The 86300-nt window shown below is 56.1% G+C and carries 87 protein-coding genes, 2 tRNA genes, 1 pseudogene and 1 riboswitch; of the genes and pseudogenes, 43 read left to right on the top strand and 47 right to left on the bottom strand.

Features of this window, described 5'->3' with window-relative positions:
- Window positions 1-363 precede the first annotated feature (363 nt).
- The 6 genes from HMPREF9163_RS09330 to HMPREF9163_RS09305 all read right to left on the bottom strand — a co-directional run bounded on the left by HMPREF9163_RS09330 (window position 364) and on the right by HMPREF9163_RS09305 (window position 6254).
- Window positions 364-738 carry a TIGR02328 family protein gene (locus HMPREF9163_RS09330; protein WP_037346782.1) on the bottom strand — a complete coding sequence of 125 codons (375 nt, stop codon included), beginning with the start codon at window positions 736-738 and terminating at the stop codon, window positions 364-366.
- Between the two features lie 259 nt (window positions 739-997).
- Complete coding sequence (locus HMPREF9163_RS09325) at window positions 998-1888, bottom strand: LPP20 family lipoprotein (protein ID WP_009441517.1); 891 nt, start codon at window positions 1886-1888, stop codon at window positions 998-1000.
- 66 nt (window positions 1889-1954) lie between these two features.
- Complete coding sequence (locus HMPREF9163_RS09320; protein ID WP_009441516.1) at window positions 1955-2623, bottom strand: CsgG/HfaB family protein; 669 nt, start codon at window positions 2621-2623, stop codon at window positions 1955-1957.
- Between the two features lie 330 nt (window positions 2624-2953).
- Window positions 2954-4078, bottom strand: coding sequence for a hypothetical protein (locus tag HMPREF9163_RS09315; protein ID WP_009441513.1), 1125 nt, complete (start codon window positions 4076-4078; stop codon window positions 2954-2956).
- 100 nt (window positions 4079-4178) lie between these two features.
- Window positions 4179-5102: a DUF3829 domain-containing protein gene (locus HMPREF9163_RS09310; RefSeq protein ID WP_009441512.1), complete on the bottom strand. Its 924-nt coding sequence runs from the start codon at window positions 5100-5102 to the stop codon at window positions 4179-4181.
- A 132-nt stretch (window positions 5103-5234) separates the two neighbouring features.
- Complete coding sequence (locus tag HMPREF9163_RS09305; protein ID WP_009441511.1) at window positions 5235-6254, bottom strand: hypothetical protein; 1020 nt, start codon at window positions 6252-6254, stop codon at window positions 5235-5237.
- 169 nt (window positions 6255-6423) lie between these two features.
- Between HMPREF9163_RS09305 and HMPREF9163_RS09300 the strand changes: the two genes are divergently transcribed.
- From HMPREF9163_RS09300 to HMPREF9163_RS09285, 4 genes are all read left to right on the top strand, one after another.
- Window positions 6424-8139 (top strand): cell division protein ZapB, encoded by a 1716-nt coding sequence (locus HMPREF9163_RS09300; protein ID WP_232296691.1) that lies wholly within the window; start codon window positions 6424-6426, stop codon window positions 8137-8139.
- Between the two features lie 55 nt (window positions 8140-8194).
- Window positions 8195-8719: a hypothetical protein gene (locus HMPREF9163_RS09295; RefSeq protein WP_037346780.1), complete on the top strand. Its 525-nt coding sequence runs from the start codon at window positions 8195-8197 to the stop codon at window positions 8717-8719.
- An 87-nt stretch (window positions 8720-8806) separates the two neighbouring features.
- A tRNA-Thr gene (locus tag HMPREF9163_RS09290) sits at window positions 8807-8882 on the top strand.
- A gap of 125 nt (window positions 8883-9007) precedes the next feature.
- Entirely contained in the window at window positions 9008-9895 is an 888-nt protein-coding gene (locus tag HMPREF9163_RS09285; protein ID WP_009441508.1) for a DMT family transporter, read from the top strand.
- Between the two features lie 37 nt (window positions 9896-9932).
- Here the strand turns inward: HMPREF9163_RS09285 and HMPREF9163_RS09280 are convergent, their stop codons facing one another.
- From HMPREF9163_RS09280 to HMPREF9163_RS09250, 7 genes are all read right to left on the bottom strand, one after another.
- Window positions 9933-10592 (bottom strand): hypothetical protein, encoded by a 660-nt coding sequence (locus tag HMPREF9163_RS09280; protein WP_009441507.1) that lies wholly within the window; start codon window positions 10590-10592, stop codon window positions 9933-9935.
- Window positions 10593-10619: 27 nt separating this feature from the next.
- Window positions 10620-11354, bottom strand: coding sequence for an NAD-dependent protein deacylase (locus tag HMPREF9163_RS09275; RefSeq protein ID WP_009441506.1), 735 nt, complete (start codon window positions 11352-11354; stop codon window positions 10620-10622).
- A gap of 362 nt (window positions 11355-11716) precedes the next feature.
- A complete protein-coding gene (locus HMPREF9163_RS09270; RefSeq protein WP_037346777.1) occupies window positions 11717-13660 on the bottom strand; it encodes a TonB-dependent siderophore receptor in 1944 nt (647 codons plus the stop codon).
- A gap of 4 nt (window positions 13661-13664) precedes the next feature.
- Window positions 13665-14708 carry an ABC transporter substrate-binding protein gene (locus HMPREF9163_RS09265; protein WP_009441504.1) on the bottom strand — a complete coding sequence of 348 codons (1044 nt, stop codon included), beginning with the start codon at window positions 14706-14708 and terminating at the stop codon, window positions 13665-13667.
- Window positions 14705-15478: an ABC transporter ATP-binding protein gene (locus HMPREF9163_RS09260; RefSeq protein ID WP_009441503.1), complete on the bottom strand. Its 774-nt coding sequence runs from the start codon at window positions 15476-15478 to the stop codon at window positions 14705-14707. Before HMPREF9163_RS09260 ends, HMPREF9163_RS09265 begins: the two co-directional genes overlap by 4 nt.
- Window positions 15475-16500, bottom strand: a complete 1026-nt coding sequence (locus HMPREF9163_RS09255) for an iron ABC transporter permease (RefSeq protein ID WP_037346840.1) — start codon at window positions 16498-16500, stop codon at window positions 15475-15477. Before HMPREF9163_RS09255 ends, HMPREF9163_RS09260 begins: the two co-directional genes overlap by 4 nt.
- A gap of 168 nt (window positions 16501-16668) precedes the next feature.
- Entirely contained in the window at window positions 16669-17301 is a 633-nt protein-coding gene (locus HMPREF9163_RS09250; RefSeq protein WP_009441501.1) for a PdaC/SigV domain-containing protein, read from the bottom strand.
- A gap of 251 nt (window positions 17302-17552) precedes the next feature.
- Between HMPREF9163_RS09250 and HMPREF9163_RS09245 the strand changes: the two genes are divergently transcribed.
- Window positions 17553-18980, top strand: coding sequence for an aldehyde dehydrogenase family protein (locus HMPREF9163_RS09245; RefSeq protein ID WP_009441500.1), 1428 nt, complete (start codon window positions 17553-17555; stop codon window positions 18978-18980).
- A gap of 59 nt (window positions 18981-19039) precedes the next feature.
- Here the strand turns inward: HMPREF9163_RS09245 and HMPREF9163_RS09240 are convergent, their stop codons facing one another.
- The 5 genes from HMPREF9163_RS09240 to HMPREF9163_RS09220 form a co-directional block, all read right to left on the bottom strand.
- Window positions 19040-19528 (bottom strand): pyridoxamine 5'-phosphate oxidase family protein, encoded by a 489-nt coding sequence (locus HMPREF9163_RS09240; protein ID WP_009441499.1) that lies wholly within the window; start codon window positions 19526-19528, stop codon window positions 19040-19042.
- Window positions 19529-19591: 63 nt separating this feature from the next.
- Window positions 19592-19667: transfer RNA gene (locus HMPREF9163_RS09235), tRNA-Ala, on the bottom strand.
- 65 nt (window positions 19668-19732) lie between these two features.
- Window positions 19733-21490, bottom strand: coding sequence for a 1-deoxy-D-xylulose-5-phosphate synthase (locus HMPREF9163_RS09230; RefSeq protein ID WP_009441498.1), 1758 nt, complete (start codon window positions 21488-21490; stop codon window positions 19733-19735).
- 148 nt (window positions 21491-21638) lie between these two features.
- On the bottom strand, window positions 21639-22190 hold the full coding sequence (locus HMPREF9163_RS09225; protein ID WP_009441497.1) for an NAD(P)H-dependent oxidoreductase: 552 nt from the start codon (window positions 22188-22190) through the stop codon (window positions 21639-21641).
- A gap of 3 nt (window positions 22191-22193) precedes the next feature.
- A complete protein-coding gene (locus HMPREF9163_RS09220; RefSeq protein ID WP_009441496.1) occupies window positions 22194-23951 on the bottom strand; it encodes a 1-deoxy-D-xylulose-5-phosphate synthase in 1758 nt (585 codons plus the stop codon).
- A 171-nt stretch (window positions 23952-24122) separates the two neighbouring features.
- On the opposite strand from HMPREF9163_RS09220, the gene HMPREF9163_RS09215 reads away from it, so the two are divergent.
- From HMPREF9163_RS09215 to HMPREF9163_RS11815, 3 genes are all read left to right on the top strand, one after another.
- The gene (locus HMPREF9163_RS09215; RefSeq protein ID WP_009441495.1) at window positions 24123-24686 is read left to right on the top strand and encodes an acyl-CoA thioesterase; all 564 of its coding nucleotides are present in this window, start codon (window positions 24123-24125) and stop codon (window positions 24684-24686) included.
- 130 nt (window positions 24687-24816) lie between these two features.
- Window positions 24817-25086, top strand: a complete 270-nt coding sequence (locus HMPREF9163_RS09210; RefSeq protein WP_009441494.1) for a type II toxin-antitoxin system RelB/DinJ family antitoxin — start codon at window positions 24817-24819, stop codon at window positions 25084-25086.
- Window positions 25079-25336 (top strand): Txe/YoeB family addiction module toxin, encoded by a 258-nt coding sequence (locus HMPREF9163_RS11815; RefSeq protein ID WP_009441493.1) that lies wholly within the window; start codon window positions 25079-25081, stop codon window positions 25334-25336. Before HMPREF9163_RS09210 ends, HMPREF9163_RS11815 begins: the two co-directional genes overlap by 8 nt.
- Here the strand turns inward: HMPREF9163_RS11815 and HMPREF9163_RS09200 are convergent.
- Entirely contained in the window at window positions 25327-25815 is a 489-nt protein-coding gene (locus tag HMPREF9163_RS09200) for a methylated-DNA--[protein]-cysteine S-methyltransferase (protein WP_009441492.1), read from the bottom strand. The genes HMPREF9163_RS11815 and HMPREF9163_RS09200 overlap by 10 nt on opposite strands.
- A gap of 121 nt (window positions 25816-25936) precedes the next feature.
- Here HMPREF9163_RS09200 and HMPREF9163_RS09195 point away from each other — a divergent pair, with 121 nt between their 5' ends.
- The 5 genes and pseudogenes from HMPREF9163_RS09195 to HMPREF9163_RS09185 all read left to right on the top strand — a co-directional run bounded on the left by HMPREF9163_RS09195 (window position 25937) and on the right by HMPREF9163_RS09185 (window position 27581).
- Window positions 25937-26143 (top strand): hypothetical protein, encoded by a 207-nt coding sequence (locus HMPREF9163_RS09195; RefSeq protein ID WP_009441491.1) that lies wholly within the window; start codon window positions 25937-25939, stop codon window positions 26141-26143.
- Window positions 26118-26723, top strand: a complete 606-nt coding sequence (locus HMPREF9163_RS09190; protein WP_009441490.1) for an AAA family ATPase — start codon at window positions 26118-26120, stop codon at window positions 26721-26723. The genes HMPREF9163_RS09195 and HMPREF9163_RS09190 overlap by 26 nt, the downstream gene beginning before the upstream one ends.
- A gap of 198 nt (window positions 26724-26921) precedes the next feature.
- Window positions 26922-27095 (top strand): annotated as a pseudogene (locus HMPREF9163_RS12750) (hypothetical protein); the annotation flags it as partial.
- Window positions 27096-27159: 64 nt separating this feature from the next.
- Window positions 27160-27312, top strand: coding sequence for a secretion protein HlyD (locus tag HMPREF9163_RS12550; protein ID WP_071606085.1), 153 nt, complete (start codon window positions 27160-27162; stop codon window positions 27310-27312).
- A gap of 35 nt (window positions 27313-27347) precedes the next feature.
- A complete protein-coding gene (locus HMPREF9163_RS09185) occupies window positions 27348-27581 on the top strand; it encodes a hypothetical protein (RefSeq protein ID WP_009441487.1) in 234 nt (77 codons plus the stop codon).
- Between the two features lie 243 nt (window positions 27582-27824).
- Here the strand turns inward: HMPREF9163_RS09185 and HMPREF9163_RS09180 are convergent, their stop codons facing one another.
- Window positions 27825-28682, bottom strand: coding sequence for an RsiV family protein (locus HMPREF9163_RS09180; protein WP_009441486.1), 858 nt, complete (start codon window positions 28680-28682; stop codon window positions 27825-27827).
- Window positions 28683-28694: 12 nt separating this feature from the next.
- Window positions 28695-29237, bottom strand: a complete 543-nt coding sequence (locus HMPREF9163_RS09175) for a hypothetical protein (RefSeq protein ID WP_157049434.1) — start codon at window positions 29235-29237, stop codon at window positions 28695-28697.
- A 243-nt stretch (window positions 29238-29480) separates the two neighbouring features.
- Between HMPREF9163_RS09175 and HMPREF9163_RS09170 the strand changes: the two genes are divergently transcribed.
- The 15 genes from HMPREF9163_RS09170 (at window position 29481) to HMPREF9163_RS09100 (ending at window position 44733) form a co-directional block, all read left to right on the top strand.
- Window positions 29481-29846 (top strand): hypothetical protein, encoded by a 366-nt coding sequence (locus HMPREF9163_RS09170; protein ID WP_009441484.1) that lies wholly within the window; start codon window positions 29481-29483, stop codon window positions 29844-29846.
- 401 nt (window positions 29847-30247) lie between these two features.
- A complete protein-coding gene (locus tag HMPREF9163_RS09165; RefSeq protein WP_009441482.1) occupies window positions 30248-30829 on the top strand; it encodes a hypothetical protein in 582 nt (193 codons plus the stop codon).
- Window positions 30830-30942: 113 nt separating this feature from the next.
- Entirely contained in the window at window positions 30943-31524 is a 582-nt protein-coding gene (locus tag HMPREF9163_RS09160; RefSeq protein ID WP_009441481.1) for a hypothetical protein, read from the top strand.
- Window positions 31525-31581: 57 nt separating this feature from the next.
- Entirely contained in the window at window positions 31582-32397 is an 816-nt protein-coding gene (locus tag HMPREF9163_RS09155; RefSeq protein ID WP_232296689.1) for an energy-coupling factor transporter transmembrane component T, read from the top strand.
- Entirely contained in the window at window positions 32385-33233 is an 849-nt protein-coding gene (locus tag HMPREF9163_RS09150; protein ID WP_009441479.1) for an energy-coupling factor ABC transporter ATP-binding protein, read from the top strand. Before HMPREF9163_RS09155 ends, HMPREF9163_RS09150 begins: the two co-directional genes overlap by 13 nt.
- Window positions 33233-34054, top strand: coding sequence for an energy-coupling factor ABC transporter ATP-binding protein (locus HMPREF9163_RS09145; RefSeq protein WP_009441478.1), 822 nt, complete (start codon window positions 33233-33235; stop codon window positions 34052-34054). Before HMPREF9163_RS09150 ends, HMPREF9163_RS09145 begins: the two co-directional genes overlap by 1 nt.
- Window positions 34047-35309: a M20 family metallopeptidase gene (locus HMPREF9163_RS09140; RefSeq protein WP_009441477.1), complete on the top strand. Its 1263-nt coding sequence runs from the start codon at window positions 34047-34049 to the stop codon at window positions 35307-35309. Before HMPREF9163_RS09145 ends, HMPREF9163_RS09140 begins: the two co-directional genes overlap by 8 nt.
- Before the next feature lie 12 nt (window positions 35310-35321).
- On the top strand, window positions 35322-36068 hold the full coding sequence (locus tag HMPREF9163_RS09135; RefSeq protein ID WP_009441476.1) for a glutamine amidotransferase: 747 nt from the start codon (window positions 35322-35324) through the stop codon (window positions 36066-36068).
- A 14-nt stretch (window positions 36069-36082) separates the two neighbouring features.
- A complete protein-coding gene (locus HMPREF9163_RS09130) occupies window positions 36083-37228 on the top strand; it encodes a M20 family metallopeptidase (RefSeq protein ID WP_009441475.1) in 1146 nt (381 codons plus the stop codon).
- A 10-nt stretch (window positions 37229-37238) separates the two neighbouring features.
- Window positions 37239-38273, top strand: a complete 1035-nt coding sequence (locus tag HMPREF9163_RS09125; RefSeq protein WP_009441474.1) for a LacI family DNA-binding transcriptional regulator — start codon at window positions 37239-37241, stop codon at window positions 38271-38273.
- Complete coding sequence (rbsK, locus tag HMPREF9163_RS09120; protein ID WP_009441473.1) at window positions 38270-39220, top strand: ribokinase; 951 nt, start codon at window positions 38270-38272, stop codon at window positions 39218-39220. The genes HMPREF9163_RS09125 and rbsK overlap by 4 nt, the downstream gene beginning before the upstream one ends.
- A 310-nt stretch (window positions 39221-39530) precedes the next feature.
- On the top strand, window positions 39531-41069 hold the full coding sequence (locus HMPREF9163_RS09115; RefSeq protein WP_009441471.1) for an ABC transporter substrate-binding protein: 1539 nt from the start codon (window positions 39531-39533) through the stop codon (window positions 41067-41069).
- Between the two features lie 154 nt (window positions 41070-41223).
- The gene (locus tag HMPREF9163_RS09110; RefSeq protein WP_009441470.1) at window positions 41224-43128 is read left to right on the top strand and encodes a hypothetical protein; all 1905 of its coding nucleotides are present in this window, start codon (window positions 41224-41226) and stop codon (window positions 43126-43128) included.
- Window positions 43112-43987: a hypothetical protein gene (locus tag HMPREF9163_RS09105; RefSeq protein WP_009441469.1), complete on the top strand. Its 876-nt coding sequence runs from the start codon at window positions 43112-43114 to the stop codon at window positions 43985-43987. Before HMPREF9163_RS09110 ends, HMPREF9163_RS09105 begins: the two co-directional genes overlap by 17 nt.
- The gene (locus HMPREF9163_RS09100) at window positions 43984-44733 is read left to right on the top strand and encodes a DUF6339 family protein (RefSeq protein ID WP_009441468.1); all 750 of its coding nucleotides are present in this window, start codon (window positions 43984-43986) and stop codon (window positions 44731-44733) included. The genes HMPREF9163_RS09105 and HMPREF9163_RS09100 overlap by 4 nt, the downstream gene beginning before the upstream one ends.
- Before the next feature lie 43 nt (window positions 44734-44776).
- On the opposite strand, the gene HMPREF9163_RS09095 is transcribed toward HMPREF9163_RS09100, so the two are convergent.
- Window positions 44777-46396, bottom strand: coding sequence for a DNA cytosine methyltransferase (locus tag HMPREF9163_RS09095; RefSeq protein WP_009441467.1), 1620 nt, complete (start codon window positions 46394-46396; stop codon window positions 44777-44779).
- A gap of 215 nt (window positions 46397-46611) precedes the next feature.
- Here HMPREF9163_RS09095 and HMPREF9163_RS09090 point away from each other — a divergent pair, with 215 nt between their 5' ends.
- On the top strand, window positions 46612-47493 hold the full coding sequence (locus HMPREF9163_RS09090; RefSeq protein WP_009441466.1) for a restriction endonuclease: 882 nt from the start codon (window positions 46612-46614) through the stop codon (window positions 47491-47493).
- Window positions 47494-47608: 115 nt separating this feature from the next.
- Here HMPREF9163_RS09090 and HMPREF9163_RS09085 read toward each other — a convergent pair whose 3' ends face one another.
- Entirely contained in the window at window positions 47609-48496 is an 888-nt protein-coding gene (locus HMPREF9163_RS09085; protein WP_009441464.1) for a fructose bisphosphate aldolase, read from the bottom strand.
- A gap of 207 nt (window positions 48497-48703) precedes the next feature.
- On the opposite strand from HMPREF9163_RS09085, the gene HMPREF9163_RS09080 reads away from it, so the two are divergent.
- Entirely contained in the window at window positions 48704-49513 is an 810-nt protein-coding gene (locus HMPREF9163_RS09080; protein WP_037346770.1) for a DUF6630 family protein, read from the top strand.
- Window positions 49514-49571: 58 nt separating this feature from the next.
- On the opposite strand, the gene HMPREF9163_RS09075 is transcribed toward HMPREF9163_RS09080, so the two are convergent.
- The 12 genes from HMPREF9163_RS09075 to HMPREF9163_RS09025 all read right to left on the bottom strand — a co-directional run bounded on the left by HMPREF9163_RS09075 (window position 49572) and on the right by HMPREF9163_RS09025 (window position 59323).
- A complete protein-coding gene (locus tag HMPREF9163_RS09075) occupies window positions 49572-50432 on the bottom strand; it encodes a hypothetical protein (protein ID WP_009441462.1) in 861 nt (286 codons plus the stop codon).
- Window positions 50429-51109, bottom strand: a complete 681-nt coding sequence (locus tag HMPREF9163_RS09070; RefSeq protein ID WP_009441461.1) for a hypothetical protein — start codon at window positions 51107-51109, stop codon at window positions 50429-50431. Before HMPREF9163_RS09070 ends, HMPREF9163_RS09075 begins: the two co-directional genes overlap by 4 nt.
- Before the next feature lie 83 nt (window positions 51110-51192).
- Window positions 51193-51336, bottom strand: coding sequence for a hypothetical protein (locus HMPREF9163_RS12115; RefSeq protein ID WP_009441460.1), 144 nt, complete (start codon window positions 51334-51336; stop codon window positions 51193-51195).
- 48 nt (window positions 51337-51384) lie between these two features.
- Entirely contained in the window at window positions 51385-52269 is an 885-nt protein-coding gene (locus tag HMPREF9163_RS09065; RefSeq protein ID WP_009441459.1) for a hypothetical protein, read from the bottom strand.
- Window positions 52270-52300: 31 nt separating this feature from the next.
- Entirely contained in the window at window positions 52301-52885 is a 585-nt protein-coding gene (locus tag HMPREF9163_RS09060; RefSeq protein WP_009441458.1) for a TPM domain-containing protein, read from the bottom strand.
- Window positions 52886-52894: 9 nt separating this feature from the next.
- Entirely contained in the window at window positions 52895-53275 is a 381-nt protein-coding gene (locus tag HMPREF9163_RS09055) for a TPM domain-containing protein (protein ID WP_071530375.1), read from the bottom strand.
- Window positions 53276-53404: 129 nt separating this feature from the next.
- Entirely contained in the window at window positions 53405-54310 is a 906-nt protein-coding gene (sucD, locus tag HMPREF9163_RS09050) for a succinate--CoA ligase subunit alpha (RefSeq protein WP_009441456.1), read from the bottom strand.
- A gap of 19 nt (window positions 54311-54329) precedes the next feature.
- The gene (gene sucC, locus HMPREF9163_RS09045; RefSeq protein ID WP_009441455.1) at window positions 54330-55520 is read right to left on the bottom strand and encodes an ADP-forming succinate--CoA ligase subunit beta; all 1191 of its coding nucleotides are present in this window, start codon (window positions 55518-55520) and stop codon (window positions 54330-54332) included.
- A 220-nt stretch (window positions 55521-55740) separates the two neighbouring features.
- Window positions 55741-56814: an aldose epimerase family protein gene (locus HMPREF9163_RS09040; protein ID WP_009441454.1), complete on the bottom strand. Its 1074-nt coding sequence runs from the start codon at window positions 56812-56814 to the stop codon at window positions 55741-55743.
- A gap of 104 nt (window positions 56815-56918) precedes the next feature.
- Window positions 56919-57113: a ferredoxin gene (locus HMPREF9163_RS09035; RefSeq protein WP_037346837.1), complete on the bottom strand. Its 195-nt coding sequence runs from the start codon at window positions 57111-57113 to the stop codon at window positions 56919-56921.
- A 123-nt stretch (window positions 57114-57236) separates the two neighbouring features.
- Entirely contained in the window at window positions 57237-58970 is a 1734-nt protein-coding gene (gene ptsP / locus HMPREF9163_RS09030) for a phosphoenolpyruvate--protein phosphotransferase (protein ID WP_009441452.1), read from the bottom strand.
- Between the two features lie 86 nt (window positions 58971-59056).
- Window positions 59057-59323 (bottom strand): HPr family phosphocarrier protein, encoded by a 267-nt coding sequence (locus tag HMPREF9163_RS09025; protein WP_006696600.1) that lies wholly within the window; start codon window positions 59321-59323, stop codon window positions 59057-59059.
- A gap of 277 nt (window positions 59324-59600) precedes the next feature.
- Here HMPREF9163_RS09025 and HMPREF9163_RS09020 point away from each other — a divergent pair, with 277 nt between their 5' ends.
- The 8 genes from HMPREF9163_RS09020 (at window position 59601) to HMPREF9163_RS08990 (ending at window position 65584) form a co-directional block, all read left to right on the top strand.
- Complete coding sequence (locus HMPREF9163_RS09020) at window positions 59601-60344, top strand: tol-pal system YbgF family protein (RefSeq protein ID WP_009441449.1); 744 nt, start codon at window positions 59601-59603, stop codon at window positions 60342-60344.
- Between the two features lie 28 nt (window positions 60345-60372).
- Window positions 60373-61293 (top strand): PRC-barrel domain-containing protein, encoded by a 921-nt coding sequence (locus HMPREF9163_RS09015; protein WP_009441448.1) that lies wholly within the window; start codon window positions 60373-60375, stop codon window positions 61291-61293.
- Window positions 61294-61301: 8 nt separating this feature from the next.
- A riboswitch (TPP riboswitch) is annotated at window positions 61302-61408 on the top strand.
- Window positions 61409-61619: 211 nt separating this feature from the next.
- The gene (gene cytX / locus HMPREF9163_RS09010; protein ID WP_009441446.1) at window positions 61620-62795 is read left to right on the top strand and encodes a putative hydroxymethylpyrimidine transporter CytX; all 1176 of its coding nucleotides are present in this window, start codon (window positions 61620-61622) and stop codon (window positions 62793-62795) included.
- Window positions 62792-63613: a hydroxyethylthiazole kinase gene (thiM, locus tag HMPREF9163_RS09005; RefSeq protein WP_009441445.1), complete on the top strand. Its 822-nt coding sequence runs from the start codon at window positions 62792-62794 to the stop codon at window positions 63611-63613. The genes cytX and thiM overlap by 4 nt, the downstream gene beginning before the upstream one ends.
- Window positions 63614-63625: 12 nt before the next feature.
- Entirely contained in the window at window positions 63626-64426 is an 801-nt protein-coding gene (thiD, locus tag HMPREF9163_RS09000) for a bifunctional hydroxymethylpyrimidine kinase/phosphomethylpyrimidine kinase (protein ID WP_009441444.1), read from the top strand.
- A gap of 10 nt (window positions 64427-64436) precedes the next feature.
- Window positions 64437-64925, top strand: coding sequence for an energy coupling factor transporter S component ThiW (gene thiW / locus HMPREF9163_RS08995; RefSeq protein ID WP_009441443.1), 489 nt, complete (start codon window positions 64437-64439; stop codon window positions 64923-64925).
- A gap of 51 nt (window positions 64926-64976) precedes the next feature.
- On the top strand, window positions 64977-65165 hold the full coding sequence (locus HMPREF9163_RS11805) for a type II toxin-antitoxin system HicA family toxin (RefSeq protein ID WP_009441442.1): 189 nt from the start codon (window positions 64977-64979) through the stop codon (window positions 65163-65165).
- Window positions 65162-65584 carry a type II toxin-antitoxin system HicB family antitoxin gene (locus tag HMPREF9163_RS08990; protein ID WP_009441441.1) on the top strand — a complete coding sequence of 141 codons (423 nt, stop codon included), beginning with the start codon at window positions 65162-65164 and terminating at the stop codon, window positions 65582-65584. Before HMPREF9163_RS11805 ends, HMPREF9163_RS08990 begins: the two co-directional genes overlap by 4 nt.
- A 150-nt stretch (window positions 65585-65734) precedes the next feature.
- On the opposite strand, the gene HMPREF9163_RS08985 is transcribed toward HMPREF9163_RS08990, so the two are convergent.
- The 4 genes from HMPREF9163_RS08985 to HMPREF9163_RS08970 form a co-directional block, all read right to left on the bottom strand.
- On the bottom strand, window positions 65735-67528 hold the full coding sequence (locus HMPREF9163_RS08985; protein ID WP_009441440.1) for a TM1812 family CRISPR-associated protein: 1794 nt from the start codon (window positions 67526-67528) through the stop codon (window positions 65735-65737).
- Between the two features lie 30 nt (window positions 67529-67558).
- A complete protein-coding gene (locus HMPREF9163_RS08980; protein ID WP_009441439.1) occupies window positions 67559-67960 on the bottom strand; it encodes a hypothetical protein in 402 nt (133 codons plus the stop codon).
- A gap of 93 nt (window positions 67961-68053) precedes the next feature.
- Entirely contained in the window at window positions 68054-69040 is a 987-nt protein-coding gene (locus tag HMPREF9163_RS08975; protein ID WP_009441438.1) for a WYL domain-containing protein, read from the bottom strand.
- The gene (locus HMPREF9163_RS08970; protein ID WP_009441437.1) at window positions 69015-70265 is read right to left on the bottom strand and encodes a WYL domain-containing protein; all 1251 of its coding nucleotides are present in this window, start codon (window positions 70263-70265) and stop codon (window positions 69015-69017) included. Before HMPREF9163_RS08970 ends, HMPREF9163_RS08975 begins: the two co-directional genes overlap by 26 nt.
- 195 nt (window positions 70266-70460) lie before the next feature.
- On the opposite strand from HMPREF9163_RS08970, the gene HMPREF9163_RS08965 reads away from it, so the two are divergent.
- On the top strand, window positions 70461-70694 hold the full coding sequence (locus tag HMPREF9163_RS08965) for a hypothetical protein (protein WP_009441436.1): 234 nt from the start codon (window positions 70461-70463) through the stop codon (window positions 70692-70694).
- 49 nt (window positions 70695-70743) lie between these two features.
- A complete protein-coding gene (locus HMPREF9163_RS08960) occupies window positions 70744-71982 on the top strand; it encodes a M48 family metalloprotease (protein WP_157049432.1) in 1239 nt (412 codons plus the stop codon).
- Window positions 71983-72036: 54 nt separating this feature from the next.
- Here HMPREF9163_RS08960 and HMPREF9163_RS08955 read toward each other — a convergent pair whose 3' ends face one another.
- From HMPREF9163_RS08955 to HMPREF9163_RS08945, 3 genes are all read right to left on the bottom strand, one after another.
- Window positions 72037-72456, bottom strand: coding sequence for a pyridoxamine 5'-phosphate oxidase family protein (locus HMPREF9163_RS08955; protein ID WP_009441434.1), 420 nt, complete (start codon window positions 72454-72456; stop codon window positions 72037-72039).
- A 19-nt stretch (window positions 72457-72475) separates the two neighbouring features.
- Window positions 72476-72958, bottom strand: a complete 483-nt coding sequence (locus HMPREF9163_RS08950; RefSeq protein ID WP_009441433.1) for a hypothetical protein — start codon at window positions 72956-72958, stop codon at window positions 72476-72478.
- Window positions 72959-73084: 126 nt separating this feature from the next.
- Entirely contained in the window at window positions 73085-75112 is a 2028-nt protein-coding gene (locus HMPREF9163_RS08945; RefSeq protein ID WP_009441432.1) for an OPT family oligopeptide transporter, read from the bottom strand.
- Window positions 75113-75946: 834 nt separating this feature from the next.
- On the opposite strand from HMPREF9163_RS08945, the gene HMPREF9163_RS08940 reads away from it, so the two are divergent.
- From HMPREF9163_RS08940 to HMPREF9163_RS08930, 3 genes are all read left to right on the top strand, one after another.
- A complete protein-coding gene (locus tag HMPREF9163_RS08940; protein WP_009441429.1) occupies window positions 75947-76714 on the top strand; it encodes a cyclase family protein in 768 nt (255 codons plus the stop codon).
- A 132-nt stretch (window positions 76715-76846) separates the two neighbouring features.
- Window positions 76847-77932: an aminofutalosine synthase MqnE gene (mqnE, locus tag HMPREF9163_RS08935; protein WP_009441428.1), complete on the top strand. Its 1086-nt coding sequence runs from the start codon at window positions 76847-76849 to the stop codon at window positions 77930-77932.
- 38 nt (window positions 77933-77970) lie between these two features.
- Window positions 77971-78606 (top strand): LUD domain-containing protein, encoded by a 636-nt coding sequence (locus HMPREF9163_RS08930; protein WP_009441427.1) that lies wholly within the window; start codon window positions 77971-77973, stop codon window positions 78604-78606.
- Window positions 78607-78674: 68 nt separating this feature from the next.
- Here HMPREF9163_RS08930 and HMPREF9163_RS08925 read toward each other — a convergent pair whose 3' ends face one another.
- The 5 genes from HMPREF9163_RS08925 to HMPREF9163_RS08905 form a co-directional block, all read right to left on the bottom strand.
- Window positions 78675-81197 (bottom strand): tetratricopeptide repeat protein, encoded by a 2523-nt coding sequence (locus HMPREF9163_RS08925; RefSeq protein WP_009441426.1) that lies wholly within the window; start codon window positions 81195-81197, stop codon window positions 78675-78677.
- 13 nt (window positions 81198-81210) lie between these two features.
- Window positions 81211-83181, bottom strand: a complete 1971-nt coding sequence (locus HMPREF9163_RS08920; protein ID WP_037346758.1) for a suppressor of fused domain protein — start codon at window positions 83179-83181, stop codon at window positions 81211-81213.
- Window positions 83159-83590 carry a hypothetical protein gene (locus HMPREF9163_RS08915; RefSeq protein ID WP_009441424.1) on the bottom strand — a complete coding sequence of 144 codons (432 nt, stop codon included), beginning with the start codon at window positions 83588-83590 and terminating at the stop codon, window positions 83159-83161. Before HMPREF9163_RS08915 ends, HMPREF9163_RS08920 begins: the two co-directional genes overlap by 23 nt.
- A gap of 9 nt (window positions 83591-83599) precedes the next feature.
- Window positions 83600-84685, bottom strand: coding sequence for a hypothetical protein (locus tag HMPREF9163_RS08910; RefSeq protein WP_009441423.1), 1086 nt, complete (start codon window positions 84683-84685; stop codon window positions 83600-83602).
- A 139-nt stretch (window positions 84686-84824) separates the two neighbouring features.
- On the bottom strand, window positions 84825-86153 hold the full coding sequence (locus HMPREF9163_RS08905; RefSeq protein WP_037346755.1) for an MATE family efflux transporter: 1329 nt from the start codon (window positions 86151-86153) through the stop codon (window positions 84825-84827).
- Window positions 86154-86300 lie beyond the last annotated feature (147 nt).

The following is an 86300-nucleotide window of genomic DNA, read 5'->3' as shown; positions in this document are numbered from 1 at the left end:
CTGACGGACTTCATTTTATCAGCGATTCCTTAAACTTCGCACATCAAAAATATACGTCGAGCCTTGAAAGCTCTGGCTCTCCAGGCGAAAAATACCCGTCTATGCACATTTTGCAGGTTTTGTGCCAACAGCATCGGCAGTTCCGCCAGAAAGCCTTGCAGCAGTTCTTGTACCTATCCCTCAGCCAGAGAAGCCTCCACTCTTGCAGTCGTGCGACAAATAGTACCATGAGAAGTCGTACCGCTTCTATATTTCAAGGATTACAGTATGTTATTTGTCTGCGAAGTTTGAGTCATATAATATTTCTCTTGATACAGCTCCCTTTTCCAGTTTATCTTCAACTTCTTTTATTTTTATATCAATCTACTCCTCCACAACTAAATGTATCCCTTTATCTCTTAAATTTTCTATGCAATCAGCCAGATATTCAATATTATGCTCTTTGTAAATTGGACTGCCTATAATTTCCTCTTTAAGATTATCGTACTTTTCTGCTGTCTTTCCTCTATAATTTTTATCTTTCCATTCCGCAGAAACATTATATCCTCTTTTTTCCATCTCCTCCATAACCAATACATGGTAAATAAAAAGATGATACGGGGAATATGTAAACACATAGTCCACAGTTTTATGTTTCTTTTTCCATCCATTGCCCCTCAGAGCACAACATTCCCTATGTTGTCCAAGAAGCTGATTTTTGGGCAATAAGTGGATAAGTTTTTCATGCCATAGTCTCATATTGTTCTCCTGTTAACAAAGTTGATTTTTCTAAGGAATCGCTGATAAAATGAAGTCCGTCAGATTGACGCATTTTTTTTGCCCGCACTGTGCCCGCGATCCTCCACATAGCTTTGGCTATGCGTCCGGTTTGCCTCCTTGTTCGGACGAAAAAATCTACGCCAATCTGAGGGTCTATTTTATCAGCGATTCCCAAGATTCATAACGCAAAAACTCCCGAGGCTGCCCTCGGGAGTTTCGTATCTGTCGTTCTTGCGGATCAGCGGACAAAGACGACGGAGCCGTTCATGAGCATCTGGCTCTGCGCGTTTGCTGCGAGGATGCGGTCGCCATCGTCAACGGAGACAACGACGTTGACAGGGTTCGTGGAGTTGTTGCCGCCACGCACCTGCACTGCCTTGACGACGAGCGGGCTGCCACCAATGCGCGGGAGGGTCTGCGCGGAGGAGAGACTGCTGGAGTAACCAACCATGCCCTGCGAGATCGCCTGATCGTAGTTGATGTTGCTGACGCCGTAGATGGCGCGGCCATTCGTGTCATAGATGACGGGGGAGAAGCTGGGCTTGAGCCCCATGCCGGACGCATCCACGATGACGCCCGTATAGCCTACGCCGCTGGTCTGGATCTGCGCGGTGATGGTGGCGGAGATGACCGGCGGAGGCGGGGTGGGCGGCGTGTTCTGACGGATGGCGGGCATGATCGCGGAGGAGAGTCCCTGCGTGCCGTACATCGGCATGGACATGACCACGTGGTAGCTGCCGTCGGGCATGAGCTGCTCTTCAACGACCGTCGCGCCCTTGACGAGTGCGCTGACCTTGGTCTTCACGACATCGCTGGTTGTGACGAAGTTCTCGACGGTGGTCTCAGCGTCCACCTGCACGCCATTGATCTGCTCGGCAAGGTTGCGCTGTGCATCCACGATTGCCGCACGGCGCGCCATGATGTTTGCACGCGAGCCGTATACGCCGGTCGGCGGCGTGCCGAAGCCCTCTGCTGTGATCGTGCCCTCGTCCCACATGGCTGCCGCATGGGCGGACTGCATGAGGGAGATGGAGGGGAGGAGGGTGTCCGGCGTTGCCGCAAAGCCTGCGCTCAGGGCGAACACGCCTGCCATGGCGCTGACGAGCGCCTTTTTCTTCAGGTTCTTCATAGTCGTCGCTCCTTTGAATTGAATCGGAAAAGTTCTGGGGAGACAGATCCCGTGGAATCCGTCAAATTAATGCTTCTTTCCCTTGTTGACGCCCATCTTCGTAAAGATGCCCTCTTTGCCGTTCACAGCGTCCTTGGTCGCCTTGGAGACGGCGTTGAACGCCATCTCTTCGCTGCTGCCTGTCGAGCCGACCATGATGATACCGCCGTCCGTGGCAGCGCCCGCAGAGACGTGCTTCGAGGTGCCCTTGCCCTGTCCGACGAGGACGACGCGTCCCGTGGAGACCTCGACGATGCGGATTGTGACGTTCGCGGTAACGCTATCCTGACTGCCAACCATGCCACCGAGGAGTGCGCCGAGTGCCATCGTATTGCTTTTTGCCGAGAGGTTCGTGACGGCGCCGAAGATCTTGTACTCCGCGCCGCTGAGGTTGCCGACCTCGACGGCGGTATCCGGGTTAACGAGACCGGTCATACCGAGGCTCTGCTCATCCACGAGTCCCTGCAGCTCGATACGCTCGATGACCTGGAAGACATCGGGGCGGTCAGTGATGAGGGCGGTAAGCTCCTCGGTTGCGATGCCCGCGCGGTCGCCGAATCCGTCCCACTGGTATGGCACCTTGTTCTGGAAGGGCATGATTGCCACAGTGGGGTTGTCGTAGAGTCCCGCCTGACAGACGGAGCCCACCATCAGGCCTCCGAGAAGGACAAGGATGCCCATCATTTTTCTAAACATACAATTCCTCCTTAAATGATCCAATGGCTCCCTGCGTGCACCGCGCGGACGGGCGGAGGTCGATGGGGGCAGAAAACACGCGCACTGCCCACCGTGGGTGCATGGATGATGACATGGATATGTCGTCTCATATTTTAACATAAATGAAAAGAAATGGGAACTGTAGTATATGACAGGTTAAAAAGTCCTGTTTTCTGAATAGTTCCGTGAAATGACGGGATTCGCGCGGCTTACGGGGATTGCAGCGGACTTAGGAGGTGGAAAAATTTTTTCAAAAAAATTAAAAACCGTCCACATGAAGTTCTACTTCATGTGGACGGTAGATTCTCCTCAGCGGAGGGTAATCTTGATTTCGCTTGCGCTGGTGCTCTCGACGAAGATGGAGAGGCTGGTGTCGCGTTGGAGCATCTGAAGGATGGTGAACGGCTGCTGCGAGGAGGCGATGTCGATGGTCGTCTTGCCCGCATTCGTGCCGCGCACGTAGACATCCTGTACCCCGCGCAGACCCTTCAGCTCCTTGACGAGCTGCTCGACGAGCGAGAAATCGCTTGCGCGGACGGTGAGCTGGATGCCGGAGAAGGCGCTCGCCGCTGCCTTCAGGAACTGCTGCTCGAGCTTCTCTGCCGCCTTGACGGCTGCCGTCTGACGCGACTTGCGGCGCGCGAGGTTTTCACTGTTCTCGACGCCCTGACCATCGACGGAGTAGGTGCCGATGATTGTGCCTGTGCCGAACGAGATGATCTTGAGGTCGAGATGGGTACGCGCCGAGGACATGGGCGACGTGATGTAGCCGCCCTTGTTGTTCGGGAGCTTGATATCATAGCCCTCTGCGTGGCTGCGTCCGATGACGAGGTAGTCGATCGGGCGGTCAGAACTGCTCGTACCGTATGGGAGGAGGCTGTCGCCGCGGTACATGGCGTTCAGCACGGCAGAGTCCTGCAGCTGCGAGACGAGGTTCACGTCGACGACGTGCTTGAAGCCGACCTCGAGCAGACGCTCGTTGAGTGCAGTCTCGAGGATCGTGTCATGACCGGGGAGGCCGTTGTAGTTGTTGTCGAGATCCGAATCGTCGGAGAGAATGACGACGCCGATGCGCGGATCATTGAGGCGCATGACGGCATCGAGACGCTTCATGAACGCTGAGTTCGCATCGGTGTTCACGTCGACGTTTGCGCGGACGCGGTACTCGCCGCCCACGTTGGACTCGCTGATGACCTGGATGTTCTGAACGTAGCCCTGCGCGTGGGAGAGGATCTCATCCAGCTCCACGGCGGTGTTCGAGACAACGGTATTGGAGTTGATATACATGCCCGCGACCTGCTCCACGGCAGTGCGTGCAGCGTCGCGCATGGCGGAGTCGCGGTCGACGCCCACGCCGTCAACGGTGACGGTCTGTGCGAGCGCAGTCTGTGCAATCGCCATGCAGAGGAAAAGCGCGATGAGAATTTTCTTCATAACGATAAAACGCTCCTTTCTTTGATCAAAGAAATGCGCGTGTTTTCTGCATTCTCATCATACCATAAATTTTCCCGCGCGTATAGGGGGAGAAGTCATATTACTTCTTCTTGTCCAGCTCGGCGAGATCGAGGTTCGAGGAGGAGCGCACGAAGTCGTTGAAGTCGTCCACGACCTCGTTGCCGTCTTCCTGCCCTGCGACATAGCTGCGGAACGTGCCGATGAAGCGGTTGAGGCTCGACTTGTACGTGGCGAGCGAGGGGATGTCCGGCACCTTCGGGACGAGCGCGTTGATCTCGGCGATCTTCGCCTCGGCAGCGGCGTTATCGATCTGCTCCTGATCGAGCATGTCCGCGAGCTCACGCACCTTCATGTTCAGCTCGAGGAATGCTGCCGCGTTCACTCGCCCCTCCTTGCGCATATCCTCGAGGCGGGCGAGCTGCACTTCCTTGAAATGTGTCGTGACGGCGGCGTCGAACTTGTCATACGCAGGCTCGAATGCGTCATAGAGCGGGAGGTACTGCGCGATCATCTGCGTACCTGCCGCATAGTCGTCCGCCAAATATCCCTTGGAGGAGTAGTAGGACTCCATCTTCTCTGAGAGCGGGGCGAGATCCTTGAGGATTGCAAGCACGGCGTCCGCCTCTGCGTCGATGTCCTTGTAGACGCCCGCCGTCTTCGGGTTCGCGCGTGCTTCCTCGAGCGCTTTTTTCAGCTCACTGAAATGTGGGAGGGAGACGTAGGTCATGCGCTTGCCGCTGCGCATATCCTCGAGCGAGGGCGTGAGGGCGTAGTCGAACGTGACGATGTGGCGGTTGTAGTCGTTCGTCGCGTCGAGGTAGGGCGAGATGGCATCCACCTTGTCCTCGGTCGTGCTGCCGCCGAGCAGTGCACTCACAGCTGCGGCGGGGTCTTCGCCCTTGCTCTCATCGCTGCCAAAGCAGCCCGTAAGGAGCACGGCAGGTGCACAGAGGAGACCGCCGACGGCGAGGATGGAGAGTGTACGACGCATGGGATGAAACATGTGAATCCTCCTTAATATAGGCCATAAAACAAACGGGGCGATGTGCCCCGCACCTAGCAAAGTATAGCGGAAGGGGCTGGCGCTTGTCAAAGCAGGACAAAAGGCTCTGCAGTGTGTTTGCCGTTTCGCTGCCTACGGAACGACCACGACGCCCCAGCTGTGCGCGCCGCCGTCCCCGTGCACGCGATGGCGGCGCTCCTGCTCGGCTCTGCGCTCGGCGCGGCGCAGGCGCATCCACAGCGTATCGTCCGTCTTGTCCGAGGCATCCCACGCGCTCATGAGGTCGCTGACGGCATCCTCCCAGCGTCCCGCATCGTACGCGATCAGCCCGCGGTATTCGTAGAGGCGCCAGATCGGGTACGTGCCGTTCGTGTGCGGCGTGCGCTCCGCTGCGTCGAAGTCCGCGCGTGCGAGGCGTGGGCTCCGTTGGTCGTAGTAGGCGCGTCCGCGCAGAAGGTAGGCGTAGGCGCGCGCGTCACCCGTGACACTCGGATCCTGCAGCAGCAGGGAGAGGTCGGCGACGGCGTGTGCGTATTCTCCGCGCATGATCATCGCCTCCACATCCGCGAAGATGGTCGGGGTGGGAGTGGGCTCATGGGAGCGCGGCTCCTCTCCATAGACGGGCACAGAAACGCCGCCCGTCTCGCCATAGACGGGGGCGGGCGGGATAAGGACTGCGCCGCGCGGCATCGTCGGGCGGCTGCGCAGATCGTTGTTCTCGCGCTGCAGGGCGTCGCGCTCCCGCGTCAGGCGCGCCAGCTCCGCCTTGTCCCGCGCGAGTGCGGCGAGGTCGATCCCATCGGTATCCACAGAGCAGACAAGGTGGACGCGATAGCGCCACGCATCGCCGACGAGCTCGGGCGTTACCTGTTCGTCGAGCACGCGCAGGACGGCGGCGGCGACCGTGCGGATCTCGTCGCGCGTCAGCGCATAGTCCTGCACCTCGCTCACACTCTCGATGTAGACGCCTGCGCGCTCCGTCGCTGCGCGCATGGCTTCGTTTCGCGCGGCATCGCGCGCAGATTTCGGTGTATCGTTGTCACCCATCATATAGATGCCGTCCGTCTCGATGATCTCGGGCGCGGCGAGCGCACCCGCAGGGATGATGAGGAAGAGCGCGCAGATGGCGGCGCACAGAATTTGTTGTAACATTGCATTCACTCCCGCCTGTATTGTTCCAAAATGTGATTAAAGTGCAGTGAAAGAGGGATTAGGTACGTGTTGAATTTTGTGCTGAAAAATTTTATATGCAGCAGGTGTTTTTCCATCGTGAGCAGAATTTATCTGGATATACTACATTGATGATCGGAGGAAAATATCAATGAGCACATCGATGGCAAAAGTAGAGATGGAACACTATAATTTCGTGGAAAATGGGGAATTTGTTTGCATTGGTACTGATGTAAAAATCAATCCTTTTAAAAACTTGCTGGAGATGATAGCATTCTATCATGGCATTGCCGAGCGGAATGATCCCGATGAGCTGGATGCATTTCTTGACAACGAATTTTCAAAAAGCAAAGATAAGTATCCTAAGCTCGTCAATGCAGAGGATATCGACGACTTTATTATACAATCTATTGCAGATAGTTTGTTCAAGAACAACAGTCAAAGCAATAACGAGGCATGGATGGATTTTGATGTAGAAAAGATGGAGGAGGTTCTACGAAATAAATTTTTTGAGGAATATAACCGTAAGATAGTACATAGAAGCGGGAGCTTTCAAGACCGAAAATTTCTATATGAAGAAGATGGGGTTAAAGTATATGAGTGGGAGGGGGACTATACACCCGATCTAAGTGGCGTTCATTCATTTCCAAGAGACTATGGTCTCTTGGAGCTATATACCTATACAAAGCTCCAGGCACAGGCTGCATGTGCGCTCTCGGATGACCGCACAAACATGATGTGGTATTTGTGGTGCTTCCATGATGTAATAGAGCAACTCTATGAATTTCGATTTTATGATTGTGTTGGGACAGTATATCAGAAATATGGAAAAGAGTGGTTTGCTCACTCAAAAGTACGTGGGACGACCTTTGAGCCCATCCTGTTCAAATGGGCCGCCTATGCCATACATGCTGCACATCACTCAGAAACGGTTGAGGCCAGAAAGTTAAAACATGATCTGGTGGATTTGCTGAGCGAGTTCGTCCTATCGGCGGCACTGACGGAAAAAATGTCCCTTGAAGCCGAAATTGCCCTGTGGCTGAAAAATGCGATTGTCCACTTCGATGACGAACAGGACACGCTCCTACAGGATCGGATTGCCGGGCTGGAGCATGAGAACTATCAGTTGAAAAAAGACTACGAGACCCTGCAAAAGAACTATGAGACGCTGCGTGTGCAGATTGAGGATCTGCAGGAAGATCATACACGGACGGACGATGAAAAAATCGACGCAATTCTGAAGCGGATTTACACCTTCATGCCGGAGGACATCAGCTTTGACCAGGATGCGTATCGGCTCGCAGATATCTGGGAGCGCTTTTCTCCGGCAACGCAGAAGGACATCAGAACCTCTCTCGCCCTCTACGAGAAGATGAAGACGCCGGATCTGGCGGCGCTCGTCTTTGTCAGCAGCCTAGAGCGTGAGATGAAGCGCAACTTCTTCGAGCCGTTCAAGAATAGCGCGGCATTCAAGAGAATCAAGAATAAGTTCTGTCCCAACAAGAATTTGTTGGATGTTCATCGAGCGCTCGCGGAGATCGATCGTCATCCGACGCTCGGCAATATCCCCTTTATCAAAAAGGCGATTCTGTCTCAGCAGTCCAAGCGTGACAGTGCGGTTGTTGCAGCCTTTGCACAGTTTCTCGGGAAGGACAGAGAGGCGTTCTGCAGCATCTGCGATGCCGTTGAGAAATATCGGTTGGGTACGAAGAAATACACCGTCGTCAAACTCCGCAACGGACTTGCGCATGGTGACGAGGCAGTGAAGGAGGGCTGTGATGAGCGCTGCTATCATGACTTGATGAAGATGTTCTACGAGCCGCCGATTCAGATCATGTTCTCGATTATTGCACATTCCAAGAAGTAGGGGAGGTGTCTGTCCCATGTCGATCTTTTTGAAGGGCTGGAATGGAGGTATCTTGATGAAACGATTTTTTGCACTGGTGGTTGGCCTCTGCGTATTTATACTCTCGGGAGTGGCATTTGCAAACTATCCGACGTATCTGAACGGTGACCGCAATCTCATCCTGTGCGACGGGCATATGGGAGTCGCATGGTATGTTGACCGAACCTCGCTCGTTGTGCAAAAGTACGAGCCGCCGCAGTACATCATCGCGGTGAATGTCGTTACGGCGGACAGCGCCGTTGGTGATGAGCGCGACTTTTACAGCGGCGGTAAGGGCAGGATCAAGGAAGTGCGGACAATGCGCTTCTTCTATAATTGGGATCTGCGGAAAATGTACGTGGGGAAGGGCGGAGCCGATGATTGGCGGTTCCTTCCTCCGACGGGCTCGTGGGCAGAGACGGGCATCTCCATGACTGCGGGCGAGATCGCGTTTGCGCTCGCCTACAATATGCGCTTCTATGGGAGTATGCCCTTTTATGACAAGTTTCTGAAGCGCGAGGTTATGGTTTTTAACGACGATTTCTACGCGCGGATTCCGTGAGGCGCGCAGGATGAAAATTTTTCTCCCGCGGGGTTGACAGGAGCGCCCCGCTCGGTTATAATTCCACTATCGCCTGTGAGGCGGTATGCTGATTTAGCTCAGTTGGTAGAGCAGCTCATTCGTAATGAGCAGGTCGTAGGTTCAAGTCCTATAATCAGCTCCATTTGAACGCAAACGGCTTCCGAGAGATCGGGAGCCGTTTTTATTTTCTGAAAAGGAAGGAAAATGGACATGCATAGAGAAATAGGGAGCAGGAGATGGGCGATTCATGCATGAGGTGTTTGTAACATGCAAGGGCAAAGGCTCGTCTATTTCTATGCAGTCAGCGCGGTTGTGATCTGGTCGACGCTGGCATCGGTGGCAAAGAGCATTCTCACAGCGATTCCGACGTTCGAGGCGCTCTTTCTGAGCAGTCTCGCCGCGAGTCTCTTCCTGCTCATCGTTCAGATTGTGCGCGGCGGTGCGCATATCTTTCGCACCTATGATTACCGTGGCTATCTGGTGATGGCGGGGCTGGGCTTTCTCGGGCTCTTCCTCTATCTCTCGCTCTACTTCTACGGGCTGACGCAGCTCTCCTCGCAGGAGGCGTGCATTCTGAACTATCTCTGGCCGATGATGATTGTGCTCTTCTCGGCGCTGCTTCTCGGTGAACGGATTACCGTGCGCACAGCCGTGGCGCTGCTGCTCTCGTTCTCGGACGTGGTGGTGCTGACGCTCGGCGGGGAGGGGCATGCGGAGGGGAATGCTTTTCTCGGCGGCGCGGCATGTGTGCTCGCTGCAGTCTGCTACGGACTCTTCTCTGTGCTGAACAAGAAACGGAATGTCGATCAGGTCGTCATGATGGTTGTCGCGTGGGGCGTGACGGCGCTGTGTGCACTGCCTGTGATGCTCACTGTGGAGGTGTGGGTGACGCCGTCGCTCATGCAGTGGGGTGGGCTGCTCTGGTTCGGCATCTTCGTCAACGCCGTTGGCTACCTCTGGTGGGCAATGGCACTGCAGCAGGCGCAGAATGCGGCGATGGTCGCGAACCTCGCCTACTTCGTTCCGCTCCTCTCGCTCGTCGTCTCCGCCGTTGCACTTGGTGAGGAGATGTCCCGCGCCGCGCTCCTCGCGCTCGTGCTCATCATGGGCGGGATCCTGTTGCAGAACGTGCGGCGGGGCGGGAACACGAGGTAAAACCTCCATGCAGGCGGCCTTCGACAAGGGGCAGGGATTACTCCTCCGCATCCGTACCGATTACTGCACTGTCCAGAAGGCTCTCTGCGTGGTAGGGGATGATTGGATCACTTGTGTCGTAGATAATCTGGATGCTCCATACGTCGTCCTGATTGGAGAGAAAAAGAACCTCTCCGATCATTTCCCTCCCGTCCTCAAGAGCGTACCATACTGTGAGTCGCCGTGCGGGAAAACCGTTTTGCAGCAGAGCCTCGTTGCGGCGCACTTCCTTCTTGCCTCCCTTTGGAGATGTCATAACAGTGTCGATGAATCCGTCGACCATCTCGTCAAGGCTCTGGTTGATTGGCTTTGTCTGCGGGGCGTCCTTTGCGGGAAAATGCAGGAGCATCATCGTCATGGCGAGCGGTGTCTTGTAGTAGTTGGCAAATTGATTGCTGACAAAGAGAGTGCCCCCTGTGCGTACCGTAGATTTGGCAAACGGCGTGTCCGTCGAGGGGATGTCCATCGTTAGGACAGAGCCGCGGTCGTGGAATTCGCCAATTTTGACGGACATAACGGGGATGGTCGGTGCAGGGAGATGACGCACCTCATCCGGTGTTGACTCTGCACTGGCGTATGACTGGATTTTCGCCTGTGCCGCAGCGCAGACCAAAAGACTGAGGAGTGCAAGGCATAGTGCCGTTATTTGTCGGAACATTTGCGGATTCCTTTCTCTATGGCGATCTTAGTCATGTTGCGGCAGAGCCGCGTGCAGCACATCGCCGATCGGCTCGCGGATGACGAGCTCGGCACGGCTGTCTGCACGTGTTTCAGTGCGGTTGATGAGGATGAGATGCGCGCTGCGGAAGTAGTCGATCAGTCCCGCCGCAGGGTAGACGACGAGGGACGTGCCGCCGATGATGAGCGTGTCCGCCGCGCGGATTGCGGCGACAGCGCCCTCGATGGTTGCAGTGTCGAGACTTTCTTCATATAGTACGACATCGGGGCGGACGATGCCGCCGCAGGAGCAGTGCGGGATGGGGCGATGGTGCAGGATATAGTCGAGTTCGTAGTGTGCGCCGCAGTCCGTGCAGTGCGCGCGGCGAATCGAGCCGTGCAGCTCATAGACTATCTTTGACCCCGCCGCCTGATGCAGCCCGTCGATGTTCTGCGTCACGACTGCCGCGAGATGCCCCTGCCGCTCGAGCTGTGCGAGCGCATAGTGTCCCGGATTCGGCTCTGCGGCGAGGTAGACGAAGCGCCGCCGATAGAAGTCGAAGAACTCGGCGGGATGTGCCATGAGGAAGCTATGCGATGCCATCTGCTCGGGGGAGAACTCGCGGTGCAGCGTCTCGCTGTAGATGCCGCCCGCGCTGCGAAAGTCGGGGATGCCCGACTCGGTCGACATGCCCGCCCCGCCGAAGAACACCGCGCGGCGGCTCTCCGTGAGGATTTCTCTGAGTCTTGCAATCTTGTCCATCGTATACCTCCCTTGACAACTTTTTCGTGAATCGATATAATGACAATACAAAAGGACGACTGGTGATTGGATCCGCCGGTCTCTCCCTGAAGATTTTAGGTCTTTGAAGAAAGAGCCGACGTGAACCGCGCGTACGGTTCTTTTTTCTGTTACTTCATCAGAAATATGATGTTGACTACGAGCGTTGCCGCCGCAATCAGAAGCGATAGCTTTTCAAAAAGCGTCACGCACATCACCCCCACAAAGGGAGTAAACCGTCATTCACCAGTCGCTGGATTCATTATAGCACATAGATTCGTTATGGGGAAGCACAAAACGGAGCAGACGATGATCTGCTCCGTTTTTGCGTGCGATGGGAGAAATCAGAAATTGTACGTTCCGCCGAGGATGAAGTGGCGGCTCGGCATGGCGTAGGCACCCATGCTTGTCCATGCGGATGGCGTGACACCAATGGACTCGTAGCTTTCATCGGTGAGATTGATGCCCTTGAGATAGACCTTGAATTCCTTCGAGATGTGATAGTTCACGCCGAGGTCAAGCGTCAGGTAGCGGGAATCCGTGAAGCGCGCCGCGCTGCGTCCCGTCACATAGTTCAGATCGAGGTCTGCATCCCATTTCCCCTGCGTGTAGGAGATGCCGAGGTTATAGCCGTTTGGACGCGTATTCGAGGAGAGGAAGCCCTTTTCGGGATCGGTGGAGTCAATGTGTGCAAAGCTGTATGCCGCACGCACCGTCCAGTGATCATCGGCACGGTAGCGTGTACTGAGTTCGAGTCCCCGACGATCTTCGGTCTGGACGTTTTTATAGTAGCCGCGCACATAGACCAAGGTCATAGGATCCGTGTAGCCGTTCACCCAGCGAAGCGCATCCTTTACCTTGCTCCAGTAGAGGCTGCCCGAGACGGTCCACTTGCGCGTGATCTGACTGTCTGCACCGATGGTAAAGGTATGGGAGCGCTCCTGCTTCAGATCTTCCCTGCCCACCCAATAGGGGGAGTCGGCGTAACGCATCTTGAGCGATGGATTGTTGACTGCCTGCCCGAAGGAGATATAGGCGTGCGTGCCGCGATTCAGCTTCTTGTTGAGGCTGATGTGCGAGGTGACATCGGTGCCGAAGTCGTTGTGATGTTCGAGGCGCGAGCCGAGCTTCAGCGAGTAACCGCGCCCGAGCTGCCAATCGTCCTCGAGGAAGAGTGCCTTTGTGACGGCAGACGCATCCATCGGGATATAGCCACTCATCTCGTGGATTTTCTCCTGCGACCAGAGGAAGCCGCCGATGAGCATATTCTTGTCGCCGAGCATCCAGAGTTTTTGCCCCTCGAACGCGTTGCGCCGTAGGTGATGGTCGTACTGGGAATTAAAACCGCCGTCTGACTTTGCCTCGTTGCGATAGAAGCGCAGGAATGTGCCCTCACCTTCCTTCTCCGAGCCGAACATATAGGTGATACCGTAACCCGTATCGACAATATTTTTGCGTCCCTGATACGAAGATGCGCCTGTCCTTGGATTTTTCAGGCTCACACCGTAGCCGTCATCTCCCTCATGACGGCTGAACTCGAGGCGCAGGCGGTCGCTGCCGAGGATGCGGTCAAAGCCGACATTGTAGTCCGTGCGGTTGATGTCGCTGTTCTCGAAGGTGCGCTTTTCGCCGTAGGCGTTCTTATATTGGAAGTCCCTGCGGCGCTCGTGCGCGACGCCGACCTTGATGCTATTCTTCCCGTCGCCGCCGCTGATATTCACCCCCGCACGCTTTTCGCCCCACGAGCCAAGCTGCAGATTGATGGAGCCGGAGGGCTTTCCTGCCGTCGGGCGCTTTGTGATGATGTTGATGACGCCCGAGACGGCGCGCTCACCGTAAAGGGCGGAGTTCGGTCCGCGCACGATCTCAATACGCTCCACGTCGCCGATCGCAATCTGATCGACATCGACGGCATTTGTGTCGCCACTGACGACGAGATGATCCCAGTTGACCTTTTTGCCGTCGACCATGACGAGCACGCGCGAGTCGCCGTTGATGACGGGATAGGCGGCAAAGCCCTTCTGCACGACGTTGATGTTCGCGCCCTTGAGCGCATCGGAGACGCTCTTGTAGTTGCCGCGCTCGATGTCCGCCTCTGAGATCAGCGTGACATCCGCGGGCACGTCGCTGATTGCGGTCTCACTGCGGCTCGCCGTGACAACGATGTCATCCAGCACATAGGTCTGCACCGCATCATCCGTCGCCTCTGCGGCGCTCACGGGGAGCGCATAGCCTGTCCCGACGGTCAGCGCAGTCGCGACGAGTCCGCTCAAAATCCTTTTGTTCATTCCATTACCCTTCCTTTTCATCCATGAGGGCATCCAGTCCCTCAGCTATATCCTCAAGCGCCGTGATGCAGCGCCCGTTCCCATTGTTCACGTCGGAGAAATTCACGACGATGATGCGGTTCTTCCGCACAGCTTTCATATTCTGGAGGTTCGGATCGGCGCGCAGCTCTGCTCGCGACTCCTCCTCCGAGATGTCCTTCGGATTGACGTAGATGATGACATCGGGCGCAAAGCCGAGGACGCGCTCAGGGCCGACCGAACGCATCTGACGGTCGACAATGTTGTCCGCGCCCGCCTTGCGCGCGATGTCGTCGATGATGTAGGCGGGGCCGTACATGCTGTAAAGGCTCGACCCGTGCGCCTGCAAAATCATCGCGGAGAAACGCCTCCCACGCGCCTCGGTGCGATGCTCGACAGCGGCAACACGTGCCTCAAGTCCCGCAGTATAGTCCTTTGCACGGTCTTCCACGCCGAAGATATGCCCTATATCCGCAATGAACGGATAGACCGTCTCCTCGAGTGTCGGGCGTCCCTTGCGCACGGTGGCGGGCACGATGTAGGCGCCGACGCCGCGATCAAAGTACGCATACACATCGCCAAGTGCATCAGGCGTGAAGTGGTGCGACCAGCCGATGATGAGATCGGGACGCAGAGCGACGACCTCCTCGCGGCTCGGTACGTAGGGCGCGGCGAGAATCGGGAGCGCGGCATAGGCATCGGCGTATGCGGGCGGCTCTGCGCCGTAGGGCGCAATCGTGCCGATGATGCGATCCGTGAGACCTAGGTCGATCAGAAGCTCCGTCGCCCCCGGATAGGAGACGAGCACGCGCTCAGGCGTACGGGGAAGCGTGAACTCTGTCGGTCGCCCCTCACTGTCCGCCGTCGTGTAGGTGATTCCTTCGGTGATTGGCTCTGCCGCCTGTGTGCCGCGCCCGTCTCGCATCGAGAGTGCGAGGACGAGTACAGCGCACGCGAGAAAGGGCAGGAGCCTCAGGGCGTTGCCCATGCGTTTCAAGATGCGCCCCGAATTCTGCTGTGCGCCGCTCATTGCAGCTGCTCCGTACGGTAGTCGACGAGTGGCAGCCCCGCAGCGTCGTAGGACACATTCGCATTTACGCCGTAGATGTGTGCGAGCATTTCCGCCGTGATGATCTCATTCGGCGTTCCGATGCGTTCGATGCGCCCCGCCTTCATGACGACAATGAGGTCGGCGTACATGGCGGCGAGGTTGAGATCGTGGAGCGCAGCGATCACACCGATCTTGAGGCTCTTGACCAGTTCTAGTATATGCAGCTGATATTTGATGTCGAGATGGTTGGTCGGCTCGTCGAGGATGAGCAGCTGCGGCTCCTGTACGAGCACACGTGCGAGCATGACACGCTGTTGCTCGCCGCCCGACAGTTCGTTGAAGGAGCGTGCGGCGGCGTCCGCCATGCCGACGCGTTCGAGTGCGGCGTGGACGAGCGCGTAGTCCTCCTCCGTGTCGTCCTCAAAGCTCTCCTTGTACGGGGCTCGCCCCATGAGGGCGATCTCCTCGACGCTGAAATCGAAGTCGACGGCGTGGAACTGTCCCATGACGCCGATCTCCTGCGCCGCCGCGCGCAGCGGAATGTCTGCGAGTGGGGTGTCGTCCATCGTGACGCGCCCCTCCTGTACCCTGTGCACGCGGTAGAGATGCTTGAGCAGGGTGGACTTGCCGCAGCCGTTCGGCCCGAGCAGTGCGACAAAGCGGTCGGTCGGGAGGTCTGCGGTGATGCCGTGGAGGATTTCCTTGGCGCCGATGCGGAATTTCAGATTTTCGATGTGGATTGGTTTCATCGCGAACCTCCGAAATTCCCGCTGCTGCCGAAGAGCAGCTTCATGAAGAGCGGCGCGCCGATGAGTGCGGTGATGATGCCGATGGGCAGATCGCCCGCGGGCAGGAGGGTGCGCGCGAGGAGGTCGGCGACAACGAGGAAGATGGCGCCGACGAGGAGCGCGGCGGGGAGCAGTCGGCGATGCGATGCGCCCGTGAAGGAGCGCACGAGATGCGGGACGACGAGTCCGACGAAGCCGATGATGCCGCAGGTTGCGACGAGGACGCCCGTGAGGAGGGCGAGCAGACCCATGTAGAGGCGGCGCTTTGCACTCGCGTCGATGCCGAGCGTCACGGCAAGCTCCTCGCCGAGGAGCAGCACGTCGAGTGTGCGCAGCTGTGAGAGGAAGTAAACGACGAGCCCCGTGACGATGAGGACGGGCAGGAAGAGGCTGTGCCACTTTGCATCGGCGAGCGAGCCCATCGTCCAGAACGCCGCCGACTGCATGCCCTCCGCATCCGCCGCCATGTAGACGATGAAGTTCGTTGCCGCCACGCAGAGTGCGCTGATCGCCGCACCCGCGAGCACGAGCTTCACCGTCGAGACGCGGCGGTGCATCCCTGCGAGCATGAGCACGGCGAGTGTGGCGAGGATTGCGCCGAGGAAAGCGCAGCCCGGCACGCCGAAGGGAATCGCGGCGGAGCCGATGAGGATCGCAAGCGTCGCACCGACGGATGCGCCCGAGGCAATGCCGAGGATGAACGGCTCTGCGAGGGGATTCTGCACACTCGCCTGCATGACGACACCCGCAAGTGCCAGTCCCGCTCCCGCTGTCATCGCGAGCAGAACGCGCGGCACGCGCAGCGACCAGATGATGTCTGTGATGGCGGGATCGACTACAGGGACGCTCCCCGCCAGCTTCGCCGTGATGACGGCGAGTGTATCGGCAGGTGGCACGGAGACACTGCCTGCCGATATTGCACAGACAGCTGCGAGGACGAGAAATATGGTGAGCGCGAAGGGCGAGGAGAGTAGTTGGCGGATAGGCAACGTAGGCTCCTTTCTGTGAGTACATTGAAACGTTCTTAAAAACGAATGATATTCATGTTGAGAATACGGCATTTTATAGTCGCTGTCAATGAAAATCTTTCGCAAAATAAAATCCGTCTGTACCGCGCGGGTACAGACGGGAAATGGGAGGTTTGGGAAGTGTTATGCGTCGAGGTCGATGTCGAGGACGCCCGCCGCATAGGAGGCGGCCTCATAGCGCTGAATGAGTACGTGGATGTGGCCGTCGACATCCATGTAGATGTCCTTGGGGGCGGCTTCAAGCGGCTTATATCCCTCGGGCCCACCGTTCTTCGGCTCCGTGAGGCGGTGGTTCAGCGCGTCCAGCGTATAGCGGGCGGCATGATCCTTTCGATCTGACATTTGCTGCACGTCGTCGAGGGTGAGCGCCTTGCCGTCGGACAGGCGGAAGAGATAGCCGTGCGTGTAGGACATCGGGTGTGCCGCGCCCTCTTCGGAGATGAGTTGCTCCGTCTTCAGGCTGAGCAGGTCGTCGCTGCTGTTTGTGATCTTGTAGCTCATCTCGGCAGAGGTCTTCTTGTTGCCCATGCGTGCCATATCGATTTCCTGCATCAACGCCTTTACATCGTCCTCGATCACAGTGTTGATGCGCTGCTGTGCGTCAGCCGCGTCGGTTTGGACGATGGGATAGGTGAGGACTGCGCCCTCACTGGTCTCCTGTCCGTCAGTGACGGTCGGCATGGCGAATGTCGCACCGGAGAGCATTGCTGTCATTGCCGCGGTAAGCGCCGCAGCGCGCAGAGTTTTCTTCATCATGGTTCCTCCGTTGTTCTCTAAGGATGCGCTGACAAAATGAAGTCCGTCAGATTGGGTTGAATTTATCGGCGTTTCCTTAATTGTTATCGACGAATGATAGTGTAGCAGATCGAATGGAGGAGGGCGTAAGGATGGCGTTATATATCCGTAAAAATACGACGCCTGTGATTTCTTGATTTTTGGAAGAAGTGTCCCTATAATGAAAACAAAAAGACAGCCAACATGAAGCTTTCGAAGGGAGACCGATAATAATGAAGACCATCGAGATGTTCATTGGCGGCGTTCGGGTCGCGGGCGAGGGAACGCTTCCCGTTTATCACAAGGCGACGGGGGCGGTCATCGCCGAGATTGCGGCTACGGGTGAAGCACAGGTGCGCGCGGCGGTGGATGCGGCGGAGCGTGCCTTCCATGAGGTACAGCTCAGTCCCTACGAGCGCTATGAGATCATCATGCGTGCCGCAAATCTGATGAAGGAGCGGCGTGAGGAGTTTGCTGAGGCGCTCTCTGCCGAGGCGGGCAAGCCCATCCGCGACGCACGTGGTGAGATCGACCGCGCCTATCAGACGCTCATCCTCTCGGCGGAGGAGGCGAAGCGGCTGCGCGGGGAGACTGTGCCTCTGGCGGGCGCACCGGGCTGCGAGCGCCGCATGGCATTCACGATCCGCCGTCCGCTCGGCGTCGTCTGCGCCATCACGCCGTTCAACTTCCCCGTGAATCTCGCTGCGCACAAGATCGGTCCTGCGCTCGCAGCGGGTAATACCGTCATCTACAAGCCCGCCTCTGCCACGCCGCTCACCGCATCCCTCCTCGTCGAGGTGTTTCAGGAGGCGGGATTGCCTGCGGGCTGCCTCAACCTCATCTACGGTGCGGGCAGTGCGGTCGGGAGGCTGCTCACGGCGGACGAGCGCATCCGCATGTTCTCGTTCACGGGCAGCGTTCCCGTCGGCAAGGCACTTCACGAGGCGGTCGGTTTTCGCCGCATTGCCCTCGAACTTGGCTCGAACTCCGCAAACATCGTGCACGAGGATGTGGCAGACGTTGCGTGGGTCGCCGAGCACTGCGCACGCCATGCGTTCGTGAACGCGGGACAGGTCTGCATCTCCTGCCAGCGCGTCTATGTCGCGCGCGCGATTTACGAGGAGTTCTGCGCGGCGGCCGTCGAGGCGGCGCAGAATTTCAAGAGTGGCGACCTCATGGATGTCCACACGCAGATCGGCCCGATGATCTCGGAGCGCGAGGCGGAGCGCATCGAGGCGTGGGTCGATGAGGCGGCGGCGGCAGGTGCGCACCTCCTCGCGGGCGGACATCGGACAGGCGCGTTCTACGAGCCGACCGTGCTCACGGATGTCACCCCCGCGATGAAGGTCGTCTTCGAGGAGACCTTTGCGCCGGTCTTCAGCATCATTCCCTACGATACGATCGAGGATGCCGTGCGCATGGTCAACGATACGCGCTACGGCTTGCAGGCGGGCGTCTTTACGCGCTCGCTTGCAGTCGCGAACTACTGCGCGGAGCACCTCAATGTCGGCGGCGTCGTCATCGGTGACGGTGCGACCTTCCGCATGGACAACATGCCCTACGGCGGCGTCAAGGACAGCGGCATCGGCCGCGAGGGCCCCGCCTACGCCATCCGTGAACTCACCGAGGAGAAGCTCATCGTGTTGAACATCGAGGGATAGATGTTGTTGCTCCGTCAAAAAACGGTCACGCATATTGCGTGACCGTTTTTGTCGTTGTATTATCTTTTCTCTGTGAGGACACGTCCTTCTTTGCCCGTCATATGTGCGATGCTCATCTCAAGCATACAGAACCGCTCCCATGTACGGTCGATCATCTCGTTATGCTGCTGCTCAGTATTGTCGGGCGCGTATTTGAGGGCGAGCTTGCGGACGGCAATACGCTTTTCCTCCTCGTCCTCGATGATGCGGATGCTGCCGAAGACAATAACGCTGCGGTATGCAGTCGTGTATTTCTCGGGGATGACCTCATCCTGATCGATCACGGCGAAGGATGCGTTCGGATTCCTCTGGATGGCGTCGATCTTATGTCCCTCGAGTGCACTGTGGAAGTAGATGTGCTCGCCGTCATAGACGTAGCTGATGGGCACGGCGTATGGGAATGCCTTGTCACCCGTGAGGGCGAGTACGCCTGCCGTTCCGCGCAGAAGCACAGCCTCCGTCTCTTCTGGTGAAAGCTGCTGTACCTTGCGGCGCATTTTGTGGAACATCACGCACCTCCATATCAAAAAAAGGAGGATATCCGAATGGACTCCTCCGTATATGGTCAAAAATGGTGGAGACGAAGAGGATTGAACTCTCGACCCCCAGATTGCGAACCTGGTGCTCTCCCAGCTGAGCTACGTCCCCATGACTGACAAGGGACATTATAGCGCGCGCGCGTGAAAAATGCAAGCCCTTTTTTCACCAAGCTCTCACGCAAGTTCCCGCAGGACATCCGCTGCGATCTGCGTGGCGGTGAGGTGGTACTCACGTGCGAGTGCCGCAGGGGTATAGCGGTTGAAGAATGCCTTCGGCAGTCCGTAGGTCAGGACGCGCACACCGCCCGTACGGGCGTAGAATGCGGCGACTTTCTGCCCGAAGCCACCCGCGAGGATGCCGTCCTCGAGTGTGAGGATGAGGCTGTGCTTTTCCTTTAGTGAGTCGAGCAGCTGCTCGTCGAGTCCCGAGAGATAGAGCGGATTGATGACGGTTGCGTGAATGCTCTCGTGTGCGAGTTCCTCTGCCGCCTCGGAGGCGAGCGCGGCGAAGTTGCCGACGCCGATGAGGGCGACATCCCTGCCCTCTGTGACGACGATAGATTTGTTCAGATCTCTGTAGTCCGTGCGCACGGGATAGGGGCTCTCCTCGTAGCCAGAGAAGGGCATGCGGATCATGACGGGGTGCTCCCACTGCTCCACTGCCCAGCGTAGGACGGCAATATGCTCGGCAACGCTCGTCGGCGCGAGGTAGACGAGGTTCGGGATGTTCGAGAAGATGGAGATGTCGTAGAAGCCAAGGTGGGTCACGTCGGTGGAGCGGTAGAGCGATGTGCCTGTCGCGAGAAAGACGGCAGGACTGCGGTTGATCGCGACATCCTGCGCCATCTGATCGTAGGTGCGCTGGAAGAATGTGCTGTACGTGCCGAAGATCGGACGCGCGCCCGCGCGTGCAAGCCCCGACGCCATCGCGACGGCGTGCTCCTCGGCAATGCCGACGTCGACATACTGGCTCCCAAGCTCCGCTCGCTGAGCGGGGCTGAGGTTGATGCCCCCGACGATGCCCGCTGAGAGGTAGATGAAGTTCGGATTTTTCCGCGCCGTCTCGAGGACAAAGTCCACGGTTGCGGCGGCGTATGGCTCGGACGAGGCTGCCTTCTTTGCTATGCCGGTCTCAAGGTGGAAGGGGGCATGGCGGTGCCAACCCTCGGGATCGTTCTCGGCGAAGGAGAGTCCCTTGCCCTTTGTTGTGTGGATGTGGATGACGACGGGGCTTGTACTGTCCTTTTCCTCGGAGAATACGCGGATCAGCGCCTCCGCGTCGTTGCCGTCTGCGACGTAGCGGTAGCGGAGTCCCATCGCGCGGAAGAGGTTGTCCTCCGCCTGACCGTTTGTCTCGCGCAGTTCTTTGAATTTGCGGTACATACCTCCGTGGTTCTCGGAGATGGATTGATCGTTGTCATTGAATACGATGATGCAGTTCGTGCCCATCTCGCCAACGACGTTCAGTCCCTCGAGCGCCTCGCCGCCCGACATGGAGCCGTCGCCGATGATGGCGATGATGTTCTCCGTGCCGCCCGCGAGGTCACGCGCCTTTGCAAGTCCAGAGGCGAGACTGATCGAGGTTGAGGTGTGCCCAATGTTGAAGATGTCGTGTGCGCTCTCGTCCGGGTTCGTAAAGCCGGAGACGTCGTTGTACTCTGCTGCGCGCATGTATGCGCCAGCGCGCCCCGTGAGCATCTTGTGTGGATAGCACTGGTGGGAGACATCGAAGATGATTTTGTCGCGCGGCGAATCAAAGACCGTGTGGAGTGCGATGGTCGCTTCGATGATCCCAAGGTTCGGCCCGATGTGCCCGCCGACGAGGCTCGTGCGCTCGATGAGCGCCTCGCGCATCTCCTGCGCAAGGATGCGGCGCTGCTCCGCCGTATAGCCCCGCAAGTCTCTGGGCGCGTTGATGTTTTCAAGATACAAGGGAAAAGCCCTCCATTGACATATGCTAATATCCGCACTCTATTATAGCATAAATTCTAAGAAAACGCCGATAAAATTCAAAACGTTCCGTACATAGGCAGACAAAAACCTCGGAGCGCGTGGCTCCGAGGTCTGTAAAACAGCGAAACTACATCAGGGAGGCAATCTTTTCAGCGAGACGTTTTGCATGCGCGTGCGACACGGCTGTCATATCGGCGGCGCGCGCAGGATCGGTGCGGTCGGCGTAGGAGACACCGCCCGTGTAGACATAGCCCTCGTAGATCATGCCCGTGAGCCCTGCCGTCTGAACAAAGCGCCCCGTCAGCGCATCCACGGGGAATGCCGCGTCATACGCGCTCTCAGGTGCGCCCGTGGTAAAGGACAGCACGAGTTTCTTGCCCACGAGCGCCTTGCCCTGCGAGCCGTGCGAGAAGCCGCGCACGAAAACATCCTCCATCCACTTTGCGAGCAGTGCCGGCATGCTGTACCAGAAGATCGGGAACTGCAGAACGATGATGTCCGCTGCGGCGAGCTTCGCCTGCTCCGCTTCGGCGTTGATCTGATAGTCGGGGTAGAGGCGGTCGAGGTAGTCAAATGTCGCCTCGGGCAGCAGTTTCTCGAGATCCTCCATGATGATCTTGTTCGCGAACGAGTTATTCTTGAGCTCGGGATGTCCTGAGACGATGAGAACGTTTTTCATAGATTATCCTTTCAATGCAAAGAGCGTATCTGCTACGATCTGTTCGGCAGTGAGGTGATACTCCCGTGCGAGTTCGGATGCACTGTAGCGGTCGTGGAACTCCTTTGAGAGCCCGTAGTTACGGACACGGATCTGCGTGTCCATGCCGTAGTACGCGGCGATCTTCTGTCCGAATCCGCCGTCGAGGATGCCGTCCTCGAGGGTGAGGATGAGGCGGTGCTTTTCCTTGAGGCGGCCAAGGAGGGCGGTGTCGAGACCCGAGAGAAAGATCGGATTGATGACGGTTGCCTTGATCCCCTCTGCATCAAGCTGTGCGGCGGCAGCGCTTGCAAGAGCAGCGAAATTGCCGGCGCCGATCAGTGCGACCTCCGCGCCCTCCTGCACGACCTGATACTTGTTGAGGTCGCTGTAGTCTGTGCGCACGGCATAGGGGCTCTCCTCATACCCGCCGACCGGCATGCGGATCATAACGGGATGTGCCGTCTGCGTGACCGACCAGCGCAGTACCGACTTGTACTCGTCGAGGCTCGCGGGTGCGAGGAAGACGAGGTTCGGGATGTTCGCAAAGATGGGGATGTCGAAGAAGCCGAGGTGCGTCACATCGTTCATATAGTAGAGCGACGCGCCGACGGAGAGGAAGACAGCGGGGCTGTTGTTGATCGCGACATCCTGCGCCATCTGATCGTAGACGCGCTGGAAGAAGGTGCTGTACGTGCCGAAGATCGGACGTGCGCCGCCGCGTGCGAGCCCCGATGCCATCGCGACCGCGTGCTCCTCGGCGATGCCCACGTCGACGTACTGATTGCCAAGTTCCGCGCGATCCTTGGGTGAGAGTCCAATGCCGCCCATCGTGCCGGCCGCGAGAAAGACGAAGTTCGGATTCGTCTTTGCCTGCTCTTTGAGGAAGTCCTTGGTCGCCTCCTGATACGGGTCGGTGTACGGATGCTTCAGCGCACCCGTCTCGATGTCGAATGGCATACGATAGTGCCACGTCTCTGGATCCTCCTCGGCGAACTGGTATCCCTTGCCCTTTTGCGTTACGATGTGGACGACAACGGGCTTCGCCGTATCCTTGACCTCAGAGAATGCTGCGATCAGAGCCTCACAGTCGTTGCCGTCCGCCACATAGCGGTAGTCCAGTCCCATCGCGCGGAAGAGGTTGTCCTCCGCAGCGCCGTTTGTCTCGCGCAGCTCCTTGAACGTGCGGTACATCCCACCGTGATTCTCCGCGATGGAGTGGCCGTTGTCATTGAACACGATGATGAAGTTCGTCTCCATCTCGCCGACGACGTTCAGCCCCTCAAGTGCCTCGCCGCCCGACATGGAGCCGTCGCCGATTAGGGCGATGATGTTCTCCCTGCGCCCTGCGAGATCCCGCGCCTTTGCAAGCCCCGAGGCGAGACTGATCGAGGTCGACGTGTGGCCGACGTTGAAGAAGTCGTGCGGGCTTTCCTCCGGATTCGTATAGCCCGACACCTCGTCGTATTGCGCCTCGTTGATGTACGCCTCCACGCGCCCCGTCAGCATCTTGTGCGGGTAGCACTGGTGTGATACGTCATAGATGATCTTGTCCGTAGGCGAGTCAAAGACCGTGTGCAGTGCGATGACCGCCTCGATGATGCCGAAGTCCGGACCGAAATGCGCGCCGTGAATGCTTGCACGCTTTAGGAGTGCGTCGCGCATCTCGCGGGCGAGCATCGTGCGCTGTGCCGCCGTATAGCCCTTGATGTCGGCGGGCGATGTGATTGTTTCCAAATACATAGAGATCCCTCCCCTTGGGGTGCAGCTGCGCCCCATTCCCTTTGCCTAAGCAGGATTATATCATCTGCGCGTATGCGGCTGTCAAGGGAATGTATCCGATGCAACGGATTATTTTCAGCAAAGTATGGTAAAGTGAAGGCTCTGAAAAAATATTTTGATGGGGGCATATAAATGAAAGAATGCAAGATGAAGGACAGTCGCATCGTTATCAGCGAGGTTATGATGCCCAGTCAGGCGAACCCGAACGGGAATGTGCATGGCGGCGAGATTATGAAGTTGATGGATTCGGCGGCGTACGCAGCGGCGCGGCGGTATGCACGGTCGAACGTCGTGACGGCACGCGTGGACGAGCTGGAGTTCCACCTGCCGATCCGCATCGGCGATCTCGTCGTCGTGACGGCGGACATCGTCTATGTCGGGCACAGCTCGATGGAGGTCGCCGTCAACGTCATCGTCGAGGATCTGGACGACGGCGGCGATCCGCAGCTCGGCCTCTCGGCGTACTTCACCATGGTCGCACTCGACCGCAACGCACGGCCGAAGTTCGTGCCGCCGCTCACGCTCGATACCGAGGAGGCGCGTGCCGCGTTCGAGGAGGGGAAGCGCCGCTACGCAGAGCACAAGGCACGCAAGCGCGGCGCGGTCGCGCCCGCAGGCGGCTGCGTTTGTGAGGCCATCGCGCAGCAGGCGAAGGCGGCAAACACCGCGCACACGCCAAACGAAGCGAAGAAGTAAAAACAGCACTTCGCATATTGTAAATGAAAAACGCAGCTTCGTGCGAGGGCTGCGTTTTCTTGTGTGGGGGAGAATTTTTGTGGTATAATGAATGCAGCATTTGGCGGATATATGATAGGAAGTGATACAGATGGCGCAGGATGTTATGGTGCGTATGGATGATGATTTGTCGATGCGTCTGCATGAAGTTTGTGACGAGATCGGGTTGCCTATTTCCACCGCATTTCTGATTTTTGCGAAGCGCGTCGCACGAGATCGCAAAATCCCATTTGAACTCTCTGCGGAACCGGATCCGTTCTACTCGGAAAGCAATATGGCACACCTGCGTCGGGGAATTGCCCAGCTCAATGCCGGCCGGGGCGTGCAGCATGACTTGATTGAGGTAGCAGACGGTGAATAAGACATGGTCGGATGAGGCGTGGGAGGATTATATCGGCTGGCAGTCAGAGGACAGGAAGACGCTGAAACGGATCAATCTCCTGCTCAAGGATGTGGAGCGACATCCGTTTGACGGCGTTGGAAAACCGGAACCGCTCAAGGGTGAGCTCGGTGGGTTTTGGAGCAGAAGAATTGACGAAAAGAATCGACTGATCTATCGCATTGCCCCAAATGGATTGGAAATTCTTTCCTGCAAAGGACATTATGAATAAAAACCCTCCGTCCGCAGCAAATACTCCTTCTTATCGAGCCCGCCCGCATAGCCCGTCAGACTGCCATTCGCGCCGATCACGCGGTGGCAGGGGATGAGGATGGAGATCGGATTGCGCCCGACCGCGCCGCCGACCGCCTGTGCCGACATGCGCTTTTTCGTTTCTTCTTCGAGGCGGCGTGCGATCGCGCCATAGGTCGTCGTTTCTCCGAATGGGATCGTCTGCAGGATTGCCCATACCGACATCTGAAACGCCGTGCCTGTGGGATTGAGCGCAGGGCTGAAGTCCGGCTCCTTGCCGGCGAAATATAGATCGAGCCAACGCATGACCTCTCCGAATACGGGGAGGTCTTTTTTGTGCGCTGCCGAAAGATCGGGGAAATCCCTCTCTCCATCGAAGTACAGCCCCGTGAGTGCGATGCCGTCACTTGTGAGCGTAATCCCGCCGAGCGGGGAGGTGTAGTGTGCTGTGTAGATCATGGGCGTTCTCCTGTCAGTTGATGTAGTTCTATTATAAGGGAAATAATTGCGCTGTGATAGTCCCCCGTGTGTTTTCAATCAAAATATGATATAGTGAAAGAAAGATACCGAAGGAGGCGGCATGATGGCGACAACAGAGATGACGGATGATATGGTTGTGCAGGGGGCTCGCGCAGCGGTACGTATTGCACTGGCGAAGAACAAGGCAAGAGGTGTGTCGAGTGTTGCTTATGATCGCAAGACGAAGACGATCTATGAGATCAAGAGCGATGGACAGCGCGTGCCTATATGGGTGGAATGTGATGGAAAACGTGCAGAAGAAGCCTGAGATCATCGTTTTTGCGGGGCCGAACGGCTCGGGTAAGAGTACATTTACAGAGATTCTGCGTCCTCCTCAGATGGATTATATCAACGCGGATGAGATTAAGAAGAATCTTAAGTGTGATGATCTCGAAGCCGCGCAGATTGCCGAGCGGCAGCGAGAGGCATATCTTTCTGACAAGAGAGAGTTCTGTTTTGAAACAGTGCTTTCCACATCGCGCAATTTGGAGCTTTTGAAACGTGCGCAGGAGGTGGGCTATTTTATTCGTTGTTACTATGTCCTCACCGTAGCCCCGATTATCAATGTCTACCGTGTAAAGGCACGCGTGGCATCGGGCGGGCACGATGTTCCCGAGGAGAAAATCTATGCGCGTTATGATCGTGCAATGGCTCTCGTTCCTAAGGTCGTTGCCGTGAGTGATATCTGCCACATCTATGATAACTCGGAGGAGGAGCCGTTTCGCATCTTCAAGAAACGGAAGGAAGTGTGCTTTTACGACGTATGTGATGATTGGCAGAGAGAAAAAATTGAGACTCTGACGGGAATTACGGATATGGAGCGCAGAGATTTGAATCATCTCGGGTAATCTGTGTTTTCACAGCAAGGCGTGGGCATTTGCCTGCGCCTTTTTCAATCTCGTGTAAAATGTCGCCTGTCATGCGACCACCCGTCCTCGCTTCCTTGCTATTGAAGCAAATAGAGGTCTGAAACTTGATTTAAGGGATGAGGCACACATCCAGACCACGGAGAATTTTGTGCACGGGAAGATCGCAAGCCATATTTTGAACGCATTATGCAGGAAAAGGGCAAGGATTTTGCCAATGCACGCTTAGTGCGCAATATATATGATGATTTGATTATGAATCATGCGAGACGTATCTCTCAAATTAAGAAGCCTTCTTGTGAGGAACTGACGATTATCAGAGACGAAGATTTTAGCGACTTGATAGAAAGGTAAACAACAAATTTTTCATTCGCCCACCAAATAGACACTATCTGTCCTCCTTCCTCCCTATACTGTAATCATCTTTTGTCCTATCAAGGAGACAAACCGGACGCATAGCCGAAGCTATGTGGAGGATTTGTCGACGAAGAGAGGGCGAAAAAGATGCGCCAAGATGACAGGGCTGAATTTATCAGCGCTTCCTTTACGTTGTACTGCAAAAACGATATAATAAGTGTATCAAATGGAGAAGGGAGGTGATCCGCCGTGAAGGAATCGGAGGCGACACGTCCGCTGCATCATGCCGATCTCAGTGAGGCAGAACTCGAACGCGAACTGGAAAAGGGACTAGAAGACCTTGCGGCGGGCAGAGTTCGTCCGGCGAAGGAAGTTTTTGCGGCAATGCGGGAAGCTGAAAAAATTACATATGATCCGTCTGTTCCTTCATATAAGAACTGGAAAGAGCTAGAGCAAGCATTGGAGCATGACAATACAGAGTGAAACAAATGGGACTGCGAGCACCCCTATCGTCTCGCAGTGTGATTGGAAGAGGTTGACCGCTCCCCCGCTACGGCGGGGGAAGCTGAGATATTCCGTATCCCAAGCCTTCCCTGCCAAGGCGGGGGAGGTGGCACGCGTTAGCGTGACGGTGGGGGCGCTTTGAGCGATGGACGACACCTTTCATCGCGTGAACATAAAGAACAGGTCTGTAAAGCAATATTTGCTCTGCAGACCTGTTTTGCTTTACTCCATCGGATACGCCGCGGTAAAGAGGCGCGGTGCATCCTGTCGTGCAATCGTGAGGGTGAATGCACCCGCTGCGTAGGAAGCGAGCACGGAGTCCGGGTAGTAGATCACGAGACTTCCGTCCGCTGCCATGTACCAGCAGAACGACGCGAGCCCCTTTTCTGACGGATGCTGCATGAGCAGGGCCTCCATGACACCGTGCGGGAAATCCCGCTCCACTGCTGCGGGATACTGCGTTTGGAATGCCGCCTCGATGGCGGCGATCAGGAGCGTTCGGTTCGTGACAATCTCATCGAGCGCGATTTGCCGCCCCGTTTTCCGATCAAAGGTATACGCATCGACATGGGCGATGGGATGCGCACCGCCCACATACGATGACCCCTCCATAAAGAACGAGATGAGCTGCTCATCTACCCGTCTCCACCGCGAGATGGGCGTGATGTCGCTGTAATAGAAGGGGAGCTCGTACCCGTCCCTGCGCGCTTCCTCGCTGGCGGTACGGATCGAGCTGTGCCATGCGCCCATGCTCTGCTCCGCAGACCACTCTCTAAATGCCTTTGCCAGCGGTGAGGTGTCATCATCCACGAGCGCAATCTCGGGATAGACGGCGCGGTAGGCTTTGCTGTCGTTCTTGTCGTAGACCGTCAGGACATGATCCTCGACCGTGAGCCATGAGACAGGGGACTCTACGGAGCGTGACCAGTCCCGCGCCGCCCTGTCCTGCACGTTCTCCAGGGACTGCGACGGCCGCGTGTGCTTCTCCGTTCGGTCGCTTAGGACATTTTCTGCCGCCGAGAGAGGTGCGCAGAGCAAGACGGCGGACAGGAGGGCGGATAGAAACGTTTTGGTATGCATGATTGTTCCCCTTTACTTCTCGTGCAGCCAGATGGAGCGGATGCCGGGGCTGTGCTCCGCGCAGATGTAGAATGCGATCTGCGCTGTGTCGCCGTCGTAGAAGTAGCCGCAGACGGGCGGCGCGTTGTTGCTGCACTTTGGCTTCGGCAGGTAGCCGTATGCCTCCTCAAGATCCTCCGTCGTACTGTCCGGGTGGATGCCGCGCGGTGTCTCGAGGCTCTGCGCCTCCTCGGACGGCTTCACGTTGTACTCGTTTACGTCGTTCACGCCAAGATGCACGCTGATGACGTGCCAGCCCCTGTCCGAGCTGCGGTACGTCACGCTGAGCGACGCGCCGTAGTCGATGACGTGCATGCCGACATCCTCGCCGTTCCATACATCCACGCCGTCCGCGACACGATTGCCCCTGCCGTAGAGTTCCTCTACCTCGGCACGCGTATCGCCGATGTGGATACCGCCGAGTGCGAACTCCTCCTCCGGAAGATTGGTCGCCGCACACAGCTGCGCGGGGACGAGCAGGATGCACATGAGCAGGGCGTACAGTATTTTTTTCATCATGTCCTCCTTCGTTCGGTGATTCCTATAGATAAAAATGTGAGAATTCGATTGATTTCATCTTAGCATAAAGAGAAACGCTTGTGACCTGTCATAAATGACAGGTTTTTGAAAAATTTTTTGCGCGACCTGTTATTTATAACAGTACGATTCTCCATCATTCTCGGATATAATAAGAGAAATGAACTGCGCAGTTTCATTTTCCGAGCTATCTGTGTTGATGTGAAAAGGAGATGATGTACGATGAAACGGGCAGCAAAGGTGATGGAGCTGGTCTTTACGCTGATGCTGGCAATGTCCTCTATGACATTTGCCATGTGGAGCGGAACGATCAGCCAGAGCGACTTCCAAAACCATGTGAAGGCGGGCAAGTTCGCGATCTTCGTCAAGGACGGCAGCTCGATCAAGATGTACGAGCCGAGCTCGCCGTCCTCTGCGGTCAGCGAGTTCAAGAGTGCGCTGCCGAGCGGCAGGCACACGGTCTACACGGGCAACATCGCTGTGCGGGACTACCTCGAGGAGTATGGCTACTACGACTACTACCATCAGGGTGTGGACATCGGTGGAGGAGCGCGTGCCTATGAGTTTACCGCGTGGGAGAAGATGTGACCGAAAGATGGTCTGAGAGGATACCCCGATAGGGGGGATGAAGGGGTTGCTGCACGTTTGTTTCGTGCAGCAGCCCCTTTCGAAAAAATTTTTGAGAATATGGGGATGAGTCAGGTGATGGGATTTTATAGCAATCAAATGAGCATAATTGGGAGAAGAGATGATCCTAGAGATGCATACATCGAAGAATGAGATTGTCCGGTTGTCGGTGGTTCCTTTAAAATGAATATGACACCAAGATATAGAAAAATCTTAAAATTGTGATTTACAAAATTCTTCAGATGTGCTATTATTCTTTTAGATAAAACGATTTATCAAATAAGAGCACATGGAAAATGATTGAGATAGGTTGTTTTATCGGTATGCAGAGCAACGTTTTATCAAGATGGGAGTGATGCACTGTGAAAGGTATTGGAAAACTGACTGTCTTTTTGATTCCGGTAGGAATCGCAGTCAATATTGTCGGAGGGCAGATCGCTATCCTGCTGAAGTTGCCGATTTGGCTGGATGGGATCGGAACCATTCTGATTGGAGGTATTTGTGGTCTTGTACCGGGATTGATTGTTGCAGCGATTACACAGATTATCAATGCTATTTCCCTTCCGACGGTTTTGCCCTATATGATCGTCGGATTCGCAATGGCCGCAATGGGGACATATTTTTCGAAGAAAGGCTTTTTTCTTTCCTTCCGAAAGTCTGTATTGCTGGGCGTCCTTGTAGCGATTGTTACGACAGCGATGGCTGTTCCGATGGATGTTATTATCTTTGGTGGCTTTATTGGGACTGGTAACAGCATAGTTGCGGCGGGGCTGATGAGCCTTGGCTTGTCGATTCCTGTTGCGGTGACGATCAGTTCGTTTTCATTCGGCCTTGTGGATAAGACCTTGAGCGTGCTGGCTTGTTACTTCATTATCAAGAGTATGCCGCTGAATTTCTTGTCCAAACTGCCGATGAGTGAGTATATTCTTTCGCGCAAACAGTAAGGAAAAGATGGTGCATATATTTAGATAAAACGATTTATCAAATATATGGGCCTGTTTTGTAAGAGGCCATGAAAGAAAACAGTTTGGTTTAGCTTGAAATAGGAGGATACCACATGAAAGGCGTTGGAAAGCTGACGGCGTTTTTGATTCCAGTGGGAATTGCCGTCAATGTTGTCGGCGGGCAGATTGCGCTTCTGCTGAAGCTGCCGATTTGGCTGGATGGGATTGGAACCATCCTGATCGGAGGTATTTGTGGACTTGTGCCGGGACTGATTGTTGCGGCGATCACACAGATCATCAATGCCATTTCGCTTCCGACAGTTTTGCCCTATATGATTGTCGGTTTTGCAATGGCGTTGATGGGGACATATTTTTCAAAGAGGGGATTCTTCCTTTCCTTCCAGAAAGCCGTCATTCTCGGCATCCTCGTAGCGATTGTTACGACGGTAATGGCTGTGCCAATTGATGTTATCCTGTTTGGCGGGTTCATGGGAGATGGCAACAGTCTTCTGGCGGCCGGGCTAATGACGATGGGTCTGTCGATTCCAGTTGCCGTGGCGGTTAGTTCCTTTACGTTCGGACTGGTAGATAAGACGCTGAGCGTTCTGGTCTGCTACTTTATCATTAAGAGCATGCCCTTGAACTTCCTGGCAAAGTTGCCAATGAGCGACTATATTCTCCCGTCGAAGAAGTGAGCGCGCCGCTGCAGCGTCAAATAAAGTGTTCGACGGTGCTGAGGAGCTGATCTTAGCGTGAGAGAGGAGATGAACCGCTTGGACTGGTCGTTTACAGATGCCTTTCTGCGCCCTCGTATCAAGGGGAATGTGCTGCTCGATATGAATCCGATGAGTAAGGCCAACATTTTAGCGTCACTTACGGTATCGGCGTTCATTCTGTTTGACATTGTGTACGCATTTATCCTTTCCGGGGTGATGGTATTGCTTGCCGCGTGCGCAGGCCGATTGAAATCTTTTGTTTCGGTATATTGGAAAATTGTCGTGTTCTTCGCGTCCTTGTTGTTTCTCGTGCGCGCGGCTTTTACGAACGGTTCTGAGGTGCTCTTTCAACTGGGAGGGATCCATGTGACCCCCGAGGGCATTCATCTGGGACTTATATCGGCCGGCCTCGTGATGGCGTTCAGTGGTGCTTTCATCCTTTTCATCAAGACGACGGAGATGGAGGAACTCGTCTGGGTGCTTGAGCAAAAAGGCATGTCGCATACATTCTCCTACATCGTGCTGTCGGCATTTCAGACGATAATTGATCTGGGCAAATCCGCGCAGACGATTATGGACTCGCAGAAATGCAGAGGCATCGAGACGGAGGGTGGCATGATGACGAGGGCGAAGGCCTTTATCCCGATCCTCGGCCCACTGGTTCTCGGTGCGATTTCCAATGCTGAGGAAAAGACGATCGCAATGGACGCGCGAGCGTTCTCGTCGCCGACAAAGCATACGAGTCTGATGTTGCTGAAGGAGCCGCCGCTCGCCGAAAAGCTCGTCGTTTGGGCGTTTGATCTGGCTCTTTTGGTCCTCATAGCTTGGAGGATTTACACATGGATCGGATAGAACTGCAGCATGTGTCGTTTTCCTATGCCCTGTCGAATAAGAAGGCACTGAACGATGTGTCCTTTACGTTTGAGAAAGGCCGTTTTTACGGTGTGATCGGTGAAAATGGCGGCGGTAAGACCTCCCTATGTAGTCTGATTCGCGGTCTGATTCCTCATTTCTACAAAGGGGAATTTTCGGGACACGTTCTATATGACGGGACGGATATGTCAGAGATGGATGTTGATGCACTTTCTGTGGACATTGGATATGTCTTTCAGAACCCCTTTACGCAGATCAGTGGAGTCAAAAAGACGGTGTTTGAAGAGGTCGCACTGGGGCTGGAAAATTTGGGCATTCCGCCGAAGGAGATTGTTGAGCGGGTCGTTGCGGTATTGGATCTGCTCGATATCGGTCATCTTGCACAGAACAATCCGACGGAACTTTCCGGCGGTCAGCGGCAGCGTGTCGCATTTGCCTCAATCATCGTGATGGATCCCGATATTCTCGTCATTGACGAGCCAACGTCGCAACTGGATCCAGAAGGCTCACAGCAGATCTTTCGGATCATTGAGCAGCTGAAGAAACGAGATAAGACGATTATTCTCGTGGAGCACAAAATCGATATGATTGCGGCCTACTGTGATGAGGTTCTTGTTGTTAAAGACGGCAGTATCGTAAAATGCGGGACAACTCAGGAAGTTCTGTCTGATGTTGGGCTTCCTGCACTCGGCGTGAAGCTGCCGGAGGTTGCGCAGCTGGCATACGAATTGGCAGAGGCTGGGGTTCCGCTGCCCTCTATTCCGATTACAGATGAGGAATGCTGTCGCATGATCCGCGAAGGGTGGGGATTCTAATGGAAGGTATTGAACTGAAGGATGTTTCGTTCTCCTATCCGAACGGATTTTTGGCAAATGAGCAGCTGAACCTTACCGTGCGGCCCGGTGAGCGCGTCGCCATTGTTGGACAGAACGGTGCAGGAAAGACGACAGCTGTCAAGATGATGAATGGGCTCAACCGACCGACACAGGGAGATGTTCTGGTGGACGGCATCAATACCAAGGATCGGACGACTGCCCAAGTTGCGAGAATGGTGGGGTATGTCTTTCAGAATCCGGATGAGCAGATTTTCAACAGTACAGTAGTGAAAGAGATCGAGTATATGCCGCGCTATTTTCACATGGAGGAGGATGAGATCGGGCGGCGCACGGAAGAAGTTCTGCGCCTCACAGGGCTCGAAGAGTGCAGAGATATGAACCCCTTTGATATTTCCTACTCTACTAGAAAATTTGTAACGATCGCGGCGGTACTTGCGACAAAGCCGCGCTATACGATCTGGGATGAGCCCACTGCAGGACAGGATTGCTGGCATATTGCGATCCTGTGCGATATTTTGGACCATCTGCAGCGAGAGAATACGGCGGTCGTTGTCATAACGCACGATATGGAGTTCGTTGTCAGTGCGTTTGAGCGTGTTGTTGTCATGGCGAATAAGCATATTATCGCGGACGGGCGGCCGGAGGATATATTCAGCCGTGATGACATTATCAAAGAGGCACGAATTACGCGACCACAGATTGGAGCGATTGCCCATAAGATCGGGTTAGAGAAAACAATCCTTCATCGCTCGGAATTCGTGTCCTATCTACAGGAGAGGAGATGTGTCCCGCATGGATAAACTGATGAAATTCATTGATGCACACGCAGATGAGTATGTGAAGTATCTCGTGGAGTTGGTGAAGATCGATACGCACGATATAGAGCACGGCATCGGCGGCGGACGTGAAAAAGAGGGACAGCTGTATATGAAGCAGCTGTTTTCCTCCATGGGAGCTTCTCGTATCGTTGAGGATCCTCTGACGGAAGATGTCATCCTAGCGTGTCGGGAAAAATATCATGAGGGAAATCTCGGTCATGCTTATGATGATCGGTTCAATGTCTATGCGGAATTTACCGGCTGCGGATCGAAGAGCATTCTCTTCAACGGTCATATTGATACGATGCCCGTCGGTGATCCAGAGAAATGGGAATACGATCCCTATGGCGGCATCATCACGGGCGGACGACTCTATGGCGTCGGTGCCTGTGATATGAAAGCAGGGCTCATGGGAGCGGTCATGGCAGTCAAGGCGATACAGGATGCGGGGCTTGAGCTGCCGGGTACGGTCAAATTTGCCTCGGTCTGTGATGAGGAGGGCGGGGGTAACGGCTCTCTCGTTGCGGCGATGCATGGGCAAAAGGCAGATGCCGTCGTTGTATGTGAGCCTACGGACTATGAACTGGTTGCCGCCCATATGGGATGGGTCTTTTTCAAAATCGAGACAGAGGGTGTTGCCGTCCACTCGGGTTTGAAGATCGGTGGTGTGAATGCCATCGATAAGACTGTCAAGATTATGCGCTCTCTGGAGGAACTGGAACATCGCTGGCTCCTGACACATAAACATATTCTGCTTCCGCCTCCATCGGGGAATGTCGGTGTTATTCAGGGCGGTGAGGCGGGGTCTACGGTTCCGAACTACTGCTGCATACAGCTTTGCGTGCACTATCTTCCTGGCATGACGTACGATGAGGTCGTCAAGGACTATACGGATACCGTAATGCGCTGTGCAGACGGCGATGAGTGGCTCAGGGAACATCGACCGAAGATCAGTATTTATCAGACGGGGAATCCGTTCGAGATGGATTTAGCACATCCTTTTGTCGATGCATTCAAGACTTCCTATGAGCGAGCGATGGGCGAACCTGTCCGTATTGTTGGCTCTCCTGCCGGGTGCGATTCTCGGACGTGGCGCAATATCGCGGGGTGTCCGACGCTTCAATACGGTCCCGGACGGCTTGCACAGTGCCATGCAGTGAATGAGTATGTGGAGATCAAGCAATACCTTGATGCCATAAAGATATATGCGAATTTGATAATGAATTATTGCGCATAAGGAGGAGTTATTATGGAAATGAAGAAAATATTGGTAGCGGGGGAATCGTGGACGAGTTTTACCACCCATGTGAAGGGCTTTGACACCTTTGTGACGAGTGTGTATGAAGAGGGGATTGAGTTCCTGGCGAAGGCGATTGATAAGGCCGGTTATGAACTCGTCTATCTCCCAGGACAGTATGTTGCGGAACGCTTTCCCCGTACAGCAGAGGAACTTTCTGAATACGCATGCGTTGTGCTCTCCGATATCGGCTCGAATACACTGTTGCTTTCGGATGATACTTTTAAGCGCGGTGTCAAAGCTCCGAACCGCTGCCAGTCGATTGCGGAATATGTTCAAGGGGGCGGCTCCTTCCTCATGGTAGGCGGTTATATGTCGTTCTCCGGTATTGATGGGAAAGCGCGTTACGGAGAGACCGCAGTTCAGGACATTCTCCCCATTGTTTGTGTTCCCGGCGACGACCGCGCAGAGCATCCGGAGGGCATCACTCCGCAGGTTGTGGCTCCACATCCGGCATTGGCTTCCCTGCCAAATCCGTGGCCGCATTTCCTTGGGTACAACAAGGTTCTTCCGCGTGAGGGATGTGACGTTCCCATTACGATCGGTGGAGACCCTCTGGTCGCATTCGGACAGTTCGGGAAGGGGAAGACGGCCGTCTTTACCTCGGACTGCGCGCCGCACTGGGGGCCGCAGGAATTCCTTGCATGGGAAGGCTATAATGTGCTCTGGAAGGGAATCTTTGACTATCTGACAAATTGAGAGAGGCAAAAACGATGGATCGTGATGAGGCACTGTCCGTCCTAAAGATGCTTGTCGAAACCAATACGACAAATCCACCGGGCAATGAACAACGGCTCGCTGAAAAAATCAAGGGTCTTTTGGACGGCAGTGTTGCTGAGAGTTATATCGTACCCTGCGGAGAGGACAGAGCCAGTCTTGTTTCCAAGATTGTTGGTACGGGGAAGGAACCTCCCTTGATTCTCTGCGGTCATATGGATACAGTTCCGTTCGGTGATCCGGAGCGTTGGTCATTCCCGCCCGATCAGCTCACACAGAAGGGAGATCTCCTGTACGGTCGCGGAACGAGCGATATGAAGAGCGGTCTCGCAGCAATGCTCTGCGCATTTCGCACCGCTGCACGGCGGGAAGAGTCGCCCAGAGGAGATATCTACCTCGCATTGACGGCGGATGAAGAGTCGTCAGGACTCGGAGCTGAGACGATTGCGGCGGAGCTCCCGCTCCAAGGCGGTATTCTATATATTGCAGAGCCGACGGATAATGCGATCGGTATATGCTCCAAGGGGGCGCTGTGGGTCAGACTCAATGTACAGGGGCAGACGGCACATGGTGCCTATCCTGAGAAAGGCGTCAATGCTGTTGATGTTGCTTATGAAGCGTACACAAATATACGCAAATATGTTGAGGGGGTTCATCATGCACTGCTCGGGCACGCGACCTGCACGCTTTCGGGAATTTCCGGCGGTGTAAAGGAGAATATGGTAGCGGATCGGTGTACGATGACACTTGATATTCGAACGACTCCGAATCTGTCGAACCAAGATGCTCTGCAGCAGATAAAGCGCATCTGCTGTGAGGTCTGTGGGGGGCACACAGGTGCTGTTATAAGCCTTGATGTCCTGAACGATCGGAGTCCCGTGTCGATCGACCCAGAGGTATCTGCCGTCCAATCCCTCCGGAAAATAGTGCATAAATGCACGGGGGTGATGCCTATGCATAAGGGAATTAAGTTTTTTTCGGATGCATCGATCTTCATTCGTCACTGCTCGAAACTTCAATGCATTCAGTTCGGCCCTGGACGGGATGATTGCGCACACATTGCGGATGAGTTCGTTGAGACGAATAAATATCTTGCTGCCGTTGTTTGCTATGACGAACTGCTGCGTGCGTATTTTGACTAAGGATTGGAAGATGGCTACAACGCTGAAGGATGTTGCGAAAGCGACTGGGCTCTCGACGACCACTGTTTCTTTGGTCCTTAATGGGAAACCCCACCGTATTTCTGAGGAAAAATGCAAACTGGTCGAGGATACAGCCAAGAAAATGGACTATCACCCGAATAAATTTGCCGTCGGTTTGGTAAAAAACATTACGAAGACCATCGGTCTCATTATTCCGGATATCACGAACGTATTCTTCTCGGAGATTGTAAAGGGGCTTGAAGACAAGCTCCACGAAAATGAGTATAACCTGATGCTCGGCAACTCCAATGACAAGCACCGTTTGGAACTGTCTTCCGTCAATATGATGAATACTCAGATGGTTGATGGTTTGGTTATGATCATGTCATCGGAAACCTTGGGGGAAAAAGAGAGACAGACGCTCTCGGCACTCAGAAAGATGAATCGGCCGGTCGTTCTCATCGATTGCTTTAACGAACCTGGCGGGTTCAGCACTGTTTCGATCGACAACTACAAAGCTTCTTATATGGCCGTGGAATACTTGCTCTCACTGGGACATCATCGTATTGCATGTATTTGTGGTCCGTTGGGGCTCAAGACGAATGACGATCGCTTGCGCGGCTACACGACAGCGCTGGAACAGCATGGGGTTTCCTATGACCCGGCGCTGATTGTTGAAGGGGATTTTCGTTACCGTAGCGGTTATGCCTCCATACCTGTTCTTCTCCCAAAGGCTCCCACTGCGATTCTCTGTTTGAATGACATGATGGCATACGGTGCGATCAATGCCTTGAAGGATCAGGGAGTTGAAGTTCCGGATGATATCTCCGTTATGGGGTTTGACGATATCTTTTTCTCACAGATTATCGCCGTTCCGCTGACCTCTATCCGTCAGCCGGCATATACCATGGGAAATAAAGCAGGGGATCTCATCCTGCAGGAGATTTCTCGTCACACAAAACCTCGGCGCGTGATTCTTGATCCCACCATCGAGATTCGAAAAAGCACACAAAAACTTAGAGAAGCGGGAGGAAAGCCGGAATGATTGCCGTGATTGGTTCTAACAACATGGATTTAATCTCCTATGTACAGCGAATGCCAGAGCCGGGCGAGACGCTTGCAATGAAGGATTTTTCGATCGCGTATGGCGGGAAAGGTGCCAACCAAGCTGTGGCTGCTGCACGCATGGGAGCGGATATTCTGATGCTGACTGCTGTCGGCACAGATGTTTTCGGACAGGATATCGATGTACATTTGCGTGCAGAGGGAATCCGAGGAGATTACATAAAGCACGTTGATGCTCCCAATGGAACCGCCAGCATCTGGGTGGATGATACGGCACAAAATCGCATTCTGATCCATAAGGGGGCGAATGCCCTGCTCAATGTTCAAGATATTGAGCGTGCAGCAGAGGATTTGCGGAAGTGTTCGATGATTATTCTGCAGTTAGAAGTCGACTACGATGTCGTTTATCATGCTTTTTCCTTTGGGCGGGAGCATGGTGTACCTATTTTGCTTAATCCGGCGCCTGCCAGCACGGAACTGGATATGGCACGTATCTCTTGCTGCGATTTTTTCATGCCGAATGAGACGGAGTTGGAGATTCTCACGAACCATGTGGTCGACACGATGGATGCCATCCAGGAGGCGGGAGCAATTCTGCTTGCACAGGGGATGAAAAATGTTATTGTAACACTCGGTTCAAAGGGCGTTCTTTGGCTGCATGCAGGTGGAGCTGAATTGATTCCAGCATTTGTGGTAGAGGCAGTGGATACGACCGGTGCGGGAGATTCCTTTATTGGATGCTTTGCTGCCGTGTATGAACGGGAGAAAAATGTCAGAGATGCACTTCGGTGGGCGAATGCGTTTGCTGCATTGGGGGTACAGAAGCGAGGTGCGCAGTCATCATATCCAACCCGCGGAGATGTGGAACGATTTATCACGGGAGGCGGTACGGAGTCTCTCAAAAATTTGGAATCACTGATAAAATAGTCCGTCAGATTGGTGTAGATTCTTCGGCTGAATAAGGAGGAAAACTGGACGCAGAGTGGTGTTCTATGGAGGGGGGCTCCATCGGAGTGCAGGAAAAAAGATGTACCAAGAGAGCAAGCTGAATTTATCAGCGTTTCCTAACGTGGGGCTGTACGTCGAAGCTGAAAAGTTTCGACGTACAGCTCCTTCTTGATTCAGTGCAGCATGGAGCGAAAATTTTTGAAAAATGCACGACAATAAGCAGGAATACAATAAGGGGATAACGAAGCTCTACCAATCATAATTTTGCTTTGATAAAGGGGGGAATGAGATGAAGAAGCTGCTGCTTTTGTGCCTGGCGTTTGCACTGCTTGCACTTGCGGGCGGCTGCGGCGGGGAACGCGCCGATGAGGCGCACGGGGCGCAGCTCGTCTATGCCACAAAGGACTACGAGGAGATCAATGTACTGGCGGATGAGCACGCCGAGATCGGGCAGCTGCTGTTCGACGGGCTGATGCGCCGCGACGAGAACGATGCTATCGTCCCCGCACTCGCCGAGTCGGTGGAGTACGATCCCGAGACCTATACCTACGTATTTCACTTGCGCGAGGGCGTGCACTGGCATGATGGGAAACCGCTGCGGGCGGCGGATGTGAAGTTCACCATCGAGGCGATTAAGAATCCGCTCGTCGACTCCCTCCATGCACCGAACTTCGAGGAGGTGCGTGAGATCACGGAGGTTGACGACCGGACGGTGCGCATACGTCTGTCCGCACCGAATGCGGCATTCCTCGACTACATGATGCAGCCGATCCTGCCGGCCCATCTCCTTGCGGGACAGGATCTCACAACGACGGGCTTCTTTCGCAGACCCGTCGGAACGGGCCCCTTCCGCATGGAGAGCTGGGAGGCGGGCAAGGAGATCGTTCTCGTAAAGAATGAGGACTACTATCGCGGCGCACCGAAGATCGACCGCTTCGTCGTCAAGATCGTGGCGGACGATGCCGCCGAGGCAAAGGCGCTTGCCGACGGGTCGGCGGATCTGGCGCGGCTTTCACCACGGGCTGCGGCACCCTTTGAGGGGAGGGATGGCTACCGCTGCTACGCGATGAAGACCGCGAACTACGGCTCGATTCTGATTAACTGCGCCCATCCCTACTGGCAGCGCAACCGCGACCTGCTGCCTGCCATCGCCTACGCCGTCGATCGTGCGGCAGTCATCAATGAGGCTCTGCTCGGGCATGGGATTCCTGCCTACAGCCCCCTGCAGCGCAGTTCTTTCAACAATCCGAACGTAGAGCACTATGACTATGATCCTGCGAAGGTACAGGAGATTCTCGAGGCGGCGGGCTGCAGGAAGGGCTCCGACGGCTACTACACACGCGGCGGAGAGGAGGTCGGATTCATCCTCACCGTGAAGAATGACAAGTACAGCCGCATCGATATCGCCAACGTAGTGGCAGCGCAGATGCGCGCGGTCGGAATTCACTGTACCGTGGAGACCCCCGCAAAGGTCGACTGGGACGGGCAGATGGCATACCTCAGCGGCGTGGGGAACGAGATCGACCCGGATGCACATACCTATAAGGTGTTCTCGACCAATGGGCGGGGGAACGACAGCCACTACTCGAATCCGCGCGTGGACGAATACCTGCTTGCCGCCCGCCGCGCAACCGACACCGCCGAGCGGATGCGCCTCTATGGGCTCTTTCAGGAAGAAGTGACGAAAGACCTCCCCTATATCTACATCTGCTACATCGACTTCATCTACGTGACGAACGCACGCGTCCACGGCATCACGCCGAACCGCCTGCTCGGCTATCGCGGTGTCGGTTTCTTCTGGAACGTCAACGAGTGGACGGTGGAGTAGGGATAGAGAGATCTGTGGTATGAAGGTTGTTTCGGCGCAGTGCCCCCCAATGTTAGAAATGGGAAATCTATTGAATTCTAGATTACAGAACTCGAATGGGTTGAAGGTCGTTGTTGCAGATGTTGAAGGCTTATCATAGAAAGTGTAGGTTGATATGGGGCAGAAGCGCAAATGGAACTTTCCATCCAATAATTTCGGGCAGATTTTTGGAATCGCGGATTCCGGCGTTGAGACTTTCAAAGGAACGCCGATGAAATCTCTGGCACGCGAGATTTGCCAGAACTCCCTAGATGCCAATGATCAGAGCGGACAGCCGACGAAAATCGAATTTAAGGCTTTTCAGATTGCACCTTCGGACATTCCGGATTTCGAGGGGTTATACGACGCACTGAAGCGTTCGCTGGCGTTCTGGTCTGGGCAAACGACGGATTGGGCAAAGTCTTTTTTTGAGACGGCACTCTCCGTCGCCAACAACGTCGCAATCACTTGCTTACGCATTAGTGACTACAATACAACCGGACTCACGGGAGCGCGAGAAGAATATAACTCCGCGTGGTGCAACTTGACGAAGTCGTCCGGTGCATCGGACAAAAGCGGGAGCAATGGCGGCTCGTTCGGTATAGGGAAGTATGCCCCTTTTGCCTGCTCGGTATTTCGGACCGTGTTCTACAGCACCTTGGATTCAGCCAATCAGTCTGCTTACCAAGGTGTTTCGCGTCTCACATCGTTCCGAAACGCAAGCGAGGAAATCACACAAGGCATCGGGTTCTATGGGGGAGAAAAAAATGCACCTGTCTATGAGCAAATTTCTCTGGACTCGGAGTATCATCGCCTTGCGGGGCAACATGGAACGGACATCTTCATCCTTGGATTTAATGGGGATGAACATTGGCGAGAACAGATGGTAGCATCTATTTTGGATGGATTTTTATACGCTGTTTTCAATGGGACTCTTGTCGTGGACGTGGATGGCACTCAGATTTCTAAGGATACGCTTGACGGATTGGTCGAGTCGCATAAGGATTATTTTCGTGAACGCGCAGATGAATACTATCAGACGCTACTCAATCGCACAGAAGTGTGTACGTTTGAAAAGCTGTTTACAGAGGATCCGGAAACCTGTGGAAAGGTTACACTTCGCCTCATGATCGAAGCCGGGTTTCATCGTCGGGTTGCGATGGTTCGGCAGACTGGGATGAAAATCAAGGACAAAGGACATATTAACGGCATCATTCCATTTGCGGGTGTGCTCTATATCGAAGGAGTGGAACTCAACACGTATCTGAGGACCCTTGAGAATCCTCAACATCTCGAATGGGAAGTGGAGCGTGCCGATAATCAGAGAAAGGCAAAAAAACTGTTGCAGCAACTCTCTCAGTTTATTCGTGAGAGCTTGAATGAGATGCGGGATGACAGTAGTGAGGAGGAACTGGATCCCCCTGTTGGAGAGTATCTGTCTGCAAAACAGGAAGAAGAGGCGGCAAATGAGAAAAAGGAAGAGCGTATCCTGGATACCATCCATGATGTTGATTCCCGTGTGACTGAGGTGAAGCCACCGTCGTCGGGCGAACAGGATGAAGACACGGCAGAGACACAGCACCCGAATGATACGGGAGAGATTTCGGTTTCTGGGCTTCCGGGTGAGGGGGGAAGTGGTGATCAGGGCGCAGGAAACGGGGGCGGTAATGGAGGCGGACATCATGCAGGTAATGGTGGTGGTGATATTCCCAAAGAACATAGACAGGCACTGTCGACGATTCCGGCAAGTCATATCCGCAATCTGGTTCGAGATCGGAAAGAGGGCAAGTATACCATCATCTTTACACCGGCGATCTCTGCCTGTGATGGCGTGATTGAGATATTCATGTCCGCAGAATCCCAGGCATATGATGCTAACATTCTATCAGCACATTGCGCGACACATCCAAATCTGACGGTTGAGGGAAACAAAATTCAAAACATCAACTTTACGAGACAGCAACCGCTAAAGATTGATGTTCAAATCGACTATCATGACTACTGCCCCATGGAGGTGAAAGGGTATGGAAATAAAGTATAGGCTCTATCCCTATCCGGTTCTTTCCACCTATTCCGATGATTATCAATCGGGAAAATTCAATGCCGTGATTGAACCCCGCAAAGAAGGATATCACCTGCGCGTTGACTTCACCGCAGAGCTAACAAATGATGCACTAAAAAAACTGATCCGATCTGGTCAGGCAAAATATGTCTATCATATGGAATGTGCACAAACGGGCTTTCGTAAGGTGTTTCAGACAGGAGAGGTCATAGCTAGTGAGCTGCTCTCCGATAAACACCTCAATGGGACGCTTCAAATTTGTTCGTTTATCGTGGCAGTTGAGGATATTCAAGGATATTCCAGCGAGGATTTTCATGAGGACTATCGTGGTATCTCCTTTGATATCGAGGCTGGCTGCATTATGGCATCCGGAAAGATGGTAGCGGTACATATTTCAAAGGATGTTGATGAACTGGAGCACATGCCGTCCATATTCAGTATCGCGCGAAATGCCGATGATACTTGTAAGCACATGATGGTGGACTACTCTGGCAGAAAGATTGTCATTAAGTTGCCTATGGATGACTATTATAGTTATAAGCAACTGAGTAAGACACCTCAAATTCAAGCAGTGCTGAACTCTCTGACGATAGTGCCAGCTCTCATCTATGTCCTTGGTGAGTTGAAAAGAGTATCTGTGTCGGAGCGTGAAGAGAACGCAGAGAATCTATGGTATCGCGTTTTAGCCAAAACACTTGCAACAAAATTTGACTGTGACATTTCTTCAGAAGAATTTGAGGAGCAGGATGTGATGCGTCTTGCACAAAGCCTCATCAATGAGCCTGTATCAGATGCCTTTAAGATGCTTGCGGGGTTCTCCGGAGGGGATGACGAATGAAAATTCAATTCGTGAGCTACGATAATATCGATCTCATTAAGACGAATCTTTCAGTGTGGATAGAGCACTTTCGGGCAGAGTCGTCAAAACAGTTGGAGGCGGAGCTGGAACACCCGCTCTTTACGGATAGCAAATTTGTGGAAGTTCAGGACGTCGTGCTTGATATGTCAGCAGAAAAAGGATTTCGGACAGACGCGGAAAATGCGAAACGCATCTATGAAAACTTCCGGTTTCTATCCGAGTCGCAGGCATCGGATGAGCGATTGTGGGCGGGGCTTTGTCTTGGCCCGTTTTGGAAATACGTCAAATATCGTTGGGATGTTGATGCAAAATGTACGGTACCTCATATCACACAGCACTTTTTCTTTGGGTTCGGGCCACGTCGATCCCTCACACGTAATGCGCTTTCTCGTCTCTGGTGGATCGGCCGCTTGACTCATGATGAGAGACGAGATGATCCGTGGGAGTTGACGCGGTTCATATGCGAAAATGCGGACTACATCATGCACGTTTTGGAGCGTAATACTTCGAATAATCCATCGATCACACGCGGGTTTCTGTCTGCCGTTATTGATGCGCACAACAACGGGATGCGGATCGATACAAATGTTGTCGGAGAGCTTGCAAAGTATCTCAATCTCCTTGGTGGCGTATACATTCTAGACTGCTTGCCCGAAAAACATATATATGAGAAAATATATGAAAAAGTAAAAGAAATAAATTCGGTGCTCACACAGGCAATATGAAAAATGGGGCGATTCATCCGATGCGGACGAATCGCTCCATTTTTCATTCATCTGGCAGTTGATCCAATACGTCAAGGAGACTGTGTGCAATCGCCTTTGCTAAAAATGGAGGAACAGCATTGCCAACTTGTTGATATTGGGCATCTTTTGTCCCTTCAAAGATAAAGGAATCTGGAAAAGTCTGCAACCGTGCCGCTTCTCGGATGGAGATTGCACGATCCAGCGTGGGGTGAATCCACATGGATTTCCGTACGTTTACGACCGTTCCGCAGGGCTCGTCATAGCGTAGACGCATGTAGATCGTATTCTGTGTGCGCGTGGTATCGGTATATGTGGTCTTGAGGGAGGAATCGAGATCGTGGAAATTCTGACCTTCCTGTAACGCACGGAATCGTGTCAATGCAGTATCGCCTGTTGCTGTTACTACATGGTTGTAAAGACGCATTCCTCGCAGATTTTTTGCAAGCACGGAGACATCGCTCCGTGGAGGGAGTTTAATGGAATCACTATCGACATCAACAGATGGAGGGATTTCCTGAAGATCGCCGATAGCATCGCGCACGGTCCGATAAAAGCCCTCATGATAGAGCGCTGTTGGCGGTGTATATTCTGCTTGGCAACTGTGTGATAATCCAACGAGGATAAAGCGCTCCCTTCGCTGTGGTGCGCCATAGTGTAGCGCATTCAGTGTGTGCTCGTACAAAGTATATTTATGCGGCTCAGCATCCAACATTATTTTGATGTAGTCAAGTACGGCATAGGACTTGACTAGGGCGACAATAGCCCCTTTCTCTTCGCGATAGTCAAAGATGTGAATGCGATTTTGTGCAAGCTCCCTTGATTTTCGGAACGCATGCTGCAATAGAAGTACTTCCTCCATGCTTTGTATCATCATGGAAAAGTCGGTTTGTTGCGCTATGTATGTGAGCAGTCTCTCTGCGAAGGCGGCATCCTTTTCATGTAGGAGCCTGGAGGCCGCATCCGTTTTCTCCCTCTGCGCGAGTTGTTTTAACTGTGGCAGGAGTGTCGAGCTATGTTTTTGTAACGAGGCATCGAATTTATCTTGATTTTTACGGAAACGATAGAGTGCTCGGATCGTTTTATAGAACGATTCTACCCAAAAATAGGAATCGTTGTTGTCAAACGTTCGCATAAATTCCAGTGCGCCGTTGAACACTGCCCTTGCAGGAAGTATATCGAGGGAATCATCTCGTAGCGTCAGTCTCATAGTACGCTCGTTGCTCAGGTCTGATTCGTCTACAAGGAAACGGTGAGCTTCTGAGCGCAGTGCCGCGACGTTTTCCATGATGAATGCCGTCGGTCGCAACGTACAGATTGCATGAACGTATTCTTTTACAAGGCGATTGTTCATATTGATCAGGCTGGTACGCTGGCGATTTGCATTGGAAAACCCCTGACATGGTGGTCCTCCGATCACCATATCAATCTGTCCGACGGATGCTTTTAGCTCTGCATAATCAATCGTGCAGACATCTGTATAGAGCTGTTTTACATGAAAGTTTCGTTTGTATGTCTTTCTTGCGTTGGGGTTAATCTCTGCCGCCGCGACGATGTTCATCCGTCCGGTTTGTCGGAATCCAAGGCTAAGACCTCCAGCGCCGGCAAAGAGATCGATAATGCTATATGTCTTGATAAACGTCACCTAATTTCTGATTGTTGCTATGGCAATATTAGACGATTTATGACCGATATGCAAGAGAAAGCAACTTTTGTAATAGTTTATAAATCGGAGTTGATGGCTCTTATATGGAATCAGACATTTTGCTGGGAGAATGATTTCTCCTACAATAAAGGCAGGTAAACTGTTTCTGTAAGTCGAATATAGTGTATATCGATTTGAGAGGTGGATTATCGAATATGACGCGCAAAAAAAAGCAGACGAAATGCCCTGATTATCGACTGTTGATAGAACCAACATGGTATGCTCTCGTTCAATTAGGAGGCTCAGGTACCAATAGTGAGATTGATGCAGAGATTATCAGGCAGTTGGGGTTATCGGAGGAAATAGTTGATGAACCACACAAAGAGACTGGAAATGAGACAGAGCTCGAATATCGTGCAAAATGGGCGCGAACATATTTGAAAAAATATGGGTTGATCGAAAATAGTGCTCGGGGCGTATGGTCAATTGCTCCTCAGTATCAGAAAATGGTGGAACAGGTAGAAATTGATAAAAATGAAATTATCCGTACTGTGCGGCAACAGCTTTCCCCCAACAGAAATGATTTCGGTGACAATACAAATGAACAGGGGCTGACAATAGCAGACGTGTCGGATGAGGGCCGATCATGGGAACGGCGTCTTTCGGGTATTCTCATGGAGATGAACCCCTATGGATTTGAAAAATTAGCGCAACGGCTCTTGCGTGAATGTGGATTTTCTCAAGTCTCTGTGACAAAAAAATCGGGGGATGGCGGCATTGATGGGAATGGAAAGTTGAAAGTCAATGGCATTCTCACATTCAATGTGGCGTTTCAGTGCAAGCGATATAAGGGTGTTGTAGGAGCAGCAGACATTCGAGACTTTCGTGGATCATTGACTACAGATATTGAAAAAGGTATTTTTATTACAACAGGCACCTTTTCTAAGGCGGCGAGAGATGAGGCGGTTAGTCCCGGAAAACAGCAAATAGACCTGATCGATGGAGAGGAACTGCTGCAAAAACTGGCAGAATACAACATTGGTCTCCGTGAAGTTCGTAGCTATGAAATTGACGAGGAGTATTTCATGAGCCTTTGATGGTATTCTGGGGGATGATGAAGAATATTTTTAACAACAAATCCCCCGCCGCAGAGCTGCGACGGGGGATTGTTCGTGAGAATATAGGGGAAAGGACAGTACTGTCAGGCTGGCATCAGGTGATGGATGCCTGATAGATGCTGTCGATTGCCTTCTTGAGGACGGCGTTGAATTCATCGTCGCTCTGCGAGAAGCGCAGATCCTGCGCGAGGGCGCGGGAGAAGCTGGCGATGAGGCCGTGGTTGCGGGCGAGTTTTTCGTTCGCATCGTCCATGGTGTAGCCGCCGCTGAGTGCGACGACACGGACGACGTGGCTGTCCTTCATGATCTCTGCGTAGAGGTTGTCGACGGTCGGGATGGTGACCTTGAACATGATCTTGGCATCGGCGGGCAGCTTTGCGAGGTGCTCCTTCATGCAGCCGAGCATGATCTCCTCTGCCTTTGCTTTGTCGGGGCAGTGGATGTCGACCTCGGGTTCGAGGATGGGGACGAGTCCCTTGTGGACGATCTGCATGCCGACCTCGAACTGCTGGTCGATGACGGCACGGATGCCGTCGGGGTTCGCCTGTTTGATGACGGAGCGCATCTTTGTACCGAAGATGTGACGCTCGTTTGCGCGGTCAAGCAGCTCGTCGAGTCCCGGGATGGGCTTCATGAGCTGAACGCCGTCCTTCTCGTCGGCAAGCCCCTTGTCGACCTTGAGGATGGGGACGATGCCCTTCTGATTCCAGAGGAAATCAGCGGAAAAGAGGCTGTCGATCTTGCGATCCATCGTGTTCTCAAAGAGGATTGCCGCGAGGATACGGCTCTTGTCGAACGAGGGGCTCTTGATGATGCGGGTGCGCATCTCGTGGACGCGCGTGAACATCTCCTCCTCGCCGTGATAGGCGCTCTCGTCGACGCCGTACGCCTTGAGTGCCTTCGGCGTGGAGCCGCCGCTCTGGTCAAGTGCGGCGATAAAGCCTTTGTCCTCGGTCATGCGTTTGAGCTGCTGTTGATTCATTGGACATACCTCCTAGTTGTGAACATATGAGAGAGGGGAAAACTCCCCTGTTGGATTCTGACCTTATTATAACGCAGTTGAGAAGTGAAATCAATTCTTATAAGAGGATTTATCAAAAATAAATGATGTTCGTGTATCCTTGTGCTTGACCCACCCGCTGAAATATCGTAAGGTAACGGCATCGAATATATGGGGAGGATTCCGCTGATGCGCTTATATCATTGGATTCAGGCAAAGATGTTCAGCACCTATGAAGACTGGTGCCTGAAGTGCAGTTCGATGAACCGTCACGGCTTTCATATTGTGGGGATCGAGAACGAATTGAAGTCCATGCGGGACGGATACAATATGTTTGTGGAGATCTGCCCGCCGCAGGCGGTCGAGGGCTGCACGTCGATGAAGGCAATCAGCGGGGCGACTGCCGATCAGGTGAATTTGCTGTTGGAAATGGAGGGAAAAAGATACTGTCGCGCGGGACTTTCGTATGACGATGCGGCGCAGATCATGAAGGCCTTCGTGCAAAAAAGAGTGCTTCCCGATGTCGCGGAATATGAGCCGACCGAAGACGATCCAAAAGCGATTGCGGACACATTCGCTGCGTTTGCCAATATTCTGTGCGTGGATGTCGCATATACGAAGCAGCTGCAAAAAAAGTTACAGGTGAGAGGTTCCACAGGCATCGACACTGCGTGGGAGGGTCTTTGCAAAAAACTGGTGCGCAGCGGCAGGGCAGTGGCGCTCGACTGGAAGAGCGAGCGGGAGGATTTTGTTGCTGCCGTGCAGTCGCTGACAGCAGGCACGGGACTTGCTGTTGACGGGGATATGCTCGGTGAGACGGACGGGATTTCTGTCTGGAGCAAGGATGTGAATGCGCATTGGCACGATCATGTCCTTGCTGCGATGGATATGAACAACGAGGACTATGTTCTGCTTGTTTTGACAAGGGCAGATTTTGTGCGCGCGGCAGAATGCGCCCGTGTTCTCCTGCACCGAATTGCGCGGGCAGAGGAGATGTGAGATATACAAAAACAGCGATTTGCAAGAGCATGCAGATCGCTGCTTTTGTATGTTGCGATTAGTTTTCGTACGACCAGCCGTACCACGAGGAGGCGAGGGCGGCACGTGCATCCGCATCGAGTGCCTGCCATGAGACGAAGCTCACGCGGCGTCCGCTGTCGAGACGGTTGCGTAGGAACGCCTCGGCCTCGCTGCCGTAGGGATCGACGTCCTTGTTCAGATAAAGGAGCTGCATCGAGGTGTAGAACGGCTCGACCTGTTCGCCGTAGATACCTGCAGTCCCTTCCGCATGGGCGTTCGTTCCGACGCCAAGGTCGACGTCGGCCCAGAGAATCTGGGCATCGTATACGATGCCGTAGCGATCCGTTGCGCTCGTCCAGCTTTCGTCGCGCGGCATCCGCTGCGTATCGACCATGTAGATGTAGTGTCCGTCCGTATTTTTCCCTCGGATGTGGAGACGCGTGAGGTCGGGGAACTGTGTGTTCGCATTATTGATAGCGTACGGCTCGAGCGTTGTCCCGTCCTCGCTGATCTCATACGCTGCGCCGTAGATCTGACTCGGATAGTTGTCGCAGAGGTATTTGAGGCCCTTTTTCTGTTCCTCTGAGATGCCGTCCCCCGCATAGTAGAGTGGATCTCTGTTCAGGAAGTGCCGGCTGATGAGGAGCTCGAGTCGTCCGTTGTGATTGAGGTCGGTGACGGCGGCATAGAACGTGTAGTGACTGCGCTTCGCCATGCCGCTCTTTAGGATGCCGTCCCATGTGTGATAGAGGGTGTTGATCTCCTCCTGTATCACACCCGATGCCGCCATGACATCGAGCTGCGCTTCGGTGTCGATCGCTGCGGGGGCGGCGGAGGCGGATGCTGTCAGCGAGAATGCGGCAAGTGCCGTGATGATGGTTTTTTTCCATGCGTTCATCCTTTTGCTCCTTCCAATGCGCCGTAGACAAAGCCTGCCCACGAGGCGGCAAGGGCTTCCTGCGGGTCGCGGTTGAGTTCGTCGCCGCTCACCCAGCGGATGGAGCTTGGCGGCAGGAGTGCCTCGTCAAAGGTCTGATACAGATCGGTCTGCTGAAATTCCCGTTCACTCATATTCGTATGGGCGGGATCGCCGTCAAAGACACTGGCGGAGACGTTGATTTTCCTGCAGGTGGAGGGACTGTCCACGTCCCGATAGCTACCTTTTTCCACGGCGAGCAGCTGACAGCGCAGCGTTCCATGGTCGAGGGCGACGCGCTGATAGGACGCTGTATAGGTGTAAGAAGGGGCATTGCCCGTGAAGTAATCGCTCCGGGAGACGGTCACGGTACGGACATGATGCCAGCGCGTGCCGTGCTCGTCAATCTCACTGAGGGGGTGGAGGTTCATCAGATCGGGCCAATCGTAGCCGTTCTCTGCGCGGAGGCGTTCGAGCCGTCCGTCCGCAGAGATCTCGTAGGCGGACAGGCTGATATCAATCGGGATATCCACAACACCCGCCGCATGGGGGCCGGATATATCCATCAGCGTCATCGCATGGCGAAACAATAGCTCAAGCCTGCCGTTGTGGTCGAGGTCGGTGACGGCGATGTGCGTCAGACGGCGGTTGAAGCGCATGAGGTGGGGCTGCGGTGTCTGCCCTGCGTCCCACCGAGCGACGAATTCGTCCTTCCAGAGCGGCTCTGCCTCGGCGATGATCTTCAGCTGCGCATTCGCATCGGCGGGATGCTTGATTGCGCTGCAGTAGAGGATGAGGCATAGGGGGCAGCAGCGGCGGACGCCGTGACCGCACTGAGAACGAGGAGTGCAGCTGCTGCGAGCAGTCCTTTCTTGAAGTGTTTCATGGGGATCCTCCTTTCGTACAATGGATTACGGTGCGGCGGTTCGTGCGCTCATCCTCTGACCACCGCTCCGTCGTGCGTCCAGCTGTACCATGAGGATGTGAGCGCTTCGTGCGGATTTTGCTCGAGATACTCCCATGAGATGGGATCGAGCGTGGGGCCGTCATCGGTGTGGCGGATCTCGGGCGGAATGCTGCTCGGATCGTACGTATGGCCTGTGATGAGATCCTGGCTCCATGTATAGTACGGCTCGACGTATGCTCCGTAGACCCCGGCAGTCCCCTTGGTGATGCTCGTCTGCGCAACGATGAGCACGCCGCCCTCAAGGCGGATCGTGTACCCCTCGCCCACGATGCCGTAGCGTTCTTGGCCGTCCTCCACGGTGCTCTCGCCGGTCATGCGCGCGGCAGATGCCAAATAGACGGGAGTGCCGTTTACCCCTGTCGGCCGCACATGGATGCTCATGAGGTCGGGAAAGCCGCCGCCCTTATAGGGGAGCTCTGCAGACGTCCTGCTGTCCACGATGTCAAGCGGCACAAGACGTGTGCCGTCCGCGTTGATCTCATAAGCCGCACCGTGGATATAGCGGGGAAACATCTCCGCAAGCTCTGTGAGACCTTCTTTTTGCTCCTCTGAGATCTCGTTTCCCGCACGCAGGAGCGGCTCATAGCTGAGCGTCCGGCGGCTGATGAGGAGTTCGAGCCGTCCGTCGTCGTCAAGATCCGTGACGGCAGCGCAGAATTTATATGCGGTCATATTTTCGCGGCTGCGGATGCGGACTGTGTCAATCTCCGCCTTTAGGGCGTGGGAGCGCGCGATTACATCCAGCTGTGCCTCTGCATCTGGGACTGCGGGCGCGGCGAATGCTGCACTTGTGCAGATGGAGAGGGCTGTGAGGGCGGCAAGTGCGCATTTTGCAGCGTAGGTATGGAGCATTGTTCTCATCCTTTCGCGGTTTGAAATTACATCAGAACTTCACCTCGGGAACGTAGCCACCATAGCCGCCGCCTCTCCCGGAACCCCCTCCGCCGCTGTATTTTCCTGAAGTGAGGAGATTCAGCAGGACGGATAGGGAGAGCACAGCAAGGCCGAACACCGGCCCCACAATCCAGAGGATGAGCAGGAGGATAGGAATCGCGATGAGGAATCCACCTACATAATGGTAGAAAGGGGCACTGGATCCCTCGTCAATCGAGTCCGGCACGGTGACATGGGCTGCTTCGCATATTTGCACGCCAAGCAGGCCATAGCTCTTTCGTATTTGTTCGGAAAGATCGTCCTTGTCCATGGAAAACTCGGATCGAATGCGATTTTCTGCATATACCGTATCGTGACTCTGGTCCAGAGCCCCCAGTGCGGAACCGTAGAAAACCCCGACCGTGCGTTCCTCCTTTGCGACGAGGAGCAGGACTCTCTTTCCCTGCGCTGCATCCGCGAGATGCCAGCCCGCAAGGAGCTGCTCTGCAGATTGCCGATCGTTCACGCCGCTCAGCGTCGGCATGGTGACGAGGATGAGCTGTGCGCCCGTCGCATTCATGAGATCCTCGCCCATCTTCTCAATCTATGTGGCGTCCTCCGGCAACAGGAGGTCGCCGAAATCCGCCACGCTGCCGAGATGCGCGGGCTTTGCCGGGATGCCGAGCGCAGCACCGAGCCCCGCAAGCTCTGCGCCGTACTCCGCAGCCGCCTTTTGTGCGAGCGCACCATACGCCCGCAAAATTGCCGCGGAGTAGTTCTCGTTGCGGAACGCGGGGGTCATCGCATCGAGCACGCTGCCCGCGTAGTCGTCCGTGATTGCGCCCTCGAGCCCGTAGCCGACCTCGATGCGGAAGGCGCGGTCGTCCTTTGCAATCAGCAGGAGGACACCGTTGTTCATCCGCGCGTCTCCGATGCCCCAGCTGCGAAAGAGCTCATTTATGTGTAAGTTGTCGCATACTAATATTACTGTAGCATACTTTTGAATTTTTTGTAACTGTCATAAATGACAGGTTTTCAAAGTTTTTTTGAGGAAATTTTGCGCATGCAAAAACGCCCCCGCATTGCGGGGGCGTTCGTATTGCCGTTATTTACCTCAGCAGGTGTGGCACTTGTCGTAGAGACCCTTCTCCTTGAGGAGTTTCACCATCGTCTCGCCGATGTGGGCGACGGTATCCGCGACGGGGATACCCGCCGCATTGAGGGCTGCAACCTTGTCCGCTGCCGTGCCCTTGCCGCCGGAGATGATCGCGCCTGCGTGACCCATGCGCTTGCCCGGAGGCGCCTGACGACCCGCAATGAATGCGGAGACGGGCTTGTCCTTCATGTTCTCCTGAATCCACTTTGCAGCGTCTTCCTCCGCCGTGCCGCCGATCTCGCCGATGATGAGGACAGCGTAGGTGTCAGGGTCGTCCTTGAAGAGCTGGAGCGCGTCGATGAAGTCCGTGCCCTTGACGGGGTCGCCGCCGATGCCGACGGTGGTCGTCTGGCCGATGCCCGCGTTCGTGAGCTGGAATGCCGCCTCATAGGTGAGTGTTCCGGAGCGCGAGATGAGTCCGACGTGGCCGGGCTTGCTGACGGAGCCGGGCGTGATGCCGAGCTTCGACTGACCGGAGGTGAGGAGTCCGGGGCAGTTGGGGCCGACGAGGCGCGTCTTTTTGCCCTGCATATAGCGGCGCACCTTCACCATGTCGAGCACGGGGATGTGCTCGGTGATGCAGACGACGAGATCGAGCTCTGCGTCGACCGCCTCAAGGATGGAGTCCGCCGCAAAGCGCGCGGGGACGTAGACGACAGAGGCGGTTGCGCCCGTTGCCTTGACTGCGTCCGCAACGGTGTTGAATACGGGCACGCCCTCGACCTGCTGACCTGCCTTGCCGGGGGTGACGCCGCCGACGATCTTCGCGCCGTAGTCGAGCATCTGCTTCGTGTGGAACATGGCAGCCTTGCCGGTAATGCCCTGTACGATGACCTTGGTATCTTTATCAATCAGAACTGACATTGTATGACCTCCCTTTCGATCAGGCTTTTGCCACGGCAACGAGTTTGACGATCTGCTCTGCGCCGCCTTCCATCGTGGGCGCGGGGAAGACGTTGCCGATCGGTGTGTTCTTCAGGATCTCGCGACCCTCTTCGACCTTCGTGCCCTCGAGGCGCACGACGACGGGAACGGGGAGGGATTTCCCATCCGTGGAGATGATCTTTGCCGCCTCGATGATGCCGTTCGCGATGTTGTCGCAGCGGTTGATGCCGCCGAAGATGTTGACGAAGATGCCCTTTGCCTGGCCGCCCTCGAGCATAATGCTGAACGCCTTTGCGATCTTCTCGGGCTCTGAGTCGCCGCCGACATCGAGGAAGTTCGCGGGCTCACCGCCGTAGTGCTTGATGATGTCGACGGTCGCCATCGCGAGGCCTGCGCCGTTGACCATGCACGCGACATCGCCGCCGAGGTTGACGTAGTTCAGCCCCGCAGCCGCAGCCTCACGCTCCTTCGGATCCTCCTCGGTCTCGTCGCGCAGCTCTGCAATGTCGGGATGGCGGAAGAGTGCACTGTCGTCGAAGTTCAGCTTCGCATCGAGTGCGATGACATCATCGTCCTCGGTGACGACGAGCGGGTTGATCTCGACCTGCGAGCAGTCCTTGCCGATGAATGCGTCATAGAGTCCCTGCATGAGTGCGGCCGCCTTGCGGATCGCAGGTGCGGGGATGTTGATCGCGTATGCCATGCGTGTTGCCTGGAACGGGGCGAGTCCGATGACGGGGTCGATGTACTCCTTGATGATCTTCTCGGGGGTCTCCGCCGCGACCTTCTCGATCTCGACGCCGCCCTCCTCGGAGCCCATCATGACGATGCTCGCCGTCTGGCGATCAACGACAAAGGAGAGATAGTATTCCTTCTTGATCTTCGAGCCTTCCTCGATCAGGAGGCGTCCGACCTTTTTTCCCTCGGGGCCGGTCTGGTGCGTGACGAGGACTTTTCCGAGAAGCTCCTGCGCGTAGGCACGCACCTCATCCACGTTCTTTGCGATCTTGACGCCGCCCGCTTTGCCGCGGCCGCCTGCGTGGATCTGCGCCTTGACAACGATGACGGGGGAACCAAGCTTCTCTGCGTTTGCGACTGCCTCGTCGACGGTGAACGCCGGCAGACCGTTCGGCACGTTCACGCCGAACTCGCGCAGAACCTGCTTGGACTGGTACTCATGAATATTCATTTAGTCAATCCTCCCTTAATTTTTGTGAGCAGAAGTCTTTATAACTCCTATCTTACGCTTCTTTGATAGAAAAGTCTAGCTGTTTTATATAAATGAGTAATTGAAAAAATTGACTTGTTATAAGTATCTGCTATAGATGAGATGTGATCATAAAGATAGAAAAAGATAGAAAAGGGAATTATACGAAGTCGTTAGCTTCGCATAACACCCTTTTCCTTCCTCATAAATTATCGAGTTTGTAGACGGTCTCCGCCTCCCAGACCTCATCCATGCGCAGTTCGGGCTGGGGGAATGCAGGATTCGCGGGCGCGTTCGGGAAGAACTGCGTCTCGAGGCAGAAGCCGCCGCGCCGTGGGAACTGCCTGCTGCCTTTGCCGATGAGGGGCTTTTTCGCGAGGGCGTTGCCGGTGTAGAACTGCATGCCGACCTGTGTCGTATAGCAGGAGAGGGCAAGCCCCGTCTTCGCGGAGGTGACGCGCGCCGCCTTCTTCAGATGCGAATACGGCTCGGGTGCGATGTCGCCGCGTAGCACCCAGTTGTGGTCATAGCCACCCGCCATCTGCAGCTGGTCGTAGTCCGCGTCGATGCGTTCGCCGATGCGGTGCGGCGTTGTGAAGTCCATCGGCGTGCCGAACACCGTGAGGATGCGCCCGTCGGGCAGGGACTCTGCATCCGCCCACGTGAACTCGTCCGCATAGATCTCCGCCTCGTGATCGAGCACGCTGTCCGCCGTCGCCCCCTCGAGGTTGAAGTAGGCGTGGTTCGTGAGGTTGCAGATCGTGTCCGCGTCACTGACAGCACGATAGGAGATGTGGAGTGCGTCATCGTCCGTGAGACGATAGGCGACCTTTGCCTCGAAATTGCCAGGGTAGCCGCCCTCTCCGTCGGGACTGATCGCGGTGAACTCTACGCCGCCGTCCACGATCTCTGCCGTCCAGAGGTGATAGTGCAGCCCCCTTGTGCCGCCATGGATGTGGTTCTGCTTGTGTGAGCCCGAGTTCAGTTCGAGCTGATAGGGGCGCCCTGCGATCGTGACGCGCCCGCCCGCAATGCGATTCGCGTGGCGTCCGACAATGGCACCCATCGAGGCAGTGTCAGCGACATAGTCCTCGCCCGTCTCATAGCCGAGCACAATGTCGAGCGGCGCGCCGTGCACGAGCCGCTCGAACTTCACGAGGCGCGCGCCGTAGGTCGTGATCGCGACCCGTGTGCCGTGCTCATTCGTCAGCGTGTAGAGATCGATCCGATCCCCGCCCGGCATTGTGCCGAACGGCTCCAACTTCAATTCCGTCATTGCAGATTCCCCCCGAAACAGAAACGACAGTCGAAAACCCTTCTCTATTGTAGCACATTCTCACGTATTTTCCACGAAAAAAAGATAGGGAAACGCTGGTTTTATCAGTGCTTCCTTAAAACAATCGCGCCCGCAGGGCAGTCCTCCGCCGCCTCGATGGCATCGTCCTGTTCGGCGGGCCGCGGCTGGCGCACGATAACCGCAGCGCGTGCCACGCGGTCGATGCGGAAGACGTCGGGCAGCCGCTCCGCGCACATGCCGCAGGAGACACAGGCGTCGGTGTCGATGGATAGTTTCATCGCACTCTCCAAATGAAAATTTCCTGCTGCACCGAGGCGCAGCAGGAGTCTTTTCATATCAAATATAACACACGCCTACAGTATGAGCTATATGTGCGCAGATGTCTGTGACTGCAGCAACAATCAGATCCCCGTGCTTGCGTCCGAGCCCTCGAGCATCTTGTGCAGGTAGGCGCGGATCTCGACGCCGTGCTCCATCTTCATGACATCGGCGAGGAGTTCCTTTGCCTGCGTCGAGGTGACGGAGCGGATCATTTCCTTGACACGCGGGATGCTCGGCGCACTCATGGAGAGCTCCGTGATGCCCATGCCGAGGAGGATGACGGCGGCGTACGGGTCGCTCGCCATCTCGCCGCACATGCCCGCCCAGATGCCGCGCTCGCGCGCGCTCTGGATCGTGCGCTGGATGAGGCGGAGGACGGCGGGGTTGAACGGGTTGTAGAGGTTCGCGATCTGTGCGTTGCCGCGGTCGACCGCGAGCGTGTACTGGATGAGGTCGTTCGTGCCGATGCTGAAGAAGTCGACGTACTGGGAGAGGAGTGGGGAGACAACAGCGGCGGCGGGCGTCTCGACCATGATGCCGATCTGCACGTCGTCGGAGTACTCCTTGCCCTCGTGGGCGAGCTCGACCTTTGCCTGCTCGACGAGCTTCAGTACGCGCTGGATCTCGCTGACGCTGATGACCATCGGCACCATCATCGCCGCCTTGCCGTAGAGTCCTGCGCGCAGGATCGCCTTGATCTGTGGGAGGAAGAGGTCATGACGGTCGAGGCTGATGCGCAGTGCGCGGTAGCCGAGGAACGGATTCTCCTCGGGGTCGATGTTGAGGTAGGGCAGGGGCTTGTCGCCGCCGATGTCCATCGTGCGGATGACGCAGATGTGGCCGCCGCATTTCTCGACAGCGGCGCGATATGCCTTGAACTGGTCTTCCTCGCTTGGGATTGTCGTGGAGCCCATGAAGACGAACTCGGAGCGGAAGAGGCCGACGCCCTCCGCGCCGTATGTGAGCGCGTTGTCCACGTCCATATGCGTGCCGATGTTCGCCGTCAGCTCGATGCGCACGCCGTCCTTCGTCACAGCCAGGAGATCCTTGAGTGCCGCGTAGTGCGCCGCGAGCTTCTTCTGCTCCTCGATCTTGGTTTGATAGAGTGCGCGCTCCGTTTCGGTCGGACGGATGATGATGTCGCCGCGGCTGCCGTCGAGAATCAGCTCATCGCCGTCTTGGATGAGGTTGATCTTGTCGCCGATGCCGAGGACAGTCGGGATTGCGCGCGCCTTTGCGATGATGACGACGTGGCTCGTTGCACTGCCCGAGCCGAGGATGACGCCCGCAATCTGCTCCGTGGGCATCCCCGCCACAACGGACGGCTCGATCTCCTCGCCGCAGAGGATGACCTGACCCGCGCCGATCTCAGGCTCCTTGACGCCGAGGACGTACTTGGCGATGCGCTTGCCCACATCGCGCAGGTCGATCGCGCGCGCGGCGAAGTACTCGTCCTCCATCTGTTCGAAGAGCTGTGCCTGCTCGTTCGCCGCGTCGAGGATGCCCTGCGGTGCGCTGCCCGATGCATCGATCTTTGCCTTGATGTTCTCCGCCATCATCGGATCCTGTACCATCATGCGATGTGCCTCGAGGATGGCTGCCTGCTCCGCCTGCTCCTCTTTGCGCAGACGCTCGATGGTCGCGAGCAGAGTCTCGGTGACGGCGACGAGTGCCGCCTCCGCCTTGCTCTGCTCCTCTGCGACGGAGCCGGGCTTATAGGCTGCAAGATAGCCGTCGAGGTTCTGCCCTGCGAGCATGACCTTGCCGACGGCGATCCCGGAGATGACGCCTTTTCCACGGATTGTTTCCGCCATATCTAACACCCTCCCTATTCCTATGAAAAAACGCCGCGAGGCAAACAGTGTACTGCAAAACCTCGGGGCGTCCCGTAGTTATCCGATTACTCTTCGCCGAACTTCGAGTTGACGAGATCTGCGAGCTCCTTCACGGCTGCTGCCTCGTCCTCGCCCTCGGCGATGATGGTGAGCTCCGTGCCCTTGACAAGCCCCATGCTCATCAGCATGAGAATGCTCTTGGCGTCAACTTTCTTGCCCTTTGCCTCGATCTGGATCTTGGACTTGAACTTCGTTGCCGTCTGAACGAACACCGATGCGGGACGTGCATGAATGCCCGTCTTGTTCTCGATCATCACTGTTTCCTGCGTCATGTGAACCTCTCCCATCCGTTAGTGAATCAGCCTATATTCCCCTCACGCACACGACTTGCATCTGCGCACGCGAATGAATGTCACAGCCATTATACTATAAAATAAGAAATGAAAAAAGAGCCGAAAGAAAAAAGTTTTGGAAAAAGAGCGGCGAAATTTTTTAATATTTACGGTATCCAAAGAAGGAATTTGCGCGTTCATGTCGAAATCGTCTTAGAATACCTATCAGTATGCCCGCTGTATCGGGGGTTGGTCGTGTGAAAAGGGGGCGACGGCATTGCAGCAGCAGATTCGCCTTTCCTCGCTCATTTTTGCCGTCCTGATAAGCATCGGCGTCGTTGCGGGGCTGATCGCTCTGCGCCCGCCGCTCACCGAGGTCTACTATATGCAGATGGGCGCGCTGATTGCGGGTGCGGGACTCATTGTAACGCTCTACAACCGCTTTCTCACGGCGCGTGCAGGGCGACGTGCGCAGACGGTCGAAATGCAGGAGGCGCTCGCGGCAGAGCCGGAGGCAGAGACGCCGACGGTGGATCGTGTGCCCGCGCTTGCACCGGCGGTCTACGCCGAGACGCAGGAGTGCGAGCTCCCCACGGAGACGCTTCCTGAGCCGCAGCTGACACAGCTGCCGGAGCTGACAGCGGAGAGCCTGGATGCACTGCTGGATATTGCATACGAGGCGTCGGAGAGCGAGCCGCTGCGTGCCATTGCGGCGTATCGCAGAGCGCTTGCGCGCTATCCGGATGACTCCTATATGCCGTATCTCATCATCGAGCTCTCGACGCTTTACAAGCGACGCGGGGACTACGATGCGGCGCTCCGCCTCTTTGACGAGGCGCGCGCGCTTCCCATCATTGCACAGAACGCCGTCATGGCGCAGGAGTTTGAGCGCTCCCGCAGAGCCCTGACCGTCGTTTCTCATATGCTCGCGGCGCAGGGAACGCCCTCGCTCCCCTTTGGTGATGTTCCAAAGGAGATTCTCGCCGAGGCAGATCGGCGCGCCGAGGAGCCGAACACCTGACATTTTATAGTAAAATGGAGGAATACACATGAAGAAAAGCGTTGACATTCTGGGACTTCCCGTCATCAGCATCACAGAAGGGCGCGAGCTCGGCATGAGCAAGACCCTTCTCATCGATGCACCGAACCGCGTTGTCGCGGCAATCACGATTGAGGACGAGGACTGGTATCGCGGAGTCAAGCTCATTCCCTACGATAATGTCATTGCAGTCGGCGAAGATGCCGTCACGATCAACAACAGCGAGAACATCCTGACGCTCGATGCGGCAGGCGATTTCGAGACCCTGCTCGACGACAACATCCGCGTCATCGGCACGAAGGCGATCACGCGCACGGGTGTCATTCAGGGCACGATCACTGAGATCTTTATCGGCGATGACGGCAATATTGAGAAATGCGAGATCACGACGCCCGAGGGCTCGACCTCCGAGGTGACGGCGGATCAGGTCTCTATCTTTGGCAAGGAAGTTACGGTTATCTCCCCGGAGGGCGATGCCGGAAAAAAATCTGACGCAGCGGCTGCACCGGCGGCATCCGCTGTGACAGCGCCCGTGGTCGAAGAGGCTGCGGCTGAGCCGGTGGCTGAAGTTGCTGCACCTGCGGTGGAGGAGCCTGCGGCTCCTGTTGCTGAGGTTCCCGCTGAGGAGCCGGCAGAGGTGCCTGCTGTGGAGGAGGCGCCTGTCGAGGTTCCCGCAGAGGAGGCATCTACGGCTGAGCCTGCAGTACCTGCTGAGGAGCCGGCAGCAGCAGAGCCCGCCGAGGACAAGAGTACGGATCGCGTGAACGAGGATCGTCATCGCCGCTTCCTGCTCGGCAAGAAGGCGACGCGTACGATCAAGATGGACAACGGCGTTGTCATCGTCGAGGCGGGCGCGGACATCACCGAGGAAGTCCTGCAGAAGGCGAAGCTTGGTAATAAGTTCATCGAGCTGTCGATGAGCGCACAGTAAGAGCAAGTATAATAGAATAGGGGAGCTGCCATGCGGCGGTTGAGAGGGGACAATGCGTCCCGACCCACGACCTGATTTGGATAATGCCAACGTAGGGAAAACACGCACGCAGCGCGGCTATGTCATTGGCATAGCCGCGTTTTTATCGCTAGAGAGTCGCCTAAACTACAGGCGCCCCTATCGGCTCGCGATGCTCGCCACTTCCCCCGTTCTGACGGGGGAAGCTGACTACCGTATCCCAAAGCCTCCCCCGCCGAAGCGGGGGAGGGGGACCATGCGAAGCATGGTGGAAGGGGCGTTTTGAGCAGATAAGAAGGAGGTTCATCATGGAAAAGAGGACAGGACTCGGCGCGAATGCGCTGATTTGGTTTGGTGCGGGCGTCTCGCTCGCGGAGATATTGACGGGCACGTTTTTTGCGCCGCTCGGCTTTCGCGACGGCGGTATTGCCATCGTTGTCGGGCACGTGATCGGCTGCGCGCTGCTCTTCCTTGCGGGGCTGATCGGCGCGCGGACGCGGCGGAGCGCGATGGAGACGGTCAAGATGGCGTTCGGGGCGCGCGGTGGACTCCTCTTTGCTGCACTGAACGTCCTGCAGCTCATCGGCTGGACGAGCATCATGATCTATGACGGCGCGCTTGCAGCGGGCAGTGTCATGGCGATATCGCATTGGATCTGGTGTCTCGTAATCGGGGCTCTGATTATTGTATGGATTCGCATCGGTATCCTGCGCATTGAGCGCGTGAACGTCGTCGCGATGACAGCGCTCTTCCTTCTCACCGTGCTCCTCTGCTCCGTCATCATGGGCGGCTCGGGCGCGGCGGAGTCCTCGCCTGCGGGCGAGGCAATGAGCTTTGCGATGGCGCTCGAGCTGTCGATTGCAATGCCTCTCTCGTGGCTGCCGCTCATCTCGGACTATACGCGCGAGGCGGAGAAACCCGCCGCAGCTGCCGCCGTCAGCGCTGTTGTCTACGGTCTTATCAGCTGCTGGATGTACTTCATCGGCATGGGGGCGGCAATCCTCACGGGTGAGTCGGACATCGCGCAGATCATGCTCCACGCGGGGCTCGGCGCGGCGGGGCTCGGCGTCGTCGTCCTTTCGACGGTTACAACCACCTACCTTGATGCCTACTCGGCGGGCGTCTCGAGCGAGAGCATCGTGCGCGGCATCTCGGGGCGCGCGGTCGGCATCGGCGTCACTGTCTTCGGCGCGGTCGCGGCATCCCTCTATCCGATGGATGACATCACGGGCTTCCTCTACATCATCGGCTCGGTCTTTGCACCGATGATCGCCGTCCAGATTGCGAGCTACTTCATCCTGCGCGAGGATGCGGCGGGGCGCTCCGTCCACGCGGTCAACCTCGCTGTCTGGCTCGTCGGATTCCTCTGCTATCGCTATCTCATGACACTCGACACTCCAGTCGGAAGTACACTGCCGACCATGACAATCACACTCGTGCTTGCACTGCTGACGCATCGCATATTTGAAAGGAAACCCCAATGAACAGCTCCATCATCGAAAAGATACGCCGCGCTGCGCCCCTGATCCACTGCATCACAAACTACGTCACGGTCAACGATGTGGCGAATGTCCTGCTCGCCATCGGGGCGCGCCCCGTCATGGCGGACGATCCCGCCGAGGCGGAGGAGATCACCGCGCTCTCTGCGGGGCTCTGCCTCAACATCGGCACGCTGAACGCACGTACGATCCCGAGCATGCACGCCGCAGGAAAGCGCGCGCGTGACCTCGGGCATCCCGTCGTCCTCGATCCTGTGGGTGCGGGCGCGAGCAAGCTCCGCACCGAAACCGCGATACGTCTCCTCGATGAAGTGCATCCCACTCTTGTGCGCGGCAATATCTCCGAGATTCGGACGCTTGCCGTCGGTACGGGCACGACCTCGGGCGTCGATGCGGATGCGGCGGATGCCGTCACCGAGGAGAATCTGGCGGTGTCGGCGGACTTCCTGCGCGCCTTTGCCGCACGCACGGGCGCGATTATTGCCGTCACGGGCGCAGTCGACCTTGTGACGGACGGTAGCTCCTGTTATGCTGTGCGTAACGGACGTTCCGAGATGGGGCGGGTCACGGGCACGGGCTGTCAGCTCTCCGCGCTCCTTGCGGCGGCACTTGCCACAGCACCGAGCGATCCCATTGTCGCTGTCGCGGAGACGGTCGCCCTTATGGGCGTGGCGGGGGAACTCGCTTGGGATCGTATGGGGGAACATGACGGCAACGCCTCGTATCGCACGCGCATCATCGACAGCATTTACTGCATGACAGACGAAGAACTTGCGGCACACGCGAGCATTACCAAACTTTGAGGAGGGAACACGATGAAAATGTATACGGCACTCACGATTGCGGGCAGCGACTCGAGCGGCGGCGCGGGAATTCAGGCGGATCTGAAGACCATGACCGCACACGGTGTCTACGGCATGAGCGCCCTCACCGCACTCACGGCGCAGAACACGACGGGCGTCACCGACATCCTCGCCGTCCCGCCCGCCTTTCTCGCGGCGCAGCTCGACGCCGTATTCACCGACATCCCGCCCGACGCCGTGAAGATCGGCATGGTCGCGGATGCAGCGCTCATCCGTGTCATTGCGGAGAAGCTGGATGAATACAGGGCAAAGAATATCGTTGTCGATCCTGTCATGGTTGCGACCAGCGGTGCGCGGCTCATCAGCGAGGATGCGGTCGATGCGCTCGTGGAACTCCTCCTGCCGCGTGCGGCGATCATCACGCCGAACATCCCCGAGGCGGAGGTGCTTGCCGATATGCCGATCACCGACCGCACGGCGATGACTGCGGCAGCGGCGCGCATCTACGAGCGTACGCATGCGGCTGTCCTCATGAAGGGAGGGCACAGCGTCGACGATGCAAACGACCTGCTCGTCGATGGGGCAGGTGCACGCTGGTTCGAGGGGCGGCGCATTGCGACCGCGAATACCCACGGCACGGGCTGCACTCTATCGAGTGCGATTGCCTCGAATCTCGCGCGCCGTATGAAACTCGACAGCGCGGTCGAACGTGCCAAGGCGTACCTCTCTGGCGCACTCGCAGCGGGGCTCGACCTCGGCGCGGGCAGCGGCCCGCTCGCGCACAGCTTTGACCTCAAGAGTGAATACATCTAAGGAGACTCCAATGCTTGACACACGTACCCGCAAACTCACCCTCGCCGGCATCCTCGTTGCCGTCGCTGTCCTTGGCGGACTCTTTAGCTTCCCCGTGCTCGGCAGCCGCTGCGCCCCCGTGCAGCACCTCGTTAACATCCTCGCCGCCGTATTCCTCGGCCCCGTGTGGGCGGTCGGCGTTGCATTCGCTGCAAGTCTCCTCAGAAACATCGCGGGGCTCGGCAGCCTCATGGCATTCCCCGGCAGCATGATCGGCGCACTCCTCGCGGGGCTCGCTTTCTATTACACACGCCGTCTCGAACTCACTTGCATCGCGGAGATGCTCGGCACGGGCATCCTCGGAGCCCTCGCGGCATACCCCGTTGCCGCGCTCCTTATGGGACTGACGCCCTCGAGCTACACCGTCTATATCGTCCCCTTCCTCCTCTCCACAGGCGCGGGCAGCATCCTCGCGTATGTCCTCCTGCGGTTCCTGTTGCCGAAGATTCGGCGGGATTGAAATACGTGTTGATATGTGTTAGTATATAGTCAGCTTTACTGTGAGGAGGCGATGGCTACGACCTCGAAGGAATTGCTGAAAATCCTAAAGAAACATGGATGGTATGTTGAGCGTGTACACGGTTCACATCATATACTAAAACATGATGAAAACCCAATGACTATTGTGCTTCCACTACATAATACGGACATGAAGCCGGGGATACTACATTCTATTTTACGGGATGCAGGATTAAAATGAGGAGTTGGTTTAAGATGTCGAAAAAACAATATACCGCAGTTTTTCATCCTGAACCGGAGGCTGGGGGATACTCTGTTTTTTTTCCTGACTTACCGGGGTGCTATACACAAGGCGATACACTCGACGAGGCAATCTCTATGGCGGAAGATGCGCTCGGACTCTACCTCTACACACTGAAAGTGGACAAGAAGCCGTTCCCACCTGCGACTGACCCCGCCGACATCAAGACGAGCGGGCGCGACTTTACGACGCTCATCGCGTGGGATGAGGCGGCGTACTTGCGGCGCGTGGACAGCCGCTCGGTCAAGAAGACCCTCACCATCCCCGCATGGATGGATACGCTTGCGCGCGAACGCAACATCAACTTCTCTCAGCTCCTGCAGAATGCAATCCGCAGGGAGTGTGGGATTTCTACTTAACGAAATAACATAGAGCATCCATCGACTGTTCTACGTATAAAGAAAAACCACGTGATAGTCGCGTGGTTGGAGAGCGTTTAAGCGGTGAATAGAAGAGGCTGTTGCACAAGTCAAATGACTTCGTACAACAGCCTCTTCCGTATATATGGCTCAGGGGGTGACTGCGCGCTGATAGGCGCGCAGTTTTTCGATGTATGCTGTAATGGTCTTTTCGAGCTTGCTGCTCTCCTGATCGGCGGTGACGACAGCGTGGTTCGACTGGTTGCGCTCCTCGCGGATGTCGAAGTAGCCGCGCAGGTAGTCCAGCGCCGCGTCGAGCGGCAGGTCGCTGCGCATTATGCGCTTTGCCCCCGCGAGCATCCTGCGATAATCCGCCTCGCGCTTCGCCCACTTTTGCTCGCGCAGCTCCTCGACCGTGAGCTGCGGTGCGGGCGTTTTCGTCGGGCGGTCGATATCTGCAGCGGAGAGTCCGAAGATCTCTATCACGCAGCCCTCGGAAAGACCTCCGACACGTTCGGGGATCAACTGATAGGACAAAGGGGTCTTTTGCCCTTTTTTGAAATACTCGATGGCACGCCTTAGGGAGGCGTTCTCTGTATTGATCGGGTGTAGCAATATGTCCTTGTTGGTGTATACGTTAAGTTTTTCGCGATGAGCATCGAGGAAGCTGCGCAGGGGCTTTTGCAGATCCTCAGGAAGCTCCGCGATAAGGGCTTCTCGATTGTGTTTCAAAATAAAGCAAAACATTTCTCCCGCATCGCCATAAGGGATTTTGTTTTCTGTCTTTTTGGGGCGTTTATCCGAATACGAAATAATGAATTCCTGCTGCCAGCTGCGGAAACCATTCTTTGCGTTTTTCTTACACTTGCGCATGGCAAGAATATTCTCTGTATAGCATATTCTCTTATCCACGATGATCTGCGGAATCCATTCGGTGCAGAGGGTCATTGCCTGCTGAAGGAATTTCTTGCGCAGGCACCATGCAATGATGTTCAGGTGGCGCTCCTCGCTCGTGCCGCTGCCGAGGACGGTGCCGTATTCCCTCTCGAGTACGCGGATGATCCGCCGAAAGAGCTCCTCCTGTATGGGGCCGCCGCTCTGATTGCGGAACACGCGCATGTGTTCGCCGAGGCTTTCCAGTTCCTTCTCGATGATGCTCGTGCGGCAGATGCGTATGGCGTCGGAGAAGCTGCGCATTGCGCCAAGGAGGCTGCGGAATGGCTCGCTGTACGCTCTGGTGTCACCAAAGTATTCGTCCAGTGCCTGTACGCTACCGTATTTTTGAAACTCGTCCATGCCCGCGATCATGTCGAACATGCGATGGATATCGTCGGCAAACACGATGCTTCCCTTTGGTGCATTCCGATCTTTTCCTGCATAGAGGACGTGACCAATGCGAATGCCCATGTATTTCGAGAGCTGCATGATGGCGAGCATCATCATCGAGGTATGGCGAAATCCACCCGTCATGTCGGCGTGCAGGACAATGTCGTGCAGACCCGCTGCCTCCGCCGCCTCCTGTTCACGCTGGATGACGTCGCCGAGGGCGGCGATGTAGCGCATTGCCCCCTCCGTGCCGGCGTCCTCATCGAAGGCGCTTTCCTCGAATCGCTCTGCAAGCTCCGGGTGTTTTGCCTTGACCTGCTCCTTTAGGAAGTCGATGGCGGACATGGAGCTACGTCCGTATTTCTCAAAAATATTTTTCCATGGCTCTGCTGAATGAAGCTTTGTAACATCTTTGCTTGTGACGAGGATGATCCGATCCAGTCCTCCCGCCTCGCGGAGACTGTGCTGCAGCTGATAGATGCCTGCCTCATTGGTCTGTATACCACAAAAAGCGGTGCCGTCGTCCGCACCGCTATACTCCACCGTCTCCGGGATTTTGGGCAAGCTGCTCACAAATGCAATCATGATGTTGTAGGTCTTTTTGTCCAAGAGGATCATCCTTTCTTCTCAGTGCTTTGAGAGATTTCCTTAGAAAAAGTCGGAGCCTCCTCCCCATGAGCTGTCATCGCTGCTGCTCCAACTGTCGTCGCTCCCCCAACTATCACTACTATCCCAACTATCGCCGCTGTCCCAACTGCTGTCGCTGCTCCAATCACTGTCATCCGAGGAACTCATCATATCATCCGCCTCCCAATGCGCATCATCCATCGCTCTGTTCATATCGTCCGTCATCATCCGCATGCTCTCCTCCGATTCCCACATTGCCTCATCAGTTACCCGCTGCGCCTCCTCTGTCGTCCACTGAGCCACTTCGTCCGACTGCCGCATCATCTCGAACATCTGCCTCTGCTGCTCATCCTCCATCCATGTCTGCTGTGCCTCTTCCTCCGACGAGCGGAACATACCCATGATTGCCGAAAAGATACTCATACTTTTTTCCTCCTTGATTCCTAACTTCTCTTGTTGACAGGATGTATTATATCCAATCGGAGGAATGAAGTCATTGCAATAAACCTGTGGAGTTCATTGCATAGGAGAAAAATTGCTGTGGGCGCGTTGCCATGCCGTGCGCCATGTCTCGGCGACGGAGCTGCGGAGCTCCTCGGGCGCGAGCACGATGGCGGCGGCACCGAGGGAGAGGATGTGGCGGCGCACCTCCTCGTAGTCGAAGTCATAGTAGTGGATGGTGAGGAGATAGCTGCCGTCCGCGCTGTCGACAGCGGCTTCTTTTTCGTAGGAGGCAAAGATCATAAAGCAGCGCGCGACGGCGTTGTTGCGCGGTAGGACACGCATGCGGAAGCTGCGCCGCCTACCCTCCAAAAATGAGCGAAAGTCCGCCTCGGTATCTGCGGGGATGGGCGCATCGAGCACGTGCAGTGTGCGGATACTGCGGAGGTTCAGCTTGACCGCACGCGCCTCCTCCGCATCCCAGACGATCGCGCGGAAGCGATTGCTCTGCGCGTCGTATTCCAGACGGCAGGGCGCAGCTGTGTGCGCGTGGCGTTTGCCGCGGCCGTCGATGTTGACGTAGGAGATCATGTGTCCTGTGGTCAGCGCCTGCCAGAATGAGGCGAGCGTCGTTTGGAGTGCGGGCAGATCATCGCCCTGCTCCCGCTCTGCCTGCCATATATGTGTCGGGTAGGCAGGTACGTCGGCGAGGCGCGTGCACAGCTTTTCGCGCAATTCTCTGGGGAGAAGGAAAGCTGCCGCGGGATCTGTGAGCATGGTTTTCAGCCAGCGCAGCTCGTCCGCGGTCGGGCGATGGGGGACGAGGAGATCTGCTGCGAGGACGGCTCTGCCCGCCTCGTCGAAGGAGAAGACCGCGTCCGTCAGCGCCGCAAGACGCTCCTGACTCAGGTGATCCACGAGGTCGAGCCCCTCCATCTGTCCGAGGCGGCGCAGGATGTCTGCGCGCGTGAGTCTGGCGCCCGCATGAACCTCGTTGCAGAGGAGGCAGAGCCAGAGGTATGGATAGGAGTGAACCTCATGAAAGAGCGGGCTGTATGCCATAGTTCTTCAGCGCCTCCTCGGCATCATCTCTCATGCGCCGCGCCAAACACGGCGAGGCATCGTCTGCAATACAGATCCACGGGTGAAAGGTGCGAATCCACGGGAGCAGGCTCAGATCGTCCGCAATCTCTACGGCGGCGTAAAAGCAGCCCTCTCCTTCCGTGAAGACGGCAGTGGGGAAACGCGCGCGGATGCGCTGTGTGAGGCGCGCGCGGTGACGTTCGCTCTCATAAAAGAGCGTGAATGTCAGCGTATGCGGGGGCGGAGCGGGACGCGCAGCGGCGCATATCGGTTTTGCGGGAGCAACGCGCTCCATGCAGTCGATACGGAAACGGCACGTCTTTGTAAACGCTGCAGAGCCCCTCCGCTGCACGGCTGCGCACATGTACTGCCGCCCCGTGTGAAAGTCGGTGATGATCTCCTGCGGGACAGCGATCGTCTCACGATTCCGATAGGAGAAGGTGACGGCGCATTGCTCCTCGATGGCCGTGATGATCGTATGCAGCACCTCGTCGTCGAGAATGCGCGTGATGGGGCTGTGCTTGATCTGGGCGGGGAGAAATGGCTCCGCATCCTCCGGATATAGGCAGCGGAGTGTCGCCGCGAGAAAGTATCCGGGCACGGAAAGGATGGCGACGAAGCGATAGAAGCCGATGGCGTAGTAGAGCGTGCGCCGTTCGTCTGCCGTGAGCTCCGCAAGCGGCTGCTCCGCCATGGCGTAGCAGAGGGCGTTCCCTCGCATTGTGCGCCGCAGAATCCCGAGAGACTCCAGCTCACCCAACTGGCGAAACACGGTTGCAGGGCTGACCTTCGGCGCAGCCTCTGCCTGTTGCTCGCTGATCGGCAGCAGATCGTACGCACGGACAAGCGCCGTTTGGCGCATCGGTTCCTTTGCGGCGGCGAGCGTCTGGAGGAGAAAGATGAGCGCGGCGATCGCCCGTCCCGTGAGCGTCTTGATCTGATAGGTGCGCGCGAGGAAGTTGCCGGCGAGCTGATAGGGATCGCTGCGCAGGCCGTGGATCTCGCGGCGTGCCTGCCGCGCGGAGAGCAGCATCTCCTCCGGCAGACAGAAGCATACGCGCGCCCAGTTGTCCTCGGCGCTGCGCGTGCTCTGTCCAAGACGCTGCGCGAGTGCCTCCTTGTCGTAACAGCCGTAGGAGACGAGGCGCAGAAACGGGCGCAGCGTGTCATAGTCGCCGATGAATTTGTTGAAGCCGGTGCCCATGCCATCCCCCTCTCATTTTTACCATTATAACATGCGAGATGTGCAGGCGTGAAGAAAATCTGCATTTTTATGAAAATCCAGAAAATAGGAGTTGACAAGGCGTTTTTCTCATGATAAGATACGTATCTTTCCCTTCACAGTGAAGCAGATGTATACACCCCACGGATGGGGCGATGAAGAAAGGGATGTGGTTCAATGTTGGATGCATTTGCAGAGTGGTATTATTATCGTTACATTGAGGTCTTTACGTGGCTGTTCGGTACGACGCCCGACACCGCCCTTGGCACGGCGATCAGGGTGCTCACGATGCTCGCGTATCCGATCACATGGTATCTTACGCAGAATCGACGCTGTCAGCGGGGATGGGTAGCTGCGAAAAAGTATGTGACGGTGGCTGTGCGCCGGGCAGCGCACCGAGGAGAGGAATAAGGGACACTCCCTACGGATGGGGAGGAGATTTACAAAGGAGATGTACGGAATGAAGAAGTATATATTTTCCATGGAGCTTATGTTTGGGCTTTTGCTGGTACTGGCGCAGCCGTTCTCGCCTGCACAGGCGCACTTTATGACGAGCGCGGAGGAGCGCGAGATTGGTGCAGCTGCGGCGGAGCGTACGGAGGAGAAGTACGATGTCGCGTGGGACGATGACATCGTCGAGATCCAGAAGCGGCTGATTGAGTGCAACCCCACGCAGCTCAACTGGAATGACGGCAGGCACACGCGCTGGCTGGCGCCGATGAAGCTGTACCATTCCGATCATCCGAATGCATTTATGCTCCCGGGCGGGTATTCGTATATGGCGGATTCGATGGTGAACTTTATGAACACTTATCAGAATGACGGCTATACGAATAGTAACAACCTACGCCCAATGAATAGGTCAAATATTTATAATACATCTTCTGTTGCTTTTGTGATGGGGCACGAGTTCGGGCATTGGGCTGGAAAAGATCATCTTGAGGGTTATGATAAACAGTTTGGTTTGAATCTACTTGTTGGTATCTTTGGTGGACAGGCTGGATCTGTTGGTGGCGCTCTCGCTCAGAGTGCTGGTGTGAACCTTGTTGATACACTTATTGATCGTCAGATGTCGTTCAATCAGGAGAAGGGTGCTGACGAGTGGGGGCTTAAATTCCTTGAAAACGTTCCTGAGTATTCAACTGGTGGAGCGTTAACGAAGTTTTATCGGTTTATGAAGCTTGAAGAGATTCGTTATCCCGATGGAAAACGCCCTAAGAATTTCCGAAACCCTCATCCTGAGACACAAAAGCGTTTTGATCGCGTGGCAGATTATATTAAGAAAAGTTCGAATGGGCGGGTTGGCGTTAATAGTTATGGAAACGTATTCTTAGACAGAGTACACCTTGATATTCCTTCACGTATGGATGTTGCTGATGTAGAACGCAGCTTTTACATTGCAGGACAGATTGCTGCGGCAATTAAAAAAGATATTTTTCATCGTGAAAACATAAGTGTTGTTGCACCGAGCGAAAGTCGGTATGGATATGATCCAAACATTCCAAGAATGAGTTATGTTGTGTTTTCGAGCAAGGATGGTTCAGAGGTTAAGATCCTTGATTTGATTGCATACGATAAGACACGATCTTATGAAGAGAATCTTAATAGCAGCATCTATGGTAAAGCTGAGATTAAGATGATGGATCAGATTATTGGTCTTATGGAGGAGTACGATCGTACGCATCCGGGCAGAAGATGATTGACAGAATGTGGATGCAAAAAGGCTGCGAATTCGCTTCGCAGCCTTTTTGTGTTAGAGTACGATTGTCTCGCGCTTTCCAAGATCGAGGTTTACGACCGCCTCTGTCAGCGTGATCTCGTAGAGGATGAGGTCGTCGCCGACGGCGCTGATGAACTCGCGCACGCGCGGGCATTTCTCCGCAAAGGCGTCGGCGAGGTCGTAGATCGTGCGGGTGGATTTGACCGCGTGCCCACTCGCACGGACGTGCTCCATCGTGTTGTTGTGCGGCACGGTGCTGAAGGCGATGTTTGGATTCGCGGCAAGCTCGACGACCTTCTCGTTGTCCTTCAGCGTGGCGAAGTAGACGCGATGCTCCTTAGATGCATAGTAGAAGTTTACAATGCGCACATGCGGCAGCCCGTCCGTCATCGTCGCGAGTGCAATCTCGTACTGCTCGCGCATCATGCGCTCGAATTCTTCCCTTAGGTTCATTTCTCTTCCCTCTGTTTCCTTACTGTGGTGCTTTTTCCGTCCGTATCCCGCGGACATAGGCATATCTCGGCGCGCCGCTCCCTGCATCAGCTGCCGCAATGCAGAGGTCGACTTCGCCCGTGCCGAGCTCTGCAAATGGGATCATAACCGTCTGTTCGTAGCCGATGATGATGCGTGTGCTGTCTGTGAGCGGTCTGCGCTCCACCTCGGTATAGGAGAGGTCGCGCCCCGTCTCCGACACGCTCCGATACGTCAGCAGATTCCACGCGGGGTAGCCAATGAAGCGGGTCTTCACGTAGAGGTGCTCTCCACGAAAGACCACGCCCTCGGGCAGACGGTTCGGGTACGCCTCCTCGGCAGGGATCCATACGGTCTCCTCTGCGCGGAGCGCGACGGGTACAACCTGCGTGAGCGCGGGTGCAGGCGCGGCGCTGATCTGCGCCGCAGAGGCGATGCAGAGGAGAGCGAACACGGCGCAGAGCCTACAAAGTATTTGACGCATGCAACCTCCTTTGTTGTTTGTGACTAGGACGAAAGTTTGATCTGTGACTGTATTGTATCACAGAACCGTAGCATTTTGAACATATAAATACGCCGGCAGGATGCTGCCGACGTGTTTAGCGTGTGATTACGAGGATTTCTTCCCGCTCAGTACCACCTTGCTGAAGAGGGCGAGGATGGCAAGGAAGACGATGAGGCCGAGCATCTCGGCGGTGTCGGCGAAGTCGCTGCCGACCATCGCGAGCGGATTCTCGTCGCCGCCGTTCGAGACGGAGAGGACGATGAGTCCTGCAAGCAGGACGCCGACGATGGACTCGCCGACGATCAGCCCCGAGGCGAAGAGCGTGCCGCGCCTGAGGCCCGTCGCCTCCGCCTCCGCACCGCCCGTCTTGCGCAGGTGGCGATTCAGGAAGTAGCCGAGGATCGCGCCGACAACGAGCGGTGTCTGGATGACGGGCGGGAGGTAGATGCCCATGCCGACGGCGAGCGGCGGTAGGCAGAGATTGCGCGTCGTGCGCTTGAGGAAGAGGTCGATGAGGACGAGCACGATGCCGACACCGATGCCGATGTAGATGTACTCCCACGCGAGTTTGCTCGAGAAGATGCCCTGTGCAATCGTCGTCATGAGCACTGCCTGCGGCGCGGAGAGCGCCTGTGCCGGATCCATGCCCTCGCGTGGCATTGCGCCGGGGAAGCCGTACGCCTCATAGAGGAGGTTCAGCACGGGGGCGATGACGAGCGCGCCGACCACGCAGCCGATGAGCAGCGCGACCTGCTGACGCCAAGGCGTTGCGCCGACGAGCCAGCCCGTCTTGAGATCCTGCATATTGTCGTTCGAGATACAGGCAATCGCGAGGATGATCGAGGTCGTAAAGATGGCGGTCGCCGTCGCAAACTTCTCGCCGCCGGGCATGTCAAAGATGCCGAACGAGGCGCAGAGCGAGTACATGACGAGCGAGGCGACGATGATACCGAGGATGCCGATGCCCGAGATCGGGCTCGAGGATGTGCCGACAAGCCCTGCCATATAGGCACAGGCAGCGGCGACGAAGAATCCCATGAGCACGGCGACACCGACGCCGACGATGGTAAAGATGAGCTTCTGACTCGGTGGGATGTTCTCGGGGCTGACAAAGACGTAGAAGATCGCGAGAAGTCCGATGACCGTCACACCGAAGACGAGCGCAATGCTCTTCATCGTCATGTCGATGTCCATGCGGTGCAGACCCCTTTCCGCGTCATCCGCGCGTGCGCCTGCGATGGATTCCTTCACGCCGTCGATGACGGGGCGGGCGAGGGTGATGAGCGTCCAAATCGCTGCGACGCCCATTGCGCCTGCGCCGATGAGGCGTACCTTCTGCTGATAGACGGCTCCTGCAAATTTTTGGAGGGTCATGCCGTCAGGCAGAGCCTCCGTCATGGTGAAGTAGGGGACGAAGCCCGCCCATGCGATGCCGATACCCACCAGCATGGCAAGTCCACTTGCAATGCCGATGAGGTAGCCCGCACCCACGAGCGCGGTGGAATAGCCGAGCGGCAGCTGGGTCATGCCGCGGCCGACGTGGAACCACGCCGAGAGCGAGCCACCGAGCACCTGCAGACCGTTCGTTAGGAATGCGATGATGCCCGCGACGGCACTGCCTGCGAGGATTTCCTTCAGACCTGAGTCTGACTTGCCGTCCTCCTTTGTGTGGCTGCCGACCTTCAGAATCTCAGCAGCGGCAACACCCTCGGGGTAGGCGAGGTCGCCGTGCACGACCATTGCGCGGCGCAGGGGAATCGTGAAGAGCACACCGAGACAGCCGCCGCACGCCGAGACGACGAGCGTCTGCCAGAACTCGAAGCCCTGCCAGTAGCCGATCATGAGCATACCCGGGATGATGAAGATGATGGCGGACAGCGTTCCCGCCGCCGACGCCTGCGTCTGCACCATGTTGTTCTCGAGGATGTTCGCGTCCTTTGCCATCTTGAGCACTGCCATCGAGATGACCGCCGCCGGAATCGCGGACGAGAACGTCAGACCGACCTTGAGGCCGAGGTAGACGTTCGAGGCAGTGAAGATGATCGTGAGGATTGCGCCGAGCAGCATGCCGCGCACGGTCAGCTCAGGGAGTCTGAGCTCGTGCTGCATGAACTCGTTCTGCGAATCTTTCATGCGATAACCACCTATCCTTTTCTTCGGTAAATTGAAAAATAACAACAGTATTATAGCATAGAAATCTGGAATGTAAAATCACAGATTCTTATGTATACAGAAAATTTGCGAAAAATAAAAACTCTGGACAAAACAAAACCGCCGACAGGCTTTCTCGTCACCTGTCGGCGGTCATGAGGAAAATACGGGAAGTGATAGGTAACTCTCTTGCATCCAAACGATCTTTGCTTCGTTCCTCTCCGCAGCTAGCTTGCGGTCGGGAACTTTCCTCCAAAACGCTGAAAAACAAAACGCTGAGAAACTACCTCGACGTACATGCGGCACAGACGCCACGACTCCACTCGTGGGAAAACGATCTCATATCTGTGTCCTATACGTCCTTGCGCCCGTCCTCTGCGGGCTGCCGCATCCTCCTGCCGCACCTTCGCTCGGCACCTCTTCCCATCACGTGCTAGGACGCTGTGCACTCGTGCGGACAACCCTGCGGCCACTCAATGACCCATTGGAATCTCCTCCCAGTCCGTCAGGGAACTTCTGCCGTGCCCCCTCCGCTCAGCCAGCGAAGCTACACCGCCGTAATCCCTCTCCAACAACCGTCGGTCAACACTGTGGAAACTCCGGAGAACTCTGCCCATACGCTTACGGATCGTATGAACGCCGCCCGTCCTGAATCAGGCTACTACGAATCCTCCTTAACTATCTTTAGTATAGTCAAACTTCAGAAGATTGTCAATACCGTGCTGAGAAAAACTTTATTTTACGAGGATTGACAAATTCTTCGTTTTGTCATAGGATAAACATATATTTTTTATATGAAATAAAGGAGATGAGGATATGGCATATCATCTGTGGAGTGTTCTGGACGAGTTGAAGTCCGACGCGTATGAGTGGGTGGATCTGACGCATCCGCTGAACAACGACAGCCCGTATTGGGCGGGGATTCCGGAGGGATCGGTGGAGCTGTCGAAGACTTGCTTTGACTGGGGCAATCCGATGCTCGACTGCCTGATCCAGACGTTCAAGTTTCCGGGGCAGTTTGGGACACACATCGACTTCCCGGGGCATTTCGTCCGCAACCGTCCGCTTGCTGAGTCCTACGGGGCGCAGCACATGCTCTATCCGCTGTGCGTGATCGACGTGACGGAGCAGGTCGCGCGCGATGTGCACTATGCGGTGACGGTGGAGGACATCAAGGCGTACGAGGCGAAGTACGGCGCAATCCCAGACGGTGCGTTCGTTGCGCTCTACACGGGGTGGAGCAAACATTGGCCGGATATGGACGCGATCTCCGGCACGGCAAAGGACGGCAGTGAGAACTTCCCCGGCTGGTCGATGGATGCGCTGAAGTACATCTACGAAACGCGCAATGCAGCGGCGAGCGGGCATGAGACACTCGACACGGACGCCTCGGTGGAGGCGGCAAAGGCGGGGGATCTTGCGTGCGAGCGCTATATCCTCGACAAGGGGAAGCTGCAGGTCGAGGTGCTGACGAATCTTGACCGCATTGCACCTGCGGGCGCGCTGCTCTTCGTCGCGTGGCCGAACATCGAGGGCGCGACGGGGCTGCCTGCGCGCGTGATTGCGATTACACCGAAGAAGTAAAGATAGGCACGGGACTGCTGCATGTTAGAGTGGTAGTCCTTTTGTTTGCCCTGCGCACGGGTATATTGGCAGGAGTTTTACTGTTGTGCGTCGAATTTTCAATCGAATATATCTATTTTAGGAGAAGAACGATTGCACAGCGAATACTTGGATATTGAGAAAAAAATCGAATGCGGCGAGCGGTTGACGCGCGAGGATGGGCTGCGGCTCTTTGCGTGCCGTGACATCGCGTGGATCGGTGCGCTTGCCGACCGCGTGCGCGCGGAGAAGTGCGGCGATGTCGTTTACTACAATGTGAACTGCCATGTGAACCTTACGAACATCTGCCTCGCACACTGCAAGTTCTGCGCGTTCGGACGCGATGCCGAAGACAAGGGCGCCTATGAGATGAGCGTGGAGGATGCGGTGGCGCACGTTGCGGATGCGATGCGTGATCCGCATCTGGCGGGGCTACACGTCGTGAGCGGTCTGCACCCGGACTGGACGTTCGAGGACTATCTTATGCGTCTCAAGGCTCTGCATGAGGCATTTCCAACGCTCTACCTGAAGGGCTTTACGGGCGTGGAGATCACGCATTTTGCAAAGAGTTCGGGGCTCTCGGTGCGCGAGGTACTCGTGCGTCTCAAGGAGGCGGGGCTTCAGTCCATCGCGGGCGGCGGTGCGGAGATCCTGACCGACCGCGTGCGCGAGGAGCTCTGCCCGAACAAGGCGACGGCAGACGAGTGGCTCGAGACGCACCGCACGGCGCACGAACTCGGCATAAAGACGAATGCGTCGATGCTCTACGGACACATCGAGACGCACGAGGAGCGCGTGGAGCATATGATGCGTCTGCGCGATCTGCAGGACGAGACGGGCGGCTTTCAGACGTTCATCCCGTTCCCGTTCCTGCCGTCGAATACGGAGCTCGGGCGGACGGTGCGGCAGACGTCGATGTGGGACGATCTCCGCACGATTGCGATTTCGCGTCTGATGCTCGACAACTTTAAGAACATCAAGGCGTACTGGGTTATGCTGACCGTCCCCGTGGCGCAGGTCGCACTGTGCTTCGGTGCGAACGATATTGACGGCACAGTGCACAAGGAGACAATCCTGCACGATGCGGGAGCAAAGAGTCCGCGCGCTCTCTCGGAGGATCATATTATCCGCGTCATCCGCGAGATCGGGCGTACGCCCGCCGCGTGTGACTCGAACTTCAATATTATTGAGACGTATTGAGGTTCTGCCAATATGTCCCGAGCGAAGGAGGAAGGGCAATGTCTGACACGGCATATGAGGAGCGCATTGTGCGCACGCTTGCGGCGTTCCAGAGGAATCGCTACGATGTTGCACGCTTCGCAGAGCGCACGGCTGCGGCGGACTATCTCGCCCGCGAGATTCGCGGCAAGCGTGTCGGCTTCGGCGACTCCGAAACGCTGCGTGCCCTTTCCCTCTATGAGCGGCTGAGTGAACACAACGAGGTCATCGACCCGCCGCGCGCGGGGCACGTCGGCGGCATTGAGGCATTTCTCGCGGCAGGGCGAGAGGCGCTGATGACGGATGTGTTCCTGCTCTCGGCGAACGCCATCACCGAGCAGGGGCAGATCCTCAACATGGACGGTGCGGGCAACCGTGTCGCAGGTTCGCTCTTCGGACACGAAAAGACCTACTTCGTCGTCGGCATCAATAAACTCGTCCCCGACATCGAGGCGGGGATTGCGCGCATCCACGAGATTGCCGCCCCACGCAACGCGCACCGTAAGGGCAAGAAGACGCCCTGCGCGAAGGACGGCACGCGCTGCTATGACTGTGCGGCGCTCGAACGCATCTGCAACGCACTCACGATCCACTACAAGAAGATGAGCTACCGTCCGATGGAGCTCGTGCTGATCGAGGAGGAATTGGGGCTGTAAAAGCAGCAAAATCAACACATTGGACACAAGAAAAGGCGGCTTTATGCCGCCTTTTCGTATGATGTTATTTACTCCTCCGCCTCATCTTTCGGGTTGCCGTCCTCATCGAGCGGGATGTAGACGGGATTCTCCTGCCACGGGTATTGATACACGAGTGTGACACTGTTGTCGAGCTCGAAATGCACGGCGGTGAGGACGCCCGTGCCCTGCTCGTCCGTGTGGCTCGCCCAGTGCCCGTCGTCGAGGCGTGTCTTCTGCGTGCGTAGCCATGCAGGATCGCGCTTTGAGATCCCTGCCTCGTTCATGCGGAAGACGAGCTGCACCTGCGTGTCGCCGACGGGATAGTGGAAGCTGCAATAGGGCGCGTTCTTCTCGTAGTCCTGCGGGTCGGGGCGGAAGAGCTGACGGAAATAGGCAAGCCCCGCTTCGTTCACGCGAATGCACGCAATGACGCGCTGCTTCTCGTACATATCCTCCGTCGCATCTACGGTTGGGTGCGGTGCGAGCTCCTCTCCCTCAGCCGTCGCCTCCTGTAGTTCGCGGTCAAAGTCGGGATCGATCCAGTGGTAGCACATCTCCTCAATCGTTGCGCCCGCGTGAATCTCGCGCTCGAGTGTGAGGAATTCGTGATCGTCCGGCACGAGCGCAAGCCCCTTTGCCACGGCGTCGAGTGCACCATCGCGGTCGCCAAAGTGAGCGCGCAGCTTGCCGAGTTCAAGATAAACCCACGGATAGTCCGGCTCCTCGCGTGCGCCCTGCTCGGCATAGCGTAGCGCGTCCTCGAGCCGTCCGCAGTACATGAGCGCGACGGCATAGCGGTAGTAGTATGTGCCGCAGCCCCGTGCATTCGCCTCTGCTGCCGCCAGATACATTGTGCTCTGGTAGTAGTACGCATAGTCGTCGATGTTGTTGCACGCATAGGCGTACCAGAGGGCGATTTGAAGATCGGCGAGCGCCTCCTCGCGCGTGAAATTTCCCTTGATGACGCCGTTGCGGATGTAGCCGTCGAGATAGTTCAGCATCTTGTAGAAATAGCCGCTCGAACCCTCGTCCATCGCCTCCAGCTTCCTGACTGCGGCGGGGGAGAGCAGGGACTTTGCGGGCGTGCCCGCATTCGTTTCGCTCTCGTCCTCTGTTCGGTCAAACAGGGTGACGGGGCGCGCATCACGGCGGAAGGAGTGGAAGACCGCCCAAGGCAACTCACTCTGCTCGAGGTGCGCCTTTGCCGCATCCAGTACCGCCTGCGCATCCCACGCGAGGAAGTCCAGATAGCCTGCCTCCGTCCCCGTCGCGCCGCCGAGGAGGCAAAAGGCATCCCCGTGCGCAGCCTTCGTGACCGCCGTGATAAGATCATCGCGGAAATCGAGGATAGCCTGTGCGTCACCGTCGAGTGCGCTCATCAGCGGATAGGCGATAAAGCCCGCCACAATCCCGTCCGCATGGTAGTCGTCCACGAGCTTCGGGTCGCCGGACAGATAGGTGCTGATCGCGGAGGGCAGGCGTATGAGCCCCGTATAGATATCGTCACGCCAAGTGAGCTCAGAGCCAGTGTCAGGCTCGCGCTCGTAGGCAAGGTATGCGTTATCGAGATATTCCTCCGCGTCGTTTGCGAGGGAAAGGCTCTCTGCGCGGAGGGCATCGGGCAGGTCTGCGAGCGTGACCGACGCACCCTCCTGCGGCGTGTCGACAATATCGAGGTCGTGCACAAGTCGCATGGCGGCAATCTCACCGAGTGTCTGGTCGAGGAGCAGGGTGAGCATCCACCACACCCTGTTTTCGTCCCTCTGCAGGAGTGGCAGGAGCTTTTTGCAGTAGAGCGTGAGCGTGACTTCCGACTCTTCCGCGCGCTCGAAGTAGACTGTGACATCCTTTGTCTCGACGCTGTCCTCCTTCGCACGCAGTGCAAAGCCGGCGGACGCCGCACGTCCGACGCGGATATTCCAGTGCTCCAGCACAGAGGCGGGGGCTTGGCGTGCAAAATAGACGAGCGCGAAGAGTTTGCGGCGCTCCCCCTCGGGCGAGAGGATCAGCTCGTATTTCTCCGCGCCTTTCCCCATCTCGAACGATACGTCGTCAAAGGCGATGTGCAGGATATCGCCGCAGCGCGCGATCATCTCCTCGCCCTGATCCTCCGCGTCCATCAGCGCGCGCAGGTCTGCCTCCGCCTCCTCGAATGCACTCCATGCTTCCGTGACACGCGTGCGGAATGGCCGTTCAAAGAGCGGCAGCGTGATGCGCTCGCGGCAGGCCTCAATCAGCTGCTCCGTGTCCGCATCGCCGGGGAGTGCGGCGAGCGCCGCTTCGAAGTAGGGCAGGGCACGCCCCTCCTGGTCGAGATAGTAGTAGGCATAGCCCATGCGGAAGTTCCAGAGATGATCGCCCTCGAAATGCTCCGCGTGCGGTTTGAGGAGTTCGATTGCACGCTCGTAATAGTCCCTCTGCCCGAGATCCGCTGCATTGTTGTACGCGCGCGCCAGCTCGGAGTCCGTCTCCGGCGTGCGCTCCTCTGCGGGCAGCGCCTCAAGCGCCTCGATGATCTTTGTGAATTCGTTCGCCTCGTGCCAGACTTGGCACTGTTCCAACAAGGTCATAGAAAAGCCTTTCTTAATCCCACCAGAAATACCAGATATTCGAGCTGCGCAGCTCGTTTGCCAGATTGCCGACGCTCATGCCAGGCGCGCCCTGATCGATGATGTCGGCGCAGAACGCATACTGCTCCTTCGCCAGATCCAAGGCGCGCTCCTGCGGCTCTATGGGGGCGGGAACGCTGTATTCGAGCGTATCATAGGTGAGGACGGCAGGCACAGCGCCGTGCCGTTCGTGCCAGTATTTCGACACCGCCATCAGTGCGGCGGTGTCGGGGCAGTCGTTCCACCCGCCGAACGGCAGATATGCAAACACTGTCCACGGATGTTTCACGGGAATCTTGGCGAGAATCATCGGCTGCGTTTTCTGCGTCTCGTAGTCCCAGTAGCTGATAAAGTGGTCGGTCTCACGGAACTCTTCCCCATCTCCATCGTCCGGTGCCTCCTCTCGGCTCAGTTCAAAACGTTCGCCGAGCCGCTCCGTCAGAATCCACTTGCCGTCTCCGATGGGCTGTGCAAGGATTTTCTTGCGGTACTTTTCCACGGCATCGGCATCGAAATCATAGTCCTTGAACGCGCCCTTCTCCGCTTCCACATTCATCGTCAGGCTCTCCCACAGTGTATCGCTCGGGACGATGAGCAGGGGGACATAGCCCTCGCGGACGCCAAGCCGTGCAGCGTAACTATATGCCGCGACAATCGGATCATCGTCCGCCATCGGTGGGAAATACATCAGGGAGCAGTCCGCCCTGCCGCAGTTCAGGTACTGCATGATTGCGGCAGCGACGTCGCTTGGCGCCTCATCTTCATTTTCCTTTCGCTCGTCGCTGTTCCGCTTCCATGCGTCCCATCGCTGTGCGATGAGCTGCGCCATCGCCGCATAGTAGTCCTCGTCGAACGGGACAAAGAGGTATGCCTCCTGTTTGAACTCGTTCGAGTGGTAACGCGCCGCACCGAAGTAGGAGAGGGCATAGTTGTCGATGTCTGAGGGGAAGGAGGGAGCTTCACCATCGTAGTAATACTGTGCGAACGCCGTGCCCTCCTCGCCAAAGAAACCGCGCATCAGAATGCCGTGCAGGTCGTCGTGGATAAAGGGGCGCAGGTCGGTATCTGCCGGATGCTCCCGTACAGCGCGGACGGTCGCCGCATACTGGCGGACGAACCAATCCGCCATCAGCTCGTGCTCGATGCAGTAGCGCAGATAGATCGCGAGGTGGTTGTACGCCGTGATTTCGTCCACGGGCAGCTTCTTTTCGCGCAGGCTGTCGAGGTGCCACTGCGCATTGTCCATTACGAGATCGGTGAAGTCCTCGGACGCGAGTGCGCTGCGCCTCTCCGGATCAATGACGAAGCTCACACGACGCTCGGCGAAACGGTCGAGCAGGGCATTAGCGTCATGTTTCAGTTTATATTTGAGTTCGTCCTTGTGGAGCGGGATGATCTGATAGAAATTGACCTCATCGCCGTTCGGGAGGGGGCAGACGGTGTCTCCTCCGCCTTTGACCTGCGCGCTGACGAGCAGGGCAGCGGTCAGATTGGTGCTTGCGGCATAGGGCGATCGGTTGCTGATCGTGTGTCCCCATGCGAGCCATGTATCGTTCTCGATCGGCAGACGTGCGAGGTTCTTCAGCAGGCGGATCGGCCAGTAGTGCACTTCGTCGTCCTCGTGGATCTTCCAGTCGGGGGGCAGGGCGATCGCGAGTTCCGCGCGTTCGAGCTTATATTCGGCGAGTTCTTTTGGCACGTTCATGCGGTGCGCGCCCATCCCGAGGGTGACGAGCATATAGTAGTTGCGTTCCTCGGTCGGATCGATAATGCAGATGTCCAGGTGGATGTCCGGCGAGACAATCTCATGAAAGACGTTTGCATACGTGCCGAAGTTCGTCTCAATGTAACTTTCGACGGTCTCCAGTTCTTCCTCGGTATAGACCTCTGTGGGCATGGGGGCTTTCTTTTTATATGCAGAGTCATTTCTGCCAATTTTTTTCATCGTGTTCTCCTTTATGACTGAGGAGCAGGCTCTCCAGCATCGTTTCCAGAAGGCTTGTCGGTGTGATGACGAATCCCTCCGCCGTAATTTTTTCATTGAAGAAATCAACGGAGCGGTCGTGGTCAAGGAAGTGATTCCGTGCCAGGTATTGCCTGACATCGTCGAGGGTAAAGGCACATTCCCTGAGCACCGTGTCGGTGAAGGCGTTGGCGTAATGGATGCTCTTCATCATGCGCTTCAGCTTTGTCGCTGGGTAGGCATTGCATAGTGCCTGTCGGAGCGCTGTCGCCATTTGTGCGGGCGAGGCATCCTCTGTGACCGGCATGGATGGGAGGATGCGCTCACGGCAAAGGTGCGCGTACAGTGTGCGGAACTTTTCTGCAAGTACGGTATCATCATGGTCGGTCATGGCTGCGCCTCACGTCTGCTGGTGCTGCATGGAGACAAGCTGACAGTCGGGGCAGAACTCGATGTAGAGCGTGCCCTCCATATAGTCCGTCAGCGCCTCCCAATGAATCTGCATGAGGTACTTCATCGGCTGCCCGCAGTCGGGGCACGCTGTATACTCCCAGTCCTGCCACCAGAGCGCAAAGCCGCCGAGCGTGCAGGTGTCCTCGAAGCGTGCGCCGTAGAACAGAGGAACGGGCGTCTCGCCGAGGATGAGATCGTTTTCAAAAATCCTGACAAGCTCCTCTTCGATATACGTGGTATCGCCCGTATCTTCGTAGGAAAGCACCTCGCTGCCGCCGTCGAGCGTATAGCGGCTCAGTATCGGCTCTGCATAGGCAACGCAGTTCGGACAGCAGGTCGCTGTGAGGATGCCGTCGATGCCGAGGAAGCGCAGGCGCGCATCCCGTCCGTCGAGGACGAGCATATCCGCCATGCGGCTGCCGCAGTGCGGGCAGTTCTCCTCCCGTGGTCGGGCAATGCGGACGGGCGAGCGGCGGAGCTCTTCCTCCGATGCGGCGTGCACCAGCGTATAGCAGGTGTCGTAGTTCAGCGTGCGGCGCCGTCCCTCGCGGTCGAATGTCCAGCCGCCGCACTGCGCATAGACGGAGGGCTCGACGTGCAGCTTCCCGTGCCACGGGCGTGGATTGCGTTCGAGCGCAAGGAGTGCCGCAAGGGATTGGTCGTCTCCCTGCATACCGAGGCACATCATAAGCTCGTTCACCTCATGTGCGGCATCCGTCTCCATCAGTGCTGCGATCAGTCCGTCCCGCACGTCCGTCGGTGCATGATAGTAGAGTGCCGAGGGCCAGAAGGAACGTGCCGCGAGTGCCGCGCGTGGGATCTCCGGCGCGAGCCGTCCGCGACAGCAGAGCAGATACCAGAAGTCATCGGGAACATCCTCGATCTGCGCGATGATCTCCTGCTCCTTTGCCGAGACCTCCTTGGGCGTCCATGCGAGTGCCGCACGGCGATTCGCCGCCGTCCTGCAGCGCCAGCAGAGTCCCTTGTAGCCGAGCTCCGTGCCGCAGTCGGGGCACTGGTAGGGCAGCGTCATGATCGGCTCCTTTCCGTGATTCCTGTTGTGGGAATATTCATCTGCTTTATGATAGTATAGATGTATTACGGCTTCAATAGGTCTTTTGGGTAAGATTGACCATCAAGAACAGTCTTGACATGGATCAAGGCAGTCCTCCCTACAGATATCCGTATTGCTTCCGCTTCTGCCAAAGGAGCAGGAAGGTTAGCGATGCACCGAGGAAGTCTGCGGCAGGCGTCGCCATGAATACGCCGTCCACACCGAAGACGTGCGGCAGGAGGAGCAGGAAGCCAAGGAGACAGACGAGTGTGTCCCAGACGGAGAGCAGGGCGGAGGTGCGCCCGTTGCCGAGCGCGGTGAAGAACGATGCGCCGTACATGCTGAACCCGAGGAAGAGGAAGGCGATCGCGTGGATGCGGAAGCCGTGCACGGCGAGTTCGTAGACGTGCGTGCCCTCGGCGGCGAAGATGCCTGTGATCGGCGCGGCGATGAGAATGCTGACCGCGGTGGTAAAGAGAGAGAACGCGGCGATGAGTGTGAGACTGCGGCGCAGGATTCCACGCAGGGCGTGCGTGTCGCGTTTGCCGTAGTTGAAGCTCGCCAGAGGCGCGATGCCCTCGGCGTAGCCCATGTAAATGGCGGTAAGCAGTCCGGAGATGTACTCTGAGATGGCGATTGCCGCCACACCGTCCGCACCCGCGAGACGCATCATCGTGTTGTTCATGACGATCATGATGAGGCTCATCGAGAGCTGCATCACCATCTCGCTTGAGCCGTTGCCCATCGCCGAGAGGACGGCACGCAGCCGCCAAACGGGACGTACGAACCGCAGTGTGCCGCGCCGATGAACGGCAAAGTAGTAAAGTCCTACGAATGCGGAGATGGAGTAGCCCGTTGCTGTGGCGATGGATGCTCCCTCCAGCCCCCAGCCGAGGACAAAGAGGAGGAGGTAATCGAGCACCATGTTGACGATGCCGCCGACGAAGGAGGAGAGCATCGCGAGACGCGGCTGTCCCGCCGCAACGAGGAAGATGTCGAGGATCAGCCCCGCCATCGTGAGCGGTGTAGAGACGAAGAGAGGAACGGCGTACACGGCGCAGAGGGTATAGAGGGCATCGTCCGCGCCCAAGAAGTAGAGAATCGGGCGCAGGAATGTCATGCCAAGTATGGCGATCATCGTGCTGAGAATGACGCAGACGAGGACAAGCAGGGAGAAATTTTCGCGTGCATGGCGATTTTCCCCCGCGCCGAGCTGCGCTGCAACGAGCGCACTCCCGCCCGTGCCGAGCATGGTTGCAAGCACAATCGTGAGCGGGATGAACGGCATGACGATGTTGATTGCCGACAGCCCATCCGTTCCGACGGCGTGCGCCACAAAGAAGCCGTCGACGATGAAGTTCACATTCATAAAGAGCTGTGACACGATCATCGGCACGGCAAACGCGAGCAGTGTGCGGTAGGTGATGGGCTGGGATAGCTGCGGCATTTCGTCTCCTCCGTTGATAGTAGGCGCTATCATAGCATGGAACACGGGGGAAAGCAAGCGCGGAGGATTTGCAAAATCCCGCCGCTTTTGGTACACTTGCGGGAGTGTTGTAAGGAATGGCTGATAAAATGAAGTCCGTCAGATTGG

The organism is Selenomonas sp. oral taxon 138 str. F0429 (genome assembly GCF_000318175.2).
GTDB classification, from domain to species: domain Bacteria; phylum Bacillota; class Negativicutes; order Selenomonadales; family Selenomonadaceae; genus Centipeda; species Centipeda timonae.
Note: the sequence above shows the minus strand (reverse complement) of the source record. Positions and strands in the feature narration are given on the sequence as shown.

Coding starts and splice junctions, on each gene's coding strand:
- HMPREF9163_RS09115 (WP_009441471.1), top strand. CDS start 39,531: ATGAAGAAGCTGCTGCTTTTGTGCCTGGCGTTTGCACTGCTTGCACTT.
- HMPREF9163_RS09240 (WP_009441499.1), bottom strand. CDS start 19,528: ATGTTCCACAAAATGCGCCGCAAGGTACAGCAGCTTTCACCAGAAGAG.
- HMPREF9163_RS09320 (WP_009441516.1), bottom strand. CDS start 2,623: ATGTTTAGAAAAATGATGGGCATCCTTGTCCTTCTCGGAGGCCTGATG.
- HMPREF9163_RS09270 (WP_037346777.1), bottom strand. CDS start 13,660: ATGAACAAAAGGATTTTGAGCGGACTCGTCGCGACTGCGCTGACCGTC.
- sucC (WP_009441455.1), bottom strand. CDS start 55,520: ATGAATATTCATGAGTACCAGTCCAAGCAGGTTCTGCGCGAGTTCGGC.
- HMPREF9163_RS08950 (WP_009441433.1), bottom strand. CDS start 72,958: ATGCGTCAAATACTTTGTAGGCTCTGCGCCGTGTTCGCTCTCCTCTGC.
- HMPREF9163_RS08990 (WP_009441441.1), top strand. CDS start 65,162: ATGAGGAGTTGGTTTAAGATGTCGAAAAAACAATATACCGCAGTTTTT.
- thiW (WP_009441443.1), top strand. CDS start 64,437: ATGCTTGACACACGTACCCGCAAACTCACCCTCGCCGGCATCCTCGTT.
- HMPREF9163_RS09310 (WP_009441512.1), bottom strand. CDS start 5,102: ATGTTTCATCCCATGCGTCGTACACTCTCCATCCTCGCCGTCGGCGGT.
- HMPREF9163_RS08925 (WP_009441426.1), bottom strand. CDS start 81,197: ATGACCTTGTTGGAACAGTGCCAAGTCTGGCACGAGGCGAACGAATTC.
- HMPREF9163_RS09070 (WP_009441461.1), bottom strand. CDS start 51,109: ATGCGCTTCAACCGCCGTCTGACGCACATCGCCGTCACCGACCTCGAC.
- cytX (WP_009441446.1), top strand. CDS start 61,620: ATGGAAAAGAGGACAGGACTCGGCGCGAATGCGCTGATTTGGTTTGGT.
- HMPREF9163_RS08955 (WP_009441434.1), bottom strand. CDS start 72,456: ATGAACCTAAGGGAAGAATTCGAGCGCATGATGCGCGAGCAGTACGAG.
- HMPREF9163_RS08985 (WP_009441440.1), bottom strand. CDS start 67,528: ATGATCCTCTTGGACAAAAAGACCTACAACATCATGATTGCATTTGTG.
- HMPREF9163_RS09170 (WP_009441484.1), top strand. CDS start 29,481: ATGAAACGGGCAGCAAAGGTGATGGAGCTGGTCTTTACGCTGATGCTG.
- HMPREF9163_RS09175 (WP_157049434.1), bottom strand. CDS start 29,237: ATGAAAAAAATACTGTACGCCCTGCTCATGTGCATCCTGCTCGTCCCC.
- HMPREF9163_RS09305 (WP_009441511.1), bottom strand. CDS start 6,254: ATGTTACAACAAATTCTGTGCGCCGCCATCTGCGCGCTCTTCCTCATC.
- HMPREF9163_RS09245 (WP_009441500.1), top strand. CDS start 17,553: ATGAAGACCATCGAGATGTTCATTGGCGGCGTTCGGGTCGCGGGCGAG.
- HMPREF9163_RS09300 (WP_232296691.1), top strand. CDS start 6,424: ATGAGCACATCGATGGCAAAAGTAGAGATGGAACACTATAATTTCGTG.
- HMPREF9163_RS09125 (WP_009441474.1), top strand. CDS start 37,239: ATGGCTACAACGCTGAAGGATGTTGCGAAAGCGACTGGGCTCTCGACG.
- HMPREF9163_RS09315 (WP_009441513.1), bottom strand. CDS start 4,078: ATGAAGAAAATTCTCATCGCGCTTTTCCTCTGCATGGCGATTGCACAG.
- thiM (WP_009441445.1), top strand. CDS start 62,792: ATGAACAGCTCCATCATCGAAAAGATACGCCGCGCTGCGCCCCTGATC.
- HMPREF9163_RS09035 (WP_037346837.1), bottom strand. CDS start 57,113: ATGAAACTATCCATCGACACCGACGCCTGTGTCTCCTGCGGCATGTGC.
- HMPREF9163_RS09220 (WP_009441496.1), bottom strand. CDS start 23,951: ATGTATTTGGAAACAATCACATCGCCCGCCGACATCAAGGGCTATACG.
- HMPREF9163_RS09025 (WP_006696600.1), bottom strand. CDS start 59,323: ATGACGCAGGAAACAGTGATGATCGAGAACAAGACGGGCATTCATGCA.
- HMPREF9163_RS09215 (WP_009441495.1), top strand. CDS start 24,123: ATGAAAGAATGCAAGATGAAGGACAGTCGCATCGTTATCAGCGAGGTT.
- sucD (WP_009441456.1), bottom strand. CDS start 54,310: ATGTCAGTTCTGATTGATAAAGATACCAAGGTCATCGTACAGGGCATT.
- HMPREF9163_RS08980 (WP_009441439.1), bottom strand. CDS start 67,960: ATGAGTATCTTTTCGGCAATCATGGGTATGTTCCGCTCGTCGGAGGAA.
- HMPREF9163_RS09325 (WP_009441517.1), bottom strand. CDS start 1,888: ATGAAGAACCTGAAGAAAAAGGCGCTCGTCAGCGCCATGGCAGGCGTG.
- HMPREF9163_RS09275 (WP_009441506.1), bottom strand. CDS start 11,354: ATGGACAAGATTGCAAGACTCAGAGAAATCCTCACGGAGAGCCGCCGC.
- HMPREF9163_RS08970 (WP_009441437.1), bottom strand. CDS start 70,265: ATGGGCACCGGCTTCAACAAATTCATCGGCGACTATGACACGCTGCGC.
- HMPREF9163_RS09080 (WP_037346770.1), top strand. CDS start 48,704: ATGCGCTTATATCATTGGATTCAGGCAAAGATGTTCAGCACCTATGAA.
- ptsP (WP_009441452.1), bottom strand. CDS start 58,970: ATGGCGGAAACAATCCGTGGAAAAGGCGTCATCTCCGGGATCGCCGTC.
- HMPREF9163_RS09195 (WP_009441491.1), top strand. CDS start 25,937: ATGATGGCGACAACAGAGATGACGGATGATATGGTTGTGCAGGGGGCT.
- HMPREF9163_RS09330 (WP_037346782.1), bottom strand. CDS start 738: ATGAGACTATGGCATGAAAAACTTATCCACTTATTGCCCAAAAATCAG.
- HMPREF9163_RS08945 (WP_009441432.1), bottom strand. CDS start 75,112: ATGAAAGATTCGCAGAACGAGTTCATGCAGCACGAGCTCAGACTCCCT.
- HMPREF9163_RS09285 (WP_009441508.1), top strand. CDS start 9,008: ATGCAAGGGCAAAGGCTCGTCTATTTCTATGCAGTCAGCGCGGTTGTG.
- HMPREF9163_RS09190 (WP_009441490.1), top strand. CDS start 26,118: ATGGAAAACGTGCAGAAGAAGCCTGAGATCATCGTTTTTGCGGGGCCG.
- HMPREF9163_RS09250 (WP_009441501.1), bottom strand. CDS start 17,301: ATGATGAAGAAAACTCTGCGCGCTGCGGCGCTTACCGCGGCAATGACA.
- HMPREF9163_RS08930 (WP_009441427.1), top strand. CDS start 77,971: ATGTCTGACACGGCATATGAGGAGCGCATTGTGCGCACGCTTGCGGCG.
- HMPREF9163_RS08960 (WP_157049432.1), top strand. CDS start 70,744: ATGAAGAAGTATATATTTTCCATGGAGCTTATGTTTGGGCTTTTGCTG.
- HMPREF9163_RS09210 (WP_009441494.1), top strand. CDS start 24,817: ATGGCGCAGGATGTTATGGTGCGTATGGATGATGATTTGTCGATGCGT.
- HMPREF9163_RS08975 (WP_009441438.1), bottom strand. CDS start 69,040: ATGGCATACAGCCCGCTCTTTCATGAGGTTCACTCCTATCCATACCTC.
- HMPREF9163_RS09090 (WP_009441466.1), top strand. CDS start 46,612: ATGACGCGCAAAAAAAAGCAGACGAAATGCCCTGATTATCGACTGTTG.
- HMPREF9163_RS09040 (WP_009441454.1), bottom strand. CDS start 56,814: ATGACGGAATTGAAGTTGGAGCCGTTCGGCACAATGCCGGGCGGGGAT.
- HMPREF9163_RS09135 (WP_009441476.1), top strand. CDS start 35,322: ATGGAAATGAAGAAAATATTGGTAGCGGGGGAATCGTGGACGAGTTTT.
- thiD (WP_009441444.1), top strand. CDS start 63,626: ATGAAAATGTATACGGCACTCACGATTGCGGGCAGCGACTCGAGCGGC.
- HMPREF9163_RS08905 (WP_037346755.1), bottom strand. CDS start 86,153: ATGCCGCAGCTATCCCAGCCCATCACCTACCGCACACTGCTCGCGTTT.
- HMPREF9163_RS09145 (WP_009441478.1), top strand. CDS start 33,233: ATGGAAGGTATTGAACTGAAGGATGTTTCGTTCTCCTATCCGAACGGA.
- HMPREF9163_RS12115 (WP_009441460.1), bottom strand. CDS start 51,336: ATGAAACACTTCAAGAAAGGACTGCTCGCAGCAGCTGCACTCCTCGTT.
- HMPREF9163_RS09265 (WP_009441504.1), bottom strand. CDS start 14,708: ATGAGCGGCGCACAGCAGAATTCGGGGCGCATCTTGAAACGCATGGGC.
- HMPREF9163_RS09260 (WP_009441503.1), bottom strand. CDS start 15,478: ATGAAACCAATCCACATCGAAAATCTGAAATTCCGCATCGGCGCCAAG.
- HMPREF9163_RS09160 (WP_009441481.1), top strand. CDS start 30,943: ATGAAAGGCGTTGGAAAGCTGACGGCGTTTTTGATTCCAGTGGGAATT.
- HMPREF9163_RS09015 (WP_009441448.1), top strand. CDS start 60,373: ATGAAGAAAAGCGTTGACATTCTGGGACTTCCCGTCATCAGCATCACA.
- HMPREF9163_RS09200 (WP_009441492.1), bottom strand. CDS start 25,815: ATGATCTACACAGCACACTACACCTCCCCGCTCGGCGGGATTACGCTC.
- HMPREF9163_RS09085 (WP_009441464.1), bottom strand. CDS start 48,496: ATGAATCAACAGCAGCTCAAACGCATGACCGAGGACAAAGGCTTTATC.
- rbsK (WP_009441473.1), top strand. CDS start 38,270: ATGATTGCCGTGATTGGTTCTAACAACATGGATTTAATCTCCTATGTA.
- HMPREF9163_RS09295 (WP_037346780.1), top strand. CDS start 8,195: ATGAAACGATTTTTTGCACTGGTGGTTGGCCTCTGCGTATTTATACTC.
- HMPREF9163_RS09140 (WP_009441477.1), top strand. CDS start 34,047: ATGGATAAACTGATGAAATTCATTGATGCACACGCAGATGAGTATGTG.
- HMPREF9163_RS09075 (WP_009441462.1), bottom strand. CDS start 50,432: ATGAACGCATGGAAAAAAACCATCATCACGGCACTTGCCGCATTCTCG.
- HMPREF9163_RS09100 (WP_009441468.1), top strand. CDS start 43,984: ATGAAAATTCAATTCGTGAGCTACGATAATATCGATCTCATTAAGACG.
- HMPREF9163_RS11805 (WP_009441442.1), top strand. CDS start 64,977: ATGGCTACGACCTCGAAGGAATTGCTGAAAATCCTAAAGAAACATGGA.
- HMPREF9163_RS09150 (WP_009441479.1), top strand. CDS start 32,385: ATGGATCGGATAGAACTGCAGCATGTGTCGTTTTCCTATGCCCTGTCG.
- HMPREF9163_RS09280 (WP_009441507.1), bottom strand. CDS start 10,592: ATGTTCCGACAAATAACGGCACTATGCCTTGCACTCCTCAGTCTTTTG.
- HMPREF9163_RS08910 (WP_009441423.1), bottom strand. CDS start 84,685: ATGACGCTGCCCTACCAGTGCCCCGACTGCGGCACGGAGCTCGGCTAC.
- HMPREF9163_RS09065 (WP_009441459.1), bottom strand. CDS start 52,269: ATGCTCCATACCTACGCTGCAAAATGCGCACTTGCCGCCCTCACAGCC.
- HMPREF9163_RS09130 (WP_009441475.1), top strand. CDS start 36,083: ATGGATCGTGATGAGGCACTGTCCGTCCTAAAGATGCTTGTCGAAACC.
- HMPREF9163_RS09225 (WP_009441497.1), bottom strand. CDS start 22,190: ATGAAAAACGTTCTCATCGTCTCAGGACATCCCGAGCTCAAGAATAAC.
- HMPREF9163_RS09105 (WP_009441469.1), top strand. CDS start 43,112: ATGGAAATAAAGTATAGGCTCTATCCCTATCCGGTTCTTTCCACCTAT.
- HMPREF9163_RS08920 (WP_037346758.1), bottom strand. CDS start 83,181: ATGAAAAAAATTGGCAGAAATGACTCTGCATATAAAAAGAAAGCCCCC.
- HMPREF9163_RS08965 (WP_009441436.1), top strand. CDS start 70,461: ATGTTGGATGCATTTGCAGAGTGGTATTATTATCGTTACATTGAGGTC.
- HMPREF9163_RS09110 (WP_009441470.1), top strand. CDS start 41,224: ATGGGGCAGAAGCGCAAATGGAACTTTCCATCCAATAATTTCGGGCAG.
- HMPREF9163_RS09180 (WP_009441486.1), bottom strand. CDS start 28,682: ATGCATACCAAAACGTTTCTATCCGCCCTCCTGTCCGCCGTCTTGCTC.
- HMPREF9163_RS08940 (WP_009441429.1), top strand. CDS start 75,947: ATGGCATATCATCTGTGGAGTGTTCTGGACGAGTTGAAGTCCGACGCG.
- HMPREF9163_RS08915 (WP_009441424.1), bottom strand. CDS start 83,590: ATGACCGACCATGATGATACCGTACTTGCAGAAAAGTTCCGCACACTG.
- HMPREF9163_RS09060 (WP_009441458.1), bottom strand. CDS start 52,885: ATGGGCGAGGATCTCATGAATGCGACGGGCGCACAGCTCATCCTCGTC.